This is a genomic window from Mesorhizobium sp. Cs1299R1N1 (assembly GCF_037179655.1).
In the GTDB taxonomy this organism is placed as follows: domain Bacteria; phylum Pseudomonadota; class Alphaproteobacteria; order Rhizobiales; family Rhizobiaceae; genus Mesorhizobium; species Mesorhizobium salmacidum.
Window position 1 is genome coordinate 55,278 of sequence record NZ_JAPYKR010000008.1, and the last position, 112,673, is coordinate 167,950.

107 protein-coding genes, 1 tRNA gene, 1 pseudogene and 2 riboswitches (2 of these 111 cut by a window edge) are annotated in these 112,673 nt (G+C 62.8%); of the genes and pseudogenes, 65 read left to right on the top strand and 44 right to left on the bottom strand.

Annotated features, from left to right (window positions below; translation table 11 throughout):
• The 4 genes from cobN to O7A70_RS18535 all read right to left on the bottom strand — a co-directional run.
• A protein-coding gene (cobN, locus tag O7A70_RS18520) for a cobaltochelatase subunit CobN (protein ID WP_337141680.1) crosses the window boundary here: on the bottom strand, positions 1-1,435 show its beginning. 1,976 nt of this gene lie to the left of the window's left edge; only the first 1,435 of its 3,411 coding nucleotides appear in the window; its start codon is at positions 1,433-1,435; the stop codon falls past the left edge of the window.
• An 18-nt stretch (positions 1,436-1,453) separates the two neighbouring features.
• On the bottom strand, positions 1,454-2,491 hold the full coding sequence (cobW, locus tag O7A70_RS18525; protein ID WP_337141681.1) for a cobalamin biosynthesis protein CobW: 1,038 nt from the start codon (positions 2,489-2,491) through the stop codon (positions 1,454-1,456).
• A complete protein-coding gene (locus O7A70_RS18530; RefSeq protein WP_337141682.1) occupies positions 2,488-2,922 on the bottom strand; it encodes a DUF1636 family protein in 435 nt (144 codons plus the stop codon). The genes cobW and O7A70_RS18530 overlap by 4 nt, the downstream gene beginning before the upstream one ends.
• 38 nt (positions 2,923-2,960) lie before the next feature.
• A riboswitch (cobalamin riboswitch) is annotated at positions 2,961-3,168 on the bottom strand.
• Positions 3,169-3,197: 29 nt separating this feature from the next.
• Positions 3,198-4,397: a winged helix-turn-helix domain-containing protein gene (locus O7A70_RS18535; RefSeq protein ID WP_337141683.1), complete on the bottom strand. Its 1,200-nt coding sequence runs from the start codon at positions 4,395-4,397 to the stop codon at positions 3,198-3,200.
• Between the two features lie 335 nt (positions 4,398-4,732).
• Between O7A70_RS18535 and O7A70_RS18540 the strand changes: the two genes are divergently transcribed.
• From O7A70_RS18540 to O7A70_RS18620, 17 genes are all read left to right on the top strand, one after another.
• Positions 4,733-5,098 (top strand): NADH-quinone oxidoreductase subunit A, encoded by a 366-nt coding sequence (locus tag O7A70_RS18540; RefSeq protein ID WP_010910112.1) that lies wholly within the window; start codon positions 4,733-4,735, stop codon positions 5,096-5,098.
• Entirely contained in the window at positions 5,089-5,670 is a 582-nt protein-coding gene (locus O7A70_RS18545) for a NuoB/complex I 20 kDa subunit family protein (protein ID WP_027145296.1), read from the top strand. Before O7A70_RS18540 ends, O7A70_RS18545 begins: the two co-directional genes overlap by 10 nt.
• Positions 5,671-5,674: 4 nt before the next feature.
• Complete coding sequence (locus tag O7A70_RS18550; RefSeq protein ID WP_027145295.1) at positions 5,675-6,277, top strand: NADH-quinone oxidoreductase subunit C; 603 nt, start codon at positions 5,675-5,677, stop codon at positions 6,275-6,277.
• Positions 6,278-7,468, top strand: a complete 1,191-nt coding sequence (locus tag O7A70_RS18555; RefSeq protein WP_027145294.1) for an NADH-quinone oxidoreductase subunit D — start codon at positions 6,278-6,280, stop codon at positions 7,466-7,468.
• A complete protein-coding gene (locus tag O7A70_RS18560; protein WP_337141684.1) occupies positions 7,469-8,761 on the top strand; it encodes an NADH-quinone oxidoreductase subunit E in 1,293 nt (430 codons plus the stop codon).
• Between the two features lie 10 nt (positions 8,762-8,771).
• Positions 8,772-10,076, top strand: coding sequence for an NADH-quinone oxidoreductase subunit NuoF (gene nuoF / locus O7A70_RS18565; RefSeq protein ID WP_015317342.1), 1,305 nt, complete (start codon positions 8,772-8,774; stop codon positions 10,074-10,076).
• A 66-nt stretch (positions 10,077-10,142) separates the two neighbouring features.
• Positions 10,143-10,841, top strand: a complete 699-nt coding sequence (locus O7A70_RS18570) for an NADH-ubiquinone dehydrogenase (RefSeq protein WP_337141685.1) — start codon at positions 10,143-10,145, stop codon at positions 10,839-10,841.
• Positions 10,842-10,914: 73 nt separating this feature from the next.
• Positions 10,915-12,996 carry an NADH-quinone oxidoreductase subunit NuoG gene (nuoG, locus tag O7A70_RS18575; RefSeq protein ID WP_337141686.1) on the top strand — a complete coding sequence of 694 codons (2,082 nt, stop codon included), beginning with the start codon at positions 10,915-10,917 and terminating at the stop codon, positions 12,994-12,996.
• A 2-nt stretch (positions 12,997-12,998) separates the two neighbouring features.
• Complete coding sequence (gene nuoH / locus O7A70_RS18580; RefSeq protein WP_023763315.1) at positions 12,999-14,042, top strand: NADH-quinone oxidoreductase subunit NuoH; 1,044 nt, start codon at positions 12,999-13,001, stop codon at positions 14,040-14,042.
• Positions 14,042-14,533, top strand: a complete 492-nt coding sequence (nuoI, locus tag O7A70_RS18585; protein WP_027025978.1) for an NADH-quinone oxidoreductase subunit NuoI — start codon at positions 14,042-14,044, stop codon at positions 14,531-14,533. Before nuoH ends, nuoI begins: the two co-directional genes overlap by 1 nt.
• 245 nt (positions 14,534-14,778) lie before the next feature.
• A complete protein-coding gene (locus O7A70_RS18590; RefSeq protein WP_027145289.1) occupies positions 14,779-15,399 on the top strand; it encodes an NADH-quinone oxidoreductase subunit J in 621 nt (206 codons plus the stop codon).
• 1 nt (position 15,400) lies between these two features.
• Positions 15,401-15,709 (top strand): NADH-quinone oxidoreductase subunit NuoK, encoded by a 309-nt coding sequence (gene nuoK / locus O7A70_RS18595; protein WP_027145288.1) that lies wholly within the window; start codon positions 15,401-15,403, stop codon positions 15,707-15,709.
• A 10-nt stretch (positions 15,710-15,719) separates the two neighbouring features.
• Positions 15,720-17,693, top strand: a complete 1,974-nt coding sequence (gene nuoL, locus O7A70_RS18600) for an NADH-quinone oxidoreductase subunit L (protein ID WP_140502567.1) — start codon at positions 15,720-15,722, stop codon at positions 17,691-17,693.
• Positions 17,693-19,198, top strand: a complete 1,506-nt coding sequence (locus tag O7A70_RS18605; protein WP_337141687.1) for an NADH-quinone oxidoreductase subunit M — start codon at positions 17,693-17,695, stop codon at positions 19,196-19,198. The genes nuoL and O7A70_RS18605 overlap by 1 nt, the downstream gene beginning before the upstream one ends.
• A 19-nt stretch (positions 19,199-19,217) precedes the next feature.
• Positions 19,218-20,654 carry an NADH-quinone oxidoreductase subunit NuoN gene (nuoN, locus tag O7A70_RS18610; RefSeq protein WP_337141688.1) on the top strand — a complete coding sequence of 479 codons (1,437 nt, stop codon included), beginning with the start codon at positions 19,218-19,220 and terminating at the stop codon, positions 20,652-20,654.
• A 4-nt stretch (positions 20,655-20,658) separates the two neighbouring features.
• On the top strand, positions 20,659-21,480 hold the full coding sequence (locus O7A70_RS18615; protein ID WP_337141689.1) for a biotin--[acetyl-CoA-carboxylase] ligase: 822 nt from the start codon (positions 20,659-20,661) through the stop codon (positions 21,478-21,480).
• 94 nt (positions 21,481-21,574) lie between these two features.
• Positions 21,575-23,245, top strand: a complete 1,671-nt coding sequence (locus O7A70_RS18620; RefSeq protein WP_027145283.1) for a ribonuclease J — start codon at positions 21,575-21,577, stop codon at positions 23,243-23,245.
• A gap of 16 nt (positions 23,246-23,261) precedes the next feature.
• Here O7A70_RS18620 and O7A70_RS18625 read toward each other — a convergent pair whose 3' ends face one another.
• Positions 23,262-24,125: an MBL fold metallo-hydrolase gene (locus O7A70_RS18625; protein WP_337141690.1), complete on the bottom strand. Its 864-nt coding sequence runs from the start codon at positions 24,123-24,125 to the stop codon at positions 23,262-23,264.
• Between the two features lie 125 nt (positions 24,126-24,250).
• Between O7A70_RS18625 and mce the strand changes: the two genes are divergently transcribed.
• The 6 genes from mce to O7A70_RS18655 all read left to right on the top strand — a co-directional run bounded on the left by mce (position 24,251) and on the right by O7A70_RS18655 (position 30,800).
• Entirely contained in the window at positions 24,251-24,655 is a 405-nt protein-coding gene (gene mce / locus O7A70_RS18630; protein ID WP_337141691.1) for a methylmalonyl-CoA epimerase, read from the top strand.
• Entirely contained in the window at positions 24,652-24,936 is a 285-nt protein-coding gene (locus tag O7A70_RS18635; protein ID WP_337141692.1) for a DUF1467 family protein, read from the top strand. Before mce ends, O7A70_RS18635 begins: the two co-directional genes overlap by 4 nt.
• Before the next feature lie 677 nt (positions 24,937-25,613).
• The gene (gene proS, locus O7A70_RS18640; RefSeq protein WP_337141693.1) at positions 25,614-26,942 is read left to right on the top strand and encodes a proline--tRNA ligase; all 1,329 of its coding nucleotides are present in this window, start codon (positions 25,614-25,616) and stop codon (positions 26,940-26,942) included.
• Positions 26,939-28,225, top strand: coding sequence for a lipoprotein-releasing ABC transporter permease subunit (locus tag O7A70_RS18645; RefSeq protein WP_337141694.1), 1,287 nt, complete (start codon positions 26,939-26,941; stop codon positions 28,223-28,225). The genes proS and O7A70_RS18645 overlap by 4 nt, the downstream gene beginning before the upstream one ends.
• Positions 28,177-28,905 carry an ABC transporter ATP-binding protein gene (locus tag O7A70_RS18650; protein WP_337106480.1) on the top strand — a complete coding sequence of 243 codons (729 nt, stop codon included), beginning with the start codon at positions 28,177-28,179 and terminating at the stop codon, positions 28,903-28,905. The genes O7A70_RS18645 and O7A70_RS18650 overlap by 49 nt, the downstream gene beginning before the upstream one ends.
• A 644-nt stretch (positions 28,906-29,549) precedes the next feature.
• Positions 29,550-30,800 (top strand): site-2 protease family protein, encoded by a 1,251-nt coding sequence (locus O7A70_RS18655; protein WP_337141695.1) that lies wholly within the window; start codon positions 29,550-29,552, stop codon positions 30,798-30,800.
• Between the two features lie 768 nt (positions 30,801-31,568).
• Here O7A70_RS18655 and lipB read toward each other — a convergent pair.
• On the bottom strand, positions 31,569-32,312 hold the full coding sequence (gene lipB, locus O7A70_RS18660; protein ID WP_337141696.1) for a lipoyl(octanoyl) transferase LipB: 744 nt from the start codon (positions 32,310-32,312) through the stop codon (positions 31,569-31,571).
• A 234-nt stretch (positions 32,313-32,546) separates the two neighbouring features.
• Here lipB and O7A70_RS18665 point away from each other — a divergent pair.
• Positions 32,547-32,631, top strand: a tRNA-Leu gene (locus O7A70_RS18665).
• Positions 32,632-32,965: 334 nt separating this feature from the next.
• On the opposite strand, the gene O7A70_RS18670 is transcribed toward O7A70_RS18665, so the two are convergent.
• Complete coding sequence (locus tag O7A70_RS18670) at positions 32,966-33,847, bottom strand: AraC family transcriptional regulator (protein ID WP_337141697.1); 882 nt, start codon at positions 33,845-33,847, stop codon at positions 32,966-32,968.
• A 132-nt stretch (positions 33,848-33,979) separates the two neighbouring features.
• Here O7A70_RS18670 and O7A70_RS18675 point away from each other — a divergent pair, with 132 nt between their 5' ends.
• Both O7A70_RS18675 and O7A70_RS18680 read left to right on the top strand, forming a co-directional pair.
• Positions 33,980-34,942 carry an aldo/keto reductase gene (locus O7A70_RS18675; protein WP_337141698.1) on the top strand — a complete coding sequence of 321 codons (963 nt, stop codon included), beginning with the start codon at positions 33,980-33,982 and terminating at the stop codon, positions 34,940-34,942.
• 61 nt (positions 34,943-35,003) lie between these two features.
• The gene (locus tag O7A70_RS18680; RefSeq protein WP_337141699.1) at positions 35,004-35,390 is read left to right on the top strand and encodes a limonene-1,2-epoxide hydrolase family protein; all 387 of its coding nucleotides are present in this window, start codon (positions 35,004-35,006) and stop codon (positions 35,388-35,390) included.
• A gap of 238 nt (positions 35,391-35,628) precedes the next feature.
• On the opposite strand, the gene O7A70_RS18685 is transcribed toward O7A70_RS18680, so the two are convergent.
• Positions 35,629-36,381, bottom strand: coding sequence for an SDR family oxidoreductase (locus O7A70_RS18685; protein ID WP_337141700.1), 753 nt, complete (start codon positions 36,379-36,381; stop codon positions 35,629-35,631).
• A 224-nt stretch (positions 36,382-36,605) separates the two neighbouring features.
• On the opposite strand from O7A70_RS18685, the gene O7A70_RS18690 reads away from it, so the two are divergent.
• Together O7A70_RS18690 and O7A70_RS18695 are read left to right on the top strand one after the other, a co-directional pair.
• On the top strand, positions 36,606-37,229 hold the full coding sequence (locus tag O7A70_RS18690) for a TetR/AcrR family transcriptional regulator (RefSeq protein WP_337141701.1): 624 nt from the start codon (positions 36,606-36,608) through the stop codon (positions 37,227-37,229).
• Positions 37,230-37,469, top strand: a pseudogene (locus O7A70_RS18695) (glutathione S-transferase N-terminal domain-containing protein); the annotation flags it as partial. It abuts the gene before it with no gap.
• Positions 37,470-37,519: 50 nt separating this feature from the next.
• Here the strand turns inward: O7A70_RS18695 and sucD are convergent.
• The 5 genes from sucD to O7A70_RS18720 all read right to left on the bottom strand — a co-directional run bounded on the left by sucD (position 37,520) and on the right by O7A70_RS18720 (position 42,614).
• Positions 37,520-38,419: a succinate--CoA ligase subunit alpha gene (gene sucD / locus O7A70_RS18700; RefSeq protein ID WP_140502582.1), complete on the bottom strand. Its 900-nt coding sequence runs from the start codon at positions 38,417-38,419 to the stop codon at positions 37,520-37,522.
• A 13-nt stretch (positions 38,420-38,432) separates the two neighbouring features.
• Positions 38,433-39,617: a malate--CoA ligase subunit beta gene (locus O7A70_RS18705; RefSeq protein ID WP_027146513.1), complete on the bottom strand. Its 1,185-nt coding sequence runs from the start codon at positions 39,615-39,617 to the stop codon at positions 38,433-38,435.
• A gap of 51 nt (positions 39,618-39,668) precedes the next feature.
• Positions 39,669-40,619, bottom strand: coding sequence for an HpcH/HpaI aldolase/citrate lyase family protein (locus O7A70_RS18710; protein ID WP_337141702.1), 951 nt, complete (start codon positions 40,617-40,619; stop codon positions 39,669-39,671).
• Positions 40,620-40,630: 11 nt separating this feature from the next.
• Complete coding sequence (locus O7A70_RS18715) at positions 40,631-41,821, bottom strand: aminotransferase class V-fold PLP-dependent enzyme (RefSeq protein WP_337141703.1); 1,191 nt, start codon at positions 41,819-41,821, stop codon at positions 40,631-40,633.
• 124 nt (positions 41,822-41,945) lie between these two features.
• Positions 41,946-42,614, bottom strand: coding sequence for a response regulator transcription factor (locus tag O7A70_RS18720; protein WP_337141704.1), 669 nt, complete (start codon positions 42,612-42,614; stop codon positions 41,946-41,948).
• Between the two features lie 57 nt (positions 42,615-42,671).
• On the opposite strand from O7A70_RS18720, the gene O7A70_RS18725 reads away from it, so the two are divergent.
• The 3 genes from O7A70_RS18725 to O7A70_RS18735 all read left to right on the top strand — a co-directional run bounded on the left by O7A70_RS18725 (position 42,672) and on the right by O7A70_RS18735 (position 44,912).
• Positions 42,672-42,953 carry a hypothetical protein gene (locus O7A70_RS18725; RefSeq protein ID WP_337141705.1) on the top strand — a complete coding sequence of 94 codons (282 nt, stop codon included), beginning with the start codon at positions 42,672-42,674 and terminating at the stop codon, positions 42,951-42,953.
• Between the two features lie 15 nt (positions 42,954-42,968).
• Positions 42,969-44,387: a magnesium transporter gene (gene mgtE / locus O7A70_RS18730; RefSeq protein WP_337141706.1), complete on the top strand. Its 1,419-nt coding sequence runs from the start codon at positions 42,969-42,971 to the stop codon at positions 44,385-44,387.
• Positions 44,388-44,525: 138 nt separating this feature from the next.
• Positions 44,526-44,912 carry a MerR family transcriptional regulator gene (locus O7A70_RS18735; RefSeq protein WP_006203215.1) on the top strand — a complete coding sequence of 129 codons (387 nt, stop codon included), beginning with the start codon at positions 44,526-44,528 and terminating at the stop codon, positions 44,910-44,912.
• Positions 44,913-45,006: 94 nt separating this feature from the next.
• Here the strand turns inward: O7A70_RS18735 and O7A70_RS18740 are convergent, their stop codons facing one another.
• Entirely contained in the window at positions 45,007-45,477 is a 471-nt protein-coding gene (locus O7A70_RS18740; protein WP_337141707.1) for a methyltransferase family protein, read from the bottom strand.
• Positions 45,474-46,472: a heparan-alpha-glucosaminide N-acetyltransferase gene (locus tag O7A70_RS18745; protein WP_337141708.1), complete on the bottom strand. Its 999-nt coding sequence runs from the start codon at positions 46,470-46,472 to the stop codon at positions 45,474-45,476. Before O7A70_RS18745 ends, O7A70_RS18740 begins: the two co-directional genes overlap by 4 nt.
• Positions 46,473-46,707: 235 nt before the next feature.
• On the opposite strand from O7A70_RS18745, the gene O7A70_RS18750 reads away from it, so the two are divergent.
• Positions 46,708-47,907: an MFS transporter gene (locus O7A70_RS18750; protein ID WP_337141709.1), complete on the top strand. Its 1,200-nt coding sequence runs from the start codon at positions 46,708-46,710 to the stop codon at positions 47,905-47,907.
• 4 nt (positions 47,908-47,911) lie between these two features.
• On the opposite strand, the gene O7A70_RS18755 is transcribed toward O7A70_RS18750, so the two are convergent.
• Complete coding sequence (locus tag O7A70_RS18755; RefSeq protein ID WP_337141710.1) at positions 47,912-49,081, bottom strand: aromatic ring-hydroxylating oxygenase subunit alpha; 1,170 nt, start codon at positions 49,079-49,081, stop codon at positions 47,912-47,914.
• Between the two features lie 137 nt (positions 49,082-49,218).
• Positions 49,219-49,417: riboswitch (cobalamin riboswitch) on the top strand.
• Between the two features lie 36 nt (positions 49,418-49,453).
• Here O7A70_RS18755 and O7A70_RS18760 point away from each other — a divergent pair.
• Genes O7A70_RS18760 through cobO form a run of 4 tightly spaced genes read left to right on the top strand, consistent with a single transcriptional unit; the run spans position 49,454 to position 51,576 of the window.
• Positions 49,454-49,633 (top strand): CbtB domain-containing protein, encoded by a 180-nt coding sequence (locus O7A70_RS18760; RefSeq protein ID WP_140502595.1) that lies wholly within the window; start codon positions 49,454-49,456, stop codon positions 49,631-49,633.
• A 15-nt stretch (positions 49,634-49,648) separates the two neighbouring features.
• Positions 49,649-50,452, top strand: a complete 804-nt coding sequence (locus O7A70_RS18765) for a CbtA family protein (RefSeq protein ID WP_337141711.1) — start codon at positions 49,649-49,651, stop codon at positions 50,450-50,452.
• Positions 50,445-50,960 (top strand): bifunctional adenosylcobinamide kinase/adenosylcobinamide-phosphate guanylyltransferase, encoded by a 516-nt coding sequence (gene cobU, locus O7A70_RS18770; protein WP_337141712.1) that lies wholly within the window; start codon positions 50,445-50,447, stop codon positions 50,958-50,960. Before O7A70_RS18765 ends, cobU begins: the two co-directional genes overlap by 8 nt.
• 1 nt (position 50,961) lies before the next feature.
• Entirely contained in the window at positions 50,962-51,576 is a 615-nt protein-coding gene (gene cobO, locus O7A70_RS18775) for a cob(I)yrinic acid a,c-diamide adenosyltransferase (RefSeq protein WP_337141713.1), read from the top strand.
• On the opposite strand, the gene cbiB is transcribed toward cobO, so the two are convergent.
• Positions 51,573-52,547, bottom strand: coding sequence for an adenosylcobinamide-phosphate synthase CbiB (gene cbiB / locus O7A70_RS18780; protein WP_337141714.1), 975 nt, complete (start codon positions 52,545-52,547; stop codon positions 51,573-51,575). The two genes, cobO and cbiB, sit on opposite strands and share 4 nt — an antisense overlap.
• On the opposite strand from cbiB, the gene cobD reads away from it, so the two are divergent.
• Together cobD and O7A70_RS18790 are read left to right on the top strand one after the other, a co-directional pair.
• The gene (gene cobD / locus O7A70_RS18785) at positions 52,546-53,592 is read left to right on the top strand and encodes a threonine-phosphate decarboxylase CobD (RefSeq protein ID WP_337141715.1); all 1,047 of its coding nucleotides are present in this window, start codon (positions 52,546-52,548) and stop codon (positions 53,590-53,592) included. The genes cbiB and cobD overlap by 2 nt on opposite strands.
• The gene (locus O7A70_RS18790) at positions 53,589-54,098 is read left to right on the top strand and encodes a tyrosine phosphatase family protein (protein WP_337141717.1); all 510 of its coding nucleotides are present in this window, start codon (positions 53,589-53,591) and stop codon (positions 54,096-54,098) included. The genes cobD and O7A70_RS18790 overlap by 4 nt, the downstream gene beginning before the upstream one ends.
• A 4-nt stretch (positions 54,099-54,102) precedes the next feature.
• Here O7A70_RS18790 and O7A70_RS18795 read toward each other — a convergent pair whose 3' ends face one another.
• Positions 54,103-54,906: a creatininase family protein gene (locus O7A70_RS18795; protein ID WP_337141718.1), complete on the bottom strand. Its 804-nt coding sequence runs from the start codon at positions 54,904-54,906 to the stop codon at positions 54,103-54,105.
• 56 nt (positions 54,907-54,962) lie between these two features.
• A complete protein-coding gene (locus O7A70_RS18800; protein ID WP_337141719.1) occupies positions 54,963-55,346 on the bottom strand; it encodes a RidA family protein in 384 nt (127 codons plus the stop codon).
• A 268-nt stretch (positions 55,347-55,614) separates the two neighbouring features.
• Here O7A70_RS18800 and O7A70_RS18805 point away from each other — a divergent pair, with 268 nt between their 5' ends.
• From O7A70_RS18805 to O7A70_RS18835, 7 genes are read left to right on the top strand one after another with little or no spacing between them, the layout of a single operon-like run.
• Positions 55,615-56,619: an ABC transporter substrate-binding protein gene (locus O7A70_RS18805; protein WP_027146496.1), complete on the top strand. Its 1,005-nt coding sequence runs from the start codon at positions 55,615-55,617 to the stop codon at positions 56,617-56,619.
• An 11-nt stretch (positions 56,620-56,630) separates the two neighbouring features.
• Positions 56,631-57,455, top strand: a complete 825-nt coding sequence (locus O7A70_RS18810; RefSeq protein ID WP_337141720.1) for an ABC transporter ATP-binding protein — start codon at positions 56,631-56,633, stop codon at positions 57,453-57,455.
• On the top strand, positions 57,442-58,290 hold the full coding sequence (locus O7A70_RS18815; RefSeq protein WP_027146494.1) for an ABC transporter permease: 849 nt from the start codon (positions 57,442-57,444) through the stop codon (positions 58,288-58,290). The genes O7A70_RS18810 and O7A70_RS18815 overlap by 14 nt, the downstream gene beginning before the upstream one ends.
• A gap of 4 nt (positions 58,291-58,294) precedes the next feature.
• Complete coding sequence (locus O7A70_RS18820; RefSeq protein WP_337141721.1) at positions 58,295-59,596, top strand: cytosine deaminase; 1,302 nt, start codon at positions 58,295-58,297, stop codon at positions 59,594-59,596.
• The gene (locus O7A70_RS18825) at positions 59,596-60,999 is read left to right on the top strand and encodes an FAD-binding oxidoreductase (protein WP_337141910.1); all 1,404 of its coding nucleotides are present in this window, start codon (positions 59,596-59,598) and stop codon (positions 60,997-60,999) included. Before O7A70_RS18820 ends, O7A70_RS18825 begins: the two co-directional genes overlap by 1 nt.
• Before the next feature lie 43 nt (positions 61,000-61,042).
• The gene (locus O7A70_RS18830) at positions 61,043-61,624 is read left to right on the top strand and encodes an NAD(P)H-dependent oxidoreductase (RefSeq protein WP_337141722.1); all 582 of its coding nucleotides are present in this window, start codon (positions 61,043-61,045) and stop codon (positions 61,622-61,624) included.
• A complete protein-coding gene (locus O7A70_RS18835; RefSeq protein WP_337141723.1) occupies positions 61,624-62,211 on the top strand; it encodes an NAD(P)H-dependent oxidoreductase in 588 nt (195 codons plus the stop codon). Before O7A70_RS18830 ends, O7A70_RS18835 begins: the two co-directional genes overlap by 1 nt.
• A gap of 174 nt (positions 62,212-62,385) precedes the next feature.
• Here O7A70_RS18835 and O7A70_RS18840 read toward each other — a convergent pair whose 3' ends face one another.
• The 5 genes from O7A70_RS18840 to O7A70_RS18860 all read right to left on the bottom strand — a co-directional run bounded on the left by O7A70_RS18840 (position 62,386) and on the right by O7A70_RS18860 (position 70,052).
• Entirely contained in the window at positions 62,386-64,836 is a 2,451-nt protein-coding gene (locus tag O7A70_RS18840; protein WP_337141724.1) for a GcvT family protein, read from the bottom strand.
• The gene (locus tag O7A70_RS18845) at positions 64,833-66,014 is read right to left on the bottom strand and encodes a pyridoxal phosphate-dependent aminotransferase (RefSeq protein ID WP_337141725.1); all 1,182 of its coding nucleotides are present in this window, start codon (positions 66,012-66,014) and stop codon (positions 64,833-64,835) included. The genes O7A70_RS18840 and O7A70_RS18845 overlap by 4 nt, the downstream gene beginning before the upstream one ends.
• On the bottom strand, positions 66,007-66,912 hold the full coding sequence (locus O7A70_RS18850) for a homocysteine S-methyltransferase family protein (protein ID WP_337141726.1): 906 nt from the start codon (positions 66,910-66,912) through the stop codon (positions 66,007-66,009). The genes O7A70_RS18845 and O7A70_RS18850 overlap by 8 nt, the downstream gene beginning before the upstream one ends.
• Entirely contained in the window at positions 66,909-69,362 is a 2,454-nt protein-coding gene (locus O7A70_RS18855; protein ID WP_337141911.1) for a GcvT family protein, read from the bottom strand. Before O7A70_RS18855 ends, O7A70_RS18850 begins: the two co-directional genes overlap by 4 nt.
• 93 nt (positions 69,363-69,455) lie before the next feature.
• The gene (locus O7A70_RS18860; RefSeq protein WP_027145869.1) at positions 69,456-70,052 is read right to left on the bottom strand and encodes a helix-turn-helix domain-containing protein; all 597 of its coding nucleotides are present in this window, start codon (positions 70,050-70,052) and stop codon (positions 69,456-69,458) included.
• Positions 70,053-70,223: 171 nt separating this feature from the next.
• Here O7A70_RS18860 and O7A70_RS18865 point away from each other — a divergent pair, with 171 nt between their 5' ends.
• Positions 70,224-70,928: a nitroreductase gene (locus O7A70_RS18865; protein ID WP_027145870.1), complete on the top strand. Its 705-nt coding sequence runs from the start codon at positions 70,224-70,226 to the stop codon at positions 70,926-70,928.
• A gap of 21 nt (positions 70,929-70,949) precedes the next feature.
• Here O7A70_RS18865 and O7A70_RS18870 read toward each other — a convergent pair whose 3' ends face one another.
• The 5 genes from O7A70_RS18870 to O7A70_RS18890 all read right to left on the bottom strand — a co-directional run bounded on the left by O7A70_RS18870 (position 70,950) and on the right by O7A70_RS18890 (position 77,691).
• Positions 70,950-72,392 (bottom strand): MFS transporter, encoded by a 1,443-nt coding sequence (locus O7A70_RS18870; protein WP_337141727.1) that lies wholly within the window; start codon positions 72,390-72,392, stop codon positions 70,950-70,952.
• A gap of 163 nt (positions 72,393-72,555) precedes the next feature.
• A complete protein-coding gene (locus tag O7A70_RS18875; protein WP_337141729.1) occupies positions 72,556-73,143 on the bottom strand; it encodes a sarcosine oxidase subunit gamma in 588 nt (195 codons plus the stop codon).
• Complete coding sequence (locus tag O7A70_RS18880; RefSeq protein WP_337141730.1) at positions 73,136-76,129, bottom strand: sarcosine oxidase subunit alpha; 2,994 nt, start codon at positions 76,127-76,129, stop codon at positions 73,136-73,138. The genes O7A70_RS18875 and O7A70_RS18880 overlap by 8 nt, the downstream gene beginning before the upstream one ends.
• Positions 76,126-76,422, bottom strand: coding sequence for a sarcosine oxidase subunit delta (locus tag O7A70_RS18885; RefSeq protein ID WP_027145874.1), 297 nt, complete (start codon positions 76,420-76,422; stop codon positions 76,126-76,128). The genes O7A70_RS18880 and O7A70_RS18885 overlap by 4 nt, the downstream gene beginning before the upstream one ends.
• A gap of 9 nt (positions 76,423-76,431) precedes the next feature.
• On the bottom strand, positions 76,432-77,691 hold the full coding sequence (locus O7A70_RS18890; RefSeq protein WP_337141731.1) for a sarcosine oxidase subunit beta: 1,260 nt from the start codon (positions 77,689-77,691) through the stop codon (positions 76,432-76,434).
• A gap of 199 nt (positions 77,692-77,890) precedes the next feature.
• On the opposite strand from O7A70_RS18890, the gene O7A70_RS18895 reads away from it, so the two are divergent.
• The 7 genes from O7A70_RS18895 (at position 77,891) to O7A70_RS18925 (ending at position 87,279) form a co-directional block, all read left to right on the top strand.
• Positions 77,891-80,380: a mechanosensitive ion channel family protein gene (locus O7A70_RS18895; protein ID WP_337141732.1), complete on the top strand. Its 2,490-nt coding sequence runs from the start codon at positions 77,891-77,893 to the stop codon at positions 80,378-80,380.
• A gap of 153 nt (positions 80,381-80,533) precedes the next feature.
• Positions 80,534-80,797 (top strand): hypothetical protein, encoded by a 264-nt coding sequence (locus O7A70_RS18900; protein ID WP_337141733.1) that lies wholly within the window; start codon positions 80,534-80,536, stop codon positions 80,795-80,797.
• 291 nt (positions 80,798-81,088) lie between these two features.
• Positions 81,089-83,650 (top strand): GcvT family protein, encoded by a 2,562-nt coding sequence (locus O7A70_RS18905; RefSeq protein ID WP_337141734.1) that lies wholly within the window; start codon positions 81,089-81,091, stop codon positions 83,648-83,650.
• 91 nt (positions 83,651-83,741) lie between these two features.
• Positions 83,742-84,590: a DUF1194 domain-containing protein gene (locus tag O7A70_RS18910; protein ID WP_337141735.1), complete on the top strand. Its 849-nt coding sequence runs from the start codon at positions 83,742-83,744 to the stop codon at positions 84,588-84,590.
• Between the two features lie 114 nt (positions 84,591-84,704).
• Positions 84,705-85,655: an ABC transporter substrate-binding protein gene (locus O7A70_RS18915; protein WP_140718098.1), complete on the top strand. Its 951-nt coding sequence runs from the start codon at positions 84,705-84,707 to the stop codon at positions 85,653-85,655.
• 68 nt (positions 85,656-85,723) lie between these two features.
• Positions 85,724-86,497 (top strand): ABC transporter permease, encoded by a 774-nt coding sequence (locus O7A70_RS18920; RefSeq protein ID WP_140502780.1) that lies wholly within the window; start codon positions 85,724-85,726, stop codon positions 86,495-86,497.
• The gene (locus O7A70_RS18925; protein WP_140502631.1) at positions 86,494-87,279 is read left to right on the top strand and encodes an ABC transporter ATP-binding protein; all 786 of its coding nucleotides are present in this window, start codon (positions 86,494-86,496) and stop codon (positions 87,277-87,279) included. Before O7A70_RS18920 ends, O7A70_RS18925 begins: the two co-directional genes overlap by 4 nt.
• Positions 87,280-87,316: 37 nt before the next feature.
• On the opposite strand, the gene O7A70_RS18930 is transcribed toward O7A70_RS18925, so the two are convergent.
• The 3 genes from O7A70_RS18930 to O7A70_RS18940 form a co-directional block, all read right to left on the bottom strand.
• Entirely contained in the window at positions 87,317-88,255 is a 939-nt protein-coding gene (locus O7A70_RS18930) for a GlxA family transcriptional regulator (protein WP_263485819.1), read from the bottom strand.
• A gap of 339 nt (positions 88,256-88,594) precedes the next feature.
• Entirely contained in the window at positions 88,595-88,729 is a 135-nt protein-coding gene (locus tag O7A70_RS18935; RefSeq protein WP_013894968.1) for a hypothetical protein, read from the bottom strand.
• A 350-nt stretch (positions 88,730-89,079) separates the two neighbouring features.
• Positions 89,080-89,265: a hypothetical protein gene (locus O7A70_RS18940; RefSeq protein WP_027145885.1), complete on the bottom strand. Its 186-nt coding sequence runs from the start codon at positions 89,263-89,265 to the stop codon at positions 89,080-89,082.
• Between the two features lie 219 nt (positions 89,266-89,484).
• On the opposite strand from O7A70_RS18940, the gene O7A70_RS18945 reads away from it, so the two are divergent.
• Entirely contained in the window at positions 89,485-90,384 is a 900-nt protein-coding gene (locus tag O7A70_RS18945; protein ID WP_015317416.1) for a LysR substrate-binding domain-containing protein, read from the top strand.
• Here O7A70_RS18945 and O7A70_RS18950 read toward each other — a convergent pair whose 3' ends face one another.
• Both O7A70_RS18950 and O7A70_RS18955 read right to left on the bottom strand, forming a co-directional pair.
• The gene (locus tag O7A70_RS18950; protein ID WP_337141736.1) at positions 90,385-91,338 is read right to left on the bottom strand and encodes an alpha/beta hydrolase; all 954 of its coding nucleotides are present in this window, start codon (positions 91,336-91,338) and stop codon (positions 90,385-90,387) included.
• Positions 91,339-91,554: 216 nt separating this feature from the next.
• Complete coding sequence (locus tag O7A70_RS18955; protein WP_337141737.1) at positions 91,555-91,740, bottom strand: hypothetical protein; 186 nt, start codon at positions 91,738-91,740, stop codon at positions 91,555-91,557.
• A 315-nt stretch (positions 91,741-92,055) separates the two neighbouring features.
• On the opposite strand from O7A70_RS18955, the gene O7A70_RS18960 reads away from it, so the two are divergent.
• A complete protein-coding gene (locus tag O7A70_RS18960) occupies positions 92,056-93,096 on the top strand; it encodes an acyltransferase family protein (RefSeq protein ID WP_337141738.1) in 1,041 nt (346 codons plus the stop codon).
• Between the two features lie 29 nt (positions 93,097-93,125).
• Here the strand turns inward: O7A70_RS18960 and O7A70_RS18965 are convergent, their stop codons facing one another.
• From O7A70_RS18965 to O7A70_RS18990, 6 genes are all read right to left on the bottom strand, one after another.
• Positions 93,126-95,255, bottom strand: a complete 2,130-nt coding sequence (locus O7A70_RS18965) for an ASKHA domain-containing protein (protein WP_337141739.1) — start codon at positions 95,253-95,255, stop codon at positions 93,126-93,128.
• Positions 95,206-96,177: a methyltetrahydrofolate cobalamin methyltransferase gene (locus O7A70_RS18970; RefSeq protein WP_337141740.1), complete on the bottom strand. Its 972-nt coding sequence runs from the start codon at positions 96,175-96,177 to the stop codon at positions 95,206-95,208. The genes O7A70_RS18965 and O7A70_RS18970 overlap by 50 nt, the downstream gene beginning before the upstream one ends.
• Positions 96,178-96,259: 82 nt before the next feature.
• Entirely contained in the window at positions 96,260-97,351 is a 1,092-nt protein-coding gene (locus tag O7A70_RS18975; RefSeq protein WP_027145889.1) for a methylenetetrahydrofolate reductase, read from the bottom strand.
• Positions 97,348-97,944, bottom strand: coding sequence for a methylenetetrahydrofolate reductase C-terminal domain-containing protein (locus O7A70_RS18980; RefSeq protein WP_027145890.1), 597 nt, complete (start codon positions 97,942-97,944; stop codon positions 97,348-97,350). The genes O7A70_RS18975 and O7A70_RS18980 overlap by 4 nt, the downstream gene beginning before the upstream one ends.
• On the bottom strand, positions 97,937-98,239 hold the full coding sequence (locus O7A70_RS18985) for a virulence factor (protein ID WP_027145891.1): 303 nt from the start codon (positions 98,237-98,239) through the stop codon (positions 97,937-97,939). The genes O7A70_RS18980 and O7A70_RS18985 overlap by 8 nt, the downstream gene beginning before the upstream one ends.
• Before the next feature lie 409 nt (positions 98,240-98,648).
• A complete protein-coding gene (locus O7A70_RS18990; protein WP_337141741.1) occupies positions 98,649-99,224 on the bottom strand; it encodes a DUF4893 domain-containing protein in 576 nt (191 codons plus the stop codon).
• A 99-nt stretch (positions 99,225-99,323) separates the two neighbouring features.
• Between O7A70_RS18990 and O7A70_RS18995 the strand changes: the two genes are divergently transcribed.
• Positions 99,324-100,244: an NAD-dependent epimerase/dehydratase family protein gene (locus O7A70_RS18995; protein WP_337141742.1), complete on the top strand. Its 921-nt coding sequence runs from the start codon at positions 99,324-99,326 to the stop codon at positions 100,242-100,244.
• 4 nt (positions 100,245-100,248) lie between these two features.
• Here the strand turns inward: O7A70_RS18995 and O7A70_RS19000 are convergent, their stop codons facing one another.
• Positions 100,249-100,878 (bottom strand): DUF1638 domain-containing protein, encoded by a 630-nt coding sequence (locus O7A70_RS19000; protein WP_337141744.1) that lies wholly within the window; start codon positions 100,876-100,878, stop codon positions 100,249-100,251.
• Positions 100,879-100,933: 55 nt separating this feature from the next.
• On the opposite strand from O7A70_RS19000, the gene O7A70_RS19005 reads away from it, so the two are divergent.
• A complete protein-coding gene (locus O7A70_RS19005; RefSeq protein WP_140758252.1) occupies positions 100,934-101,071 on the top strand; it encodes an entericidin A/B family lipoprotein in 138 nt (45 codons plus the stop codon).
• 82 nt (positions 101,072-101,153) lie between these two features.
• Here the strand turns inward: O7A70_RS19005 and O7A70_RS19010 are convergent, their stop codons facing one another.
• On the bottom strand, positions 101,154-101,852 hold the full coding sequence (locus tag O7A70_RS19010) for a corrinoid protein (RefSeq protein WP_140502640.1): 699 nt from the start codon (positions 101,850-101,852) through the stop codon (positions 101,154-101,156).
• Positions 101,853-102,140: 288 nt separating this feature from the next.
• Here O7A70_RS19010 and O7A70_RS19015 point away from each other — a divergent pair, with 288 nt between their 5' ends.
• The 7 genes from O7A70_RS19015 to O7A70_RS19045 all read left to right on the top strand — a co-directional run bounded on the left by O7A70_RS19015 (position 102,141) and on the right by O7A70_RS19045 (position 110,124).
• Positions 102,141-103,715 carry a trimethylamine methyltransferase family protein gene (locus O7A70_RS19015; RefSeq protein WP_337141745.1) on the top strand — a complete coding sequence of 525 codons (1,575 nt, stop codon included), beginning with the start codon at positions 102,141-102,143 and terminating at the stop codon, positions 103,713-103,715.
• A gap of 97 nt (positions 103,716-103,812) precedes the next feature.
• The gene (locus O7A70_RS19020; RefSeq protein WP_337141746.1) at positions 103,813-104,493 is read left to right on the top strand and encodes a 4Fe-4S dicluster domain-containing protein; all 681 of its coding nucleotides are present in this window, start codon (positions 103,813-103,815) and stop codon (positions 104,491-104,493) included.
• 105 nt (positions 104,494-104,598) lie between these two features.
• On the top strand, positions 104,599-105,336 hold the full coding sequence (locus O7A70_RS19025) for a dienelactone hydrolase family protein (protein WP_337141747.1): 738 nt from the start codon (positions 104,599-104,601) through the stop codon (positions 105,334-105,336).
• A 105-nt stretch (positions 105,337-105,441) separates the two neighbouring features.
• Positions 105,442-106,620 carry an NAD(P)/FAD-dependent oxidoreductase gene (locus O7A70_RS19030; RefSeq protein ID WP_337141748.1) on the top strand — a complete coding sequence of 393 codons (1,179 nt, stop codon included), beginning with the start codon at positions 105,442-105,444 and terminating at the stop codon, positions 106,618-106,620.
• Between the two features lie 122 nt (positions 106,621-106,742).
• Positions 106,743-107,303: an RNA polymerase sigma factor gene (locus tag O7A70_RS19035; RefSeq protein ID WP_337141749.1), complete on the top strand. Its 561-nt coding sequence runs from the start codon at positions 106,743-106,745 to the stop codon at positions 107,301-107,303.
• A 2-nt stretch (positions 107,304-107,305) separates the two neighbouring features.
• Complete coding sequence (locus tag O7A70_RS19040; protein ID WP_337141750.1) at positions 107,306-109,504, top strand: YfbK domain-containing protein; 2,199 nt, start codon at positions 107,306-107,308, stop codon at positions 109,502-109,504.
• 350 nt (positions 109,505-109,854) lie between these two features.
• Positions 109,855-110,124, top strand: a complete 270-nt coding sequence (locus tag O7A70_RS19045; RefSeq protein ID WP_337141751.1) for a hypothetical protein — start codon at positions 109,855-109,857, stop codon at positions 110,122-110,124.
• A 17-nt stretch (positions 110,125-110,141) separates the two neighbouring features.
• Here the strand turns inward: O7A70_RS19045 and bmt are convergent, their stop codons facing one another.
• Both bmt and O7A70_RS19055 read right to left on the bottom strand, forming a co-directional pair.
• A complete protein-coding gene (gene bmt / locus O7A70_RS19050; protein WP_337141912.1) occupies positions 110,142-111,164 on the bottom strand; it encodes a betaine--homocysteine S-methyltransferase in 1,023 nt (340 codons plus the stop codon).
• Positions 111,165-111,293: 129 nt separating this feature from the next.
• Complete coding sequence (locus O7A70_RS19055; protein WP_337141752.1) at positions 111,294-112,151, bottom strand: helix-turn-helix domain-containing protein; 858 nt, start codon at positions 112,149-112,151, stop codon at positions 111,294-111,296.
• Positions 112,152-112,381: 230 nt separating this feature from the next.
• Here O7A70_RS19055 and O7A70_RS19060 point away from each other — a divergent pair, with 230 nt between their 5' ends.
• A protein-coding gene (locus O7A70_RS19060) for a fatty acid desaturase (protein WP_337141753.1) crosses the window boundary here: on the top strand, positions 112,382-112,673 show its start. The gene runs 719 nt beyond the window's last position; only the first 292 of its 1,011 coding nucleotides appear in the window; the start codon lies at positions 112,382-112,384; the stop codon falls past the right edge of the window.

A 112,673-nucleotide genomic window follows, 5' to 3' on the forward strand; every position in this document is an offset into this window, starting at 1 on the left:
TGCCGGAGGGGGGCGCCTCGCGAAGACCTGTCTCATCTTCCGCTCTGCCCCAAGCAGCCTCTACCGCAGCAATTGCCGCTGCCGGCAACTCTGTCGAAAAGGAGTGATAGTCGTCCAGCCTCAGCCCATCGTCGCCGCGCGCCAACAAATCCAGCAATTCACGCGGCGTTTGTGGAATCCCTTCAACGGCATATCCTTGTTGCTTAAGGTCCCGCAGTATGGCCAGCACGCTGGACGGCACATCCAGCCCGATCGCATAGCCGGTGCGGCCGGGAGCACTGGGATAATCGGGAATGAGGATCGCCAGCTTGCGTTCGGCGCGCGGGGTCTGCTGCAAACGGATGAAGGCCGCTACGCGCCTAGCCACTTGCTCAACACGATCCAGTTCCGGCTGGTTGGCCAACGCACGATGGCCCAGCGCCGGGTCGACATCGCTCTCGCCCTTGAAAGAGATGGCGCCGGCAAGGATGCGGCCATCGAGTTCGGGCAGCACGACATGCATGGCAAGGTCGGCGGGCGCCAGCCCGCGCTGGTTGTTTTCCCACACGTCGCGGCGCGTGGTGGCGACGATGACCTGGAAGACAGGCACGCAGGCTCGGTCGAACAGCGTTTCCACGCCGGGCTCGGCGCCAGAAGCGAAAGCGGTCGCGGTGATGATGGCGGCGGGTTTCAGAGATGCGATGGCATTTTCGACGAACGCCAGGGACACCGGATCCTTGAGACTGGAAACGAAGATCGGGACCGGTGCCAGTCCCTGGGAGTGCAAAGCCTCGGCCAGCACATCGATCGGGGCGACATCGGCTGCAAGCAGCATCGATCGGTAGAAGAGAATCGGGATGATGGGAGCGCTGGCATTTGAAAGGTGCGGCTGTTCTGCGACCCCCAATCCAGATTGATAGTAACCAGCCTTAGGCACGCTGACCGGACTGGCGACGGGCGTATCCTGTCCAGCCAGGCCTGCCAGCCTGTGCACCAGCGCGCTCATATTGGCCGGGCCGCCCTCGCGGAAATAGCCGAGCAGGCCGTCCAGTTCGGCGCGCGGCAGAGTCGAGGCTTCGATCAGCCTGAGATCCTCGTCATGGCTTTCACCCGGAAGCAAAGCCAGTCTTATGCCGCGCTCGCGGGCGATTGCCGCGAGCTGGTCGCAGCCATAGCGCCACCAGTCGTAGCCGCCGAGGATGCGCACCATGATGACCTTGGCATGGCGGGCGACGCTGTCGATCCAGAGATCGACGGACATGGGATGGCGCAGGTCGCGCAGTGCGGCGAGCCGCATCGACGGCGGGCGATCGGCGTCGGCCTTCCATGCAGCCGCCAGTCCGGCGAGATCGCTGTCGGTGAAGGACAAGGCCACGATATCCGCCGGCGTCTGCCGGAGATCGACAGGCTCGGCGAGATCGTCGAGCGAGGCGGAGGTCGTGGTGAGGATGTGCATCGCGGCCCGTGCCTGAAATCAGCCGGCGAGGATACGTTCGATCGCCGGACGGTTCAGCCCCTTGAGGCCGATGACTACGAGGCGCGAGCGGCGGTCGTCCCCGGCGGTCCAGGCGCGGTCGTAGTAATGATTGACGCGCGGGCCGACGGCCTGCAGCAGGAGCCGCATCGGCTTGCCACCGACCTCGACGAAGCCTTTCACCCGCAGCACGTTTTCCTGTTCGGCGGCGGCGGCGACGCGTTTTGCCAGTTCGTCCGGATTGGCGATCGAGGGGATGTCGACGATGAACGTGTCGAAGTCGTCATGTTCGTGGTCGAATGCGCCGTCATGATGGGATTTGCGATTCTCGATGTCGTCCTCGACGGCGAGACCAAGCCCGAGCAGCACCGAGGGATCGACCTTGCCGTGAGACGTCGGCACGATCTTCACGGCGCGTGCGGAGTGTTCGTTGACGATGGCGTTGGCGCGGGCCGAACCGGCGGCGTCCATCAGGTCGCTCTTCGACAGGATGATCAGATCGGCGCAGGCGATCTGGTCCTCGAACACCTCCTCGACCGGATCATCATGGTCGAGGCTTTCATCCCCGGCGCGCTGCGCCTGCAGGGCGTCCATGTCGTTGGCGACGCGACCTTCGGCAAGTGCGGGACCATCGACCACGGCGATGACGCCATCGACGGTCACCCGGCTCTTCACTGTCGGCCACTGAAAAGCCTGGACCAGCGGTTTGGGCAAAGCGAGGCCCGAGGTTTCGATCAGGATATGGTCGACCTTCGGCGTCAGCGACAGGATCTGGTCGAGCGCCGGCACGAAATCGTCGGCGACGGTGCAGCAGATGCAGCCATTGGCCAGCTCGACGATGTTTTCCTCAGGGCAGGTGTCGATGCCGCAGCCCTTGAGGATTTCGCCGTCGATGCCGATGTCACCGAACTCGTTGACAATGATCGCGATACGCTTGCCGCCGGCGTTTTCCAGGAGATGGCGGACAAGAGTCGTCTTGCCGGCGCCGAGGAAGCCGGTGACGACGGTGCAGGGAACGCGGGAAACGGATGCGGTCATATCAAGTCTTTCAGCATGTCGAGGGGAGGGATGCGGGCAACGAGGCCGCGCTTGAGGCTGTCGGGCCGGCCCCGCCAGGGAATGAGGCCGTCGCTGGAGGTGGCGAAGAGTTTCGCGCCGGTGACGAGATCGGCGCCGCTGGTCGTGGTCAGATCGCCGAAGACATAGCTCCAGCAGCCGTCACGCAGGATCGCGGCGCTCAGTCGGCGTTTGCAATTGCCGAGGCATTCGACGGTGCGGATGCGGATGGTGTCGCCCGAGGCGGCTTGGCGCGTATCTTCGGCCAAAAGTTCGCCGGCCCGGGGATGGGCGTCGGAGCCGGTCTCGTCGCGACAGGAGGCGCAGACGATGACAGTGATGCCGGCCAGGGAATCATCCTCGCCGGACGAAATGTCCGTTGTTTCAGCCGAAAAACTGCTGTCGCGATCCAAATCAGGCTCCTTGCCCGGAAAACCCGCCGGGCGATCGGATACTTGCATTCCAGACGGCAGGTCTCCTGGCTCGCGGGTCATCGCCTTGGGTAGCCGCCTTCCCGGGACAATCCCAGTGGCTTTCGGCCTTGGCTCTTCGCTCACAGTTGCGGGGACAGCCGCGGATTTGGGATTTTTCAATCCCGCACCGCATTCCCTCTTGGCTCCTCCCTTTGCCGAGAGGAGACCGTCTGGATCCGATTTAGGCTCTTGCGGGCAGCGGTGTCAACGCGAGCTTACGACACCGCGGTGTCGGACAGCGCCGGGCCCAGATCGCCGGCAGGCGTCACTTCGATGCGTTCGAGGCCAAGCCAGCCCTGCATCTGCTTCAATTCCTCGAAGAGCTGAGCGGCGGTTCCGGGCGATGCGCCGGGCTCGGCGTAAGCAGCATGGACACGCAGTACACTTGCCGGTCGGTCTGCCTTGAGGTCGACGCGCGCCACGATCCTGTCGCCGAGCAGGAAGGGCAGGACGTAATAGCCGTATTGGCGCTTGTCGGCCGGGGTGTAGATCTCGATCCGGTAGTGAAAATTGAACAGCCGCTCTGAGCGCGAGCGCTCGAAGACAACGGGGTCGAACGGCGCCAGCAGGGCGCGGGCCTCGATCTTGCGTGGCAAACGCGCGTCCCTATAGAGGTAAGCCGGCTTGTCCCAGCCCTCGACGCGGACCGGCAGCAACTCGCCGAGTTCGACCAGTTCCTCCAGCCGGCCTTTCATGTCGGCGGGGGAGAGTCGAAAATAGTCGCGCAGGTCGCCCGATGTCGCGATGCCGTGGGCGCGGGCGGAGATGCGCAGCAATTCACGATGCGCGTCTTCAGTTGCGGGCACCGGCGTATCGAGGATCGCCTGCGGCAGCACCCGCTCTGGCAGGTCGTAGAAGCGCTCGAAGCCGCGCCGGTGCGCCGTGGTGATGCGCCCGGCCCAGAACAGCCACTCGAAGGCGTGCTTGGCGTGGCTCCAGCCCCACCAGCCGCCGGAGCCTTTCTGGCCCTCCAGCGCGGAAGCGGCGACCGGGCCGCGTGCGACGACCTCGCGGTAGATCTCTTCTATGTAGGCGGCGTGCTCGCGGCCCCATTTGGCCAGCCCCAGATACATTTCATCGCCTTGCTCGGCGCGCCGCATGCGCCAGCGCATCAGCGGGTAGGTCTCGACCGGCAGGAACGAGGCCTCATGTGCCCAGTATTCGAAGACCGAGCGCTTGCGGGTCACGGCGGCGTTGTCGAGCAAAGCGAGGGGATAGGGACCAAGACGCGAATAGAGCGGCATGTAATGGGCGCGAACCACCGCACTGACGGAATCGATCTGCAGCAGGCCGGTGCGGGACAGAACGCGGGCGAAGTGGCGGCGGTCGGGCGTACCGGCGGGGCGGGGATCGAGAAACCCCTGAGCGGCGAGCGCGATACGCCGGGCGGCGGCAAGCGAGATCTTTTCCTTCATGCGGATGCGTCCCTGATGGACCTGTCTGGCGTCGTTGCGAGGCGTGATTCCAGCCCATGCTAGCAGGGTTTTGGCGGCAACCCTGTCAGGAGAGAAAAGTGGAGTAAATGGCGAAGGAAATCAAACAGGAGCGTATGGGACCAGTTTCTCCCGGATTGCCGTCCAGCTCGGTGTTTTGAACAAGGTTTGACTTGCTTCGCTGGAAGTGCTGCGCTAACCCTCGCCGCGTTGCAGCATAGGCTCCTTAAAACGGTTCAGCGGTTAAACTGTCACGCTTCCGCATTAAGGTCCGGTGCTGTAATCAACGTGGATTGGCGCCAACGGAAAGCCGCTGCATGAACGCACTCCTCAGTTCGTACCTGCCCATCGTCCTGTTTATCGGCGTGGCGCTGGTGGTCGGTCTGGCGCTGCTGGCCGCGCCCTTCCTGGTAGCCTACCGCAACCCGGATCCCGAGAAGCTGTCCGCCTATGAATGCGGATTCAACTCGTTCGACGATGCCCGCATGAAATTCGACATCCGCTTCTACCTGGTGTCGATCCTGTTCATCATCTTCGACCTGGAAGTAGCCTTCCTCTTCCCCTGGGCGGTGTCCTTCTCGAAGATTGGCATGCTCGGTTTCTGGTCAATGATGGTGTTTTTGGCAGTGCTGACCATCGGCTTTGCCTATGAATGGAAAAAAGGAGCGCTGGAATGGGATTGAACGACAGTTCAGGCACCCTCGTCGCGCCGAAGCCCAAGGGTATCATCGATCCCAACACCGGCAAGCCGGTGGGGGAGGACGATCCCTTCTTCCTCGAAATCAACAACGAGCTTGCCGACAAGGGTTTTCTGGTCACCTCGACCGAGGCGCTGATCACCTGGGCGCGCAGCGGTTCGCTGATGTTCATGACCTTCGGTCTGGCGTGCTGCGCGGTCGAGATGATCCACACCTCGATGCCGCGCTACGATTCGGAGCGCTTCGGTGTCGCGCCGCGCGCGTCTCCGCGCCAGTCAGACATCATGATCGTGGCCGGCACGTTGACCAACAAGATGGCGCCGGCGTTGCGCAAGGTCTACGACCAGATGCCGGAGCCGCGCTACGTCATCTCGATGGGCTCCTGCGCCAATGGCGGCGGCTACTACCACTATTCCTATTCGGTGGTGCGCGGCTGCGACCGGGTCGTGCCGGTCGACATCTATGTGCCCGGCTGCCCGCCGAGCGCCGAAGCCCTGCTCTACGGCATTCTTCTGCTGCAGAAGAAGATCCGCCGCACCGGCACGATCGAACGGTAAATCCATGGCCGCATCCCTTAGCGAACTGTCGACCTATCTCGGCGAGAAGCTGATCGGCCGCGTCAATGACGCGGTGCTCGCCTATGGCGAGCTCTCCATCAATGTCGAGCCGCGCGACCTGGTCGAAGTGATGACCTTCCTGCGCGACGATGCGCGCTGCCAGTTCATCTCGATCATCGATGTCTGCGGTGCCGACTATCCGTCGCGAGCCAAGCGCTTCGACGTCGTCTACCATCTGCTGTCGCCGAAACAGAATGTCCGCATCCGGGTCAAGGTGCAGGCCGACGAAGAGACGATGGTGCCGTCGATCACCGGCGTTTATCCCGGCGCCGACTGGTTCGAGCGCGAGACCTACGATCTCTATGGCGTGCTGTTTTCGGGCCACCCGGACCTGCGCCGCCTGCTGACCGATTACGGGTTCGAAGGCCATCCGCTGCGCAAGGATTTCCCGCTGACCGGTTTCGTCGAAGTGCGCTACGACGACGAAGCCAAGCGCGTCATCTACGAGCCTGTGGAATTGAAGCAGGAATTCCGCAATTTCGATTTTCTTTCCCCTTGGGAAGGCACGGATTACGTGCTGCCCGGGGATGAGAAGGCAAAGCAGTAAATGGCTGAAACCTCCGTCCGCAACTTCAATATCAATTTCGGTCCGCAGCATCCTGCCGCGCATGGCGTTTTGCGCCTCGTGTTGGAGCTTGACGGCGAAGTCGTCGATCGCGTCGATCCGCATATCGGCCTGCTGCATCGTGGTACGGAAAAGCTGATCGAGGCCAAGACCTATCTGCAGGCGGTGCCTTATCTCGACCGGCTCGACTATTGCGCCCCGATGAACCAGGAGCATGCCTTCGCGCTCGCCGCCGAGCGCCTGCTCGGCATCGAGGTGCCGAGGCGCGGCCAACTGATCCGCGTGCTCTATTGCGAAATCGGCCGCATCATGTCGCACATCCTCAATGTGACGACGCAGGCGATGGACGTCGGTGCGCTGACGCCGCCGCTGTGGGGTTTCGTCGAGCGCGAAAAGCTGATGGTGTTTTATGAGCGGGCCTCCGGCTCGCGCATGCATGCGGCCTATTTCCGTCCCGGCGGCGTCCACCAGGACCTGCCGCGCCAACTGGTCGAGGACATCGGCAAGTGGATCGACCCGTTCCTGAAATCGCTCGACGATCTCGACAAGCTGCTCACCGGCAACCGCATCTTCAAGCAGCGCAATGTCGATATCGGCATCGTTTCGCTGGCCGACGCCTGGGCCTGGGGCTTTTCGGGCGTCATGGTGCGCGGCTCGGGTTCGCCTTGGGACCTGCGCAAGTCGCAGCCCTATGAATGCTATTCGGAAATGGATTTCGACATCCCGATCGGCAAGAACGGCGACTGCTTCGACCGTTATCTCCTGCGCATGGAAGAAATGCGCCAGTCGGCGCGGATCATGCGCCAATGCGTCGACCTGCTGCTCGGCAAGGAGAGCACCGGTCCGGTGTCGAACCTCGACGGCAAGGTGGTGCCGCCCAAGCGCGCGGCGATGAAGCGCTCGATGGAAGCGCTGATCCATCACTTCAAGCTCTACACCGAAGGCTATCGCGTGCCGGCCGGCGAGGTCTATGCGGCGGTCGAGGCGCCGAAGGGCGAGTTCGGCGTCTATCTGGTCTCCGACGGTACCAACAAGCCCTACCGCTGCAAGCTGCGCGCACCTGGTTTCGCGCATCTGCAAGCCATGGATTTCCTCTGCCGCGGCCACCTGCTGGCCGACGTCACCGCCGTTCTTGGCTCCCTCGACATCGTGTTTGGTGAGGTCGATCGCTAAATGTCAGTCCGCCGTCTCGCAGAAGCCAGCGTCCAGCCAGCCTCCTTCGCCTTCAACCGGGCGAACGCGGCGGCTGCCAAGCAATGGATCAAGAAGTATCCCAAGGGCCGCGAGCAGTCGGCGATCATTCCGCTTTTGATGCTGGCGCAGGAGCAGGAAGGCTGGGTCACCAAGGCGGCGATCGAGACCATCTCCGACATGCTCGACATGCCCCGTATTCGCGGGCTCGAGGTCGCGACCTTCTACACGCAGTATCAGTTGAATCCCGTTGGTACCCGCGCGCACATCCAGGTTTGCGGCACCACGCCGTGCATGCTGCGCGGCTCGGAAGCGCTGATGGATGTGTGCCGCTCGAAAATCCACCACGACCAGTTCCACACCAATGACAAGGGCACCTTGTCGTGGGAGGAGGTGGAGTGCCTCGGCGCCTGCGTCAACGCGCCGATGGTCATGGTGTTCAAGGACACGTTCGAGGATCTGACACCCGAGCGCCTGGCCGAAATCATCGATCTCTATGATGCCGGCAAGGGGGCCTCGGTGGCGCCCGGGCCGCAGAATGGCCGTACAGGCTCGGAGCCGGCCTCCGGTTTGACGACGCTGAAGAGCGAAAAGGCGATCCTCAAGTCGACCCGTGACCGGGAGGCCCGGGAAGCAGCCAAGGCCGCCAAGGCAGCACCCGGCGCGATCATCGCGGCGCCGGTGCCGCCACCGGCGGCTGGTGCTCCTGCCGCCCCTGTCGCGCCGTCCAATGCCAGCAAGCCGAAGACCGACGCGCCTGAGACCAGCCCGGCGTTGAAGACGCCTTCAAAGGCCAAGGTGGCGCCGGCGACGGAGAAGGCGGCGAGCGTTTCTGCGCCGCTGCATTCGGCCGCCAATGCCAACAAAGCGGCGCCGGAAGTGGAGAAGGTCTCCAAGCAGCGCAGTGGACCGACGGTCAGGGCCGAACCGGCATCGGCCTTCAAGGCGCCGGAAGCCAAGGTGCCAGCCGCAAAGCCGGCAAAACCATCTCTGGAGGACAAGAACCGTCCGGCCGGTATCGACAGGCCGGCCGCGGTCGACGATCTCAAGCTGATCTCCGGCGTCGGCCCGAAGATCGAGGGTATCCTGCATTCGCTTGGCATCTTCACCTTCGCGCAGGTCGCGTCGTGGAAAAAGGCCGAACGAGAGTGGGTCGACGGCTACCTCTCCTTCCAGGGCCGCATCGACCGCGACGACTGGGTCCGCCAAGCCAAGGCGCTCGCCAAGGGCGGCGTCGCCGAATACATCCGCGTCTTCGGCAAGAAGCCGGTCTGAGGGACGAAAAATGCTTCAGGACAAAGACCGCATCTTCACCAATATCTACGGCCTCTTCGACAAGTCGCTGGCCGGTGCCATGGCGCGCGGCGCCTGGGACAACACGCCCGGCATCGTCGCCAAGGGGCGTGAGTGGATCGTCAACGAGATGAAGGCGTCGGGCCTGCGCGGACGCGGCGGGGCCGGCTTTCCGACCGGGCTGAAATGGTCGTTCATGCCCAAGCAGAGCGACGGCCGGCCGAGCTATCTCGTCATCAACGCCGACGAATCCGAGCCCGGCACCTGCAAGGACCGCGATATCCTGCGCAACGACCCGCACACGCTGGTCGAAGGCGCGTTCCTGGCCGGCTTCGCCATGGGCGCGATTGCCGCCTACATCTATGTACGCGGCGAATTCATCCGCGAGCGCGAGGCGCTCCAGCGGGCGATCGAGGAGGCCTACGAGGCCAAGCTGATCGGCAAGAACAATACCTCGGGCTACGATTTCGAAATCTATATGCATCACGGCGCCGGCGCCTATATCTGCGGCGAGGAAACGGCGCTGCTGGAAAGCCTCGAAGGCAAGAAGGGCCAGCCCCGGCTGAAGCCGCCATTCCCGGCCAATGTCGGCCTTTATGGTTGCCCCACGACGGTCAACAATGTGGAATCGATCGCGGTGGCGCCGACCATCCTGCGCCGCGGGGCTGCGTGGTTCTCGTCCTTCGGCCGGCCCAACAATGTCGGTACCAAGCTGTTCTGCGTCTCCGGCCACGTCAACAATCCGTGCACCGTCGAAGAAGCGATGTCGATCCCGTTCCGCGAACTGATCGAGACGCATTGCGGCGGCATCCGCGGCGGCTGGGACAATCTGCTCGCGGTCATTCCGGGCGGCGCCTCGGTGCCGCTGGTGCCGGCGGAGCAGATCATCGACACGCCGATGGATTTCGACGCGTTGCGCGATCTCAAATCCGGCCTCGGCACGGCGGCCGTCATCGTCATGGACAAGTCGACCGATGTCGTGAAGGCGATCGCGCGGCTTTCCTACTTCTACAAGCATGAAAGCTGCGGCCAGTGTACGCCGTGCCGCGAAGGCACCGGCTGGATGTGGCGGGTGATGGAGCGGCTGGTGCGCGGCGAGGCGCAGAAGCGCGAGATCGACATGCTGCTCGACGTCACCAAGCAGGTCGAGGGCCACACGATCTGCGCGCTGGGCGATGCCGCGGCATGGCCGATCCAGGGTCTGATGCGGCATTTCCGCGGCGAGGTGGAGCGGCGCATCGACGAATTTTCGCGCAACGCGCACCGGGCCGAACCGGTGATGGTGGCGGCGGAATAAAAAGAAACTTTTGAACTCGGGAAGAAAACGGGGCGGGACGAACGAAGAATCGACCAGGAGAACTCTATGGCGCCGTATTCGACACCCTACCCATTGATGCCCAATTTGGACCAGATCGAGAAGATGAACCAAGACCTGACCAGGATGCTGCCGAAGGAGATGGCCAACGCCGTCAACCTTTTCGCGCACCCTGTCGCGGGTGCGGTGGCGATGTCGGCGCTTGGCATGGGGCTCGCCAATCATGCGTTCGGCGTCTGGATGGGCGCGCTTTCGGGAGCCGCCGAGGCGTCACAGCGCCTCATGCAACCGCTGATCGAGGATTTCGAGGCACGCGTCGAGCAATTCGAGGACGCGAACTCGTCGTCCACCAGGGCGCGGGCGACGGCGAAGACCATGATTGCCGAGGCGCAGTCCTTCGCCCAGGAAGTCACCGATATCGCAGCCAGGGAGGACGCCATCATCGCGCCGACCGCAAGTGCCGCTCCGGCAACAAGCGAGGCCGCGGATGATGTGCTGCTGCCCGAGGATTTCCGCCAGCCCAAGGCCATGGCGAAGCCGGCGAAACCATCGGACCTCAAGGCGATATCGGGCATCGGTCCGAAGCTGGAAAAAGTGCTGAACGGTCTCGGTATCTGGACGTTCGCCCAGATCGCCGCATGGTCGCCGCAAGAGATCGCCTGGGTCGACGATTATCTGTCGTTCAACGGCCGTATCGGCCGCGACGGCTGGACTGCCCAGGCCGCGGCGCTGGCCGCCAAGAAGTAAACGGAATGTCGGGCGCTGCTTCTGTCGCGCCCGGGAAATGAGATTGCGGGAAATCCGCAGGGGTTTGAGACGAATGGCAAAGCTCAAGGTCGACGGGAAAGAAATCACTGTACCCGACCATTACACGCTGCTGCAGGCGGCCGAGGACGCGGGCGCGGAAGTGCCGCGCTTCTGCTTCCACGAGCGGCTGTCGATCGCCGGCAATTGCCGCATGTGCCTGATCGAGGTGAAGGGCGGGCCGCCCAAGCCGCAGGCCTCCTGCGCCATGGGCGTGCGCGACCTGCGCCCCGGTCCGAACGGCGAGCCGCCGGAAATCTTCACCAACACGCCCATGGTCAAGAAGGCCCGGGAAGGCGTGATGGAATTCCTGCTGATCAACCACCCGCTGGATTGCCCGATCTGCGACCAGGGCGGCGAGTGCGACCTGCAGGACCAGGCGATGGCCTTCGGCGTCGATTCCTCGCGCTACCACGAGAACAAGCGCGCGGTGGAAGACAAGTATATCGGCCCGCTGGTCAAGACGGTGATGAACCGCTGCATCCACTGCACGCGTTGCGTCCGCTTCACCACCGAGGTAGCCGGCATTTCCGAACTTGGCCTGATCGGCCGCGGCGAGGATGCCGAGATCACTACCTATCTCGAGCAGGCAATGACCTCGGAACTGCAGGGCAATGTCATCGATCTCTGCCCGGTCGGCGCGCTGACCTCGAAGCCTTTCGCCTTCCAGGCGCGGCCGTGGGAGCTGACCAAGACCGAATCCATCGACGTCATGGATGCCGTCGGCTCGGCGATCCGCGTCGATAGCCGTGGGCGCGAAGTGATGCGCATCCTGCCGCGCGTCAACGAGGCCGTGAACGAGGAATGGATTTCCGACAAGACCCGCTTCATTTGGGACGGCCTGCGCACGCAGCGCCTCGACCGCCCCTATGTGCGCAAGGACGGCAAGCTGGTTCCGGCGAGCTGGGCCGAAGCGTTCGCATCGATCAAGGACGTGGTGTCAAAGACGACGCCTGAGAAGATCGGCGCGATCGCGGGCGATCTAGCCGCGGTCGAGGAAATCTTTGCGCTGAAGCTTTTGATGGCTTCGCTCGGTTCGAAGAACATCGATTGCCGCCAGGATGGCGCCGCGCTCGATCCGGCGCTCGGACGCGCCAGCTATATCTTCAACCCGACCATCGAAGGCATTGAGCAGGCCGATGCGGTGCTGATCGTCGGCGCCAATCCGCGCTTCGAGGCTTCGGTGCTCAATGCCCGCATCCGCAAGCGCTGGCGTCTCGGCAATCTGCCGGTCGGCGTCATCGGCGATGTCGGCGATACGCGCTATGACTACGAACAGCTGGGTGCCGGGCCGGACTCGCTGAAGGATCTGGCGGATGGCAACGGCAAGTTCTTCCAGACGCTGAAGAAGGCGACGCACCCCCTGATCATCGTCGGCCAGGGCGCCCTGGCGCGCGCCGATGGCGCGGCCGTGCTCGGCCAGGCGGCCAGGCTCGCCGCTGCCGTCAATGCTGCCCGCGCCGACTGGAACGGCTTTGCCGTGCTGCACACTGCAGCGGCGCGCGTCGGAGGCCTCGACCTCGGCTTCGTACCCGGCGAGGGCGGCAAGAACGTTGCCGGCATGCTGGGCGAGACGGATGTGCTGTTCCTGCTCGGTGCCGACGAGATCGACATGAGCAAGACCGGCGGCGCCTTCGTCGTCTATGTCGGCACGCATGGCGACGCCGGCGCGCACCGCGCCAATGTCATCCTGCCGGCGGCGGCCTATACCGAAAAGTCCGGCACCTATGTCAACACGGAAGGGCGCGTGCAGCAGACCAACCGCGCCGGCTTCGCGCCGGGCGATGCGCGCGAGGATTGGGCGATATTGCGGGCGCTGTCCGACGTGCTGGGCAAGAAACTGCCGTTCGATTCGCTGCCGCAGCTGCGTGCCAAGCTTTATGGCGAATACCCACATCTCGCCCGCATCGACCAGGTCGCGGCTGGTAATGCCGAAGACATCGCCAGGGTCGCGAAGCTTGGCGGACGGCTGAACAAGGGCACCTTCACCTCGCCGGTCAAGGATTTCTATCTGACCAACCCGATCGCGCGGGCATCGGCCGTGATGGCGGAATGCTCGGCACTGGCCAAGAGCGGCTTCAAGCAGGCGGCGGAATAAGCATGGACACCTTCTTCTCCTTCTACGTGCTGCCGGCGCTGCTGATCCTTCTGAAGTCAGTCGTGCTGATCGTCGTGCTGCTGATCTTCGTCGCCTACATCCTCTACGCCGACCGCAAGATCTGGGCGGCCGTGCAGTTGCGCCGTGGCCCGAACGTCGTCGGCCCCTGGGGCACGCTGCAGGCCTTCGCCGATCTGTTGAAGTTCGTCTTCAAGGAACCGGTCATTCCGTCCGGCGCCAATAAGGGCGTCTTCCTGCTGGCGCCGCTGGTCTCCGCCGTGCTGGCGATCTCGGCCTGGGCGGTCATTCCGGTCAGCCAGGGTTGGGCGATCGCCAACGTCAATGTCGGCATCCTTTATGTCTTCGCCATCTCCTCGCTGGAGGTCTATGGCGTGATCATGGGCGGCTGGGCGTCCAACTCGAAATATCCGTTCCTCGGCGCGCTGCGCTCGGCCGCGCAGATGGTGTCCTATGAAGTCTCGATCGGCTTCGTCATCGTCACCGTGCTGCTCACCGCCGGCTCGCTCAACCTCAGCGATATCGTGCTGTCGCAGCAGGGTGGGCTCGGTACGCGGCTTGGCCTGCCCAACACGTTCCTCGACTGGAACTGGCTGGCGCTGTTCCCGATGTTCATCATCTTCTTCATCTCGGCGCTGGCCGAGACGAACCGTCCGCCCTTCGATCTGGTCGAAGCCGAATCGGAGCTGGTCGCCGGCCACATGGTCGAATATTCGTCGACGCCGTTCCTGCTGTTCTTCCTCGGTGAATATGTCGCCATCGTGCTGATGTGCGCGCTGGCCACCATCCTGTTCCTCGGCGGCTGGCTGCCGCCCTTCGACTTCGCGCCTTTCACCTGGGTGCCCGGCGTGATCTGGTTCGTGCTGAAGGTTTGCTTCGTGTTCTTCGGCATCTCGATGGTGAAGGCCTTCGTGCCGCGCTACCGCTACGACCAGCTGATGCGGCTGGGCTGGAAAGTGTTCCTGCCGATCTCGCTGTTCATGGTCGTCGCCACGGCGGCCTTCCTCAAGATCACGGGGTTTGCGTGATGTCCGCTTTGTCTCAAGCCGCAAAATCGCTGCTGCTGCAGGATTTCGTCAGCGCCTTCTTCCTGTCGATGCGCCAGTTCTTCGCGCCGAAGGAGACGATCAACTATCCGCACGAGAAGGGGCCGATCAGCCCGCGCTTCCGGGGCGAGCATGCGCTGCGCCGCTATCCTAACGGCGAGGAACGCTGCATCGCCTGCAAGCTGTGCGAGGCGATCTGCCCGGCGCAGGCGATCACCATCGAGGCCGGCCCGCGCCGCAATGACGGCACGCGCCGCACGGTGCGTTACGACATCGACATGGTGAAGTGCATCTATTGCGGCTTCTGCCAGGAAGCCTGCCCGGTCGACGCCATCGTCGAGGGGCCGAATTTCGAATTCGCGACGGAGACGCGCGAAGAACTCTACTATGACAAGGACAGGCTGCTGGCGAATGGCGACCGGTGGGAGCGCGAACTGGCGCGCAACATCTCGCTGGATGCGCCCTATCGCTGACATTTGACGCATGGACGGGGCGAGGGGCCTCGTCTAGAGGATGATCTTGTCCGAAAAGTTGCGGACTTTTCGGACAAGATCATCCTCCGGAAGACAAAAGTGTCGCATGTTTCTTTCGATCGGGTATTTCAACCCGATCGGAACATGCGATAGGACAACGCGGCTTCGGTGCCGGAAGCGGTGCGAAGCCAGAGATAGCGAACAGGACGATTGTCCTGTTTCGACAGGAACCCGGGGGATCCCCAATGCTGAGTGGACTAGAGGCGGCCTTTTTCTACCTCTTCGCCTTTGTCGCGGTGGCATCGGCGTTCATGGTCATTTCGTCGCGCAACCCCGTGCATTCGGTGCTGTTCCTGATCCTGACCTTCTTCAACGCGGCCGGTCTGTTCATGCTGACCGGCGCCGAGTTCCTGGCGATGATCCTGCTCGTCGTCTATGTCGGCGCCGTCATGGTGCTGTTCCTGTTCGTCGTCATGATGCTCGACGTCGACTTCGCCGAGATGAAGGAAGGAGCCCTGCAATACGCGCCGATCGGTGCGATGGTCGGGCTGATCCTGGCGGCGGAGCTGATCGTCGTGCTGGGCGGCTACACCTTCGCGCCGAAGCTCGCCTCGACGGTCGCAAAGCCCATTCCGGATCTCGCCGCGCGCTCGAACACGGCAGCGCTCGGCGACATCCTCTATACCGACTACCTCTACTACTTCCAGATTTCGGGCCTCATCCTGCTGGTTGCCATGATCGGTGCCATCGTCCTGACGCTACGCCACAAGGAAGGGGTCAAGCGGCAGTCGATCGCAGCCCAGGTCGGCCGCACGCCGGCGACCGGCATGGAAATCCGCAAGGTCAAGTCGGGCGAAGGAGTCTGAGATGGTCGTCGGCATTGCACACTATCTGGCCGTATCGGCGATCCTGTTCACGCTCGGCGTGTTCGGCATCTTCCTCAACCGCCGCAACATCATCGTCATCCTGATGTCGATCGAATTGATCCTGCTCGCCGTCAATATCAACTTCGTCGCCTTTTCAGCGGCGCTCGGCGATCTGGTCGGCCAGGTGTTCGCGCTGTTCGTGCTGACGGTCGCGGCGGCTGAAGCCGCCATCGGACTTGCCATTCTCGTCGTCTTCTTCCGCAACCGCGGCTCGATCGCGGTCGAAGACGTGAACGCCATGAAGGGTTGACGGAACCACCATGTATCAGGCCATCGTCTTCCTTCCACTGCTCGGCTTCCTGATCGTCGGCCTGTTCGGCACGTCGCTCGGTGCCAAGGCATCCGAATACATCACCTCCGGCTTCCTGGTGATCGCGGCCGTGCTGTCATGGGTCGCCTTCTTCAGCGTCGGTTTCGGCCATGGCGAAGTGTTCACCGTGCCGGTGCTGCACTGGATCCAGTCCGGCGGCCTGGACGTCTCCTGGGCGCTGCGGATCGACACGCTGACAGTGGTGATGCTGGTGGTGGTCAACACCGTGTCGGCGCTGGTTCACATCTATTCGATCGGCTACATGCACCACGATCCGAACCGGCCGCGCTTCTTCGCCTATCTGTCGCTGTTCACCTTCGCCATGCTGATGCTGGTGACGGCCGACAACCTCGTGCAGATGTTCTTCGGTTGGGAAGGGGTGGGCCTGGCGTCCTACCTGCTGATCGGCTTCTGGTACAAGAAGCCGTCGGCCAATGCCGCCGCCATCAAGGCTTTCGTCGTCAACCGCGTCGGCGATTTCGGCTTCGCGCTCGGCATTTTCGGCCTGTTCGTGCTGTTCGGCTCGGTCAACCTCGGCACGATCTTCGCCAATGCGGCGACGTTCATTCCTGCTGAAGGCGCGCCGCAGGGTGCCGCCGTGCTCACCTTCCTCGGCCATGCGCTCGACAAGCAGGCGGCGATGACCGTCGTCTGCCTGCTGCTGTTCATGGGTGCCATGGGCAAGTCGGCGCAGGTGCCGCTGCACACCTGGCTGCCGGACGCCATGGAAGGCCCGACCCCGGTGTCGGCGCTCATCCATGCCGCCACCATGGTGACCGCCGGCGTGTTCATGCTGGCGCGGCTTTCGCCGCTGTTCGAATTGTCGCATTCGGCGCTGACGGTGGTGACCTTCATCGGTGCCTTCACCGCCTTCTTCGCGGCGACCGTCGGCCTGGTCCAGAACGACATCAAGCGCGTCATCGCCTATTCGACCTGCTCGCAGCTCGGCTACATGTTCGTGGCGCTCGGCGTCGGCGCCTATGGCGCGGCGATCTTCCACCTGTTCACGCACGCCTTCTTCAAGGCGCTGCTGTTCCTCGGCTCGGGCTCGGTCATCCATGCCGTCTCCGACGAACAGGACATGCGCAAGATGGGCGGCTTGAGGAAGCTGATCCCGACCACCTACTGGATGATGGTGATCGGCACGCTGGCGCTGACCGGCGTCGGCATTCCTGTGACCGTCATCGGCACCGCCGGCTTCTTCTCCAAGGACGCCATCATCGAGACGGCCTTTGCCGGGCACAATTCGGTCGCGGGGCTGGCCTTCGTGGCCCTGGTCATCGCCGCCGGCTTCACCTCCTTCTACTCCTGGCGGCTGATCTTCATGACCTTCCATGGCGAGCCACGGGCGAGCCACGAGGTGATGCATCACGTCCATGAATCACCGCCGGTGATGCTGGTGCCGCTGTTCATCCTGGCGGCCGGCGCTTTGTTTGCCGGCATCATCTTCCACGGTGCCTTCATCGGCGAGGGCTATGCCGAATTCTGGAAGGCGTCACTGTTCACGCTGGCGGACAACCACATCCTGCACGAGATTCACGAACTGCCACTGTGGGTCGAGCTCTCGCCCTTCATCGCCATGCTGATCGGGCTCGCGGTGGCCTGGCAGTTCTACATTCGGTCGCCGGAAATGCCGAGGAATCTCGCTGCCCAGCATCGCGGGCTCTACGCCTTCCTGCTCAACAAGTGGTATTTCGACGAGCTTTACGACTTCCTGTTCGTGCGGCCGGCCAAGCGTCTCGGTTCTTTCCTGTGGAAGACCGGTGACGGAACCATCATCGATGGGCTCGGGCCGGACGGCATTTCGGCGCGCGTCGTCGATGTCACCAACCGCGTCGTCAAGCTGCAGACCGGCTATCTCTACCACTATGCCTTCGCCATGCTGATCGGCGTTGCCGCACTCGTCACCTGGATGATGCTCTGATGACCGCCTGGCCAATCCTCTCGCTGGTCACCTTCCTGCCGCTGGTTGGTGTGCTGCTGATCCTGTTCATCAACGATGACACCGAAAACGCGCGCCGCAACATCCGCGCCATTGCGTTGATAACCACGGCATTCACCTTCCTGGTGTCGCTGTTGATCTGGACCGGCTTCGACAATTCGCAGGCCGGCTTCCAGTTCGTCGAAAAGGTCGCCTGGCTCGACTCCGGCATTTCCTATCATTTGGGCGTCGACGGCATTTCCATGCTGTTCGTCATCCTGACGACCTTCCTGATGCCGCTTTGCATCCTGGCGTCGTGGGAAGCGATCGAGAAGCGCGTCAAGGCCTACATGATCGCCTTCCTGCTTCTGGAAACGCTGATGATCGGCGTGTTCTGTGCGTTGGACATCGTGCTGTTCTACGTCTTCTTCGAAGCAGGCCTGATCCCGATGTTCATCATCATCGGCGTGTGGGGCGGCAAGCGGCGCGTCTACGCCTCGTTCAAATTCTTCCTCTATACGCTGGCCGGCTCGGTGCTGATGCTGCTCGCCATCATGGCGATGTTCTTCCAGTCCGGCACCACCGACATCCCGACGCTTTTGACGCACAACTTCCCGGCCAACATGCAGACCTGGTTGTGGCTCGCCTTCTTCGCCTCCTTCGCGGTGAAGATGCCGATGTGGCCGGTACATACCTGGCTGCCCGACGCGCATGTCGAGGCGCCAACGGCAGGCTCGGTCATCCTGGCCGCCATCCTGCTGAAAATGGGCGGGTACGGCTTCCTGCGCTTCTCCCTGCCGATGTTCCCGCTGGCGTCCGAGATGTTCGCGCCGCTGGTGTTCACGCTGTCGGTCGTCGCCATCATCTACACCTCGCTGGTGGCGCTGATGCAGGAGGACATGAAAAAGCTGATCGCCTATTCCTCGGTCGCCCATATGGGCTTCGTCACCATGGGCATCTTCGCCATGAACCAGGAAGGCGTGCAGGGCGCGATCTTCCAGATGCTCAGCCACGGCCTGGTCTCGGGCGCGCTGTTCCTGTGCGTCGGCGTCATCTATGACCGCATGCATACCCGCGAGATCGCCGCCTATGGCGGCCTCGTCAACAACATGCCGAAATACGCCACCGTGTTCATGATCTTCACCATGGCCAATGTCGGCCTGCCTGGCACCTCAGGCTTTGTCGGCGAGTTCCTGACCATGCTCGGCGTGTTCCGCGTCAACACCTGGGTGGCGTTCTTCGCCGCCACCGGCGTTGTCCTGTCGGCCGCCTACGCGCTTTGGCTCTATCGCCGGGTGATCTTCGGCGCACTGACCAAGGACAGCCTGAAGGGACTGCTCGATCTGTCGACCCGCGAGAAGGCGATCATCTATCCGCTGGTCGTGCTGGTCATCTTCTTCGGCGTCTATCCCGCACCCGTCTTCGACGCGACGGCCCAATCGGTCAAGTCGCTCGTCACCAATGTCACCGCATCCATCGGCGCCGCGCAGACCGCGGCGGCGAACTGACCCAGGGGTTTTGCGAACCATGACGCCGGACCTTCTCTCCAGCCTGTCGCTCTCGACGCCCGAGCTGATCCTTGCCATCGGCGCGCTCGCGCTGCTGATGGTCGGGGCCTATTCGCGTTCCAACACCGCCAATACGGTGACCGGCCTTGCCGTCGCCGTACTGGTGATCGCAGGCGCTTGGCTGATCTTCCACGCCGGGCAGGGCACCGCCTATGGCAATGCCTTCATCCAGGATTCCTTCTCCCGCTTCATGAAGGTGCTGGCGCTGGTCGGTTCGGCGGTGACGCTCATCATGTCGATGCGCTTTGCCAAGGCGGAGCGTTTCGACAAGTTCGAATATCCGGTGCTGATCCTGCTTTGCACGCTCGGCATGATGCTGATGATCTCGGCCAACGGCATGATCGGGCTTTATCTCGGCCTCGAACTGCAGTCGCTGGCGATCTATGTGCTGGCTGCGATCAACCGCGACAATCTGCGTTCGACCGAGGCCGGCCTGAAATATTTCGTCCTCGGCGCGCTGTCCTCGGGCATGCTGCTCTACGGTATCAGCCTGGTCTATGGTTACACCGGCAACACCGGTTTCCAGGAGATCGCCACCGCGCTTGGCGGCGGCGAGCGCCAGCTTGGCCTCGTTGTCGGCCTCGTCTTCGTGCTGGCCGGGCTTGCCTTCAAGATCTCGGCGGTGCCGTTCCACATGTGGACGCCAGACGTGTATGAGGGTGCGCCGACGCCGGTGACGGCCTTCCTGGCGGCAGCGCCGAAAATGGCGGCGATGGCGCTGATCGTGCGCGTCACCATGGGCGCGTTCAAGCCGATCGCTTCCGACTGGCAGCAGATCATCGTCTTCATCTCGATCGCCTCGATGGCGCTTGGCGCTTTCGCCGCCATCGGCCAGACCAACATCAAGCGGCTGATGGCCTATTCCTCGATCGGCCATATGGGCTACGCACTGGTCGGCCTCGCCGCCAACAGCCAGGCCGGCGTGCGCGGCGTCGCCATCTATATGCTGATCTACCTGGTGATGACGTTGGGCACCTTCGCCTTCATCCTCGCGATGCGGCGCAAGGAAGGCAATGTCGAGCAGATCAGCGATCTCGCCGGCCTGTCGTCGACCAACCCGGTGATGGCAACGATCCTGACCATCCTGATGTTCTCGCTGGCCGGCATTCCGCCGCTCGCCGGCTTCTGGGGAAAATGGTACGTCTTCCTCGCCGCCATCAATGCCAATCTCTATGCGCTGGCGATTATCGGCGTGCTGGCCTCGGTGGTGGGCGCCTACTATTATCTGCGCATCATCAAGATCATGTGGTTCGATGAGCCGGTCGGCGGCTTCGTGCCGATGGCCAGCGAATTGCGTGTCGTGCTCGGCGTCAGTGGCGCGTTCGTGCTGTTCTATGTGCTGATCGGCGGGCCGATCGGCACCTATGCCGAAGCCGCCGCCAAGACATTTTTCTGACGGGATGGCATTTCGGCTGGCTCCAACCTCGGCGTCGGAAGGGTTCCGGCTCGAAGCGCATGACAGTGTCGGCTCCACCAACGCGCTGGCGCTGGACCATGCCCGGGCGGGCGACTCGGGTAAGCTCTGGGTCGTTTCCAAGAAGCAGGAAAGCGGGCGCGGCCGGCGTGGCCGTGCCTGGGCAACGCCGGAGGGCAATCTGGCGGCGACGCTGCTTGTCATCACCGCCGGCGAGCTTCGCCTTGCCGCGACGCTCGGCTTTGTCGCCGGGCTGGCGCTGGCCGACGCGCTCGACGCGGTGGTGCCGAAGAGCCGCATCGCGATAGGCATCGACGGCGCGAGCCAGGGACAGAACCGCTTCGAGCTGAAATGGCCGAACGACGTGCTCGCCTCCGGGGCCAAGCTCGCCGGCATCCTCTTGGAGTCGGCGATGCTTGATGGTGGCCGTTTCGCGGTGGCGGTGGGCATCGGCGTCAACGTGGTGGCGCACCCGCGGGATTTGCCGTATCCCGCGACATCGCTTCATGCGTTGGGCTCGGCTTGCGATGCCGAAACGCTGTTTCTGGCGCTGTCGGATGCCTGGAGCGAGAATGCCCGCCTTTGGGACGAAGGGCGTGGCCTTGCCGCCATCAGGAAGCGTTGGCTGGCCCGCGCCGCGGGCCTTGGCGGCGAGGTTGCTGTCAGAATTGACGGCAATGTGGTGCGTGGCGTGTTCGAGACCATTGACGAGGACTGCCGTTTCGTGATCCGCGACGATGAGGGAGCCGTTTTGACGGTCGCCGCCGGAGATGTGCATTTCGGCGCGGTCGCGTCCGCGCGGGTATAGTTTTGTTTTTGAGCAATTCCGGGCTGAAAACGGTTAGACACTTTTGCTGGAATTGCTTTAACGGCTTGGCCTGAGGGCCAGGAAGGGAAAAATCATGGCGAAAGCGGACAACGCCGAACTCGTCTTCGTGCCGCTTGGCGGCGTCGGCGAGATCGGCATGAACTTCGCCCTCTACGGCTACGGCCCGCCGAGCGCGCGCGAGTGGATCGTCATCGATGTCGGCGTCACCTTTCCCGACGCGGCGCATCCGGGCGTCGACCTGATCCTGCCCGACACGCGCTTTATCGAGGAGAACCTCGCCAATTTGCGCGGCATCATCATCACCCACGCGCATGAGGACCATTACGGTGCGCTGCTCGACACCTGGCCGAAGCTGAAGGCGCCGGTCTGGATGACGCCATTCAGCGCCGGGCTGCTGGAAGCCAAGCGGCAGGGCGAGCAGGGCGCGCCGAAGATCCCGCTGTCGATCTACCGGGCCGGCGAAAAGTTCACCGTCGGTCCCTTCGAGATCGAAGCCATTCCGGTGGCGCATTCCATTCCCGAGCCGATGTCGCTGGCGATCACCTCGCCGGCCGGCACCGTCATCCATACCGGCGACTGGAAGATCGATCCGGAACCGACGATCGGACCCAAGACCGATGAGGCGCGTTTCCGCGCCTATGGCGACAAGGGCGTGCTGGCGCTGATCTGCGATTCGACCAACGCGCTGCGCGAAGGCGATTCACCCTCGGAAGTGGCCGTGGGCGAGGGCCTGAAAGGTGTCATCCAGGCCGCCAAGGGCCGCGTCGCCGTCACCACTTTTTCCTCCAATGTCGGACGTATCGTCTCGATCGCCAGGGCAGCGCGCGATGCCGGCCGCCAGTGCCTGGTGCTCGGCCGCTCGCTGAAGCGCGTCATCGATGTCGCTGACGAGCTTGGCTACATGGACGGTCTGCCGGAGTTCATCGCCGAGGAGGATTTTGGTTTCATCCCGCGCGAGAACCTTGTCATCATCTGCACCGGCAGCCAGGGCGAGCCGCTGGCGGCGCTGGCGAAACTGTCGCGCGATGAGATGAAATCGGTGTCGCTGACGGCGGGCGACACGGTGGTGTTTTCTTCGCGCACCATTCCCGGCAACGAGAAGGCGATCCTCGAAATCAAGAACCGCCTGATCGATCTCGGCATCAAGATCATCGAGGACGGCGATGCGCTGGTGCATGTCTCCGGCCATCCCCGGCGCAGCGAACTGCGCAAGATGTATGAATGGGTGCGTCCGCAGATCGGCGTTCCCGTGCATGGCGAGGCCGCGCATCTGGTGGCGCAGGGTTCGCTGATGTCGATGTCGGGCATCGGCCAGGTGGCGCAGGTGCGCGATGGCGACATGCTGCGGCTCGCGCCAGGTCCCGCCACCATCATCGACCAGGTGCCGTTCGGCCGCGTCTACAAGGACGGCAATCTGATCGGCACCGACCAGGCGATGGGTATTCGCGACCGGCGCAAATTGTCCTTTGCCGGTCATGTCGCGGTCAATGTCGTTCTCGACGATAAGTATGAACTGGCCGGCGATCCCGATCTGGTCGCAATCGGCGTCGCCGAGGCCGATGCCCGTGGCGAGACGCTCGAGGACCTGATGATCGATGCGGCCGTCGGGGCGGTCGATTCGATCCCCCGTCAGCGCCGCAAGGACCTCGACCTGGTGCAGGAGGCGGTGCGGCGCGCGGTGCGCGGCGCGGCCAACGAAGCCTGGGGCAAGAAACCGCTGGTGACTGTTTTCGTAACCCGTTGAGAGGGGCAGGGGCTGGTCAGACGTTCAACTGATAGCTGACCGGAATCCAGCGAAAGGACCCGCCTGTCTGCCCGACATAGCCCAGGCCCGGAAACGGCATGTGATGACCTGCGACGAGCAGGCGTCGTTCCGAAGCCATCCTGAGCAGCCGCTTGCGGGTCTCGATTGCCCTTTTCTTGTCGTCGTCGAAATCGGCATGCCACTCCGGACGCTGGATGGATACGACATAGTGCAGGAAAGCGTCCGACCAGATCAGCAATTGCTGCCCGCCGCTTTCGACAAGGAAGGCCAAAAGCCCGGGTGAGTGACCGGCTGCATCGATGGCAGCGATGCCCGGCACCACTTCGTCTCCAGGCGCTATGAATGTCGCGCGATCGGCCAGTCCGGTGCAAATCCGCCTGAAGAGATCACGGTTGGCCAACCTGGCCGCGCGCACCGCATTTCCTTCGGTCCAGAAGGCGAATTCCGCCGCGCCGAATACATAGCGCGCCCGGCTGAAAACCGGTTCGCCGTTCCGGACAAGCCCGCCAATGTGGTCCGGATGCCCGTGCGTGATGACCACCACATCGATGTCATCGGGGCCGAGCCCAAGGGCTTGCAGACAGTCCAGGAGTGAACTGTCTTCATCTCCGCAGCCAGTGTCGAACAGGATCTTTTCGGAACCGGTGTCGACCAGCGTCGGGATGAAGCAATGCTCGTAGCGATCCTGGTCGATGAAGTTCGAGACCGCGAGTTCGCGCACGGCCGCCGGCGGCTGTCCGGCCGCGAAAGCCGATGCAAGCTTGTCTCTGATATCGATGGCGTCGAGCAAAGCGGCAATTTTGAACGAGCCGAGATCGAAGGTGAACACGCGGGCGCGGGCAGGGCTGATTCCGGACATTGCCGTTTGTACTTCGCTGATGTCGTTTGCAACAGGTGCGACAGTGCGCGCTTCCTGAAAGGCTGTCGGTCTCGGTTGATTTGACGTATGACGCCAACCTTGGACCTGGGAGAAAAAAGCTCGCCATGCTCGGACGGCTGAACCATGTCGCGCTTGCGGTGCCGGATTTGACGGCCGCCATTGCCGCTTACCGCAACACACTCGGCGCCGAAGTGACCGAGCCGCAGGCTTTGCCGGAGCATGGCGTCACCGTGGTGTTCGTCAATGTCGACAACACCAAGATCGAATTGCTGGAGCCGCTCGGCGAGAACTCGCCGATCACGGCATTCCTGGAAAAGAACCCATCGGGCGGCATGCATCATCTCTGCTACGAGGTCGACGACATCCTGGCCGCGCGCGACCAGCTCAAGGCCGCCGGCGCCCGCGTGCTTGGCGACGGCAATCCCAAGTCAGGTGCGCATGGCAAGCCGGTGTTGTTCCTGCATCCGAAGGATTTCTTCGGTACGCTGATCGAATTGGAGCAATCATGAGCTGGGTCTCGTTCACCGCCCTGTTTTTCGCGACCTGGTGGGTGGTGCTGTTTGCCGTTCTGCCGTTCAGCGTCAAGACGCAGGATGACGATCACGACGTGACGCTGGGCACGGTTGCGAGCGCGCCGCGTGGGCCGCATATGTTGCGTGCCGTGATCCGGACCACCGTCGCGACGGCGATCCTGATGGGCATTTTCTACGGTTTGACGCACGGGCTGGGATATAGCCTCAACGACATTCCGCACATCGTGCCCGATTTCGGCCAGACCCCAGCGAAATAGAGAGCCCGGCAAGGCTGCTCGCGGAGGGTGCTCCCCGAGGGGTACTCCAACAAGATCGGAGCGCTGCGGATGATATTGAGATGCCGCCCCGCCTGCCGGCCATAGGCTGCTGACGCAAGGTCATGTAGCCTGGCAATTCGCGGCGCTAACCAGATGATTGCACAAAAAAAATGCAAGGCACAAGGCCTTGCAATTAAACGCGTCCGATCTGTTTCCGGTGTCCGGCGGCAGCGAATAACCGCGCCTAGATCGCATCCTCCCAAGACTTTGACCGCGTAGGAAGGCAGATTTGTTTCTGCCCTCTCGGTTATCGGGGCACATTAGCCTAACGGAAATGAAAATGTCACGAAGAATTTTGCCTTGAAACGGGCATTCTCGTGCTGCACTGCACAATAGTGCGGCAGGCTTTGCTTTTGAAACGGACAGCCAAGGTCGATAGAGCCTTTGCGGCATGTTCGCGATTGACGCGCGCAAAGAATTGGGGGCAAATCCGAAGAGGTTCGGTGCGTTTCATTGTCGGCGCGGACTGATCCGAAGCGCGGGATTCCGGGACGGAAGGGGCTGATGTGGTGGGATGGCCGGGTTTCCATTCGGTCATGAAATCGCTATGAAGCCGGAGCAAGCAAGCCTGCGCCCCGCCGATTCTGGCGTGGCCATTCTCATTCACGGACCAGTCCATGCGTTTGTCGCGCTATTTCCTGCCTATCCTTAAAGAAAATCCGCGCGAGGCCGAAATCGTCTCGCATCGGCTGATGCTGCGCGCCGGCATGATCCGCCAGCAGGGGCAGGGCAGTTTTTCCTGGCTGCCGCTGGGCAAGCGGGTGCTGGACAAGGTCTGCAAGATCATCCGCGAGGAGCAGAACCGCGCCGGTGCGCTGGAGATCCTGATGCCGACCATCCAGTCGGCCGATCTGTGGCGCGAGAGCGGCCGTTACAACGACTACGGCAAGGAGATGCTGCGCATCAAGGACCGCCAGGACCGCGACATGCTCTACGGACCGACCAACGAGGAAATGGTCACCGAGATTTTTCGCGCCTACGTCAAGTCCTACAAGGACCTGCCGCTCAACCTATACCACATCCAGTGGAAGTTCCGTGACGAGGTGCGGCCGCGCTTCGGCGTGATGCGTTCGCGCGAATTCCTGATGAAGGACGCCTACTCCTTCGATCTCGACTTCGAGGGCGCGCGGGCCGCCTATAACAGGATGTTCGTGTCCTATCTCCGGACCTTCACCCGCATGGGCCTGCAGGCAATCCCGATGCGGGCCGACACCGGACCGATCGGCGGCGATCTCAGTCATGAGTTCATCATCCTGGCCGATACAGGCGAGAGCCAGGTTTTCTGCCATCGCGATTATCTGTCGCTTGCCGTGCCCGGCGCGAACACCGACTTCGCCAATGACGGCGAGATATCGGATGTCGTCAAGACGTGGACGACGCCTTACGCCGCCACCGACGAGATGCATGACGAGGCGGCCTGGGAAAAGGTCCCGACAGGTGACCGGGTCTCGGCGCGCGGCATCGAGGTCGGCCATATCTTCCACTTCGGCGAGAAATACTCCAAGCCGATGGGCGCCAAGGTGACCGGCCCCGACGGCAAGGATCATTTCGCCTCCGGCGGCTCCTACGGCATCGGCCCGTCGCGGCTGGTCGCGGCGATCATCGAGGCCAGCCATGACGAGAACGGCATTATCTGGCCAGAAGCGGTGGCGCCGTTTGATATCGGCCTGATCAACATGAAGGCGGGCGACGCCGACTGCGACCGCGTCTGCGACGAACTCAACGCTGCCTTCACGGCCGCCGGCAAGGACGTGCTCTACGACGATACGGACCAGCGGCCGGGCGGCAAATTCGCCACCGCCGACCTGATCGGCCTGCCCTGGCAAGTGATTGTCGGACCGCGCGGCGTGGCTGCCGGCGAGGTCGAGATCAAGAATCGCAAGAGCGGCGAGCGCGTGACGCTGCCGATCGCCGACGCGGCAAAACGCTTCGGTGCCACCGCATGAGCGAGGCGGCGGCAGCGAGATCGGCGGGCGCCGGCCCGTTCTCAATCTTCGAACGCACGGTTGCGTGGCGCTACCTGCGCTCGCGGCGCAAGGAGACGGTGATCTCGGTGATTGCCTCGATCTCCTTTCTCGGCATCATGCTGGGCGTCGCCACGCTGATCGTGGTCATGGCCGTGATGAACGGGTTCCGCGCCGAGCTTTTGACGCGCATACTCGGCGTCAACGGCCATCTGATCGTGCAGCCGCTCGATTCACCACTCGAGGACTATGCCCAGGTCGCCAGCCGCATCAACGGCGTGTCCGGCATCAAATACGCTATTCCGCTGATCGATGGCCAGGTGCTGGCGCAAGGCAATGTCGGCGGCGGCACCGGCGCGCTGGTGCGCGGTATCAGGGGGGAAGACCTCGGCAAGATCGCCATCGTGGCCAGCAACATCAAGCAAGGCACGCTCGCCGATTTCGATACCGGCGAGGGCGTCGCCATCGGCAAGCGCATGGCCGAGAATCTCGGCTTGGCGCTCGGCGATACCATCACCTTGATCTCGCCGGACGGGGATGTGACGCCGCTCGGCACCACGCCGCGCATGAAGGGCTACAAGATCGCCGCGATCTTCGAAGTCGGCATGTCGGAGTATGACAGCTCCATCGTCTACATGCCGTTCTCCGAAGCGCAGCTCTATTTCAACATGGACGGCCGGGCGCAGACGATCGAGATCTACGTCGACAATCCCGATGATGTCGATGCGCTGAAACCGAAGGTGGAAGAGGCGGCGCAACGCCCCATCGACCTTGTCGACTGGCGCCAGCGCAACGAGACCTTCTTTTCCGCCCTTCAGGTCGAGCGTAACGTGATGTTCATGATCCTGACGCTGATCGTGCTGGTGGCGGCGCTCAACATCATTTCCGGACTGATCATGCTGGTGAAGGACAAGGGGCATGACATCGCCATCCTGCGCACCATGGGCGCCTCGCGTAATGCCATTCTGCGGATCTTCCTGATGACCGGAGCGGCGATCGGCGTGACGGGCACGCTCGCCGGCGTGCTGCTCGGCGTCCTGATCTGCACCAACATCGAATCGATCCGCCAGTTCTTCTCCTGGATGACCGGCAAGGTGCTGTTCAATCCGGAGCTCTATTTCCTCAGCCAGCTGCCGGCCAAGATGGATCCGCGCGAGACGACCTATGTCATCATCATGGCGCTGGCACTGTCCTTCCTGGCAACGCTGTTTCCAGCATGGCGAGCGGCCCGCCTCGATCCGGTCGAAGCCTTGAGGTACGAGTAGTGGCCGAGGTCATTATCGAGCTGAAGAGCGTCGAGCGGCACTATGTCCAGGGGCCGCGCAAGCTCACCATCCTGAACGGCGCCGACTTCTCGCTGCGGCGCGGCGAAATGGTGGCGCTGGTGGCGCCGTCGGGCACCGGCAAGTCGACGCTACTGCATACGGCCGGGCTGCTGGAGCGTCCCGACGCCGGCGACGTGATCTTGTCCGGCCGCGCCTGCGGCCGGTTGTCCGATGATGAGCGCACCTCGATTCGCCGCAACGATGTCGGCTTCGTCTACCAGTTCCATCATTTGCTGCCGGAGTTTTCGGCGCTGGAAAACATCATGATGCCCCAGCTCATCAAGGGGCTGCCGCGCAAGGAAGCGGGCGAGCGCGCGGCGCAACTGCTCGACTACATGCAGATCGGCAAGCGGGCGTCGCACCGGCCATCCGAGCTGTCCGGCGGCGAGCAGCAGCGTGTCGCCATTGCCCGTGCTGTCGCCAATGCACCGCTGGTGCTGCTCGCCGACGAGCCGACGGGCAACCTCGACCCGGTCACCGCCTCCTACGTCTTCGAGGCCCTGGAGGCGCTGGTGCGGCAATCGGGTCTCGCCGCGCTGATCGCCACCCACAATCACGAACTGGCATCGCGCATGGACCGGCGCGTCACGCTCTCCGACGGCAAGGTGGTGCCGCTTTAACGAATGGTTTCGCCCGGCGTGTACCGCGCTGGATGTCTTAGAATCGCCAGTGAGCGTTCATTGCGATCATCGTGGACGATATCGCGCTCGTCGCCAGAATGAACAACCAAATTGCAAGATTGCGAGAGAGGCGCCGCCGGCGGCCTTGTCGCATCCGCTTTCGCCAGCGTTCACCTTGATTTGCGCCCCCGTACTTCCCCATATCCTTCGCTCAGCTGTGCCTCAGCCCAAGAATTGTCGCCTCGGCCAAACCTTAACACAAGCGCCTCTAATCCTGATCCTCCAGGACTGGAAGCCTACGCCGCCGTGCTTTGAGCTGCGCCTCAGGCGAGTGATTAACCTTTCGCTAACCGTGCAAAATTCCCGCCTATCGCCATATCTCCTAGCGATTGACAATGGAACAAAATTAGAACAAATTAGAAACATATCCACAACAGGAGAGAGTTATGACCGATCTGGTTCAGGATGTCATCTCGCTGGTTTGCATGAGTGCGTTTCTTGTTTCCATGGCGATCTGGATCGGAGCCATGTGAGTTGGCGGTGTCCGCCATCGCTGTTTCCCGATGGCCGTAAGCCGCTCCGCCGTTAAGCTTTTCTTGCCGCCGCGACGTTAGGGTGCGCCTCCAGGCAGGAGCAACGTCCAGGTGTCGCCCATCGTCACGGCCATTCTCGTGGCCAGCAATCTCGGGCTGATCTTTCTCTTGATGACCGTGCCGCTCGGTTTGCGCACGGTCCGGTCGAGCCGCGTCGTGGCAATGGACCGGCAGCGCCTGTGGCAGGCGCTGTGGCCGCTTGGCAGCGACGCCGGCTGGTCCGGCGAGATCCTGTCGGCGCAGCCACTGGACGAAGAGGGCGTGGCACGCATCATGCTGTCGTGGGAAGGCCGCGACGGCAAGCCGATCGAGCGCAGGGCGCGGTTTGAAGACGTCGTCGAGGGCAGCCGCTTCTCGATGCGGGTGATCGAGGACACCGCGCTCGATGGCTCGTTCTGGAAGGATTATGGCGAGACCGCCGAACTGGTTTCGGAGGGCAGCGGCACACGCGTGACGCTCAGCCGGACAGACCGGTATCGCGGCGTCGCTTTCCTGGTGTTCCGGTACTTCGCCATGCGCCGCGAGCTGTCCAAGCTGCAGCGTTGGGCAAAGACCGGGCAGTACCGCAAGGGCGGCTGGTTCGAGCATCCGCTGAGCCAGGTCGGCTTTGCCGTGCTGTCGGCGTTGATGCTGTGGCCGTTCTTCGGCCTTCATCTCGGCGGGTTGGCGTTGGCCGCGATCCTGACGTCGGTGGTGGCACTGCACGAACTGGGCCACATGGCGGCGTTTCGGCTGACGGGCCATCGCAGGGCGCGGATGATCTTCATCCCGCTGCTTGGCGGCATCGCCATTGGAGGCCGACCCTACAACAGCCGTTTCGAAGTGGCCTTCGTGGCGTTGATGGGGGCGGGGTTCTCCGCCTTCCTGGTGCCGATCGTCATTGCCGCCAGCGTGCTTGCCGGCGGCGAGGGCCACAAGGCCGCGGCCGCACTGCTGGCCGCGCTTGCGGGCTGCGTGGCCCTGTTCAACATCGCCAATCTGGTGCCGGTGTGGAAATTCGACGGCGGCCAGGTGCTGCGCCAGATCTGCCCGGGGCCAGTCGTCCTGGCGCTGGCGTCCTTCTCGCTGCTTTCGGCCTTTCTGGCGCTCGGCTGGCGGGCTGGTTTTTCGTCGGGCTTCCTGCTGGCGGCCGGTGCGGTGTTTTCGATCCTCAGCCTGCTCACCGTCGGCAGCGGCGTGAAGCCACGTCGCGAACTGGAGCCGATCGGCACCGTCGACCGTCTCGTCATCGCAGGGGCCTTGCTGGCGGTGTTCGCCATCCATGGCTGCGGCGTTCTATGGGCGTCGGCGCAACTGATCTGATGCGTAACTGGCTACTTTGTGCCGCAGCGCTTCGTTTTGACCGAGAAATGCCGTAGGCTAGGTCCTACCCGCCAGGTGAATGCGGAGGCCGTCAGTCCATTATGTTGACATTGAAAGAGATTTTAAAATCGGATCCTAACTCCATTCCAATCGAGGAGTATGATAGAATATTTAAATTTATGACTATGAGTAACGTGCCGGAAGAAGAAATCGAAAGGAAGCAAGCATATCTTCAATCCTACAGATGCAGGAAATTTTTGCTTTATTCTGGAAACCCGCTAGTTGGTTCTGTTGCCATATATTTGTTTGCATTGCTTATTGGGAAATACCCGTACGTCTCATTATATACGGATAGAATTTTTTATTTTTTTTGGCATTGGGGGCCTCCAGCGGAAGGTCGTTTGTTTTATTTCCGAGTGTGCGGTTCAGTAAGTTTGTCATGGATGGCTTGGCTGTTTTGGAGAATTTATGCGGACATAAACGATAAGGGAGTTTTTATTCGAGAGGACGTCGATGGTGCGTTCGCAAATATCTCTAATCTAGGCTTGATTATTTTAATTGCGCCGGTATTTCTGTTTCTGTTCGCGACTATAGGTCCGGTCAGCTTTAATTCGCTTACCATTCCATCCATTCATGACGGTATTCATATTTATACGTTCAAGAAGGTCGCAATGATATCATGCGCCTATTGGACCGTCGGATTTTCGTTTCTGCTGATTTCGACATGTATTCGGTGGGTGTATCGACGAAAATAGTCTTGGCTGGAGTTCAACCCGCCTTGCGGGCGATTTCTGGTGCCGGCGCCGCGGCTGCGCCGAACACATCCTCGAACGCGGATTTCAGCGCCAGGTCGAGATCGGCCATCGTCAGGGGAAGGCCAAGGTCGACGAGGCTGGTGACGCCATGGTCCTGCACGCCGCAGGGTACGATGCCGCCGAAATGGGAAAGGTCCGGCTCGACATTGATGGCTATGCCGTGAAAACTGACCCAGCGCCGAAGCCTGATGCCGATTGCCGCGATCTTGTCCTCGCCCAGTGAGCCGTCCGGCAAGGCAGGGCGATCGGGCCGCACCACCCAGACACCGACCCGGTCCTCGCGGCGCTCGCCGCGCACGTTGAAGGCGGCGAGCGTACCGATGATCCACTGTTCGAGTGCGGCGACGAAGGCGCGCACGTCCTCGCGCCGGCGCTTCAGGTCGAGCATGACATAGGCAACCCGCTGGCCGGGCCCGTGATAGGTGTATTCGCCGCCGCGACCGGCCGCGAAGACCGGAAAGCGGTCAGGCTCGATCAGGTCCTCGATGCGGGCGCTGGTGCCGGCGGTGTAGAGCGACGGATGTTCGACCAGCCAGACCATCTCGCCGGCGGCTCCGCTGCGGATCGCCTCGGCGCGCGCCTCCATGAAGGCCAGCGCATCGGGATAGGCGGTAAGGCCAGGTTCGACCAGCCATTCTACCGGCGCCGAACCGGGCAAGGGGAGGAACGACGTGGCGATCTGGCTGCGTTCTGTCATGGTGTGTCGCTTTTACTTATACATGTCGTGGCCCAAAACCGCCTTGCACTTTTGGGCGACATGCCTTTGGCCTCCATATGGCGACATCAGGCGCAAACGTCCAGTTCCGGATGCTCATTGCAATCCTGTGGAACGTTATGCCAATTGCCGGACATTATTGCTCATCGCGCACTTGTTTCGCCGGAAACGATTTGCTACACGCCGCGAGCCGGTCGGTTCCGGCTCCTACCACGTGCGGTCGTGGCGGAATTGGTAGACGCGCAGCGTTGAGGTCGCTGTGGGGCAACCCGTGGAAGTTCGAGTCTTCTCGACCGCACCATTGCCGGATTTGTCGAGCCGAAAGGCTGCTGGCAACTGGCGGCAAGGCTGAACCTCTCCTGCCGGAGCAGTGCGGGGTGGGGTGACTACCTGTCGCTGTCCGAGTTCGATTTCTCCTGTGGTTACTTATGAGCGACACATAGCGACGCTGCGTTCGAAAGACCTCTCAGCCGTGCGTGCGGCGATCGGCGGCAAAGGTGTACAAATAGGATTGTTTGCAGGTGTGCCAGCCCGAACAACGAAGATTGAAAACCGCGTCAGCCTTTGACACGCCGCGTCAGGTCGCCACGGCGTAGTGCACGTCGCTTTGCCCCTACGCACTTGCCCTTCACCTTTCAGACGGCAGTTTCGACGATCGTTTGCACCATATCAGCATCCCGTCGCGGCGGCTCGCCAAAAAGACGTCTGTACTCCCGGCTGAACTGAGAGGTACTCTTGTAGCCCACCGCAAAACCAGCAGAGGCAGCATCACCCTGCCTGGCAACCAGGCGGCGACGGGCTTCTTGCAGTCGGATATGCTTTTGATACTGCAGTGGGCTTAGAGCTGTCACGGCCTTGAAGCGGCGGTGAAATACGGACTCACTCATGCCGGCAACCGCAGCCATGTCCTCAACGCTGAGGTGCTCCGTGTAGTGCTCGCGAATCCAGGCCATAGCCTGTCGGATGTGGGACAGCCGGGAGTCGACTCCGGCAATCTGGCGCAGCATCTCGGCGTGCGGACCCAGCATCAGCCGAAACATCAATTCATGCTCCAAATGGAGCCCCATCACGGGGATCTCCTTCGGGCGCTCATACATCTCCAGCAACCTTTGCCAGGCGCCTATCAACTCAGAATTGGCCATGCTGAAACCGAATCCGGGCTGCATCCGCAGCTCCGGTGTCTGGGACAGATAGAGCACCACGTTCATTATTACAGCAGGATCGAGATTGAGGTTTATCGCTAGGAACGGGCTTTCCGCTGATGCCTCGAGGATCTGGCCCATGGCCGTGATTTCGGCGGCAACGACCATGGTCTGACCCGGTCCGTATTCGAACACCTGATCCCCGATGATCGTGCGTTTGGTTCCCTGAAGTACGATGAAGGCCATCGGATCATAAACCAGAGCAGTCATTTCGGTCGGTTCAGCAATGCTGTGGACACTCAGCCGCGGCAAGTCGGGTTTTTGGACTCCGGCATGACGGATCGCCAAGGATCGGATTTCATCGAGTTTTTCCATAGTCTCATCAGGTGCCAGTTATCTGAAAAAATCAACCTGTCGGCAGGATCAGGCAATTAATCAGGACCATCAGGCATCGCAAAAGTCTGACGACTGACCACATTCCTCCCGTACCACGGAAGGATACAAAACATGCAAAAACGCAAATTGGGCACTAACGGCCCGGAAGTCTCCGCCATCGGCTACGGCGCCATGGGTTTTCACCTGGCCTATGGTGCCGCCGACGAGCAGGCCGGGCTCAAAACGATCCGACGCGCCTATGACCTAGGAGTGACCTTTTTCGACACTGCCGAGGTTTATGGCTGGGGAGAAAACGAGAAGTTCATCGGCCGCGCCGTCAAGGGCTTCCGTGATAAGGTCGTCTTGGCGACCAAATTTGGGTTCACCCGCTCTTGGGGATCCGACAGCCGTCCAGAGCACATTCGCGAGGTCACCGAGAACAGCCTGCGCTATCTCGGCGTCGACCATATCGACGTCCTCTACCAGCACCGCGTCGATCCAAACGTGCCGATTGAGGATGTTGCAGGCACGGTCAAGGATCTGATCGCTGAGGGAAAGGTCAAGTATTTCGGCCTGAGCGAAGCAGGCTCCCAGACGATCCGCAAGGCCCACGTCGTGCAGGAAGTCGCAATGCTGCAGACCGAATATTCGGTGTTCGAGCGCGATGTCGAAGTCCTGTTCCCGACCTTGCGGGAGCTTGGCATCGGCTTGGTCCCGTACTCACCGCTCGGCCGTGGCTTTCTGACTGGAGCGGTCAAGCCCGCCGCTGAGTATGAGGAAAGCGACATGCGTCGAGGCGATCCCCGCTGGCAGCCCGGCAATTTCGAGAAGAACCTCGAAGCGGTTCGCCAGTTGACGGAGCTGGCCAGAACCAGAGGATCCAGCGTGTCACAGCTGGCACTGGCCTGGCTTTTGGCTCAGGGCGACGACATCGTGCCGATCCCGGGCTCGCGTCGACAGGAACGTGTGGCTGAAAACGTCGGCGCGGCCGATCTGGCGCTGTCCGCGGAAGACCTGACCAGGATCAAGGAGATCCTTCCAGGCGGCGGCTTCGGCGAGCGCTATGCCGCTGAATTCACGCCGACCTGGATCTAGTCCATTTCAAGGGTGGACTGGGGGCTGTCACCCCCCACCATATCAACGAAGGAATTCTAACATGGCGACACCTATTGAGGTCGTGACTGATTTCTGCGCCGCCTATTCCGAGGATCGCGGTAGGCCCGCTATACGGCGGTGGTTCACACCTAAGACGCTGTGGGTCAACGTCGGCATTTCCGCCACCACCGGCATTGAAGAAGCGATCGGGATGATCAACGAGCTCGAGAAATCCATGAGGATCGCTACCGTTCACATCGACATGCTCGCCATTGCCGCAGACGGGAAACGCGTGCTGACAGAGCGGTTGGACCGGTTTGAACGCGCTGACGGCAGCGAGATCGGAAGGATGACCCTGATGGGAATTTACGAAATCGAAGGCGATCACATTGTCGCTTGGCGCGACTACTTCGACATCAACGCGGTCTCAAAACTCGCCGCGGGATGACGGGTCGATCATTCCCACCGCATCGCCGGGGCGGACGCCATGGCCGCTTTCATCATCATCGGTGAACGCCCGCCCGACCTCCCGATGTCGAAAGCGGTGCGCAGGACGCCTCCTTAGCTCATACGAAAAAGGATCATGTCGTGACACTTTCCCATGGTATCGCCTCCTTGCGAGCTGAGTGACAGTGCCACTCAGCTCGCAATTGGCAGCTTCGAAGGCGTCGATGCGACGTCTTCGGTCAGCCATTCAGCATCCGACCGCCATCGACAATGACTTCCGAGCCGATGGTCCACGCCGATTCATCGGATGCGAGATAGATGACGGCCTTGGCGACCTCTTGCGGTGTGCCAAAACGGCCAACGGGGATGGACCCAGCGATATCCTTGTTGACCTGTGCGCGATAGGTGTCCGGAATGCCGAGCTTGTCGTAAAGCGGCGTCTCGACCGGGCCGGGGCTTACTGCATTGACGCGAATGCCGCGATGCATGAGTTCGCTGGAGAGCGTCTTGGATAGGTTGAGAAACGCCGCCTTTGTGGCGGCATAGACCGATGACCGGGCGGCGCCAACATGAGCGTTGATCGAGGTGTTGAACACCACCGAGGCCGGATTTGCGAAGACGGGCAGCAGCGCCTGCATCAGGAAATAGGGGCCTTTCACATTAATGGCGAACGACTGATCGAAGGCTTCTTCGGTCCAGTCCTCGACCGGCTGCCAGACCGAAACGCCGGCATTGAGGAACGCCACGTCCAACTGGCCGAAATGCTCCTTGACCGACTTGGCCAGCTTCCTTTGCGCGTTGACATCCGAGCTATCGGCCCGCAGCACTGGAACGGTCGAACCCAGTTCGGCCTTTGCTCTTTCGATAGAGTCAGGATTATTGCCAGTGACCATGACGCGCGCGCCCTCGGTCAAAAATTGTTTGGCTGTCTCCAGGCCAATGCCCGAAGTGCCGCCAGTGATAAGCGTCCGTTTTCCGTCGAGGCGATTCATGTGGGTTCCATTCCTTGCAATTTGGCTCAATGAAGCTGGCAATGACTTTCAACTCGCGACCGATCCAGTGGATCTCCTGGTGGTGAGTTAAGTGACTTAGTTCTATTTATAGACGCACGGATTGTATGTCAAGTTAAGCCACTTACCTTGCTTTCTGGCCAGCTTGTGCCTATCTTATGAGCTTACAACCACAAAGAAGGCGCAAGGGCTTCAGGAAACGGGCGATGACAGGCGAGACATATCAAGATCGGGTCAAGGAGGAGAAGCGCGTCGCTTCTGTCGCGGCGGCCACCAAGCTCTTCTTCGAACAAGGCTACGGAGCAACATCACTTCAGCAGATTGCAAAACTTGCTGACGTGTCGACCGCCACATTGTTCAAGCGCTATCCAACCAAGGCTTCGCTTTTTGAAGCGATCGTTGAGGAATTCTGGACATTGGAAAGCGGTTGCCACGCGGACGTTCTCGTCGGCGATCCGAACGCGAGCCTGCGCAAGATCGGTCGTGACTATGCCGACCGGATGCGCCAGCCCAGAATGGTTGCCATTTTCAGGCTTATCATCGCTGAAGCCCTGCGCTTTCCCGATCTGGGGCAGATGCTGTTCGACCGCGGATTTGAGCCCTATCTCGATCGGCTGAGCGCCTATGTGATTGAAGAGACGCAGGCCGGAAACCTCGTCGTACCCGACGCCAAGCTCGCTGCTCAGGCTTTCCTGGCCACGATCGCCGGGCAGGCGTTCTGGCCTGAACTGATGGCGCCGGGCTGTGGCGGCACCGACGAAGACTTGTCAGTCATCATTGACGAAGCTGTCGCCACCTTCCTGGCGCGCTACGGCGCCAAGCTCGCTTGAATGCCTGCGAACGCAGCCGTCAAACCCACCAAAGTACCTTCGTCTGGAGCAAACCCCGGGACTGAATTCTCCCTCACCCTCGTCAGCAATCCATCATGTCCGTTTGTGCAACGAGCCGCGATCGCTCTTAATGAAAAGGGCGTGCCGATTAAGCGGATTGACGTCGACCTCGCCAATAAGCCGGATTGGTTTTTGGCCATGTCGCCGACCGGCGAGGTGCCCGTGCTCCACGCATTCCAGTCGCGCCGCCTCGTGCTCGGCAACGGCCCGCGGCCGCTTGTTGGTGAAGGTTATGCAGCCTTCTTCGTCCGCTCCAGCGTATCGGCCACCACATCGCCGAAGGACGAGGGCGTCGGCACGATGATGACGCCGGCCTCTTTCAGGATCTCGACCTTCTCCTGCGCGGACTCGCCGAAGGCCGAGATGATGGCGCCGGCATGGCCCATGCGGCGGCCTTTTGGCGCGGAAAGCCCTGCAATGTAGGCGATCAGCGGCTTTCTCATATTGTCGCGCGCCCAGATCGCGGCTTCGGCTTCCTGCGGTCCGCCGATCTCGCCAATCATCACCACGGCGTCGGTTTCGTCATCCTGCTCGAACAGCTTCAGAACGTCCTTGAAGGAAGAGCCGTTGATCGGATCGCCGCCGATGCCGACGCTGGTCGAGACGCCGATGCCGAGCGCCTTCATCTGCGAGGCGGCCTCGTAGCCCAGCGTGCCCGAGCGGCCGACGATGCCGACGCGGCCAGGAAGGTAGATCGAGCCGGGCATGATGCCCATCAGCGCCTGTCCCGGCGTGATGATGCCGGCGCAGTTCGGACCGACCAGCCGCATGCGGTCCTCGAAGCGGTAGCGGCGCATGTAGCGCTTGACCTGCATCATGTCCTGCGAGGGGATGCCGTCGGTGATGCAGACGCAGAGCTTTATCCCCGCATCCGCCGCTTCCATGATCGAATCGGCGGCAAAGGGCGGCGGCACGAAGACGATGCTCGCCTCGGCACGGGTTTCGCGCACCGCGCCCTTGACGGTGTTGAAGATCGGCAGGCCAAGATGCGTCTGGCCGCCCTTGCCGGGGGTGACGCCGCCGACCAGCTTGGTGCCGTAGCGTTTCATGTCCTCGGCATGAAAGCTGCCGATCTTGCCGGTGAAACCTTGCACGATGACGCGCGTGCTGCGGTTGAGCAGGATTGCCATTTTCCGTCCTCCCTCAGGCTGCTTTTTTCTTGGTGGCCGCGCGCCATGCGGCGACGGCTTTTTCGGCGGCTTCGGCGAGCGTGTCGGCGACGATCACCGCCTCGCCGGAATCGGCCAGGATCTTGCGCCCTTCCTCGGCCCTGGTGCCGGACAGCCGCACCACCAGCGGCACGTTGACGCCGACCTCGCGGATCGCCTTGATGACGCCTTCGGCAACCCAGTCGCAACGGTTGATGCCGGCAAAGATGTTGACCAGGATGGTCTCGACATTCTTGTCGCCGAGCACCGCGCGAAAGGATTTCGCCACCCGCTCGGGCGAAGCGCCGCCGCCTATGTCGAGGAAATTGGCCGGCTCGCCGCCGGCGATCTTGATCATGTCCATGGTCGCCATGGCGAGCCCGGCGCCATTGATGATGCAGCCGATATTGCCGTCGAGGCCGACATAGGAGAGGCCGCGGTCGCTGGCGAAGGTTTCGCGCGGGTCTTCCTGGCTCTTGTCGCGCAATTCGGAGATTTCGGGCCGCCGGAACAGCGCGTTCTCGTCGAACGACATCTTGGCATCGAGGGCGACCAGGCTGCCGTCGCGGGTCACCACCAGCGGATTGATCTCCAGCATCGAGGCGTCGTAGTCGCGGAACACCTGGTAGCAGCTGAAGATGGTCTCGGTCGCCTTGCCGATCAGGCTGTCCTCCAGCCCGAGCCCGAAGGCGATCTCGCGCGCCTGGAAGCGTTGCATTCCGACGCCCGGATCGACGGTGGCGCGGATGATGGAATCCGGCGCTCTTTCGGCGATCTCCTCGATCTCCATGCCGCCGGCGGCCGAGGCCACGATCATGACGCGCTCTTCCTTGCGGTCGAGCACGAAGCCGAGATAGAGCTCCTGCGCGATGTCGACGGCTTCCTCCAGATAGAGGCGCGAGATCAGCTTGCCTCGCGGGCCGGTCTGGTGGGTCACCAGCTTGCGCCCGAGCATGGCTTCGGCGGCGCTCGAAATCTCCTCGTCATTGGCACAGAGCTTGATGCCACCGGCCTTGCCGCGCGCGCCGGAATGGACCTGCGCCTTCAGCACCCATTTGCCCCCGCCGATCTCACGCGCCCGGTAGGTCGCCTGTTCGGGGCTGTAAGCCAGGCCGCCGCGCGGTACATGCACTCCATGCCGGGCGAGCAGTTCCTTGGCCTGATATTCGTGGATGTCCATTTTTTCTTCTCCCCAAATCGTCGAAGTGCCGCGACGCGCGGCTCTCATTGGCTAGTTAAGCTGGCCGGCGCGCTCGATGGCGTCGTTGACCACCAGCACGTTGCGCGCCATGCGTTCCGATGCGGCGTCGATCATCTTGCCGTCGAGCGCGGCAGCACCCTTGCCCTGCGCCTCGGCCTCTTTCAGCACTTCGAGGATGCGGCGCGCGCGCGTGACTTCCTTCTCCGGCGGCGAGAACACCTCGTTGGCCAAGGCAATCTGCGAGGGATGGATCGCCCATTTGCCTTCGATACCGAGTGCCGCGGCGCGCCTGGCGGCCGCCTTGTAGCCTTCCGGATCGGAGAAATCGCCGAACGGCCCGTCGATGGCGCGCAACCCATAGGCGCGGCAGGCGACGGTCATCCGCGACAGGGCGAAATGCCACTGGTCGCCGGGATAGTCGGGGTTGAGGCCGCCGATGTTGACGGTCCGCGCCTTGTTGCTGGCGGCATAATCGGCGACGCCGAAATGCATCGCCTCCAGACGCCCCGGCGTGGCGGCGATCGCCTCGACATTGGCCATGCCGAGCGCGGTCTCGATCAGCGCTTCCAGGCCGACACGGGTCTTGAATCCCCTGGCCATCTCGATCTGGTTGACCATGGCCTCGACCATGTAGAGGTCGGCCGGCACGCCGACCTTCGGCACCAGGATGGTGTCCAGCCGGTCGCCGGCCTGTTCCATCACGTCGACGACGTCGCGATACATGTAATGGGTGTCGAGGCCGTTGATACGCACCGATACGGTCTTGCCCTTGGCGCGCCAGTCGATGTCGTTGAGGGCCTGGATGATGTTCTTGCGGGCGCGTTCCTTGTCGGGCGGGGCGACAGCGTCCTCGATGTCGAGGAAGACGAAGTCGGCGGCGCTGTTGGCCGCCTTGTCGATCATCTCCGGGCTGGAGCCGGGAACCGCCAACTCGCTGCGCTGGAGCCTGAGTTTCTTGAGGTGGTTGATGGTGTGGCTCATCTTCTGTCCCCTCAGGCGGCTTCGGCGACAGGCATTGCCGCCGAGGAGCGGAAATGCTGGATGGCGGCGCCGACGCCGGAGCCCGGCGCCAGCCGGACGCCGCAATCGAGCAGCGCCATTTCAGCTGATGACAGCGAGGCCAGCACCATCACCTCGTTCAGCCAGCCGAGATGGCCAATGCGGAAAACCTTGCCGAACACCTTGTTGAGGCCGCCGCCGAGCGAAGTCTGATAGGCCTGATAGGCGCGCTTGACGACGTCGCCGCTGTCGATGCCATCCGGCACGAGGATGGCGCTGACCGTGTCTGAATGCCATTTCGGCGCTTTGGCGCAGAGCTTCAGGCCCCAGGCGTCGACCGCCTTGCGCACGCCTTCGGCGAGGCGATGGTGACGAGCAAAGATGGCGTCGAGCCCTTCGTCCTCGATCAGGTCGAGCGAGGCGCGCAGGCCGCGCAGCAGCTGTGTTGCCGGCGTGTAGGGAAAATAGCCGGCATCGTTGGCGCGGATCATGTCCTCGAAGGAGAAGAAGCAGCGCTGGTGGGTGGCGGTTCTGGAAGCCACGAGCGCCTTCTTGCTGACCGACAGGAAGCCGAGGCCGGCCGGCAGCATGAAGCCTTTCTGCGAGCCGCTGACGGCGCAGTCGACACCCCATTCTTCCTGGCGAAAGTCGATCGAGCCGATCGACGAGACGCCGTCGACGAAGAGCAGGGCAGGGTGGTTCGCATCGTCGAGCGCTGCGCGGCAGCCGGCGACGTCGCTGGTGACGCCGGTCGCAGTCTCGTTCTGGGTGCAGAAGATCGCCTTGATGCGGTGCGTCTTGTCCGCCTTCAGCCGCTCGGCATAGAGGTCCAGCGGAACGCCGGTTCCCCATTCGCAGTCGATCACGTCGACCTCGAAGCCGAGCCGCTCGGCCATGTCGAACCACAGATGGGAGAACTGGCCGAAGCGAGACATCAAAACGCGGTCGCCGGGGCTGAGCACATTGGTCATCGCCGCTTCCCAGGCGCCGGTGCCCGAAGACGGATAGATGAAGACGCGGCCAGTCTCGTTCTTGAAAACGCGTTTGATGTCCTCGAACAGTGGCAGGGTGAGGTCGGGGAAGGTGGCCGCGCGCATGTCCTCCATCGGCAGGTTCATCGCCTGCCGCACCTGTTCGGGGATATTGGTCGGCCCGGGAATGAAAAGATGGGTGAAACCGGCCATGGTGCGAACTCCTCCTGATCCAGCAAAGCGGTGGTGGGGAGTTTCGTTTCGACGGCTGATGTCAACAACACCTTGGCGGGTAAGAACTTGCCGCGTGCGGGTGGGTATGGCCTACCCGGTCGCCCTACCCGAAAGGCTGCTTCTGGCTGCGCCTCTCTCGTGAATAGAGTGCGACCGCCATGGCGCGGTTGCGGACGTCCAGCTTGTCGTAGAGATTCTTGAGATGGTACTTCACCGTATTCTCGGAGATCCCGGTCCGGGTCGCGATCTGCAGATTGGTCCAGCCATCTGATAGTACCGCCAGCAGTTCACGCTCGCGCACGGTAAGCCGGGACAGAGGCGTGTCGTTGACCTTGTTGATGTCGATATAGGGGATGCAGATGCGGCCGTGCGCGACAGCCAGGATCGTGTCGAAAATGATGGCGGGATCGTCGAACTGGAAGCAGTAGCCTTGCGCGCCGAGGCGCACACACTGTTTCAGGATGCCGATGTCATGGTCATTTGAAAAGACCGCGATGCGGATGTTGAGCTTGCGGCCCTGGACCTCTGCCAGGACGTCCGCGCCGTCCATGTCGGAGAGCTTCCAGCCGATCACGGCGACATCGAACTCCTGTACCGCCGCAAGCTCCAGGAAATGCCTGCCGCTTTGTACCGAGGCCAAAAGTTCGAAGCGCCCGTCGCAGTCCAGCATTTCACGCAGAGCCGATATGACGAGCGGATTGCGTTCGGCCACGACCACGCGAACGCGCCGCTCTTCGATTGCCTTGCTCTCTGTCCGTGACTTGATCTTCAAGGGCTTCCGCTTTTTTGTTGCGGTCTGGCGGGTCCAGCCGATGCCTGGACCTGCATCATGACAATTCTGCTCCAATGGCGCGGGGGTGCTCTTTCCCCAGCGACATCGGCTGTCGCGCCACAGGAAGCCGAAGCGTGGCCTGCTTTTGGTGAAATCGACAGTTCGCGCGGGGTGGGCAAGCATGTGTTTGGCCTGAAATTCCCGCGCGTTGGAAGAACATGTTGCGAAGTTGAAGCGTTCCGGATCGCCGTCACTTTTGTATGGGCACCGGACCGAAAACCGGTTTCCACTTTGCGGACTCATGGTCTAGACCTGATTTGCACCTTTTCCGGATTCTGATGGCGGGAGGCGCTGGTGGAAGGCCAGGACGAACGGACGACCGGCGCCAGGGCCGCCGACGAGCACCACGCTGATATCTATGGCGAGGACGGTGCCGTCCTATCGTCCTTCCTTGCCCAGATTGGTGCGGCCATCGCCGATCGCGATACGCTGAACCTCAAGCGCCAAGTCGACGACCTGCATCAGTCGGAACTTGGCGACCTCATCGAGGCGCTGCACCCCGAACAGCGGCGCGCGCTGGTCGAGCTGCTGGGCGCCGACTTCGATTTTTCCGCGCTGACCGAAGTCGACGAGGCGATCCGCATGGATATCGTCGATAACCTGCCCAATGCGCAGATCGCGCAAGCCGTGCAGGCACTCGATTCCGACGATGCGGTCTACATCCTCGAAGACCTGGAGCCGGAAGACCAGGACGAGATCCTGTCACAACTGCCGTTCACCGAGCGGATCAGGCTGCGCCGTTCGCTCGACTATCCGGAAGAGACCGCCGGGCGGCGCATGCAGACCGAGTTCGTCGCTGTGCCGCCTTTCTGGACCATCGGCCAGACCATCGACTACATGCGCGAGGACAAGAACCTTCCCGACCGCTTCAGCCAGATCTTCGTCATCGACCCGACCTTCAAGCTGCTGGGGGCCATCGATCTCGACCAGATCCTGCGCACGAAGCGCGCGGTCAAGGTCGAGGAAGTCATGCATGAGACGCGGCACGCCATCCCGGCCACCATGGACCAGGAAGAGGCGGCGCGGGAATTCGAACAATACGACCTTTTGTCGGCCGCCGTCGTCGACGAGAACGAGCGGCTGGTCGGCGTGCTGACCATCGACGACGTCGTCGACGTCATCCAGCAGGAAGCGGAGGAGGACCTGCTGCGCATGGGCGGCGTCGGCGACGAGGAGCTCTCCGACAGCATTCTGGCGACCTCGCGCTCGCGCGTTCCCTGGCTGCTCGTCAATCTGCTGACGGCTTTTTTGGCGGCCTCGGTGATCGGCCTGTTCGATCGCACTATCGAGCATATCGTCGCCCTCGCCGTGCTGATGCCGATCGTGGCCGGCATGGGCGGCAATGCCGGTTCGCAGACCATGACCGTCACCGTGCGGGCGCTGGCGACCAGGGATCTCGACATCTACAATGCCGGCCGCATCATCCGCCGCGAAATGGGTGTCGGCTTCATCAACGGCATCGTCTTCGCCATCCTGATCGGCATCGTCGCGGCTGTCTGGTTCCACGACCCCAATCTGGGCGGCATCATCGCGGCGGCGATGATCATCAACATGTTCGTGGCGGCCCTTGCCGGCATCCTGATCCCGTTGCTGCTCGACCGGTTCAAGGTCGATCCCGCGGTCGCTTCGGCGGTTTTCGTCACCACCGTTACCGATGTGGTTGGATTCTTTGCCTTCCTCGGCCTCGCGACCTGGTGGTTCGGCGTCCGGTAAGTGTCTTAATTGACTTTTACGTAAATGCCGTGCGAGGCTCGTGCGGGGTGCCGCTTCGATTCCAGCGGCAAGGGTTTGGTTCGGGACAGATGGGCGACGCCGCATGGCGATCACCCGGAATTCCGGCATGGAGTGACAATGCGGGAATATTATTCGATCACCGAACTGACCCGCGAATTCGACGTGTCGACGCGGACGCTGCGTTTTTACGAAGACGAGGGACTGGTGCAGCCTGTGCGGCGCGGCCGTACGCGGCTGTTTCGCCCTTCCGATCGTCACCTCATCCGGCAGATCATGCGCGGAAAACGGCTCGGCTTCTCGATCAACGAGATCCGCGAGATCATCCAGATGTACAAGGAGCCGCCGGGCGAGGTCGGGCAGCTCAAGCTGATGATCAAGCGCATCGAGGAAAAGCGCGAGGACCTCAGGCAAAAGCGCCGGGACCTCGAGGAGACGCTGGCCGAACTCGATCAGGCCGAGGAGTCTTGCGTCGAGCGGCTGGTCGAGCTCGGGGTCAACACCTAGCCGAAATTTCGAGATGTTGGCGGGACGGCGCCCCCCTCTGTCCTGCCGGACATCTCCCCATAAGAAGGGGGAGATTGACAACTTTAACGCTGGCTCAGATCCAGCGCCGCACCCGCTTGGCATAGTCGCGGTATTTCTTGCCGAACTTCGCCGCCAATATCTTTTCCTCGCCCTCGATCGCGACCTTCTGGGTGACGAAGGCGGCGACGAAGGCAAGCAGGAAAAACCAGGCGATGCCCGAGACGAAGGCAATGCCGATCAACAGCAGCGTGTTGGCCAGGTACATCGGGTTGCGGGTGACGCCGAAGGGGCCGGTCGTAACGAGATGATCGGGCACGGCGTTGGGATTGAGCGTTGTCCTGGCCCGCATCATGGTGCGGATCGCGGTGAACCAGAGTACGGCGACCGCGAACAACGCCACCCAACCAGCGGCGAACAGGATATCGCCCAGGAGGTCTCCGATCCAGGGCAAGGGATAGAGCATGCCGAGGATGATGCTGATGGCGATCGCGGCAGCGTAGATCACCGGCGGCCACGGGATCACTCCAGGCTTCGGCTCGGTCATTGTGTCCCTCCCTCCGTCATCTTGTCCTCGGTCTTGGCGGTGCACGTTGCGGCAAGATCGGACAGATGCGCCCTGAAGTCCGCAGTCTGGTCGTTGTTGAAGAGCCGATCAAGTGATCCTTCGCCTTGCAGCGTATCAAGCATGCAGCCGCAATAGCTCGAACAGAAGGTTGCGTTGCGCATCTGCTCGCACGAGCGCTGGCAGGTTTTCAGGAAATTGACCTGCGGGGTTTCGACCTGCGCCGGCATCACTTGCGAGAACAGCCAGACGCTACCGATCAGCAGCGGCTGGTGGATCAGGTAAAAGGCCAGGCTGTGGCGGCCGATGAAGACCAGTGGATTGGCCCAGCGGCCGGGCACGAGGCTCGCCAGGCGTGCCCGCATGCCGGAAGCGGAAGCGAGTTTCGCCGCTCCGAGGCCGAGAAGCACCGCGCCGAACCAGGGGAACAGCGGCACGTAGTCGTTGGAGCGCGGATTGACGGCGGAAAGGCCAATCCACCACAGCCAGGGGTGATCGAGTGCCTCGAAGCGCAGGTAGACTGGCGCCGCGATGACCAGTGCGGCGACGACAAGCGTCAGCAGCGCCGGCAGGCGCAGGAAGGCGAGGCCAAGCAGGCTGGCGAGGGCGATCTCATGCAGGATGCCGAAGAAGATGAATCCATCCGGCGTTGCGATGCGGGTGACGACCGAGATGGCGACCGCCGCACCGGCGACCATGGCGAACCGTTTCCAGAAGGAGTTCCAGCGGATCTGCTGGCCATGGGCGAGATAGAGGCTGACGCCGACAAGGAACAGGAAGGTCGAGGCGATGCAGCGGGCGTAGATCTTCCACCAGCCGAAGGCGGTGAGACCGGGGTCGGTGTAACCGAAGAATTCCAGGTCCCAGGTGAAATGGTAGCTTGCCATCGCGATCAGCGCGATGCCGCGCAAAATATCGATGGCAACGATGCGCTTCGATGGCTCCGGAACGGGTGCGGTCGGCGTGTGGATGCTCATGGTCTCGCGATCTGATTCAGCCCCTCCAAGACGACTATCACGGTTGCACCGGATAGAAGAAGACCGGTCGCCTTGGCCTGACCGCGCGGCGGAGCCCGCGCCAGCCGCTGAATTGGGCCAGCGCGGGAAAGCCGTTGGCCGGCTTCGCTTTTTGCCGGGTGTGCGTCGGTTTCCTCTTAATGGGCCTGAAATGTCCACGGCAGATTTGACGCCGCGATTCTGCTTTGGGTAAGCAATGTCCACGCATGTGCGCCATCCGATCTGGCTTCCGGCCCTCAAGGCCGCGGATGCGCGCACCTTCGCCTCGCTCTACGCGGTCGAGTCCTTCGCCCGCGCCATGGTGTCGAGCGTCATCCCGATTCAGGCCTACGAGATCCTCCACAACGAGCAGGTCGTCTCGATCCTCTACACCGTCGTATCCATGCTCGGCCTGTCGGTGACCTTGTTCATGCCGATGCTGATCCGCCGCTTCGCGCGGCGCTGGGTCTACACGGCAGGCGCCTGCCTGCTCGCCATCGGCTCGCTGTTCTTCGTCACCCATACGCTCGCCGGACAATTGGCCGGGATGCTGTGCCGGGTGATGGGTGCCAGTGCGCTGTCGATCACGCTCAACCTCTACATCATGGACCACATCCGCAAGACCGACTTCATGCAGGCCGAATCGCTGCGCATGGCGTGGTCGATGGTTGCCTGGACGGGCGGGCCGACGCTTGGCATTTTCCTTTATGCGCATTTCGGCATCTATGCCGCGCATGGCGCGGTGGCGGTTTTCGCCATGGCTTTGCTGGCGCTGTTCTGGACCTACCGGCTGGGCGACAACCCGTCGATCCGCCCGGGCAAGACGCGGCCGGCAAATCCGCTCGCCAACATCGGCCGCTTCGTGGCGCAGCCAAGGCTCAGGCTCGCCTGGCTGATCGCCTTCGGCCGGTCCTGCTTCTGGACGACGTTCTTCGTCTATGGACCGCTGTTCATGGTAATCACGGGCGAGGGTGAACTGGCGGGCGGCCTGCTGGTCTCGGCCGGCAATGCGCTGCTGTTCATGGCGATCTTCTGGGGCAAGGCGGGAAAACGCTTTGGCGGCCGACGCACCATGACGTTTGCCTACTTCGCCATGTCGGCGTCGCTGCTGGCGGCGGGCACGGTCGGAGCGGCAGAGCCGTTGCTGACCGGAGCCTTCCTGTTGTGCGGCGCCTTCTTCACCATCGCGCTCGACGCGCTGGGCTCGACCGCCTTCATGCGCTCGGTGCGCTCCTATGAGCGCGCGCAGATGGCGGCGGTCTACCGCACCTATCTCGACTTTTCCGAACTGACGCCGCCGCTGGTCTATTCGGTGGTGCTGGCCTTCTTCGGATTGGGATCGGTGTTCGTCACGCTCGGCCTGCTGGCGGCGTTTTGCGGCTTCATGACCTGGCGCTACCTGCCTAAATCTCTCTAAAAAATCAGAGCGAAAGCTCAGTATGGCGCTCGCGCACCCAATTGTGGAAGCGGTGCAAATCGTACTCCTCCGGCATCAGCACGCCGGCTGTATGACGCATCGAGCGCAGGCCCTTCTGGTTGACCTCGCAGATCGCGGCATCCTCCTCCAGCACCTGTGTGCCGAAGGCGACGATGTTGTCGAGATCGGTGGCGGCGAGCGCCTCGGGCGCGAACAGCCATTCGGCGGTCAATTCGGTCTGTTCGGGACCGAGCGGCACCAGCCGCACGGTCCTGACATAGTCGACATGGCCGACGATGAACATCGAGGGCAGGCTGGTGGCATAGGTCTGGCCGGCGGTGCGTTGCGCCTGCGTCAAGCCGGGGAAAACCGGCCCATGCGTCTGCCCATCACGCGACCATGTTTCAGCCCCGGCGCGCAGGCCGCCGGAGAATTCCGGCGCATCATTGTCTGCATGGCGCGTCCATTCGGGATCGTCATGCCGGCTCATCAGGCCGCGGCCATAGATCGGCACCAGCCGCGACAGGTCCTTGTGGACGCCCGGGCAGTGCAGGCACTCGTTGAAGTTTTCCCAGAAAATCTTCCAGTTGCAGTTCATCACCTTGCGCAGCACATGGCCTGACACCAGCGTGTCCAGCGGCCAGTTGCCGAGGTCGCCGGAGGCCGGGTCGAAGGATGACTGCGCTGAGCCGGCGGCATCTTCAGCAAGATTGACGAAGACGAAGCCCCGCCACACCGAGAGTGCAACGCGATAAAGCGGGTGGTCGGCCTTGTCGAAGCCGTCGGGCAGCGATTTCGACGGTACACGCACCAGATCGCCACGCAGCGAATAGGACCAGGCATGGTACGGGCAGGTGATCAGCCGCGCCTTCAGGCGTCCTTCGCTTTCCTGGCAAAGCTGCGAACCGCGATGCCGGCACGTGTTGTGGAAGGCACGCAACTCGCCGGCGTCGTCGCGCAGCACAAGGATTTCCTGCGTACCGACGCGGAAGGTGCGGAATGCCAAAGGCTGGGCAAGGTCGGCCTCGCGGCAGACGAGCAGCCAATTTCTGTACCAGATGGCGTCGAGATCACGCTGATAGTTCTCCTGGTCCCAATAGGCCGATGAGGGCAGCGTCGGCTCGGTTCGGGTCAGGCCGCTATAGGGCTCGCGCCCGCTGGCATCAGGCTGCATGGCTGGCTTCCTGTCAGGTTGGCAGCCGACACCCGGCCATGAAGTTTGTCAATCAGGAGGGGAGCGGCCTTGCCGATACGACGCTCCTGCGCTGGCGACTGTCGGAATTTGGTTTGCCGCGCGCGGCGAATTTCCCTATAGTCACCAACGTCGTCGGTTCCTTTTTGGAGCCAAGAGGGAATGCGGTGCGGACAGGAATTCCTGTCCAATGCCGTGGCTGCCCCCGCAACTGTGTGCGGTAGTCCTCTCCATATGCCACTGAAGGTTTTCCTTCGGGAAGGTGGGGAAGGGCGCTTATCCGCGAGCCAGGAGACCTGCCGGCGACAGGAAACTGACTTCGATGCCCTCGGGTGGAGGGCGAAAGGACAAGACATGACTACCGCTTCCGTCTCCCTCGGCGCCTCCGTCTCCTCGCAGTCGCGCTTCATGCAGCTCGCGCTCGCGGCGCTGCTCGGCATGTTCGTCGTCGGCTTTGTCGGTTTCTCGCATATTGATGCGGTCCACAATGCCGCCCACGACTATCGCCACTCGATGGCATTTCCCTGCCACTAACGAGGATCTGACATCATGAATCTGTTTCGCAACGTCGTGTTCGTCGCGGCGGTCGCGGGGCTTGTGGCCGGTATCGTTCTCGCCTGCCTGCAGGCCTATGCGACGGTGCCGCTGATCCTCAAGGCGGAAGTCTACGAACAGGCCGGCGGCGGCCATCACCATGACCACGCGGCCGGACCGGCGGCGAGCAACGACGCAATGAGCAAGGTGGTGCCCGCTGGGAATGCGATGAGCTCTGCCGCGCCGGCACCCGCCGAAGTCACGGCACCGGCGGAGGAAGACGAGGGTTGGGCGCCGGCCGACGGTGTCGAGCGTTTTGCCTTCAGCGTGGTTGCCAATATCGTCACCGGCATCGGCTTCGCACTGGTCCTGGTCGCGGTTTCCGAGTTTGCCGGCGGCGTCGGCAATTGGCGCCAGGGCGTGTTCTGGGGGCTGGCCGGCTCTGCCGTGTTCACGCTGGCACCAGGCCTCGGCCTGCAGCCGGAACTGCCGGCGATGCCGGCGGCCGATCTGCTTGCGCGCCAGATCTGGTGGACGGCAACGGCCGCGGCGACCGCCATCGGCCTTGGCCTGATCGTGTTTCGCAGATCGCTGCCGTTGACCATCCTCGCCGTCTTGCTGATCGTCGCCCCGCACGTCGTCGGCGCGCCGCAGCCCGACAGTTTCGAAACGCCTATCCCGGAAGGCCTGCACCATCAGTTCGTGGTGGCGGTGACGGTGACCAATCTGGTGTTCTGGCTGGTGCTCGGCGCGGTCGTGGGCGTGGTGCGCAGGCGCTTCACCGGCACGGCGACCAGCTTGCGCGACAGCTTTGCCTGATCGCGGCAAGCTGACTTTCATCATCGGTGGCGCGCGCTCCGGCAAGAGCGCGCACGCCGAAACCCTGGTGACGGCATTCCCCCCGCCATGGGCGTATGTAGCCACGGCGCAAACCTATGACGATGAGATGCGCGAGCGCATCGCGTTGCACCGCTCGCGGCGCGGCGAGGGCTGGTCGACCATCGACGCGCCGCTCGACCTTGCCGAAGCGCTGGAGGCCTTGCCGGATGATCAGCCGGTGCTTGTCGACTGCCTGACGCTATGGTTGACCAATCATATGCTGGCCGATCACGACGTCGAGGCTGAGTGCCGACGGCTAGCCGACGTGCTGTCGCGGCCGCGCGGACCGTGGTTCGTGGTGTCGAACGAGGTCGGGCAAGGCATCGTGCCCGACAATGCGCTGGCGCGGCGTTTTCGCGACGACGCCGGCCGGCTCAACCAGCGGGTCGCCGCGGTTGCCGACACGGTGCTGCTGATGGTGGCGGGGCTACCGCTCAAGGTGAAGTGAAATGACCGACATCGACGACAAGGATGAAGAGCGCCATCGCGCCAAGATGGCCAAGCGCAAGGCGGTGCAGGACGCCGAGGTTGCGAGCAAGACGGTCGAGAAGGGGTTACTGATCGTCAACACCGGTCCCGGCAAGGGTAAAACCACCGCCGCCTTCGGGCTGGCGCTGCGGATGCTCGGCTACGGCAAGCGCGTCGGCGTCGTCCAGTTCATCAAGGGCAAATGGCACACCGGCGAGAAGGATGCGTTTGCCGCCTTCGGCGACCGCGTCGTCTGGCATGCGATGGGTGAGGGTTTCACCTGGGAGACGCAGGACCTGAAGCGCGATATCGCCGCTGCCGAGGCCGCCTGGGCCAAAGCACTGGAATTGATCGACGATCCCTCGATCAGCCTTGTCGTGCTCGACGAGCTCAACATTGCGTTGCGCTACGACTACCTCGATCTCGACAAGGTGGTTGCGGCGCTGAAGGGCCGGCGCGAGGGCCTGCATGTCGTCGTCACCGGCCGCAACGCCAAGCCAGCGCTGGTCGAGGCTGCCGATCTGGTCACCGAGATGGGTTTGACCAAGCATCATTTCTCGGCGGGCGTGAAAGCCCAGCAGGGCATCGAGTTTTAGAAAACCAGAACAACGATCACCGCGACCAGGCCGAACAAGCCAATCAGCAGGAAATCAGCGATACGGTAGAGTTGCAGCGCCCGCCTGATGTCGCCGCTGTCGACATCGCTGCGGCCGCCTTCGCCCATGAAGATGTCGTCGACCATGACACCGCCATAGCTGCGTGGTCCGGCAAGCGCGAGCCCAAGCGCGCCGGCCATCGCCGCTTCGGGCCAGCCGGCATTGGGCGAGCGGTGTTTTTTCGCGTCGCGCCGTACCGCTTGCCAGGCGCCGTGGGGGTCGGCGCCCTCGACCAAGAAGGAAGCGAGCACGATCAGCAGCGCTGTCAGCCGCGATGCCGGCAGGTTGATCCAATCGTCGAAGCGCGCCGCCGCCCAGCCGAACGCCTCATGGCGCGGGGTGTGGTGGCCGATCATCGAATCGGCGGTGTTGGCCGCCTTGTAGGCGGCGCCGCCGGCCAGCCCGCCAACGCCGGTCCAGAAGGCGGGGGCGACGATGCCATCGGAAAAATTCTCCGCCAGGCTTTCGATCGCCGCACGGCAGACGCCTGCCCGGTCCAGCGTTTCGGGATCGCGGCCGACGATCCGCGAGACGGCGGCGCGGCCCATGTCGAGGCCTCCACTGTCGAGCGCGTCGGCGACGGCTTCGACATGTTCATGCAGGCTCTTCTGCGACAGAAGCGATGTTGCCAGAAGGACGGCAATGATCCATCCCAAGGGGACGAACCAGAGCAGAACGAGCTGCACGCAAAGACCTGTCAGCGCCGGCACCAGCACGATGACCAAAAGCGCCTGGACACCACGTTGGCGACGCAGCGCGTCGGGATCAGTGGCGCGGTTGAGCCTCAAGTCGAGAAAGGATATCAGCCTGCCGAACCACGTCACCGGATGGCCGATGGCGCGAAACAGCCAGTCGGGATAACCAAGGACGAATTCGACAACCAATGACAGGAAAGCGATCAGGACTGACATGAAGCTTCTTGAAGGAGCGGTGGACCATGGTGGAAGTCTTGGCCGGGCAAGGGCGCTTTTCCCCAATGCCGTGCTGCCTTTCGTCGACCTCTCGACCGGTATCAATCCGCACTCCTACCCGCTTTTCCACCTGCCCGCCACCTCCCTGTGGCGGTTGCCGGAGGCCGCGTGTGGGCGCGAACTGATAGAGATCGCGGCCAACACCTATGGCGCGCCTTCCGCGGGAAACGTGGTGGCGGCGCCCGGGACCCAAATCCTGCTGCCGCGCGTAGCCTCGCTGGTGAGGCCCGGCAAGGCGATGGTGCTGGGGCCGACCTATGCCGAACATGCCCGGGCGGCGGCGATTGCCGGGCACGAGGTGGTCGAGGTCGCCGATTTCGCGGCGCTGGCGGACGCTGACCTCGCCATCATCGTCAATCCGAACAATCCGGATGGGCGCATCATCGAGCGCGACCGGCTGCTGATGCTGGCTGACGGACTTCGCGCCAAGGGCGGGCTGCTGGTCGTCGACGAGGCGTTCATGGATGTTGGTCCACGCGAACACAGCCTCGCCGCCGACGTCGGCCAGGCCGGCATTGTCGTGCTGCGTTCCTTCGGCAAGTTCTTTGGTCTGGCCGGCCTGCGGCTTGGGTTCGCACTTGCCGACGCGCCGACGGCTGAACGGTTGGAGATGCAGTTCGGGCCGTGGGCCGTCGCCGGACCGGCGCTGGAATACGGCATCCGCGCGCTCGCCGATCTCGACTGGCAAGATGCGATGCGGGCGTCGCTGGCGGATGATGTGGTGCGGGTTGATGCGCTGTTTGGCCGGTTCGGCGTTCGCGTCGCGGGCGGCACCACATTGTTCCGCTATCTCAGCCTGCCCGATGCCGGCGGCCTGTTTTCCGCGCTTGGCGAGAGTGGCATCCTGCTCCGGCATTTCTCCGACCGGCCCCATGCCCTTCGCGCCGGCCTGCCGGCAAACGAGGAGGAATGGCGCAGGCTTGAATCCGCCCTTGCCGAATGGGCGTCGCGGCGCGAGGATCGGTCGAAAGGTTCGAAACAATGATCCATGTCTGCTCGCTGGCGAAGATCGAGGAAACGGTGGCCAGGACCGGCGCCGACCGCATGCTGTCGCTGCTTGCCGCCGGCACCGAGGTGGTGCGTCCGACCTCGATCGCCCGGGAAAACCACCTGCATCTGGTCATGCACGACATCGCGGTGGCGCAGGACGGCATGACCATGCCGGGCGAGGAGCATGTACGCAATCTGCTCGATTTCGCGCGCCGCTGGGATCGGGCAAAGCCGATGGTCGTGCACTGCTATGCCGGCATCAGCCGCTCGACCGCCTCGGCCTATATCATCGCCGCGGCTTTGGCGCCGAAACGCGACGAGGTGGAACTGGCGCAGACGCTGCGCGTGCTGTCGCCTTCGGCGACGCCCAATCCACGGCTGATCGCGGTGGCCGACACGCTGCTCGAGCGCAACGGCCGCATGATCGAGGCGATCGAAGCGATCGGGCGCGGCGCCGACGCCTTCGAAGGCACGCCGTTCGCACTCAAGATCGATATTTAGGCGGCTATTTCAGCCACTCGGCGAGCTTCGCCTTGCGCACATCGCGCACCAGGCTGATGAAGCCATCGGCTTGGTGTTCCGCCGTCAATCGGCCTTTCTCCGCCGTTGCAATGCTGGCGTCGCCGACCACGCCGTTCGGGTTGAGATCGCTGGCGATCCAGGCGAAGGCATGCGTGCCGGTCTGGCGCAGAAGCGCGAATTCCTTCTCCGCGTCGGCGACGTTGGAAACGAAATTGTCGGCCTTGCCCATGTCGACGAGATCCGGCCGGAAATGCAGCATCAGCGAAGTCTCGACATCGCCGCCATGGATGCCGTGGCGGTCCTCGAGTTCGGTGTACATGCCGGCCGGACGGCCAAAGCGCTGCCAACTGGTCTTCACCGCCAGCATCTTTTCGCGCACGCGCAGTTCGCGCGTGACGATACCCATGATCTCTTCATTGCCGCCATGGGAATTGACGACGATGAGCTTGCGTACGCCGGCGCGCGCTATCGACAGGCCAAGCTCGGTCCACGCCTCGATCAGCGTCGTTGCCGGCAGGGTCAATGTGCCCGGCGCGTGCAGATGCTCGTTCGACTTGCCCACCGCCTGGACCGGCAGGATGCGGATATCGAGGTCCTCGGGCAGGCGTGCGATCACCGTGTCGAGCATGCCGTTCATGATCGACGTGTCGGTCGAGACGGGCAGATGCGGCCCATGCTGCTCGATCGCCGCGACCGGCAGCACCGCGATCGTCGTCTCGGGATCGATCGAGGCATACTCGGTTGTCCGGTAATCGCCCCACCAGACGCGTCTTTTTGCTACGGTCATGTCACGCCTCTTCAAATGATCAGGGCAGACCTAGCGCGGTGTGCCCGGCCTGTCGATCACCCGGCCGCGATCGCCTCGACCTCGACCTTGAATTCGGGCCGGGCAAAGCCGGAAACGATCATCAGCGTCGAGGCCGGCGCCGGGCTTGAAAACAGCCGGTCGCGGACCTCCATATAGGGCCGCAGATGCGCGCGGTCGGTGACATAGGCATTGATGCGCACGATGTCCGGCAATCCCAGCCCGGCTTCGCCCAGGATCGCTGCGATGTTCCTGAAGCAAAGTTCGGCCTGCGCGCCGGCGTCGTCCGGTATCTGGTCGTCCGCCGTGATGGCGACCTGCCCCGAGCACAGCACCAGCCGCTTGCCGGCCGGCACCTCGACGCCGTGGCTGTAACGGGCAAAGGGCGGCTTGATCGACTTCGGGGTGAGGAACTTGAACATGGCAATCTCCTGGATATCGCCAGCCTAAGGCCGGATGCATTGCACCATCAAGATGGCGGTGCATGTCGCCGGTGCGATTGTGGACAGGCGTTCAAAAAATAGGCACGATGCCCTTCGGTGCAGCACGACCTTTCCGGCTTTCGCAGATGGCTGTGGTGCAGGCGGGCGGGTCCCGGCGCGCGACGCCGGTGGCATGTGTCTTGCTTCTTGAATCTTTGGTGTCAAGCACGGCGCGCAGCGCGCCGGTGCAAATAAAGGGTGGTGGTCAATGTACGTGAAACAGAAGATTTCGGTCGCGGTGGTGGCTCTCCTTGCGGCCAGCACATTGGGCGCGGCGGCGAATGAAAAAGTCACTTTCGGCACCAACTGGCTCGCCGAGCCGGAACATGGCGGCTATTACCAGGCCGTGGCGGATGGCACCTATGCCGCCTGCGGCCTCGATGTCACCATCATGCAGGGCGGCCCGCAGGTCAGCGGCCGGCCGATGCTCCTTGCCGGCAAGATCGATTTCTACATGGGCGGCAATTTGCTGTCGGCCTTCGATGCCGTCCAGCAGGGCATTCCGATGCGTGTCGTGGCCGCCGATTTCCAGAAGGATCCGCAGGTCATCATGTCCCACCCCGGTGAGGGGCTCGACAAATGGGAAGACCTGAAGAACGCCGAGCAGTACATTCTGGGCGATGAAGGTGCGCAGACCTTCTTCCAGTGGATGGTCATCGAACTCGGTTTCGACGCTTCAAAGCGCGCGCCCTACACCTACAACACCGCTCCTTTCCTTGCCAACAAGAAGTCGATCCAGCAGGGCTACGTCACTTCGGAGCCGTTCGCGGTCAAGAAGGAAGGCGGCTTCGTGCCGAACCAGTTCCTGCTCGCCGACTATGGTTGGGATACCTATTCGACCACGATCGAGGTGATGCAGGACACGATCGACAAGAAGCCCGAGGTGGTCCAGTGCTTCGTCGATGGCTCGGCCAAGGGCTGGTACAAGTACCTCTACGGCGACAACAAGGCCGCCAACGACATGATCAAGAAAGACAATCCTGACATGAGCGACGAGCAGATCGCTTTCTCGATCGACCAGATGAAGAAGTTCGGCCTTGCCGATTCCGGTGACACCGAGAAGCTCGGCATCGGCGCCATGACCGATGCGCGGATCAAGAGCTTCTACGACAAGATGGTCAAGGCCAAGGTCACGCCTGCAGGCATCGACATCACGAAGGCCTACACGCTGGCCTTCGTCAACAAGGGCGTCGGGCTCGAGCTGAAGAAATAGGCCGGCCCGGCATGATGCGGGAAAAGGTAGCGCAAACGCCCGCCTCGGACATGGCTCCGACCTTGCTGGCGCTGCGTGGCGTCGGCAAGGTCTTTTCCAATGGCGTGACGGCGCTCAGCGATGTCGACCTGACGATCCGGGAAGGCGATTTCCTGAGCCTGCTCGGACCGTCGGGCTGCGGCAAGTCGACGGCGCTGCGGCTGATTGCCGGCCTGTCGACGCCGACATCAGGTGTGCTCGACTGGCGTGGCGGCGGTTCGCTCGACCGCGCGAATATCGGCTTCGTCTTTCAGGAGCCGACGCTGCTGCCCTGGGCCAGCGTCTTCGATAATGTCTGGCTGCCGCTCAGGCTGAAAGGCATTTCCCGCGCCAAGGCAGCACCGGCGATAACGGAGATGCTGGCACGGGTGCACCTGACCGGTTTCGAAGACGCCGTGCCGCGCGAACTGTCGGGCGGCATGAAGATGCGCGTCTCGATCGCGCGCGCCATGGTGACCAAGCCGCGCGTGCTGTTGATGGACGAGCCGTTCGCCGCGCTCGACGAGATCACCCGCTTCAAGCTCAACAACGACCTGCTGGAACTGTGGCAGGACGAACGCTTCACCGTCGTCTTCGTCACCCACAGTGTGTTCGAAAGCGTGTTTCTGTCCAACCGCGTCGTCGTCATGGCGGCGCGGCCGGGCAGGGTGTTCGACGAACTCGCCATCGAGGCATCCTATCCGCGCGACGAGGCGTTTCGCACCTCGCCGGATTATGCGGCCCTTTGCCGGCAGGCCTCGGATGTGCTGGTCAATGCCATCAATTCAACTGCGGGCTCGCATCATGACGGTCATTGACGGCACGTTGAAACTCGACCCCGAGGAAGCGCGGCGCGTGCGCCAGGAGCGGCTCGAGCGGATCGGCCGCTGGGTGCTGCCGCTGGCAATCATGGTCCTGGCGATCTGGCTGTGGGACCGTATCTGCGTGTGGAACGAGATTCCGCAATACATCCTGCCGCGCCCCGGCGTGGTGCTGACAACGCTCTACAACGATGCCGGCCTGCTGTTTTCCGCACTGCTGGTCACCTTGCGCATCACCTTCCTCAGCCTGCTCCTCGCGGTTGTCGGCGGCGTCGGCCTGGCGGTCTTGTTCGCGCAGTCGAAGTGGGTGGAGATGTCGTTCTTCCCGTTCGCCATCGTGCTGCAGGTGACGCCGATCGTGGCGATCTTTCCGCTGATCAACATCTATGTCGACAATCAGACGACCAAGCTTCTGCTGTGCGCCTGGATCGTTGCCTTCTTCCCGATCCTGTCCAACACCACGCTTGGCCTGAACTCGGTCGACCGCAATCTGCGCGACCTGTTCAAGCTCAACGGCGCGACGCGTTGGCAGCAGCTGCGCTATCTCAGACTGCCGGCGGCGATGCCGTATTTCCTCGGCGGGCTGAAGATCGCCGGCGGCCTGTCGCTGATCGGCGCCGTGGTGGCCGAGTTCGTCGCCGGCGCCACCGGCCAGTCGTCGGGGCTCGCCTCGCGCATTATCGAGGCCGGCTACCGGCTGAATGCTCCCAGGCTTTTCGCGGCGCTGTTTTTGATTTCACTTACCGGCATCCTGATCTTCCTCGTGCTGTCGCTGATTTCGCATCTCATTCTGAGGCGCTGGCACGAGAGCGCACTGAAGCAGGAGCGTTAGTGCCTTGATACCAACCTCCGGTCCTTACCACCTAACCAACGTCCGGCTTCATGCGTCGCTGACGCCGGGTCTTGCCGCGGCTTTCGACAGAGATGGTTTTGCGCTGACCGACATCACCGTCGCGGGCGGCAAGATTTCCAGCATCGCTGCGCACGCCGCATCCAAAGTACCGGCCGGCGCCATCGACCTTGGCGGCCGTATCGTGCTGCCGTGTTTCGTCGACTGCCACACGCATATCGACAAGGGCCATATCTGGCCGCGAAAGCCCAATCCCGACGGTACGTTCATGGGCGCGCTGAATGCAACCGGCGCCGACCGCGTGGCGCGCTGGAGTGCCGAGGATGTGGCGCGCCGCATGGATTTCTCGCTGCGCTCGGCCTACGCGCATGGCACCCGGGCGCTCAGAACTCATATCGACAGCGTCGCGCCGCAGGAGGAAATCTCCTGGCCGGTGTTCGAGACGATGCGCGAGGCATGGTGTGGTCGCATCGAATTGCAGGGTGCCTGCCTGCTCGGCATCGAGGGCGTGCGCGACAAAAAATGGTTCGACAGGCTGGCGAAACGCGTGGCCGCCGCCAAGGGCGTGCTTGGCGTCGTCACCTATATGGTGCCAGACCTGGAAGAGCTGCTCGACCACGTTTTCGCGCAAGCGATCAAGCATGGGCTCGACCTCGATTTCCATGCCGACGAGACCGACGATGTCGTCGCAATCTCGCTGAAGAAGATCGCCGAGGCGGCACTGTGGAACGGCTTCGAGGGAAAAATCCTCGTCGGCCATTGCTGCTCGCTGGCGCGGCAGCCGGATCTCGAGGTGCTGGACACGCTGGACAAGGTGGCGAAGGCCGGGCTCGCAATCGTGTCGCTGCCGATGTGCAATCTCTATTTGCAAGATCGTCGCGCTGATCAAACCACACCGCGCTGGCGTGGCGTGACGCTGCTGCACGAGATGAAGGCGAGGGGCATTCCGGTGGCCGTCGCTTCAGACAACACGCGCGATCCCTTCTATGCCTATGGCGATCTCGACATGCTGGAGGTCTACCGCATGGCGACACGTATCCTGCATTTCGATCATCCGGTCGCCGACTGGCCGCAGGCGGTCACCGCGACGCCGGCCAAGGTGATGCGGCTCGATGGCTTCGGCACGCTTGCCGCCGGAGGCGATGCCGACTTCGTGCTGTTCAAAGGTCGGAGCTGGACGGAATTGCTGTCGCGGCCCGAATCGGATCGCATCGTCGTGCGCGCCGGACGAGCGATCGACCGGCAATTGCCCGACTATGCCGAACTCGACGAGTTGATGGTGGAATGATGGATGTTTCGGCGTTGAAACGCGATCTCGACGGGATAAAGCTCGACGACAATCCGGCCATCGTCCAGCAGAAGAGCCGCGACTTCTACTGGTACAGCCCGGTTCTGAAACAGCAGCTCGACCATGTCACCGGCGACCTGATCGTGACGCCGAAGACCGAAGCCGAGCTGATCCGCGTGCTTGCCGCCTGTCACCGCCATGGCGTGCCGGTGACGCCGCGCGGCAGCGGCACTGGCAATTACGGCCAGGCGATGCCCCTGTCGGGAGGCGTGGTGCTCAATCTTGCGGAGATGAACGAGATCAAGTCGATCGGCCCAGGCCGCGTGGTGACCGGACCCGGCGCGATCCTGGCCGACATCGACAAGGCGACACGGGCGCATTCCGGACAGGAATTGAGGCTGTCGCCCTCCACCTACAACACCGCTTCGATCGGCGGCTTCATCGCCGGCGGTTCTGGCGGCGTCGGCTCGATCAATTTCGGCGGATTGCGCGATTTCGGCAATGTGCTGCGCTTGCGCGTGGTGACGATGGAGGCCGAGCCGAGGGTGCTCGAACTGACAGGCGAAGACCTGCACAAGGTGACCCATGCCTATGGCACCAATGGCATCATATCAGAGGTCGAGATGCCGCTGACGGCAGCCTATGAGTGGATCGACGTCATCGTCGGCTTCGACGCTTTCATGGATGCGGCCCGCTATGGCAATGCGCTGGCCTGCCAGGATGGCATCCTGACCAAGCTGATCACGCCGATCGCAGCACCCGTTCCGCAGCTTTACTTTAAGCGGCACCAGAAATTTTTCAGGGAAGGCCAAAGCATCTGCGTCGTCATGGTGGCGCAGCATGGGCTGGACGCCTTCCTTGCCTTTACGCGCCGCGCTGCGGGCGAAGTGATCTTCAACGCCGCCCTTGCCGCGCCGGAGGAGAAAAAGGGCCTGCCGCCGGCCTATGAACTGGCCTGGAACCACACCACGCTCAGGGCGCTGCGCGTCGACCCCGCGATCACCTATCTGCAGTCGCTCTATCCCTTTCCCAACCAACTGGCGCTGGTCGAGAAAATGGATGCGATGTTTCCCGGCGAGGTGTTCTCGCATCTCGAATTCGTGCGGCTGGACGGCAACATCACCTGCTTTGGCCTGCCACTGGTCAACTTCACCACCGAGGCGCGGCTCAACGAGATCATCCGCCTGCACGAGGACAATGGCTGCCCGATCTTCAACCCTCACCGCTACACGCTGGAAGAGGGCGGCATGAAGCAGACGGACGCGGTGCAACTCGCCTTCAAGCGTGAGACCGACCCGCAAGGCCTGCTCAACCCCGGCAAGATGATCGCCTGGGAAAACCCGGACTATGATTATCGTTCGGGCCGGACTTTTCTGTTCAAGGGGCTGCAAAAGGCAGGCTGATAACGATGAAGCGTTGGCGCCAAGACCTGCGGGATGTCCTCCCATGAACATCCTCGTCCTCTACGCCCATCCGGTCGAGACCAGCTTCAATGCCGGCCTGCACCGGATGATCGTCGAGCGGCTGACGGCGGCGGGACATATGGTCGATGACTGCGACCTCTATACCGAGGACTTCGACCCGCGGCTGACGCGGGCCGAGCGGCTCGGCTATCACGACCAGCGTGGACCAGGCGATGCGGTTACCGGCTACATTCAGAGGCTACAGGCAGCCGAGGCTCTGGTGCTGTCGTTTCCGGTATGGAATTACGGCTATCCGGCGATCCTGAAAGGGTTTTTCGACCGCGTCTTCCTGCCCGGCGTGTCGTTCAAGCTTATCGATGGCAAAGTGCAGCCGACGCTACACAACATCCGCAAGCTGACGGCCGTCACCACCTATGGCGGCAGCCGATTCCGCGCCATGCTGATGGGCGACCCGCCGCGCAAGGTTGTGAAGCGCATGCTGCGCGCCACGATCAAGCCCGGCGCTCCGGTCTCCTATCTCGCCCACTATTCGATGAACCTGTCGACCGACGAGACGCGGAAGTCCTTCATGGCGAAGGTCGCGGCCAGCGTGGATGCGTTCTGATGCGGGTGCTCGTCGTCTACTGCCATCCGGTGCCGGAGAGTTTTTGCGCCGCGGTCCGCGATACCGCCGTGGATGTGCTGACGCGGCGAGGCTGGGACGTGCGGCTGCTCGACCTTTATGCGGAAAAGTTCGATCCGGTGATGAGCTGCGAGGAGCGGCGTTCCTACAACGATCAGGCGCCGCGGGATCCGGCGCTGAAGCCGCATTTCGAACTGCTCAACTGGGCCGAGGCGATCCTGTTCGTCTATCCGACCTGGTGGTACGGGCTGCCGGCGATGTTGAAGGGCTGGCTCGACCGGGTGTGGGCGACCGACATCGCTTTCAAGCTGCCGGCTGGCAAGGGAGGGATCAAGTCGCTGATGACGCATGTGACCAAGGTCGGCGTCATCACCACCTGCGGTGCGCCGACCTGGTGGAGCGTCGTCGTCGGCCAACCCGGACGCAAGACCTTGCTGCGCGGCATGCGGGCGCTATGCGCCAGACGCTGCAAGACGTTCTTCCTGGCGCATTATTTGATGGATGCCTCGACGCCGACGACGAGGGCGGCGTTTCTGGTGAAGGTGAGGGCGAAGCTGGAGCGGTTTTAAGCGCGGGACTTGCCTTCTCCCCTTGTGGGAGAAGGTGGCCTCGCGAAGCGAGGTCGGATGAGGGGTGTTCCAGGGAACACCGACGTCTCACTCCGCTGGAACACCCCTCAACCGTCTCGGCGCTACGCGCCGATCCACCTTCTCCCGCAAGGGGAGAAGGGAAAAAGTGCCGCGCTACATCTTCGTTCGTTCCGCCTTCGGATCATACATCGGCTTCAGCGATGCCTCCGCCGCAAACCGCTCGCCGGCGATTTCGATTTCGTAGGTCGAGGCCAGCACATCTGCCTCGCTCTCGCCCTGGCAAGGCACATAGCCCAGCCCGATCGCCCCGCCGAGATGGTGACCATAGTTGCCCGAGGTGATCGGACCGACGATCTTGCCGTCGCGCAGGATCGCCTCGTTGTGGAAGAGCAGCGGCTGCGTATCCTTCAGCCGGAACTGGACCAGACGGCGGTCCAGTCCGGCTTCCTTCTTCTTCAACACGGCATCTCGGCCGATGAAATCGCCCTTAGCCGTCTTCACCGCGAAGCCGAGGCCCGCCTCCAGCACGTTGTCTTCATCGGTGATGTCATGGCCGAAATGGCGGAAAGCTTTTTCGATGCGGCAGGAATCCAGCGTGTGCAACCCGCACAGCTTCAGCCCGACATCCGCGCCGGCATCGTCGATCGCCTCGAAGACATGGGCGGCCTGGTCGCTTGAGACATAAAGCTCCCAGCCGAGTTCGCCGACATAGGTGACGCGATGCGCCCGGGCGAGGCCCATGCCGATTTCGATCTCCTGGAAGGTGCCGAACGGGTTGTTCTCGTTGGAGAAGTCGTTGGGGCTGACCTTCTGGATCAGTTTGCGCGCATCCGGGCCCATCACGCAGAGCACGCTCTCGGCCGCGGTGACATCGGTGATGACCACGAACTGCTCGCCGGCATGCCGGCGCAGCCAGGCGAGGTCGCGCTGCAGCGTGGCGCCCGGCACGACGAGGAAATAGGCCGTATCCGAAAGCCGCGACACGGTGAGGTCGCTCTCGATGCCGCCGCGCTGGTTGAGCATCTGGGTATAGACGATCTTGCCCGGCGCCACGTCCATGTCGTTGGCGCAGAGCTTTTGCAGGAAGGCACAGGCATCGCGGCCCTCGACGCGGATCTTGCCGAACGAGGTCATGTCGAACAGGCCGACCTTGTTGCGGACGGCCAGATGTTCCTCGCGCTGGTTGTCGAACCAGTTCTGCCGCTTCCAGGAATAGCGATATTCGCGTTCCTGTCCTTCGCGCGCGAACCAGTTGGCGCGCTCCCAGCCGGCGACTTCGCCGAACACGGCGCCACGCGCCTTCAGATGCTCATGCAGGGGCGAGCGGCGCACACCACGCGATGTCGCCATCTGGCGGTAGGGGAAATGGTCGGCATAGAGCAGGCCGAGCGTTTCGGAAACGCGCTCCTTGAGATAGCGGCGGTTCTTCTGAAACGGCTGGGTGCGGCGGATGTCGACTTCCCAGAGGTCGAACGGCGCTTCGCCATCGTTGATCCACTGCGCCAGCGCCATGCCGGCGCCGCCGGACGAGACGATGCCGATGGAATTGTAGCCGGTTGCCATCCAGTAGCCGCGCAGCTCCGGCGCCTCGCCGAGATAGTAGCGGTCATCGGGAGTGAAGCTTTCAGGGCCGTTGAAGAAAGTGTGGATGCCGGCGGTGGCCAGCATCGGCATGCGGTTGACGCCCATTTCGAGGATCGGCTCGAAATGGTCCATATCCTCGGGCAACTGATCGAAGCAGAAATCCTCGCGAATGCCATCCATGCCCCATGGCTTCGCCACCGGTTCGAAGGCGCCGAGCATCATCTTGCCGGCGTCTTCCTTGTAGTAGGCGCACTCGTCCGGCACGCGCAGCACCGGCAGCCGGCCGAGGCCGGGGATCGGCTCGGTGACGAGATAAAAGTGCTCGCAGGCGTGCAGCGGGATGTTCACGCCGTTCCGGGCGCCGAGGTCGCGTGCCCACATGCCGGCGCAGTTGATGACGATGTCGGTTTCGATCGTGCCTTGGTCTTCGCCTTGCGCCCAGGACACGCCGGAGACGCGGCCATTTTTCGTATGGATCCTTGTGACCTTCACATTCTCGGCGATGGTGGCGCCGCGCTGACGCGCACCCTTGGCCAATGCCATGGCGATGTTGGCGGGGTCGCACTGGCCGTCGAGCGGCAGATGCACGGCGCCGACCACGTCGGAGACGTTGAGATGCGGGTACATCTCCTTGACTTCGTTGGGAGAAATCTCGCGCACGTCGACGTCGAAGGCGCGGGCGAGCGACGCCTGCCGGTAGATCTCGTGCTTGCGCTCCTCGGTCAGCGCCACGGTGATCGAGCCGACCTGGCGCATGCCGGTGCCGACCTCGGTCTCGGCTTCCAGCTTGACGTAGAGATCGGCCGAATATTTCGCCAGCCGGGTCATGTTCTGCGAACCGCGCAACTGGCCGATCAGGCCGGCGGCATGCCATGTCGTGCCCGAGGTCAGCTGCTTGCGCTCCAAAAGCACGATGTCGGTCCAACCGAGCTTGGCCAGATGGTAGGCGACCGAGCAGCCGGAGACGCCGCCGCCGATGATGACGGCCCGCGCTTTGGTGGGAAGGATCCTGGCGGTCATGCGGCCTCGCGGCGGTAGCTGGAAACGAAACGGCGCAGCCGCGTGGCTGCTTCCTGCAATACGGGCTCGGGCTGGCACAGGCTGATTCTGATATGGCCGGCTGCGGCTTCGCCGAAACTCGAGCCCGGCATGACGCCGACCTTCTCCTTGTCGAGGAAGGCGAAGGCGAATTTCTCGTCGTCGGGTTCGACAGCCGAAATGTCGAGCATGACATACATGCCGCCTTCGGAACCGCGCACGGTGACATCGTTCATTCCGTGTACCGCATCGAGCAGGACGGTGCGGCGTGCAGCGTAGCGTTCGGCGATGTCCTTGACGCCATAGTTCTGCTCCAGCGCCTCGGTGCAAGCGATCGAGATGAAGGCGGGCAAGCCGTAGGTCGTCACCAGGTTGAGGTTGATCAGCAATGTGATCATTTTCTCAGGACCGGTCAGCCAGCCCATGCGCCAGCCGGTCATGCCGTGGCTCTTGGACATGGAATTGATGACCAGCGTGCGCTCGGCCATGCCTGGCAGCGAGCGCGGCGAGATGTGCTCGCCGCCGCCCAGCGTCCAGTAGACCTCGTCGGACAGCAGCCACAGGTCGTGCTCGCGGCAAACCTCGGCCAATTGTTCCAGCCGCTCGCGCGAATAGACCGCACCGGTCGGGTTGTTCGGCGTGTTGATCAATATGGCGCGCGTGTTGGGCTTGAGTGCCGCGCGGATCATGTCGGCGCGGGGTTGGAAACCATCCTCGGCCGGTGTCTCGACGACGGTGAAACTCGCACCCGCCGCACTGAAGGTGTTGGGATAGGTGGCATAGTAGGGGGCGACGACGATGGCGTGGTCGCCGGGGTCGAGAACAGCCTGCACGGCCGCGTAAAGTGCGGCCTGGCCGCCTGGCGTGGCGATGACCTCTTCCGGCATCGTCTCGACGCCGGTGCAGGCGCTGGAGGCCGCCGCCATCGCCTTTCGCAGGCGCGGCAGGCCTGGCAGCGGCGTGTAGTGATGGTTGCTGCCACGGACCGCTACCACACAAGCTTCGATCGTTTCCGAAGGCGTGTCGAAATCATGGTCGCCGGCCGACAGCATGATGATGTCCTCGCCGGCTTCCTTGCGGTTCCAGGCGGCGAAATGAACCTCCCAGCCGTCCTTGCCCGATGGCACGATGCCGATAATGCGCGATGATGGTCTAGGCATGTGAGACTCCCGAGATCGCGTAGCCGTTCCGTTGCAGCCGGTCGCGCAAGGCGGCGATATGGGCAGGACCGACCTCGCAGCAACCGCCGACGATGTCCGCACCCGCTTCCACCCAGCCGACAGCCTGTTCGGCATAAGCGTCCGGACCGAGGTCGTGGCGGGCATGCAGTACATCCACCGTGCCGCCATGCTTGAGCGCTTCGGTGGAGGTGAAGCCATTGGCATAGGCGCCGACTGGGCCGCCCAGTTCGATCAGTTCCGGCAAGGCCGCCGCGATCGCTTCCGGGCGGCAGCAGTTGAGCAGCCGCGCCGCCACCGGCAGATCGCCAAGCGCCTCCGCCGCCGACGCAATCGTCTCGCCACTGCGCAAGCGTGGCGTGCCGTGATCGGCCAGCGTCCATGACACCCAGACAGGCTTGCCGCTTTCCGATGCTGCGGTGACCGCCGCCCGCGCTTCCTCTGATGACGCCATGGTCTCGCACAGGAAGAGGTCGATGCCGTCCGCCTGCTCGGCGACGATACGGCGGTAGATGTCGAGCGTGTCCTGGTAGGAGATGGTCAGCGCCGGCGCGTAACTGCCGAAAAGCGGCGACAGGCAGCCGGCGATGGCCGCATCGCCGGCCTCGTCGCGCGCTTGCCTGGCCAGGTCGATGCCACGCTTCTGCAATGGCTCGAACAGGTCTTCCGCACCTTCGCGCGCCAAGCGTTCGGGCGTCGCCGAATAGGTGTTTATGGTGATGACGCGGGCGCCGGCGCGGATGAATTCGGCATGCAGGCCGCGCACGAGGTCCGGTTCGTCTATCAGCACCCTGGCCGACCACAGCGGCGTCGGCTCGGACTTGCTGCGCCGCACCAGCTCCTGACCCATGCCGCCATCGGTGAGGATAACGTTCTTCATGCCCGCAGCCTTTCGTTCCTGGGATCCCACAAGGGCTCGTCCTGCTGCACGACTGCCTTGAAGCGATCGCCGAAGATGTCGACCTCGACGGTGGTGCCGGGTTCGGTCAGGTCGGCGCGCAGCATGCCGAGCGCGATCGACTTGTCGACGCGATGGCCCCAGCCCCCCGATGTCGTCTCGCCGACGATCTGGCCCTCATGCCAGAGCGTCGACATGTAAGGCGCGTCGCAATCGCCGGGATTCTCGACCACCAGCGTGACGAAGCGTTTCTTCACGCCTTGCTGTTTCTCGTTCTGGAGCGCCGACTTGCCACGGAAGTCGGGCTTCTCCCATTTGACGAAACGCTCCAGCCCGCCCTGCAGGATCGAGTAGTCCGTCGACAGGTCGCCCTTCCAGGTGCGGTAGCCCTTTTCCAGACGCAGCGAATCCAGCGCGTACATGCCGAACGGCTTCAACCCATGATTCTGCCCGGCGGCGCAGATCGCATCGAAGATAGCGGCGGTGTCGTCGACCCTGGTGTGGATCTCCCAGCCGAGCTCGCCGGCAAAGGAGACACGGACCAGCTTGGCCCAGCGGCCGGCAATCCTGGTCTCCTGATGGGTCAGCCATGGCAGGGTCAGGTCGGCATCACAGACGTCGGCAAGGATTTTTCGCGAATTGGGGCCCGCCAGGATCTGCGTGGAGAATTCCTCCGTCCGGTCGATCAGCTTGAACGCCGCATCCCCGGGCATGTGCGATTTCAGCCATTCGAAGTCATGCCACTGCGCCACCGCTGCGGTGATCAGCGTCATGGATTCCTCGCTATGGCGTACCACCGACATCTCGGTGACGATGCGGCCCTTGTCGTCGGAGAAATAGACGAGGCCGATACGGCCAGGCTTCGGCACCAGGCCGGTCACTTGCCGGCTCAACCACTCGGCGGCACCTGGGCCCTCGAGGTTGAAGCGCGAAAAGCCGGGCAGGTCGAGGATACCCGCGGCGTCACGCACGGCCAGGCACTCTTCACGGACGCGATGCTGCCAGGGTCCGTCGCGGCGGAAGGTCAACGTGGCTTCCTCGGAGACGTCGTCGCCGTCCTGCGCGTACCAGATAGCGCGCTCCCAGCCATTATAGGCATCGAAGCGGGCGCCGAACGCCTTGATGCGATCGTGGATCGGCGACAGTTTTCTGTCACGTCCTTCCGGCCAGGCGTGACGCGGGAACTGGATGGCGTATTCGTTGCCATAGATTTCCATGCCCTTGGCCACGCAATAGTCCGGCGCGGAAGCAAAGGAGGTGAAGCGGCGCGGATCGCAGGACCACATGTCCCATTCGGTCTGGCCTTGCGTCACCCATTCGGCCAGCACCTTGCCGGCGCCGCCGCCCTGGGCGATGCCAAAGGTGAAGACGCAAGCCTCGAAGGCGTTGGGAACGCCCGGCATCGGACCGATCAGCGGATTGCCGTCCGGCGCATAAGGGATCGGGCCGTTGATGACCTTGGAGAGTCCAGCGGTGCCCAGGATCGGCACGCGGGCGACCGCGTCTGCCAGGTAATGCTCCAGCCGGTCGAGATCGTCGGGGAAGAGCTGGAAGGAAAAGTCCTCCGGCATGGGGTCGTTGTGGGTGGCCCAATGCGCGCGGCAATTGCGCTCATAGGGGCCAAGATTCATGCCCGCCTTTTCCTGGCGCAAATAGTATGAGGTGTCGACGTCGCGCAGCAGCGGCAGCTTCTTGCCCTGTTCCTTCGACCAGGCGGCGAGTTCGGGGATTTCCTCGAACAGTATGTACTGGTGGCTCATCACCATCATCGGCACGTCGCGGCCGAACATCCTGCCGACTTCGGCGGCGCGGTAGCCGGCTGCATTGACGACGATCTCGCAGCGGATCTCGCCTTGCGCTGTTGCGACCACCCATTCGTCCTTCTCGCGTCGCACGCCGGTGACGGGGCAGAAGCGGATGATTTTCGCGCCCATGTCGCGCGCGCCTTTAGCCAGCGCCTGCGTCAACTGTGCCGGGTCGATGTCGCCGTCGCTCGGATCGTAGAGCGCGCCCTTCAACTCGTGCGTTTCGAGGAAGGGGTAGCGGCGCTTGATCTCGTCGAGCCCGACCACGTCTATGTCCATGCCCTGGTGGCGGCCCATGCCCTTGGCGCGCTGGAATTCCTGCATGCGCTCGTTGGAGTGGGCGAGCCTGAGCGAGCCGGTGACATGGTAGTTCATGGGATAGTCGACCGTGTCGGCGAGCCCACGGTAAAGCTCGGTCGAATAGCGCTGCATGTTCATCAGCGACCAGGAGGAGGAGAAGGTCGGCACATTGCCGGCAGCATGCCAGGTCGAGCCCGAGGTCAGCTCGTTCTTTTCCAGGAGCACGCAGTCGGTCCAGCCGGCCTTGGCCAGATGATAGAGCGAGGAGGTTCCGACAACGCCACCTCCGATGATCACCACGCGCGCCATGCTCGGCAAACCCGCCATGTTCTTCTCCCAATCTTCAAGCGCGCCGCGCTCTATTTTTGTTTGATGCATGTCGTTATCCCAAAACCGCTCCACGGTTTGGGCGACATGCACTCAATAGACCGGTGGCGAAACCACCCAGATGACGACCGCCGGCTCGCTACCCGGATTGCGCCAGCGGTAAGGCTTGCCTTCGAAGCGGAAGGAGTCGCCTTCGCCAAGCCGGTGCCAGACCCCGGCTATTTCGATGTCGAACTGCCCGGACGCGATGTATCCGGCCTCCTCGGTCGGCCGGCGGGCCTCGCTCTTCAACTCCGCGCCCGGCGCGAAGACCGACCGCACCATCTCGAAGCTACCACCGAGGTCCGGTGACAGAAGTTCCTCCACCAGGCCGGATTCGCTGGTGCCAAGCGTGCGACGCTTGCCGGCGCGCACCACCACGCCGCGCTCGCTTTCCACGGGCACGTCATGGCTGAAGAACAGGCTGATCGGCACGCCGAACAACTCGGCGAAGGCCCTGAGGTCACTGAGCGACGGCGTCGACAGGCCGCGCTCGACCTGGCTGACCCAGCCGACCGACCGGCCGAGTTTCAGCGCGATCTCGGCCAGCGTCAGCCCACGCACCCGGCGCAAGGCCCTGATATCGCCGGCCAGGACTCGTTCGTCAGCTCCCTGTAATGTTCGTGCGGTAGGGGAGGCCAAATCGCTCACTTCATGAAAAATTGCAGTCGAATTTCATGAGAAATGAAGCTCATGAAAAAATCAAGTAGATTTTCACCAATGCTCAAGATTTGCTTGCAGGATTTTGACGGTTCATGCAAAGGCTCCGCCGCGAGCGGCGAATGGGGACGTCCGATCGACACAATGGCTAAGGGACGGCCCATGCTGGAAAAGAAGGCTCGAATCGCGGTTGATGCCGAGATCGTCGACGATGCGATCATGTCGCGCCGTTCGGTGCGCGCATTTCTGCCCGACATGGTCGACGACGAGACGATCCGGGACATACTGACTGTTGCGGCGCGGGCTCCCTCCGGAACCAACATGCAGCCATGGCGGGTCTACGTCACCAAGGGCGGGACCAAGCAACGGATCACGGACGCAATCATGAATTCCGGCATCCGCGCGGAAAAAGCCGATTGGGACGAATACCGCTATTATCCCACCCAGTTCTTCGAGCCTTATCTCACCCGCCGCCGTGCCAACGGGTTCGGCCTCTACGGCGCGCTCGGCATCGGCCGCCGGGAAGTCGACAAGATGCGCGCCCAGCACGACCGCAACTTCGTCTTCTTCGACGCGCCGGTCGGCATGATCTTCACCATCGACCGCCGGCTCAACCAGGGTTCGTGGATCGACTACGGCATGTTCCTGCAGAACATCATGGTCGCGGCGCGGGGCAGGGGTCTGCATAGCTGTCCGCAAGCGGCCTTCGCGCCCTATCACCGGCAGATCCGGCCGGTGCTCGACATTCCCGACGAGGAGATCGTCGTCTGCGGCATGGCGCTCGGCTATGAAGACACTTCCAAGCCCGAGAACGCCTTCCGCACCGACCGTGAGCCGCTCGAGGAATGGGTGACGTTCAGCGAATAGGTTTCGTCCGCCGCAGGCCCGCTATTCCGTATTCATGTGCGCGCCGTGGCCGCTGACATGGGCGCCGTCCCGCGGCGTCAGCTTGAGATAGGCGAGCAGCGCGCAGAGCGTGATGATGCCCTCGATCACGAACAGGATCCGGAAATCGCTGGCGACGGCCGGCCCGCCGCCGGCGAGAAACGACAGCATCGCGGCCGCCAGGCCGACGCTGATCGCGACCGCCAGCTGCCAGAGGATATAGTAGAGCGCGCTGAAGCGGGCGAGTTGTTCGGGCGCGATATCGGAATAGGCGAGGTTGCCGGTCGAAGCCCATTGCACCGAGCGAAAGACGCCAAAGACGAAGATGTAGGTGAGCGTGATCCAAACCGGAGTCGTTGCCTGCATCAAGGCGAAGCCCGCGACCATGGCGGCAACAACGGGAGTGTTGAAGACCAGCACGCGGCGAAAACCGAAACGGTTGAGGACGCGTGGCATGAAGACACGCATACCCACCGAACCGACCGCCGCCACGAAGGTCAGCGATCCCGCCTGCACCGCGCTCATGCCGAAGCCGAGCTGGAACATCAGCGGCAGCAGGAAGACGACGGAGCTGAGACCGATCGTGTCGAGCCCGCCGCCGGTAAGGAAGGAGATGCGGAAGGTGCGGATGCGCAGGAGCTTGAGATCGAGCAGGGGATTGCGCACACGCAGGCAGTAGAAGGAGGCGGCCGTGAGGATGATGAGCGCCAGCGCAAGCTCGGCGGCGATCATGCTGCCGGCGGCGTCTTTCGCCGCGAGCGAGTCCATGCCGAAGACCAGCAGGACCATGCCGCCGCCGACCAGCACAAAGCCTGGAAAATCGAACCGCGCGCGCACCGGCTTGGTCATTGTCGGAAACAGTGAGGCGGCAAGAATAGCCGCCGCGAGCGCGAACGGCACGTTGATGAAGAAGATCCAGCGCCAGGAGATGTAGGTGGTCAAAGCGCCGCCGACGAGCGGACCGACCAGCGGCCCGGACTGCCCGGCCAGTGAGATATACATGTTGATCTTCAAGGTCCGGCTGCGCGGGAAGGTCGACAGGATCACGACCTGGCCGAGCGTGCCCATCAGAGCGCCACCGAAGCCCTGCAGCGCGCGGGCGCCGACCAGCATCCAGATGTCGTTCGACAGCCCGCACAGGGCCGATGAAGCGGCAAACACCAGCAAGGCAAAGCAATAGACATTGCGCAGGCCGAAACGGTCGGCGGCCCAGCCGCCGAGCGGCATCGAGATGATCAGGCTGGCGACGTAGACGGTGATCAGCAGGCCGAGCTGGCTGGGCGGACGGCCAAGGCTTTCGCTGATGCCCGGCAGCGCCGTCACCACGACATTCTGGTCGAGGCTGGTCATGAACACGCCGCAGGCAACGGTCAGCGGCAGCAGGAGCAAGGCTCTGGCCGACACATCGGCGCGATCGGTAGCGCCGGCGGATAGTTCAGCGGTCATGGGGATGTTCGAACCAAATATGCCGACCCTGAGACGGGATTTTCATCCCCTTGGACCGGTTGAACGGGCCACGTTTTCCATCATGGGCGCCCGCGGCGGAATTCTCTAGCGGCAGAACCAGCCGGCGTTGAGGCCAGAGGCAGCGGCTCTAAGGCCACACCGCCTACTGCACCTCGTAGCCGACTTCCTCGCTGGCGTGGCAGAGCGCCTTCCAGAACGAGCGGGCGAAGGAGCGAAAGACATAGATGTCGAACTGGTCGGTGCCGGTGCGCTGGATCTGGGCGAAGACATCGTGATGCGTTGTCGAGCGGCCGGCGCCGACCGGAAAGGCGGGCAGGGCGAAGTCGATGGCGAAGAATTTCGACAGCACCCATTCGGCTTTCGGCCCGGCGATGCGGATGGCGGTGCGGCCATGCGACAGGTCCGTCACCGTGCCGATGGCAGGCGTCACCGACTTGGCGAAGGCCGCGGCCAGTCCTTCGGCCTCATCGGTCACCGTGAACTTTCCCGGTGCGAAGCCGAACACCGATTTCACGCCGTCGCTCAAGCCGCCGCCAGCGCCGTCGGGCAGCGCAAGCCCGATGACGCCGCGGATGGCCGCGATCAGTTTCTTCTCTTCGCCCGGCCATGCCGCGAGTTGCACGATCGAGCCCGGCCGGGTTTCGGTGAGCAGTATCTCGACGCCATGTTCGAAATTCCCATGCGAACCGACATGGAACTCCGGCTCGAGGGGCGATTGACGCTCAGCCATGCATGCGGGTCCCTTCCGGATCGTAGAAGTGGTTGGAGACGATCTCCACGGGACCGAAGCGGTTGCGCAAGGGATCGGAGACATGGGCGCGCGTGCCGTGCCTGGCCTTGCCGCCCTTGACCAGCGCCAGCGCGATATGCTTGCCGAGCGCCGGCGAATAGCAGCATGCGGTGATGTGCCCGACCGAGCCGTGCGGATTGGCTTCGTCGACCTCCTCGACAATGTGCGCGCCGCCATTGAGCGGCCGGTTGTCGAGCGCGATCAGGCCGACCAGTTCCAGCCGCTCGGACGCAACGAGACCTTCCCGGTCCATCATCGCCGAGCCGATGAAGGGCTTCTTCTTCGACAGCATCCAGTCGAGATGCAGGTCGCGCGCCGTTGTGCGGCCATCGATCTCGGCGCCGGTGACATGGCCCTTCTCGATGCGCATCGTACCCAGCGCCTCGAGCCCGTAGGTGACCAGCCCGAACGGCTTGCCGGCTTCGATCAACGCTTCCCAGACATGGGTGCCGTGGCCGGCGCCGCAATAGACCTCGAAGGCCATTTCACCGGAGAAGGATAGCCGGCAAATCATCACCGGCACAGCTGAAATCTCGCCGTGCACGATGCTCATGAAGGGCAGCGTCGCATTGTCGACATCCGTGCCGGTGACACAGGCGGCCAGGATCTGCCTCGCTTTCGGCCCGCCGATCGCGGCTCCCGCCCATTCGTCGGTCACCGAGGTGACGTGGACCTTGAGTTCCGGCCAGATCACGTCGAGGAAATATTCCAAATGCTGCATCACCTTGCCGGCATTGGCCGTGGTGGTGGTCATCAGGAAGTCCTGTTCGCCGAGCCGCCAGGTGGTGCCGTCGTCGAAGGCAAAGCCGTCCTCGCGCAGCATCAAACCGTAGCGCGCCTTGCCGACGGCGAGGGTCGAGAACATGTTGGTGTAGACACGGTCGAGGAACGTGGCGGCGTCGGGGCCCTGCACGGCGATCTTGCCCAGCGTCGAGACATCGACGATGCCCGCACTTTCGCGGGTCGCCTTGGCTTCGCGCACATAGGCCTGTTCGATGGTTTCGCCTGAAAGCCGGTAGATCATCGGCCGGTACCAGAGGCCGGCCGAATACATGGTCGCGCCATTGGCGACATGCCAGTCATGCATCGGCGTCAGCCGTTCGGGCTTGAGGTCGCCGAAGCGTTCGGCTGCCAGCGAGCCGATCGACACCGGTGCGAAGGGGGGCCTGAAGCGCGTCGTGCCGACTTCCGGGATTGGCTTGCCGAGTGCTTCCGCCATGATGGCAAGGCCGGGGACGTTGGAGCTCTTGCCCTGGTCGGTGGCCATGCCGAGCGTGGTATAGCGCTTCAGGTGCTCGACAGAGACGAAGCCTTCGCGATGCGCCAGGCGGACATCCTCCGCCGTGACGTCGTGCTGGAAGTCGACAAAGCTCTTGCCGCTGCCCTTGATTTCGAACACGGGCGCGGGATCTGGATCTCCAGGGGTTGCCTCGACAGCAGGCAATGCTACCGGCGCGGCGGTTCCGCCAGCCGCGGCAATGCCTGCGGCGCGCCCTTCGGCGATCGCCTCGACCGTCGAAAAGCTGCCGGTGAACGCGCCCGCGCCGATCCAGTTTTGCGTCGGCTTGGGCGGCAGGAAGGCCTGCCGGGCGGCGCTCCATTCCGCCTTGGCGCCGGCCTGGCTGGCCAGATGGATGGTCGGCGACCAGCCGCCCGACATCAGCAGGCAATCGGCATGGACGCTGCGCGCATCGCCGCTCAGTGCACCGGCGACCATGTCGAAACGCTGGACCTTGAGGCCTGACAACGACTTGCCGCCTTCCGTGGCGACCACCGCATGACCGGAAAGCAATTCCGCCTCGGCTTCGCCGGCCAGGGCGCTCATCTCGGCGGAGGGTTGCGGGCGCACGTCGACGATGGCAAGGATCGCCGCACCTGCCTGCTTCAGCGCCAGCGCCGACCGGTAGGCGCTATCATTGTTGGTGAACACCACGACCCGCTGCCCGGGCAGCACGCCGAATTCGTTGGCGTAGCGCTCCGCCGCATGCGCCAGCATTACGCCGGGCCGGTCATTGCCGGGAAACACCAGCGGCCTTTCGAAGGCGCCGGTACCCAGCACGACGGATCCCGCGCGGATCGCCCAGTAGCGATGGCGCGGTTCACCCTTGGCGGGCTGCGCCTTGTGGTCGCTGACCCGCTCGAGCGCGGCAAGCGTGTTGTTGTCGTAATAGCCCCAGACCGTGGTGCGCGGCAGAAGCCGGACATTGTCTCGCCCTTCGAGCTGGGCGACGGTGCGCCGCACCCAATCAGCCGCCGGTGCGCCTTCGATGGTTTCGCCGGACCAGTTGGCCGAACCGCCGAAACGCGGCTCGAGATCGGTCAGCATGACGCGGGCGCCTTGGTCCGCGGCGGCCTTGGCGGCCATCAGGCCGGCCGGGCCGGAGCCGACCACAAGCACGTCGCAAAAGGCGTTCATGCGCTCGTAGCGGGCCGGATCCTTTGCCGATCCGGCGCTGCCGAGGCCGGCAGCGCGGCGGATGAAATGTTCGCAGAACATCCAGAAGCGCGTGCCTTTCAGCGGGCCGATAACCGGCCCCATAAAGGTCTTGTAGTAGAAGCCGGCCGACAGCAGCTTGCCACCGAGCTGGTTGACGGCATGGATATCCCAGGCGAGCGAGGGGAAACGGTTCTGGCTGACGGCGATCAGCCCGTCATGGATTTCGACCATGGTCGCAGGAATGTTGGGTTCCCGCACCTCGCCCTTCAGCACCGTTACCAGCGCGTTGGGCTCCTCGACGCCTGCGCTCAGCAGGCCGCGCGGGCGATGGTATTTGAAAGAACGCCCGAAAAGGGTGACGCCATTGGCCATCAGCGCGGACGCCAGCGTGTCGCCGCCATGCCCGGTATAGGCAACGCCGTCGAACGTGAAGCGGATCGTCTTCAACCGGTCTATGCGGCCGCCGGTGACGGTGCGGCGCGGGCTCATGGCTTGTCCTCCGCCTTGCGGCGCGCAGCCGAGCTGTGATCGCCACGCACGAAGGCGACACTGGAAATCTCATGCGTCAGCGTGTTGCGCACGACCCTCAGGTGAGCCCGGCAGCCGCCGGAATGCTGCCATATCTCGTTGTGGTCGCCGGCCGGGTTCAGCCGGTCGTAGACGTACGCGTTCCAGGCCTCGAAATTCTGCGAGGCAGGGTCGGGGCGTTCGCGGTTGCCGTCACCCTGATAGGTGAACTCGATGACGTCGCGCGGGCCGCAGTAGGGGCAAGTGATCAGCACGGAATGTTCCTAATGAAGCCGCGGGTTCGCGCCCTGGCCCTTGTCGTCGATCACCAGGCCGCGATGAAATCGGTCCAGCGTGAAAGGGGCGTTGAAATCGTGCGGCTGGTCCTTGGCGATGGTCCAGGCAAAGCACCACCCGGAAGCGGGCGTCGCCTTGAAGCCGCCATAGCACCAGCCGCAATTGAGATACATGCCGGGCAGGGGCCCGATGGTGATGATCGGCGAACCGTCCATCGACATGTCGCAGACGCCGCCCCAGGAGCGCAGCATGCGTACACGCGCTAGGCCCGGGAAAAGCGCCAGCATCTCGCTCATCACTTCGTCGACGATGGGCAGGTTGCCGCGCTGGGCGTAGCTGTTGTAGCCGTCGATGTCGCCGCCATAGACAAGGCCGCCCTTGTCGGACTGCGACATGTAGAAGTGGCCCATGCCGAAGGTCACGACGGTGTCGATGAAAGGTTTCAGGGATTCGGTGACGAAGGCCTGCAGCACGTGGCTCTCGATCGGCATCGTCTCGACGCCGGCCAGTTGCATGACGCGGCCGGTGCTGCCGGCCACCGCGACCGCTACCTTCTTGGCCCTGATATCGCCGCGGGAGGTGGTAACGCCAGTGATCCGGTCGCCGTCGCGCAGGAAGCCGGTGACCTCGCAATTCTCGACGATGTCGACGCCGCGCCGGTCGGCGCCGCGCGCATAGCCCCAGGCGACCGCATCGTGCCGGGCGGTGCCGGCGCGCCGCTGCATCAGGCCGCCAACGACGGGAAAGCGTGCATCATTGGAGATATCGAGCGCCGGGATCAGGCGCTTGATCTCGGCTGGCGTCATCAGTTCCGCATCGACGCCGAGATGGCGCATGGCGTTGCCGCGTCTTGCGTAGTCGTCGAACTGAGCCGGCGTGTGCGCCAGGTTCAGGCAGCCGCGCTGCGAGAACATGACGTTGTAATTGAGTTCGTGCGACAGGTTCTCCCACAGCTTCATCGAATGTTCGTAGAAGCGGGTGTTGGCGGGCAGCAGATAGTTCGAGCGAACGGCCGTCGTGTTGCGGCCGACATTGCCGGAGCCCAGCCAGCCTTTCTCCAGCACCGCGACATTGGTGATGCCGTGTTCCTTGGCCAGATAATAGGCGGTCGCCAGGCCATGACCGCCGCCGCCGATGATGATGACGTCGTAGGATGCCTTCGGATCCGGCTTGCGCCAGGCCGGCTTCCAGTCCTTGTTTCCCTTGAACGCGTTCGCGAGCAGCGAAAGGGCCGAGTACTCTGCCATGTGTAAGGTGTCCGATGCGGGCGATGCGGCAGATTATAGAGCAGGGTGCTGATAGAAAGCCAATATTGCGCCATCGCCTTTCGACTGGCCGACGCTTGATGTGTGCGATCGGTCGCGGTGACTTGCCCCATGATATGGCCGCCTTTATCAAGGACAGGCATTTTGAATGCCTTTGCCGCCCGCGAGTCGCCGATCCATCATGTTTTTTCGATTGCTTCGCCTCATATTGGTCCTGGTGCTTGTCGTTGCGGCGCCGCTGTCGTTCGAGGCGGCGGCGCAAGGCGTTGGCCAGGCGCCCGCCGGACTGGTGGCCGACCAGCAAAAGATCATCCAGGGCCTGACGACCAAGGCCGACAATTTCGAGAAGCAGACACAGCAGGATGGCGAGGACGACAGCAACCTCGTCGATATCCGCCTGCAGCTCGAGGAATTGTCGCGGCAATCGCTGACCAGCGCGCTGGCGTTCCGCACGCGCCTGGGCGAAATCAACAGCCGGCTCGAACAGCTCGGGCCGCCGCCTGCCGCGGGCCAACCGGCGGAGCCCGACATCGTCAGCGGCGAGCGCCAGGCGCTGACGTCTGAAAAGGCGGAGATCAACGCGGTCATCGCACAAGCTCAGACCTTGTCGATCCGCATCAGCGGGCTGATCGACAAGATCGGCAACATGCGCAGCGCGCTGTTCCGGAATCTGTTGACCAAGCGCTACGTACTCTCGGACGCCTTGAGCCCGCAGGTGTTTTCCGATGCGCGCGACGAGTTCGGCAATTTTTACAAGGCGGTGTCGTCCTGGCTGAGCTTCGCCATCAAGTTCAAGTTCCAGGCCATCCTGGCGGCAACCTTCGTGGCGCTCGGCCTTGCGCTGGTGCTGCTGGTCGGCGGGCGGCGCCTGTTCGGGCGGGTGTTCGAGGCCGAATCCAGCAATGAGGACCCATCCTATCTCAGCCGTCTTTCGGTGGCGTTCTGGTCGACCTTGCTGCCGACGCTGGCGGTTGCCGCCTTTCTCGGCTCGACGATCTTCTTCTTCAATTATTATAATGTTTTGCGCGGCGATATCGGGCTCTTCCTGAATGCGCTGGCGGCCGTCATCGGCGTGGTGTTTTGCGTCAATCGGCTGACCAATGCTGCGCTCGAACCGCGCCTACCGAACTGGCGGCTCATTCCCGTCGAAACCGGCCCGGCGCGCTGGCTGGTGCGGCTAGCGACAGCCATGGCCGTGGTCATTGGCGCCAACTATTTCCTGTCGATCGTCAACGACAAGATGGGCTCGCCGCTGTCGCTGACCATCGCCCGCAGCTTCGGCGCCGCCATAACCGTCGGCGTCATCCTGATGCTGATGGCGATGCTGAGGCCGTTCAGGGCGCGTGACGGAAGCTGGCGACCATGGCCGGCATGGCTGCGCTATACATCGCTCGCCCTTGGCCTGTTCACCATCGTCGCGGCGCTGCTCGGTTATATCGGCCTTGCGCTGTTCGTCTCGCAACAGGTGGTGGTCACCGGCACGGCGCTGATAACAGCCTATATCGGCTTCCTGTCGGCGCAGGCGATCGGCGAGGAGGACGCTTTCGCCAACACGTCGGTCGGGCGCTGGCTGTCGGCCAATTCCAGCTACGAGGACACCGCGCTTGACCAGCTCGGCCTTGTCGTCAGCATCGCCATCAACGTGATGATCGTGCTGGTGTTCCTGCCGCTGATCCTTTTGATGTGGGGCTTCCAGCCCGGCGATATCGAGGCGTGGGCGTATAAGCTCGCAACCGGGATCAATATCGGTTCGGTGACAATTTCGGTCACCGGTATCCTGTCGGGCATCGTCGTCTTCGTCATCGGCTATTTCCTGACGCGCTGGTTCCAGGGCTGGCTCGACGGCTCTGTCATGGCGCGCGGCAAGGTTGATACCGGGGTGCGCAACTCGATCCGGCTGGCGGTCGGCTATGCCGGTGTTGCTCTTGCGGCGCTGGTCGGTATTTCGGCGGCCGGCATCGACCTCTCCAGCCTGGCGCTGGTCGCCGGCGCTCTCTCCCTCGGTATCGGCTTTGGCCTGCAGAATGTGGTGTCCAATTTCGTCTCCGGCCTGATCCTCTTGGCCGAGCGGCCGTTCAAGGTCGGCGACTGGATCGTGGCCGGCGACGTCAGCGGCACGGTCAAGAAGATCAGCGTGCGCGCCACCGAGATCGAGACTTTCCAGCGGCAGTCGGTGATCCTGCCCAATTCGAACCTGATCAACAATGCCGTCGGCAACTGGACGCACCGCAACAAGCTCGGCCGCATCGACATCAAGGTCGGCGTCGCCTATGGCAGCGACGTCAAGCATGTCCACGCCGTGCTGCTGGATATCGCGCGCAGCCATCCGCTGGTGCTGAAGAACCCCGAGCCGTTCGTGCTGTTTTCCAATTTCGGACCCGCCGCGCTCGAATTCGAGATTCGTCTGTTCCTGGCCGATGTGATGAACGGCAACATCGTGCAGAACGACGTTCGCTTCACCGTGCTGGAGAGATTCGACGACCAGCACATCGAAATCCCTTCAACGCCTCGCGCGGTCGTCGAGGCCAAGAAGCACGTGGCATGGCCGACCGATGACGACAAGATCGAGGCCGATTTCGCCGAACAGCAAGAGGCCAAGGCGCAAGCCGAGGCCGAGGCGAAGCGTCAGGCCAAATCAGGCCGCAAGACACGCAAGCCCGATCCGGATTAGATTTGGAATTTCAAGGTTGCACGTCGCCAAGACCAATTGCGGCATGAATGCGGCATTCAGTTGCGGTTCAGCTTCCATCTCATATAAGCTCCATGCAAAGGCGAAAATGCCTTGTGAAATGCAACAGAGGCGGTGGGAACACCGATATTGCAAATGTGGAAGTCTCTCGTCGCCGTCGTGGCTTTGCTCGCCGTGAGCGGCTCGGCCCATGCCGCAAGCGCGGTCAACAAGGACGCCGAGACGCGCACGCTGGTCGTGACCGAGGGCGGCAGCAAGACCGAGCTTGCGCTGGCTGGCGGCGAAACCGTCGAGTTCTGCCAGAACGGTTGCTTCGTCACCTTGCCCAATGGTGACCTCGAAGCCCTGACCGGTTCGGAAACCGTCGAGATTTCCGGCGGCGTCGCCCGCATCAAGTAATCTCGGTGGCATGATTGGAAAGGCCGGGCGTTTGCTCGGCCTTTTATCGTTTCCGGTAGCTGTCTAACAATGACGCTGAAAATCCCGCACGCCGTTTTCAGCTTGGCTTCCAGGCCGAGGACGTGTGGGCGTTTGCCTGATGGGTAGCTGTTTTCCCTGATTTGGGAAGGGTCGCGCCGCATCTTTGGCGTGTCGCAAACAGGCGGTAGCGTCGTGCCCGTCGCCTGCATATTGTGCGCCGATCAAGCGGGCGCCGACGCCGCCCGCAACAGCATTCTGGAGTCGCGGGCAATGGCAGAGTTTCCGAAAAAGGCGAAGGTCGTCATCATTGGCCTCGGCGGCATTGTCGGCGCATCGATCGCCCATCATCTGATCGAACGCGGCTGGGACGACATTGTCGGCATCGACAAGTCGGGCATCCCGACCGACATCGGCTCGACCGCGCATGCGTCGGACTTCTGCTACACCACGAGCCATGATTTCCTGTCGTGCTGGACGACGCTCTACTCCATCGATTTCTACGAGAAGATGGGCCATTACGCCCGCGTCGGCGGCCTTGAGGTCGCCCGTGTCGGCGACGACGGCCGCATGGACGAGATCAAGCGCAAGATCGCTTCGGCCAAGGCTTTCGGCACGCGCGCGCGCCTGATCGAGCCCGCCGAGATCAAGGAAAAATTCCCGCTGATCGAACAGGATCTGGTGCAGGGCGGCCTGTGGGATCCGGACGCTGGTCTCGTCATTCCGCGCTCGCAGACCGTTGCCGGCAAGCTGGTCGACCAGGCCGAAGCGTCCGGCAAGCTCAAATCTTTCGCCAACACGCCGGCGAAGTCGCTTGTCGTCAAGGATGGCCGCATCAGCGCCGTGGTGACGGACCGCGGCACGATCGAGGCCGACTACGTCATCGTCTGCGCCGGCATCTGGGGCCGGCTGATCGCCGAGATGGTGGGCGAAGACCTGCCGGTCATGCCGATCGACCATCCGCTGACCTTCTTTGGCCCGTACACCGAGTTCGCCGGCACCGGCAAGGAGATCGGCTGGCCGCTGCTGCGCGACCAGGGCAACTCGGCCTATATGCGTGACACTGGCGATCCCAAGACCGCCGAGGGCGGCCAGATCGAATGGGGCTATTACGAAGAGACCAATCCGCGCCTCTGCCACCCGCGCGACCTGCTGGAGAAGGACCAGGCGCGGCTGTCGCCGTCGCAGCGCGATCTCGACATGGAGCAGATCCTGGCGCCGCTCGAACGCGCCATGGAACTGACGCCGATCCTGGGTGAACTCGGCTATAACGAAAGCCATTCGTTCAATGGCCTGCTGCAGGTGACGGCCGATGGCGGCCCGTCGATGGGCGAAAGCCAGAAGGTGAGGGGGCTTTGGTATGCCGTCGCCATCTGGGTCAAGGACGGCCCGGGCATGGGCAAGCTGATCGCCGACTGGATGACCGACGGCCGCACCGAAATCGACCACCACGCGATCGACTATGCGCGCTTCTATCCGCACCAGACCAAGGAACAGTTCATCTGGGACCGCTGCACCGAGACGGCGATGAAGGTCTACAATCCGGCGGTGCATCCGCGCGAACCCTTCTCCAAGGCCCGCAACATCAGGCGTTCGCCGTTCTGGGAACGCGAGAAGGAACTCGGCGGCTATTTCATGGAACTCGGCGGTTGGGAGCGCGCCCACGGCTACGCCGCCAACGAGCATCTGCTTGAAAAGTATGGAAACCGTGTGCCGGTGCGCGAGAACGAATGGGACAACCGCCACTTCTGGCGCGTCTCCAACGCCGAGCATCTGGCGATGAGCGAGGATTGCGGCATCGTCAACCTCTCGCATTTCTCCATGTATGATATCGAAGGACCCGACCATGTCGCGCTGCTGGAATGGCTGTGCGCGGCCAAGATCGGCGGCGACAACAACGTCGGCAAGGGCATCTACACCCACTTCCTCGACGAGGAAGGCATGGTGCGCGCCGACTTCACCGTGATCCGCATGGCCGACCGCTGCCGGCTGATCGACGGCGCCGACGCGGGGCCGCGCGACTTCCAGTACATGCGCCGCACGGCGCAGGACAAAGGGTTCGACGTCACCATCACCGATGTGACCGAGAAGTACGTCACCATCGGCATCTGGGGGCCGAACGCGCGGGCGACGTTGCAAAAGGTGGTCGAGAAGCCGGATGGGCTTTCGCCGGAGAATTTTCCCTTCGCGGCGATCAAGCCGGTCAGGATCGGCGGCAAGGATGTCACCGCGTTCCGCATCTCCTATGTCGGCGAGCAGGGCTGGGAGTTGCATATGCGCTACGAGGACGGTCTGGCCGTCTGGGACGCGCTGCGCTCGACAGGCGTCATGCCGTTCGGCGTCGAGACCTACGCCAATACGCGCCGCATGGAGAAGAGCCTGCGGCTGCAGAACGCCGACCTCTTGACCGAGTATAATCTGCTCGAGGCCGATCTTGCCCGACCGAAGGTCAAGGAGAACGATTTCTGCGGCAAGGCCAAGCATGTGGAGTATCGCGAACGCGCGCACCAGCCCGCCATGCTGTGCACGCTGGTGATGACCGAGAATACGGACTCCAAGGGTGTTGCCCGTTATCCCGTCGGCATCATGCCGGTGATGGACCCCGAGAGCGGGGATACACTGGTCGACGAACTCGGCCGCCGCTCCTTCACAACATCGGTCGCCTATGGCCCGACCATCGGCAAGAACATCGCGCTCGCCTATCTGCCCTGGGCCTATGCCCAGGAGGGCCGCAAGCTCAAGGTCGAGTATTTCGGCGAGACTTATCCGGTTGAAGTCGCCAGCGTTGGCTACAGGCCGCTTTACGACCCGGAGAATCTCAAGCCGCGGAGCTGATCGCCCGCGGCCGGGCTCGGCTATTGGATCAGCGCGGCCACGGCCGGGCTTTTCTCTTTTTCGGTGGGCGATTCTGGCTTAACCTTGCGCAATGTCTGGTTTGCCCTGCGCGAGACATCTGCTTTCCGCCACTGCCGCACTGGCGCTGACGCTCTGGCTGGCGCCGGGATCCCACGCCGACGAGCCGGTCGATGTCGAGCTGGTGCTGGCGGTGGACGTTTCGCTGTCGATGTCGGCGGAGGAGCTGGAGATCCAGCGCCATGGCTACGCGGCGGCGCTGACGCATGACAATGTGCTGCAGGCGATCGCCGATGGCGCCTATGGCAAGATCGCCGTCACCTATGTCGAATGGGCTGGCACCGGCTGGCAACACGTCATCGTACCGTGGACGGTGATCGCAAGCCGCGCCGACGCCGAGCGGGTGGTGGCGCAATTGTCGGCCCAGCCGCCCAACAGCGCACGGCGCACCTCGATCTCCGGTGCATTGGAGTTCGGCAGCGACCTTTTCGCCGAAAGCGGCTACCAGGGAACCAAGCGCGTCATCGACATTTCGGGCGACGGGCCAAACAACCAGGGCGCGCCGGTCAATCTCGTCCGCGACGGGGTGGTCAGCCAAGGCATCGTCATCAACGGCCTGCCGCTGATGACCCGGGGCGGCTTTTCCGGCGTCTATGACGTGAACGATCTCGACCGCTACTACAGCGACTGCGTCATCGGCGGCGCCGGTGCCTTCATGATCCCGGTCAATGACTGGACACAATTTCCCGAAGCCATCCGCCGCAAGCTTGTGCTTGAGCTTGCCGGTCCGGCGTCACCCTATTGGGTGGCGGAGGAGGCGGACCATCCGCCAGTGGAGCTGGCGCAGGACAAGCCCGCCGCCGACTGCCAGGTCGGCGAGAAAATGTGGCGCAACCGCAACTGGATGCCCGACAGCAGGTAGAGCAATTCCAAACCGGGTTGCCGGCTGCTTTGTGCGCAAACACGTTCCTGTTGATTGACAAGCCCATCGGCCTCTGTGAACAATTTCCCCCAGAAAAACAAAAGGGGAACCGACATGAACAGGATAACCGTCTTTGCCGCGACATTGACGCTTGCCGCGGGGTTGACCGCGCCGGCGATGGCCGCCACGTCACTCACCATCGGCATCAGCGGCTGGACCGGATTCGCGCCGCTGACACTCGCCAAGCAGGCAGGGCTGTTCGAGAAGCATGGCCTCGACGTGACCTTGAAGAAGGTGCCGCAGGCCAGCCGACCGCTCGCCATCGCCAGCGGCGACCTGCAATGCGCCGCCACCACGGTCGAGACCTGGCTGGTCTGGAACGCCAGCGGGGTGACCACCAAGCAAATCTTCCAGCTCGACAAATCCTATGGCGCCGACGGCATCGTCGTGCGCAACGACATCAAGACCGTCGCCGACCTCAAGGGCAAGAATGTAGCATCCTCCGCGCCGGGAACGTCGCCCTATTTCATGCTCGCCTGGGTGCTGAACAAGAACGGCATGTCGACCAAGGACGTGACGGTCGTCAATCTCGAGCCTGACGCGGCGGCGCAAGCTTTCCTCGCCGGCCAGAATGACGCGGCCGTCACCTATGAGCCCTTCATCTCGGCCGTGCGCGACAAGGCCGACCAGGGTCATATCCTGGCGACCACGCTCGACTATCCGATGGTTCTCGACACGGTCGGCTGCACGCCCGAATTCCTCAAGGCTAATCCCGACGCCGCCAAGGCGCTTGCCGACAGCTATTTCGACGCTCTCGACATGATCAAGAAGGATCCGCAGAAATCCTACGAGATCATGGGCGCCGACGTGAAACAGTCTGCCAAGGAATTCGAGGATTCGGCGAAGTACCTGAAATGGGCCGACAAGGCCGCGAACAAGCAGTTCTTCACCAAGGAATTCCAGGACTTTTCCAAGACCGCCGGCGACCTGCTGCTGCAGATGGGGCTGATCAAGGAGGCGCCCGACGTCGCCACGCTGGCCGACACCAGCGCCGTGGCGAATTGACGGTTCAACCCTTGGATACCGTGTGGCGGCGCAGTGCGCCGCCACTTTCCCGCTGACAAAGGATGAAGATGCGCCCCTTGCATCCTGTCTCACCGAGCCTGCGAACAGTGCTCGGTATTTCCTTCTTCGTGCTGTTCGTGGCCTTCTGGGCCTGGATCACACTTGGCGGCCACGTCAACCGCATCTTCCTCGCCGACCCGCTGTCGATGCTGCGGGACGGCTGGCGGCTGCTGGTCGAGGACCGTTTCTGGCTCGACATACTGATCACCATCTGGCGGGTCTTCGGCGGCTTTGTGCTGGCCTCGGTCGTCGCCGTGCCGCTCGGCATCGCCATGGGCGCCTGGAAGCCGGTGGAAGCGTTTCTGGAACCCTTCGTCTCCTTCGCCCGCTACCTGCCGGCCTCGGCTTTCATTCCGCTGCTCATCCTGTGGGCCGGCATTGGCGAGCTGGAGAAGCTTCTCGTCATCTTCGTCGGATCGGTGTTCCAAGTCATCCTGATCATTGCGGTCAAGGTCGGTTCCACACGGCGCGACCTGGTCGAGGCCGCCTATACGCTGGGGTCGACCAACAATGGCATCGTCAGGCGGGTCATCATGCCGGCCAATGCGCCCGAGATCGCCGAGACGCTGCGGCTGGTGCTCGGCTGGGCCTGGACCTATGTCATCGTTGCCGAACTGATCGGCTCATCGTCGGGCATCGGCTATATGATCATCAACAGCCAGTCGCGGCTGGCGACCGGGCAGATCATCTTCGGCATCATCGTCATCGGCCTGATCGGGCTGTTGTCCGATTTCGCTTTCAAGGCGTTCAACCGCTGGCTCTTTCCATGGAGCCTGGCGTGAGCAAGCTTCTCATCGAGGGCGTTGCGCGCACCTTTGCCGGCGTGCGCGGCGGAGAGCCGGTCAGGGCGCTGATGCCGGTCGACCTGGCGGTCGCGGCAAATGATTTCATCACCATCCTGGGGCCGTCCGGTTGCGGAAAGTCGACGCTGTTGAGGATCGTCGCCGGCCTGGAAGCGCCAAGCGAAGGTCGCGTTCTGCTCGACGGCAAGGCGGTGACGAGACCCGGGCCGGACCGCGGCATGGTCTTCCAATCCTACACGCTTTTCCCCTGGCTGACGGTCGCCGAAAACATCGCTTTCGGCCTGCGCGAACGCGGCATGGCCGAAGAGGAGAGGGACGGAATCGTTGCCTCCTATGTCGATCTCGTCGGGCTGAAGGGGTTCGAGAACCATTGGCCGAAGCAGCTTTCCGGCGGCATGCAGCAGCGCACGGCGATAGCGCGGGCACTGGCCAACGATCCGGAAATCCTGCTGCTGGACGAGCCGTTCGGGGCCCTCGACAACCAGACGCGCGGGCTGATGCAGGAATTGCTGCTCGGCATATGGGAACGGCGCAAGAAAACGGTGCTGTTCGTCACCCACGACATCGAGGAGGCGATCTTCATGGCCTCGCGGGTCATCGTGATGACGGCGCGGCCCGGCCGCATCAAGTCGGATGTCGCCATCGACCTGCCGCATCCGCGGCACTACACGCTGAAGACCAGTCCGGAATTCTCGGCGTTGAAGGCACGGCTGACCGAGGACATCCGCGTCGAGGCGATGCGGACCGCAGAGGTGCACTAACCGCTCACGGCTCGGTCGTCTGCGCGTATGGTTGGGCTCAAGCCGCCAGCAACTGCTTGCGGTCTACGCGCTCCTGCTGCGGCGAGCGGGCGTAGAGCTCGCGGTAACATTTTGAGAAATGCGAGGCCGAGACGAAGCCGCAGGCGACCGCCACCTCGACCACCGGGAGCGACGACTGGATCAAGAGATGCCGGGCGCGGTCGAGGCGGATTTCGAGATAGTAGCGGGCTGGGGAGCGGCCCATCTCGGTGCGGAACAGGCGCTCGATCTGGCGGCGCGACAGGTCGACATGGTCGGCGATCTCGATCAGCGAAAGCGGCTCGGACAGATTGGCCTCCATCAGTTCGATGATGGTCAACACTTTCGAGTTCTGTACGCCAAGGCGGGCGCGCAGCGGCAGGCGCTGGCGGTCGGTGGGGCTGCGCACACGGTCGGTCAGCACCTGCTCGCACACGCGGTTGACGAGGTTCTCGTCGAAATCGTCGCCGATCAGCTTCAGCATCATGTCGAGCGCGGCGGTGCCGCCGGCGCAGGTGTAGATGTTCTGGTCGATCTCGAACAGATCGGCAAAGACATTGGCCTTCGGGAAGGCCTCGGAAAAGCCCGGCAGGTTTTCCCAATGGATGGCGCAGCGCTTGTTCGACAACAGCCCGGCGGCGGCCAGGATATGCGCACCGGTGCACAGACCGCCGACGGCGACGCCGCGGTTATATTCCTCGCGCAGCCAGGCAAAAGCCGACTTGTTCTGATAGCGCTCGACATTGGTGCCGCTGCAGACGATGGCCATGTTCGGGCGGTCCGGCCCGGCCATCTTCTTGCGTTCCTCCTCCAGCGAGGTGTTGACCGCACACTCCACGCCGTTGGAGGCGCGCACCGGCTTGCCGTCGATGCTGGCAAGGCGCCAGCGATAGGCCTCGTAGCCGAGCATCCGATTGGCGGAGCGCAACGGGTCCAGCGCGGTCGCAAAAGCGATCATGGTGAAATCGGGAACAAGGAAGAACACAAACGACCGCTTGATCGGATGCTTGACGGCGTTCACGGGGAACCTCATCTGGCCATGACGCGAACAGGATGTCGCGAATAGCATAGCGTCATCAGGAAAAACCATTCCTGTCAATCGGCTAGGTGGCTTTGGCAAGATTAAATTTGCGACATGGGTCGCAAATGGGCAATCGCCGCGCGGTGCTGCTCAAACCAGGTCACCGTCAGGTTGTGAAAAGGCGATGGAAGCGCAACAGATAAACGCCGCCTCGGCGGAACCGAAGCGGCGGCAGTCAACTCTGAAGCCGTGGCAGGGAGCGCGGCTGTGGAGGTATCAGGCGACGAAGCCGAGACGCGCCGCAGCCATCGCCCCGGTCTGGCCAGGCATGGTGTTGGCGAGGCGCTGACGCTCGAGAGCGGTGGTCAGGTTCATTTCGCGGCGGGCGAAGAGGCGGGCAAAAAGCTTCATGATCATCTCCAATCGGTTGCTCAGACGGGTCGCCTTCGCTTGATGGAGTGGGGCAGCTCGTTTGCTGACGGGGATATAGGCTTGTAGAAGCAGAAACTAAATCGCAAAAGCGAAGCGCTTGATATGAAAAGCGACACCGATTGCGATAGATTTGGGCAGGTTGCCGGTGTTGTGCCCAATATTTACGAATATTTACAGCTGGCTAGCTTCAAAAACGAGCTGCCATGCGGCTTGCTCATATGCGCCATGCAGCGGCAGCATGGATGCTGAATTCGTTTGAATACAAATAAAATAGAGAAGGCCTGCCGGGAGGGTTGCGCGGCAGGCCTTCAGCACGGGGTACACACGATCTACTTTGCTCCAGCCCAGGATCCGACGCCATTGCGAATGCCGGTCTTGGTGTCGGAAGCTTCCGGCCAGCCGATATCCTTCTGCAACTCGATCGGCAGGGAACGGATGGCGCGTTCGGTCTGGTAGCGGGCGCGGGCGGCGTTGAATTCGGTCGCGATGCGGCCGAGGGACGACAGGATAGACATTTCGATCTCCTTTGCTGCGGCGCGGGAGGCGCCGGCAATGCATTACGTCAGGTCTGTTTCAGCTTCATTACATGTCGAATGCAGGTCTGCGTCGTGGTCGTTTCGTGGCCGCTTTTGGCGGCATGCTGCTTCGATGGAGTTGACTATGCTCCTGATCTGATGTTCAATCAAACGAAATGGAATGATGCTTTGTATCAGAAAAATTGAAGGCCGATCGTCATGAACGCCCCACTCAATCACCCGCTGCCGCTGCTCGACCTCGACGTTTTGCGCACTTTCGTGGCGATTGCCGAGACAGGCAGCTTCACCACCGCGGCCAATGCCGTTTTCCGCACGCCGTCGGCGGTCTCCATGCAGATCAAGAAGCTGGAGGACATTCTAGGCCGCTCGGTGTTCGCGCGCGATGCGCGTTCGGTGACGCTGACCACGGACGGCGAAATGCTGCTCGGCTATGCCCGGCGGCTGTTGTCGATCAACCGCGAGGTGGTGTCGAAGTTCATTATCCCCGACATTGTCGGCGTGGTGCGGCTCGGCTCACCGGATGATTATGGCGAGCGCGTGCTGCCGCATGTGCTGAAGCGTTTCGCGCAGTCGCATCCCTCGATCGCCGTCGACGTCACCATCGACCAGAGCAGCAATCTGCGCCGGCGCATGGACGACCGCGCGCTCGACATCACGCTGTTGACGAACTCCTATAAGACCAGCGCGCTTGGCGCCGAGGTGCTTTTGACCGAGCCCATCGTGTGGGCCGGCGCCAAGGGCGGCTGCGCGCATCTGCGCGAACCGCTGCCGGTCTCATTGTGGGAAGAAGGCTGTGCCTGGCGGGCCGGTGCGCTCGAGGCATTGGGCCGCGAGGGCCGCAACTATCGCGTCGCTTACATGAGCGCCCATACCGCAGGCCAGCGAGCCGCGATCATGGCAGACCTTGCGGTCGCGCCGCTCCCGCGATCGTTCCTCGGCAACGACATGGTCGAACTCTGCCCGAAGGACGGCATGCCCGATATCGGCACTTACAATCTTGCCATGGTGGTGGCGCCGGACGCCAGCGCACCGGTCAAGGCCGTCGCCGACCACATCCGCGCGACTTTCGAAGTGTTTAGGGAAACCGGCAAGTTCTGATCATCCGGGATACTCGGACCGAAGGCGCTGCTCCGCCGCCTCTGCGGAGGCGGCGATCGGCGAAGGGCTCTGGCTCAGGAAAGCAACGATGTGTTGGCGCGCGCGCCGCGCTTCCGGCATGTCAATCAGCGGCCAGACGTGGAACATGCCTTCCTCGTAAACCAACTCCACCTCGACACCGGCGGTGCGGGCTTTTTGTGCAAAGATCAGATTGTCGGGCGTGAGAAGATCGCGGGAGCCCGTCAGGAGCAATGTCTTCGGCAATACCGACAGATCGCCATAGACCGGGCTGATGCGCCAGTCGGTCGGATCCATACCGGCACTATACAGCCGGATTGCCTCCCGCCCACCGGCAATGCCCAACCATGGATCGTTCCGCTCCGCCTCGAATACTTCGGGGTTTGCGAGCGAGACGTCGAGCCCGGGTGAAATCAGCACATGACGCGAGGGTACGGACAAGCCCTCTTCCGCCGCCATCATGGTCAGCACCACGGCCATGTTGCCGCCGGCGGAATCGCCCATGAAGATGATGTCTTCCGCTTCTGTCTCCTCGAGCATCCCGCGATAGACAGCGCCGACCATGCCGAACATGGCGTGGAAGTTGTGCTCGGGGGCGATGGGATAGATCGGCACGGTGATGCCGTAGCCCAGCCGGTCGGCCATGTCGGCGATCAGATACCAGTGATAAGGCGTGATCTCAAAGACATAGGCGCCGCCATGCAGGTAGAGTATCTGCTTGTGCTCTCCGGCCCTGGGCGCGATTTCGTAGACCGGAAACCCGTCCACGCTGCGCGTCTGGATATCGTAACGCTGCTGCAGCAAGGCCGGCGGACGGTGATCCTCGGTCTTGCGGGCGGCCGCTATCCAACGCTGCAGGTTTTCCGGGCTGGAAAAGGCCTGCTTGCGGCTGTGCCTGAGCACGAAGGACACGACGTGGCTTTTCAAACTTGGCATGCGGATACACGAATTTCGGCGGCAGCCGACTAAGAGAATTCCCCTTCATTCTTGAAGATCGTGCCCTGGCCAAAGATGTCAAGATCAGCGCCGTGTCCACACGCTGGTGTGATCAGTGGCGCGGCAGAAGTGCCGCGCGCAACCGGTTGTTGGCTGTCGGGGACGTACGAGGTCCCCGGCGGAGGCCGAGCAATTTGCATTTGTCGGTGAAGGTCATCAGCGCGTCGTACCCAGAAGCAGCGAGGCGAGCGTGGCCTGCGGATCGTTCGGCGGCGATGCCGGCCACCCGATGTCCTTCCGGACATGCGCCGGCAAGCTGTTCAGCGCGCGGATCGCCTTATTCCTGGCATGAGCTTGCCTGATGGTCACACCGAAGCGGCCGAGATTTTCGAGCATCGACATTTTCATCTCCCTTGAAGAACGGCGGTGGCCAAGGACTTCTTGGCCGCCGTTCGATGCGGGGTAAATGCGCCTGCCATGTATCGGATGGATATCGCGAAAATAGCGCGTTCGTTTCCAGATCGGCCTAATCTGGAAACATTGCATACAAATGAGTTTTCGAGGCGTCGAAGTCGTTTTCAGATCCCGATAAATTGGACGTCCTCGGGCGGTGGTGCGCTGCGACTCGAATAGAAAATAGTTGACAAGTCGCCCGCAACTGCCTGTAATTGTGCAGCGCAGCAGCAGAAGTGTGCGTTGCAGCACAGCGCGGAAACCATGACCGGGGTCATCGTGCCGAGTATCCACAGCATTCAGTATCTGCGGGCGCTAGCTGCGAGTGCTGTGGTCTGCTTCCACGTCAGCGAGCAGTTCGACGGCCCGTTCGCTGTCGGTGCCGCCGGGGTCGACGTCTTCTTTGTGATCAGCGGTTTCATCATGTGGGTGACGACGGCGAGCCGCCCGGCGGATCCAGTGGGCTTCATCGGCCGCCGGATCACCCGCATCGTGCCGCTCTACTGGATCGTCACCTTCATGACTGCCGCAGCCATGCTGATCAAGCCACAGTTTTTTTACGATCAGTTGCTCAGCCCGCTGAGCCTCGGCCGCTCGCTGTTCTTCTTGCCGCTTCTGCAAGACGGCGCATTGCATCCCGTCGTCCTCCAGGGTTGGACGCTGAGCTACGAGATGATGTTCTATCTCGTTTTCGCCTTGACTCTTTTCCTGGGCGAACGACGGCGTCTGGGCGTGCTCGTCGGCATTCTCACCATCATCGTCGCGCTGCATTTTGTCTTGCCCGACGGATATGCGCGTTCCTTCACCAGCCCAATCGTGCTCGAATTCGCTGCCGGCGTCATTCTCGGACGCCTGTGGCTCCAGGACGTTCGGCTCTCGTTTGTGCTGGCCCTGACGCTGCTTGGTAGTGGGTTTCTTCTGCTCGCCGTCATCCCGTTGGTCGACGCCGACATGCCGCGCGTATTGCGCTGGGGCATCCCGGCCATGCTGATCGTGGCGGGCGCGGTCTTTGCCGAACGCGCTCGGCCGTTCAGGCCCGTGGCCTTGTTCAGCTTCCTCGGCGAAGCCTCCTATTCGATCTATCTTTGGCACGCCCTGGTGGCCGTCGCGGTGACGGGTATCACCTTGCGGCTCGGCGTGCTGCCGGCATTGCAGCCGGCGCTGATCGTCGTTCTCAGCCTGGTGTTCTCGGCGATGCTTTATCTGGTCGTTGAAAAGCCGCTCATCCGGGCGCTGCACCCCTCACGCCCCAAAGGCGTCAAGCGCGGAAAAGAGACCCCGCTTACCCAGGCTGCAGACACATGAATCCGATCGCAACGGCCTGAAGCGGTTTGTCAGTCGCGGCTGCGCCGTGCGGCGTGGCCTTCGCGCGAGCGCCTGCGCGGTGCTGCATCTCCGGCGATGCCATCCTCGCTGACCGTCTTGCGTGGCGGCAGTTTCACCGCCGCCGACAGTTTCGGGAACGGATCGACCTTGTTGGGCAGCGCCATGGCATAGACGAAATGCTCCTGGAATTTCGGCTCCAGCGCGGTCTCGATCTTCTCGATCTGGCTCACCGTCTCCTCGATCTCGCGACGATAGCCACGATTGAGCAGCGCCATGCGGGCACCGGCGCCTGCGGCGTTGCCGACGGCCGAGACCTTGTCGAGATCGCAATCGGGAATAAGGCCGAGCACCATAGCGTATTTCGGATCGATGAAGGAGCCGAAGGCACCGGCGAAATGGATGCGGTCGACATGCTCGGTGTTCTGCTTTTCCATCAACAGCTTGGTGCCGGCATAGAGCGCCGCCTTGGCAAGCTGGATGGCGCGCACGTCGGTCTGGGTGATGGTGATCTTGGGTTCGCCTTCCTTCAGCACGTAGGAGAAGGTGCGGCCGTTGGCGACGACGCGCGGCGAGCGCGCGGCCAGCGAACCGTCGACGACACCATCCTCCGAGATGATGCCGGACAGATACATTTCGGCGACGATCTCGATGATGCCGGAGCCGCAGATGCCGGTGACGCCGGTCGCCTGCACGCTATCGAGGAAGCCCGGTTCGTCGGACCACAATTCCGAGCCGATGACGCGGTATTTCGGCTCCAGTGTGTCGGGATGGATGCGCACGCGCTCGATCGCGCCGGGCGCGGCCCGCTGGCCACCGGAGATTTCGGCACCTTCGAAAGCCGGACCGGTGGGCGAGGAGGCAGCAACGACACGCGCGCGATTGCCGAGTACGATCTCGGCATTGGTGCCGACATCGACGATCAACATCATCTCGTCCTGGCGATGCGGACCTTCCGACAGCGTCACCGCCGCCGCATCGGCGCCGACATGGCCGGCAATGCAAGGCAGCATATAGAGGCGCGCGCCCTGGTTGAGCTTCAGCCCGATATCGGATGCCTTGATGCGCACGGCGCCCGAGACGGCAAGCGCGAAGGGGGCTCCGCCGAGTTCGGTGGGATCGATGCCGAGGAACAGGTGATGCATGATCGGATTGCCGACGAAGACGGAATCCAGGATGTCGTTGCGCTGGACATTGCCTTCCGCGCAGACCTTGTCGACGAGGCCGGAGATCGCCTCGCGCACGGCCACCGTCATGCCTTCGCGGCCATCCGGGTTCATCATCACATAGGAGACGCGGCTCATCAGATCCTCGCCAAAGCGGATCTGCGGGTTCGACGTTCCGGACGAGGCGGCGACGCGGCCCGACAGCAGCGATACCAGATGCATGGCGATGGTGGTCGAGCCGATGTCGCAGGCCAGCCCATAAGCCTCGTTCTTGAGGCCCGGCCACAGCGCGATGACGCGCGCGATGTCGCTGTCGGCATCCTTGTGGATGGCAGCGGTGGCGGTCCAGTTGCCCTTGCGCAATATGCCTTGCACCTGCGGCAGCAGATAAAAGTCGAATTCGAGGTTCTTAAAACCCCAGTCCTTCATCAGCGCGATCTTGAGCCGGTCGAGGTCGCCTGATGGGTTGTGCATGTCGGGTTCTTCGATCTCGACATAGCACATGCGGATCGCCGTATCGCGGGCGATCACCCTGGTGTCGGCATCCTTGCGGATGGTCTGCGCGTTGATGACGGTGTCCTGCGGCACGTCGATGACGAGATCGCCGAGGATCTGCGCCGAGCAGGAGAGGCGGCGCCTTTCGGGCAGGCCGCGCACGCGCTCGTAGCGCTCTTCCTTGGGACCTTTGGGCGAGATGTGGTCGTTTGAGGAGGTGATCTTGTGCTTGGCGAAATTGCCTTCCTGCACCTCGATCTGGCAGCGCCCGCAAGTGGCGCGTCCGCCGCACACGCTCTCGACATATACGCCGAGCTGGCGCGCGGCGTCGAGCACCGGCGTGCCGACAGGGAACCGCCCGCGCTTGCCTGACGGCATGAACAGCACGAGCGGATCGGTAATGTTTGCAGGTGAATTCACGATTGCGCGCTTATCCCCGGCCCATCCGGGCTTCACGACCGCCGCGCCGGCGGCTGCCATTGCCGCCTTCGCCCGGTGCATTGACCGCTGTCGGCGCCGCCACCGCGTGGCCGCCTTCGGCCGGCTTGTAATCCTTGTAGGTCTTGATCCATTTGGTGCAGTTCTCGTCGGTGCCGTTCAGCACGTTGGCGCCGCGCACGGCTTCCATTTCCTGCGGCCGCACCGGGTTCATGATCGCCGAAGTCATGCCGGCGCCGATCACCATCGGGATGAAAGCGGCGTTGATGCCGTGGCGGTGCGGCAGGCCGAACGAGATATTCGACAGGCCGCACGTGGTGTTGACCTTGAGCTCTTCGCGCAGGCGGCGCAACAGCGCGAACACCTGGCGGCCGGCATCGCCAAGCGCCCCGATCGGCATGACCAGCGGGTCGACGACGACGTCGTGCGCAGGAATGCCGAAATCGGCGCAGCGCTGCACGATCTTCTTGGCGACGGCGAAGCGCACGTCCGGGTCCATCGAAATGCCGGTTTCGTCGTTGGAGATGGCGACGACGGGCACGTTGTATTTTTTGACCAGCGGCAGGATGGCTTCGAGTTTTTCCTCCTCGCCGGTGACGGAGTTGACCAGCGGCCGGCCCTTGGCGACCTTCAGCGCGGCCTCGATCGCGGCGCTGACGGAACTATCGATCGACAGCGGCAGGTCGACCAGGCCCTGGACGATTTCCAGCGTCTGCACCAAAAGACCAGGTTCGGTTTCGTTCGGGTTGACCGAAGTGACGCCGGCATTGACGTCGAGCATGGTGGCGCCGCAGGCGGCCTGCTCCAGCGCGTCCTTGATGACGGTCTCGAAATTGCCAACCACCATTTCGGCGGCGAGCTTCTTGCGGCCGGTCGGGTTGATGCGTTCGCCGATCACGCAGAAGGGCTGGTCGAAGCCGATGATGATTTCTCGTGTCGCCGAGGCAACGATGGTCCGGGTCATGAAATCTCTCCGTCGTGATATAAAGAGTTCTTTATATCGTTATCTCTTGTCGATCAAGCGAATGGTGGTCGTTCCGCGCGGGTCAATGCGCGGTCTTCACCATATCCACCTGGGTTTCGGTAATCTCGTCGTGCAGGATGTGGTCCAGCCGGTCGGCGACCATCTGGTCGTCGCGGCGGATCTCACGCTTCCATGGCTGGCGGCCCTTCAGCACACCCGATTCATCGACGATCTCGGCGACATATTCCTCCTGGCGATAGGCCATCACGTGGATGCCAGAGACGCCGGGAATTTCCTTCACCTCGTTGATGATGTCGGTGCAGAGCTGCTTGCCTTCCTTCTTCTGGTCCTGGGCGCCTTCCAGCCGCTTGATGATGGCGTCAGGGATATGGATGCCGGGCACGTTGGAGCGGATCCATTTTGCCGTCTTGGCCGAGGCCAAGGGGCCGACCCCGCACAGGATGAACACCTTTTCGGTATGGCCGAGATCGCGGGCCTTCTGCATGAAGGTCTTGAACATCGGCACGTCGAAGCAGTACTGCGTCTGCACGAACTGCGCGCCGGCGGCGATCTTCTTGCCGAGATGGATCGGGCGAAAGTCGAAGGGCGGCGCGAACGGATTGACGGCAGCGCCCAGGAACAACTGCGGAGGCGTCGTCAGCTTGCGGCCGGACAGAAACTTGCCGTTGTCACGCATGATGCGGCAGGTCTCCAGCAGCGACATGGAATCGAGATCGAACACCGGCTTGGCGCCCGGCTGGTCGCCGGCCTGCACGCCGTCGCCGGTCAGGCACAGCATGTTGGCGACGCCCATCGCAGCACCGCCCAGCACATCGCCCTGGATGGCGATACGGTTCTTGTCGCGGCAGGCGATCTGCATGATCGGGGCGTAGCCCATGCGGGTCAGCAGCGCGCAGATTCCGACCGACGACATATGGCAATTGGCGCCGGACGCATCGACCGCGTTGATGGCATCGACCCATCCGTCGAATATCTTCGCCCTGTTATAGACATCCTCGGGGTCGGCGCTGTCGGGTGGGTTGAGCTCGGTGGTCACCGCGAATTCGCCGCGCCTGAGCACACGCTCCAGCCGGCCGCGCGAGGTGTGGCCGGGCAGGGGATCGAGCGGCAAATGGATGCCGGCCGGATTTTCATCGAGCTGGCGGCCGATCATGCGGACGCTCCGGTCTTCGCGGCAGCGGCGGCTTCACGGGCTGCCGCGGCCTGCGCGGTCACCCGCAGCCAGGCCGAGGTTTCGCGCAACGACTGGTCGACCGGCTTCTGCACGGTGAGGATCCTGTCGGAGTTGACCATGTTCTGCGAGCCTTCCCAGGCCTTGACCCAGACGCAGGGCATATCGGGCTCGACCTCGCAATTGCCGTTGGCGCGCACGCCGCCGCAGGGGCCGTTGCGCAATTGCTTGGGGCAATTCATCGGGCACGACATGCCGGTCGAGGACAGGATGCACTGGCCGCACATGCGGCAGTCGAACATGAAGCCCTTGACGCGCTTTTCAACGAATTTGATTGGAGCCTCGACACGGCCGTAGCCGATGCCCTTCCACAAGGGATGGAGCAGCAGGAACGTGTCGGCAAAACGGGCATAAAACCATTCAAGCAATCGCGAGTGCCGAATGGACCATAGTCTCACCGCGAACGAGCGCTGCACGCGGCGCTGCGGCGACACGTCGGCCGGCTTGTAGTCGGATTTCGGCGCGGCCTTCTTGACCAGCGTGGCCTGGGTAACCGCCGGGTTCTCGTCAGACATTTTCTTTTCCGCCCGCCTTGACCAGAGCGACCAGCCGCTCGCGGTCGTATTTCGTGTCGAGCTCGTGGAATGCCTTTTCGACCTCGGCTTCGAGATCGTCACCGACCGGAACCGGTTCGGCCTTGCGCCATTCGGCGAGATAGTCGTCAGTACCACCGGCGCCGGTGCGCATGGCGCACATGTCGATCGCCTCGGTGAAGCGCAACGGCAATTCGCGCTTGGCGTTCTGCCGGCCTTTCCTAACGATGACCTGGGCAGGGATGTCGCGCCAGTAGACGACGATAAGATCGGCCATGAATTCTCGCTCCTCGATATTCCGAGCATTGCCGCAAGCGTCGTAAGGCTGCTTGTTATGGGACGACGCGCGCGCATTCAAAAGCGACGCATTTGGATGTCGTAAAATGAAAGGCGGGTTTATTCGTTTGCGACCCATGTCGCGACGGGTCAATGCAGCAGGAATGGCGGCGAAGTTTGCGCTGTTCCCGACGCTGGATGCGTTACCAGATGCCGGTTCTCAGCCCTGTCCAGACGTAGAGCCAGATCGTTGGGTGGTACCATTGTTTCGATGGCAGCTCTGGATCGAACGTCGCGACGCTGACATTGATCTTGCCATGCTCCAAGGACCGGCTGATGTGGCCGGACCTTAGGGCAGGCGGGTTAATCCTTGGTATCCCGGAAGCCTTGCCAGGGCATGAAGACGCCGATCAGCGCTTGAACTCCATGATGTCGAGCTTCGATTCGTAGTAGGGGGCGGGGAATTCGATGCGCCATTCCTTGGCGCCGTTGCGGAAGGCGTAACCGACCTGGTCGGTTTGCGGGCCGCTGCCATAGGGCTTTGCCCGGTCGTCGTTGACGGAGCCGGAGCCAAGATAGATCGAGCGCTTGTCGCCGTCGTCGAAGAAGCGGCCCTGGGTGCGCTGCGAACCGCTGATCTTTTCCAGCCGCCAGCCGGAGCCATCATCGGTGACCCTGCATTTGAACCAGCCATAGATCACGAGCGGGCCCGGGCCGCCGACCTTGATGGTGCGGCACCGCCAATTGCCGGTGAGATCCTTGTCGGAGAAGGCGACCAGCGGCTTGGCCAGCAGCGCGTCGAGCTGCTTGACCTCGGCGGGTTTGCCCGCCTTTGCCTCGGCGAGCGCCGCCTTGCGGGTGTCGCCATATTTGTCGAGCCGCGCCTTATCGGCGGCGGTGATCAGTTTCTGCACTTGACCATCGGCAAGGGCGGGCAAAGTGCAGCAGAGCAGGCCGACAACTGCAAGCAAGGGGCGGAGGTTCATCAAAGGATTCCCTGTTTTGTCTGGGGCATAACTTACCGGGTCGCAGGCGCCTGTCATCCGTGCTTAACAGCGTCACGGTCGAAATTCATGGTGTGACGAATGCGAATCTTGCTTACGGGGTCGTCGGGTTGGCTGGGAAGCGCGTTGGCGCCGCTCCTGCGCGGGATTGGACATGAGGTGATCGGGATCGATCCCGTTCCATCGGCCGAAACGCGGATCGTCGGTTCGATTGCCGACCGTGATCTCGTCATGCGTGCCGTCGGGGAAAACCGGATAGACGCCATCATTCACAGCGGTGCGCTGCACAAGCCCAACATAGAAAGCCACGCCAACAGCGATTTCATCGCGGCCAATGTGCAAGGCACGCTAAACCTGCTCGACGCGGCGGTGGCGGCCAATGTGCAACGCTTCGTCTTCACGTCAACGACCTCGCTGATGATCTCGCAGGCGATACGCGACGGCTTCAAGGGTGGTGCGCGCAAGGCGGCATGGCTGACGGAGGCGATGTCGCCCGAGCCGCGCAACATCTATGGGGTGACCAAGCTCTCCGCCGAGCATCTCTGCCGTCTCTACCACCTCCGGCACGGGCTGCCGGTGGTGGTGCTGCGCACGGCACGTTTCTTCCCCGAGGCCGACGACATGGCGCATGCGATCGAGCAGTCGGACGCCAACACCAAGGCGAACGAACTGCTGTTTCGTCGGCTGACGGTGGACGACGCGGCGCAGGCGCATGTCGCGGCATTGGAGAAGGCGCCGGAACTCGGCTTCGACATCTTCATCGTCTGTGCGCAAACGCCGTTCCAGCCCGATGATTGCGCGGACTTGATCGCCGACGCTCCATCGGTGGTGGCGCGTTATTTTCCCGGATTTCCGGCACTTTATGCGCGCAAAGGCTGGACGATGTTTCCCTCGATCGACCGGGTCTATGACGCGTCACGGGCGAGGGACAGGCTGGGCTTTGCCTGCAGGACAAGTTTTGCCGACGTGCTGGCGGCGCTGGCGGCCGAAGACGGGACCTGAGCCGTCAGGCGTTCGCGGCCGCCCGCGCCAGGCCTGGCGTCAGGTCGCCAAAACCGGTGGAGCGGCGCTCATAGGCAAGGCCAAGCAGGGCGGCGGCCTTTTCCGCGACCTTGTCGAGCTCCGGATCATCGGTCTGCGCGAGATAGATCAGCTTCTGGTAGTTGCCGAAATAGTCCTTGATCAGCTCCGGGTGCTTGTCCAGGCCGAGCGGCTTCATGAAGAAGGCATCGAATTGACGGCACAGGAAGTCCGTCATGTAGAACGACATCATGTCGTCGTCGCCGACCTTGTCGTAGGCCTCCATGCCTTGATAGAAGGCGAAGCAATGCGGGCCGGCCATGCGCTCGACGCCATGCTTCTCCAACACGCGGTCAAGCACGCCGCCAGTGCCGCAATCGGCATAGCCGACGAAGATGTGCTCGTAACCCTCCGCCTTGGCCTTTTCGATCGCCTTGTCCATGGCCGGCGCGATGCGGTCGGGATAGAAATGAAATTCCGCCGGCAAACACGTCAATTCGAGGTGATCCAGCCCGAGCCGTTCCTTGACGGCCAACACCTCGCGCGCAATCATCCCGCAGGCGATGACGAGCAGCCTGTCTGTCTGATTCGGTTTCGTTTTTTTTGTCTTGACCAAGTCGAGCCGGCTTTTCGCTGCGGGGTTAATTTATCTGTCGAGGGAGACACCGTCCATGAAACTGCTACGGGTAGCGCCGATGGTTATCCTTGCCTGCGCGCTTGCACTCACGGCCTGCGCCAACACCATTCGGGGTGTCGGCAAGGATGTCAAATCGACGGCGAGGGCGGTCAAAGACACTGTCGCCAATTGATCGGCAGCCACCTCCTTCATCTGGGAACAAAAAAACCGCGCTGCAAGGCGCGGCTTCTTTTTCGTCGTCCTGATGCCTTGGATCAGGCCGAAGCACGCACGTTGTGCTTGCGCTTCATGAAGTCCTTCGCGGTCTCGACCGCCACCGCGGCGTCGCGGCAATAGGCGTCGGCGCCGACGGCCTTGCCGAATTCCTCGTTGAGCGGCGCGCCGCCAACCAGCACGACGTAGTCGTCGCGAATGCCCTTTTCCTTCATCGTGTCGATGACGACCTTCATGTAGGGCATGGTTGTGGTCAGCAGCGCCGACATGCCGATGATGTCGGGCTGGTGCTGCTCGATCGCATCGAGATACTTCTCGACCGCGTTGTTGATGCCGAGGTCGATGACGTCGAAGCCAGCACCCTCCATCATCATGCCGACGAGGTTCTTGCCGATGTCGTGGATGTCGCCCTTGACGGTGCCGATCACCATCTTGCCCTGTTTCGGCGCGCCGGTGGCGGCGAGCAGAGGGCGCAGGATGAACATGCCGGCCTTCATCGCATTGGCCGACAACAGCACCTCGGGAACGAACAGGATGCCGTCGCGAAAATCCTCGCCGACGATACGCATGCCTTCGACCAGCGCCTCGGTCAGCACCTTGTAGGGCACCCAGCCGCGATCGAGCAGGATGCGCGTGCCTTCCTCGATTTCTTCCTTCAGACCGTCATAGAGATCGTCGTGCATCTGCTGCACCAACTCGTCGTCGGAAAGCTCGGAAAGGATGATCTCGTCGTCGGACATTTTAATCCAGCTCCTCACGGCATCGCGACTGTGTCGCAAGGCACAAAATAATGGCGTTCATACCTAACCCGCAACGGGCGGGTATCCATAGCTGATTTGCGACTTCCCGCAAAAGGAAAGCGACTGGAAAATCTATCGGATTTCTTGTCGATTTTGCGACAGGCGTTGGCGCGGACGGGCCGTTTCGAATAGGGTGCTTGGCTACGATCCGGCGAAAGCCGCGCCATGCGGCCGCAACGGTTACGGACCGGCCATAGTCAGGCAGGCCATATTCAGGGAAGAGCGATCATGAGCGAACACGCGGCAGTCGACCAGGAAGCGTCCAACGCGCGGCGTGGGCGCGGCGCCAGCGGTGGAGCGGCGGCAAGGCGCGCGGCGCGTTCCGGCGGCGGCCCGGGCACACAGCTCACTTACATCAAGCGCAAGATCAACGTCTACGAGGTGCTGAACGAGGAAGGCCTGGCGCTGATCGAGAAGAACACCGACACGGTGCTGGAAGAGATCGGCATTATTTTCCGCGATGACGCGGAAGCGTTACAGTTGTGGAAAGAGGCCGGCGCCGACGTCAAGGGCGAGCGCGTGCACTTCCCGAAGGGGCTCTGCCGTTCGCTCTTGAAGACCGCGCCATCCGTCTACACCCAGCATGCCCGCAACTCAGAACGCTCGGTGCAGATCGGCGGCAATGCGACCGTGTTCGCGCCGGTCTATGGTCCGCCCTTCGTGCGCGATCTCGACGGCGTCAGGCGCTATGCGACGATCGAGGATTTCCAGAATTTCGTGAAGCTCGCCTATATGGCGCCGTCGATCCACCATTCGGGCGGCACGGTGTGCGAGCCGGTCGACGTGCCGGTCAACAAGCGCCATCTCGACATGATCTACGCGCACATCAAATATTCCGACAAGCCGTTCATGGGTTCGGTGACCGCTCCGGAGCGCGCCGAGGACACGGTGGCGATGGCCAAGCTCGTCTTCGGCGACGACTTCGTCGAGAACAACACCGTGCTGACCAGCCTGATCAACGCCAACTCGCCGATGGTGTTCGACGAGACCATGCTTGGCGCCCTGAAGGTCTATTCGCGGCATAACCAGGCCTGCATCGTCACGCCGTTCATCCTGGCCGGCGCGATGAGCCCGGTGACGGTCGCCGGCACGCTGACGCAGGTCCTGGCCGAAGTGCTGGCCGGCGCGTCGTTCACGCAGCTGATCCGTCCGGGCGCGCCGGTGCTGTTCGGCACCTTCGCCTCGTCGATCTCCATGCAGTCGGGCGCGCCGACCTTCGGCACTCCGGAGCCGTCGCTGGTCTCCTATGGCGCGGCACAACTCGCACGCCGTCTCGGCTTGCCGTTCCGCACCGGCGGCTCGCTCTGCGCCTCGAAAGTGCCGGATGCGCAGGCAGCCTATGAGAGCGCCAACACGCTGAACTCGACCATTCTCGCCGGCACCAACTTCGTGCTGCATTCGGCCGGCTGGCTCGAAGGCGGCCTGGCGTCCTGCTATGAAAAATTCATGATGGATATCGACCAGCTCGGCATGACCCAAAAATTCTCCGAAGGCGTCGATCTTTCGGAAAACGGCCAGGCGATGGACGCCATCCGCCAGGTCGGCCCGGGCAGCCACTATCTCGGTTGCGACCACACCCAGGCCAATTTCCAGACCGCCTTCTACCGCTCGTCGATCGCCGACAACAACTCCTATGAGCAGTGGCTGGCCGAGGGTCAGAAGACCGCGCCGCAGCGCGCCAACGATCTGGCGCGGCGCTGGCTGGAGACTTACGAGGCGCCGCACCTTGATGAAGGCATCGACGAAGCCCTGAAGGACTTCATCGCCAAGAAGAAGGGGTCGATGCCCGACGCCTTCACCTGAAAGGAGCCCGAGTCAGGCGGGGCTAAAGTCGCCAACATCATCCACAAGGAAGTCTGGCGGAGCGCCTTCTCCGATCCGGACAAGAAGGGATGATTGCGTGCGCGGCATGATCGAGGAGATCACGGCCGCGCTTGGCGCCAACGGCCTCATCCTGCGTGGCGGCTTTCTTTTTCCCCATCACGACGGTGCCCCTCATGGCGTCTCGGGCGCGCCGGCAAAGTCCGTCCTGCTGGTAGGGCAGGCGGGTGCGGCACCCTGGCCGCATTTCCTGCGCTGGCGGCGGCAGCAGCCAAAGGCGATCGCCAATCCGCTCGACACCTGGTCGCGGCAGGTGATTGGCGCTACGGCAGAAAAGTTTGGCGCGCGCGCGGTTTCGCCGTCGGACAAGCCTTACCTGCCGTTCCAGCAATGGGCTGTTCGGGCGGAGGGGCTGAGGCCGTCGCCGCTCGGCATTCTCATGCATCCGCAATACGGACTGTGGCATGCCTACCGCGGCGCATTGCTGTTCGAGGATGAGATAGCGCTTCCGGAGCCTGGCGAAGCGATCCATCTCTGCGACACATGTGTCGAGAAACCGTGCCTGAAATCCTGCCCGGTCGATGCCTATTCCACGGAAGGGTTCGCCTACCAGCCCTGCCTGGCGCATGTGCGCGGGGCGAATGGCGGGTCGTGCCGCACTGGTGGTTGCCTTGACCGCAATGCCTGCCCGTATGGCACAAGCTACCGCTATCCGGCAGAGGTTCAGGCCTTCCATATGGCTGCATTCGCTGGTCTTTAGCGCGTCACGCGATCCCACGAAATGTTGACTGGCGGGTTCAGGCAACCGCCTTGCCGTGGCCGTTTGCGCGGATATGTATCGCGCATCTGATCAACGGAGCAGGCAATGGCGAAGCAGGACCTTCAGATCAAGACCCGTGACGGCATGGCGAAGGCTGGCCTGTTCCGCTCGGCCAAGGTTTCTCCAGCCAAGGCCGGCATCATCCTCTATCAGGACGCTTTCGGTCCACGGCCGGCGCTTGACCAAATGGCCGAGCGGCTGGCGGGCGAGGGCTATGCGGTGCTGCTGCCCGACCTCTTCTATCGCAATGCGCCTTACGGGCCGTTCGACGCCAAGACCGCCTTCACCGTGGAAAAGACCAAGACAGCGCTGATGGCCCTGGTCACCGGCACGACGCAGGAGATGACCATCAGCGACAGCGGCGCGTTTCTCGAGGCAATGTCCGCCGAAGGCGTCACCGGGCCGATCGGCACCGTCGGTTATTGCATGGGTGGCGCGCGGGCGCTCAACGCCGCTGCGACCTATCCAGACGCGATCAAGGCCGCCGCCAGTTTTCATGGCGGCAATCTCGCCAGCGATGCCGCCGACAGCCCGCACCGCAAGGCGGCTTCCATGAAGGCGCGCGTCTATATCGGCATGGCGGGCGTCGACCGGAGCTTTCCGCCGGAGCAGTCGACGCGGCTGGAAGAGGCACTGCGGAATGCCGAAGTCGACCACGCGATCGAGAATTATGTCGGCATGGCACATGGTTGGTGCGTGCCCGACCATGGCGTCTTCAACGCAGCCGGCGCCGAGCGGCATTGGAAGCGATTGGCGGATTTGTTCGCAGAAACGCTGGTCTGAGCCTTCGCCACCCTGTTGGCCGCGCGGCACATTGGAGGTATCAGGGCCGAATGAGCGGCTCGCCCGGCTAGTGCGGCGCGGGGTCATGCGGGAACGATCAGCCTGATGCAATCCTATGATGTCGTGATCATCGGCGCCGGCGCCGCCGGAATGATGTGCGCCGTGGAGGCCGCCAAGCGCGGCCGTTCGGTGCTGATCCTCGATCATGCGGCGGCACCTGGAGAAAAGATCCGTATCTCAGGCGGCGGCCGGTGCAATTTCACCAACATCCATGCGAGCCCGAAGAATTTTATCTCGAGGAATCCGCATTTCTGCATCTCGGCGCTCAGCCGCTATACGCAACGCGACTTCATTGCGCTCGTCGAACGCCACGGCATTGCCTATCATGAGAAGACACTGGGGCAGCTGTTTTGTGACGGCTCCGCGCGCCAGATCATCGACATGCTGGTCTCGGAAATGCGGGGCAGGGGCGCCGAGCTGGTATTGTCGACCCGCGTTGAGACGGTCGGCAAAACCGAGAAAGGGTTTGAACTCGCGCTCGCCACGGGTTCGGTCTCCTGCCAGTCCGTGGTCGTGGCCTGTGGCGGCAAGTCGATTCCCAAGATGGGCGCGACGGGCTTCGGCTACGAGCTTGCCGAACGGTTTGGCCTTGCCATCGTCGAAACACGACCTGCCCTGGTGCCGCTGACCTTCGATGCCAAGACGCTTGAGCGGCTTTCGCCCCTGGCCGGGAACGCCGTCGACGCCGAGATTGCCTGCGGCAAGACGCGGTTTTCCGAAGCGATGCTGTTCACGCATCGCGGCGTCAGCGGGCCATCCATCCTGCAAATCTCCTCCTATTGGCGCGAGGGTGATGAAATCCGCATCGCCATGCTGCCGGGCGTGGATGTGGCTGAGCTCGTCCGCGCCGCCAGGCGTGACAATGGCCGGCAAGCGGTGCAGACCGTGCTGGCAAATCATTTGCCGAAACGGCTGGCCCAGGCGATAGCCGAGCGAACTGGGCTCGACGGCAATCTTGCCGATCTTTCGGAGGCCCAGATCAAAACCGTCGAGGCCGCGGTCAACGACTGGCGCATCAAGCCAGCCGGTTCGGAAGGCTACCGGACGGCCGAAGTGACGCTCGGCGGGGTAGACACCAACGGCCTCGACCAGAAGACGATGCAGGCGAAATCCATACCTGGTCTGTTCTTCATCGGCGAAGTCGTCGACGTCACGGGTTGGCTCGGCGGCTATAATTTCCAGTGGGCATGGTCGTCGGGCTGGGCGGCGGGCCAGGCATGTTGACATTCAGGTGAGGCCGGCCTGACCTGAATCTCGACACGCTCCAGGTGCAGAAGTCCCAATTCGAAAAAAATCTTTCCATCACCCCAAGGATTAGCCATTAGCCTTCGTCCAACAGGCAAATGATGGCGATGATGCTGGATGAGAGCGAAGCCTCCGACGCCGAACTGATCGGGCGGGCGAAGGGCGGAGACAGGGGGGCCTTCGGCAAATTGCTGGAGCGTCACTACGACTTCGTCTATCGCGCCGCCTATCGCTGGTGCGGCAGGAAGGCGGATGCCGAGGACATCGCCCAGGAAGTCTGCGTCCGGCTCGGCAAGGCGATCCGCGATTATCGCGGCGGCGGCGCGTTCACGACATGGCTCTATACCATGACGATGAACGCCGCGCGCGACATGATCCGCAAGACCGCGCGCGAGACCGTCAAGACCGAGGCCTATGGCGTCCATGCGCTGATTTCGGGCGAGGCCCCGGCCGAGAGCGAAGATCCCGCCGAGGCGCTGTGGGCGGCGGTGCGGCAATTGCCCGACAAGCAGCGCGATGCCGTGATGCTTGTCTATGGCGAAGGTTTGAGCCACGCGGCCGCCGCCGAGGCGATGGCGATCTCGGAGACGACGGTTTCCTGGCACATCCATGAAGCGAAGAAACGGCTGAAGACAGTGATGCGTTCAGCCGGGGAAGTGTGACCATGGTCGACGACAACGAACTCAGAAAGCTGCGCGACGCAGCGATACCGGTGCCCGGCGAGAGCGCGAAGGCGCGCGCCTTCGAGGCCGCCCTGCGCGCCTATGACCAGCAGAATATTTCCGCCGTCACCCAAGGATCGGGCGGCGGCCTTCGTCTCACAGAGCGAGCACAAAAGCTCTGGAGCGAGATCATGCAAAAGAAACTCATTGCCACGCCGGCCATCGCTGGGCTCGTCGCCCTGCCGATCGCCGGATACGCCACCTTCCATATGCTGAGGGAACAGCCGTCGCCGTTCGGCGGCGAGGAGAAGATCACCGAGACGCTGGCAGACAAGCCGGCGACGCTGAAGCCATTGACCAAGCAGGCACCGGGAGATCAGGCCGTCAACGAGCCGACCGTGACCACGGCGCCGGCCAAGGACAAGAAGGTCAGCGCGGATGTGGAAGATCGCGATGCCAGCGACGCCCTTGCGTCGGCCGCGCCGCCGAAATCCGAATCGACTGCCGCCGGTGGCGCAGCACAACCGAATGCGCCGGTGAGCCCCACTGTATCGTCGAAGTTTGACCTGAAGACCTACAGCGGCAAGGAGATGGAGCATGGGGCTTTGCCAGCCTCCAGGCCGGCCCCTGCACCCAGCGGTGAGATTGCCGGTCTCATGCCAAGCGCGCCTAATGCCGCGCGGGCCAGTCGCGTCCAGGGAGCTGAGTCCAAGCTTGTGGCCCCGCAGCAGCCGGCGGCCATCCCGGCCGACCAGATCGCGCCGCAGGAGGAAAACCGCGATCGCGTCCAGGATTTCAAGACCAATCCGGTGCACGCCGCATTGGAAGACCCGGTCTCGACCTTCTCGATCGATGTCGACACCGCTTCCTATTCCTTCGTGCGCGGCTCGCTGAAGCAGGGCTACCTGCCGCAGGCCGATACGGTCCGCGTCGAGGAGATGATCAATTACTTCCCCTATGACTGGAAGGGGCCGGACTCGGCATCGACGCCGTTCAACTCGACAGTCAGCGTCATGCCGACGCCGTGGAACACGCACACCAAGCTGATGCATGTCGCCATCAAGGGTTTCGACATCAAGCCGACCGAGCAGCCGAAGGCCAATCTGGTCTTCCTGATCGACGTGTCGGGCTCGATGGACGAACCGGACAAGCTGCCGCTGCTCAAGTCGGCATTCCGGCTGCTGGTCAGCAAGCTGAAGGCCGACGACACCATCTCGATCGTCACCTATGCGGGTGACGCCGGCACCGTGCTGATGCCGACAAAGGTTGCCGAGAAGGACAAGATCCTCAATGCCATCGACAATCTGCAGCCCGGTGGCTCGACGGCAGGCGAAGCCGGCATCAAGGAAGCCTATAAACTTGCCCAGCAGTCCTTCATCAAGGACGGCGTCAACCGGGTGATGCTTGCCACCGACGGCGACTTCAATGTCGGCCAGACCGATGACGACGACTTGAAGCGGCTGATCGAGAGCGAGCGCAAGACCGGCGTGTTCCTGTCGGTGTTCGGCTTCGGCCGCGGCAATCTGAACGATGAGATGATGCAGACCATGGCCCAGAACGGCAACGGCACCGCCGCCTATATCGACACGCTGGCCGAGGCCGAGAAGGTGCTGGTCGAGGATGCTTCCTCGACGTTGTTCACCATCGCCAAGGATGTGAAGATCCAGGTCGAGTTCAACCCGGACAAGGTTTCCGAATACCGACTGATCGGCTACGAGACCCGGGCGCTCAACCGCGAGGATTTCAACAATGACCGCGTCGATGCCGGCGATATCGGCTCGGGGCATTCGGTCACCGCGATCTACGAGATCACGCCCAAGGGCGGTGGTGGCGAGCAGATCGATCCGCTGCGCTATGGCCAGGCCATGGTGAACAATGGCGGCGTTGCCAATGCGGACGAATATGCCTTCGTCAAGATCCGCTACAAGCTGCCGAACGAGGACGTCTCGAAGCTGATCACCACGCCGGTGACCTCCGCCAACGAGGTGGCGTCCTTCGACCAGGCGAGCACCGATCAGCGTTTCTCCGTCGCGGTGGCGGCCTTCGGCCAGAAGCTGCGCGACGAGGATGCGACCGCGAAGTTCGGCTACGACAAGATCATGGAGATTGCCACTGCCGCCCGAGGAGCCGACCCGTTTGGGTACAGGTCCGAGTTCCTTTCGCTTGTGCGCCTTGCCTCGGCGCTGGGCGGCAACCGGTAGTGGCGATGAAGGCCGGTTTCTTTCAGATGATGGGATCGTTCTGATAACCGGCCCACGGGCGGATGAGGCAGGCCGGCGAGGGATACTTTCCCTTGCCGGCCTTTTTTTCGGATCTGTCGATATTCAGGTGATGCCGGCCTGCAAACAGTGTCTTCCTGCGCTTCCGGTGCTCACGTACTTAAGTAGCTCCGCTCCGGTTCTCGAAAGTCACTGTTTCGGCTCGGCCTGACCTGAATCTCAACAGATCCTAGGGCAGCGCGCCGGATCATTAAATTGCGCTGCATTTCCGGTACCGGATCGCAATTTCCTCTCGCTACACCGGTCATGTCCAAGGCTTGAGGGAGCCCGAATTGCAGATCAGAACCATCGCCAACTCTACGCCGCCGGCACGGGATGCTTCGGCGGTTTCATCAGCCCCGTCAGCCGAATCCAGACGCATCAGCGATGATGTCGCGCAGGCCCGTCACACCGCCATGTCGGCACTGACCAACGACCGCTTCCGCGCCATGCTGGAGCACATTTCTGATCCCGGCGCATCGGGTGCGCTTGCAACAATGCGCGGCGACAATGTCGTCGATTTCAGGTCGGCGCAGTCGAGCTACGCCGACAACAGCGATTAATCGCAAAAGAAATCGCGTCAGGCGCGGGTGCGCCGCCGCTCGCGGCGGGCTTCGCTGGTCTCGGCCGTGTTTGCCGTCGCCACCTTGTTGCGCATCGGGCCGATGCGCTCCACGATTTTTTCGACCGTCGGACGAGCCGCTTTGGTGTGGGCGTCGAGTGCCTTGCGCATCGCGGCAAGATGCTGAAACGAGGTGCCGCAGCAGCCGCCGATGATCTTGGCTCCGCCATCCACGGCGAGCCGAACATAGTCAGCCATCAATTCCGGCGTGCCGGAATAGTGGATCTCGGTGCCACGGAATTCAGGGATGCCGCAATTGCCCTTGACGATGACGGTCGCCTCCGGCTTCGCCTCGGTCATGTCGAGCAGCGAGGCCAGGATGTCGGAGGCACCGACACCGCAATTGGCGCCAACGCCGAGCGGGGCTTGCGACAGCCCATCGGTGACGCCGTGGATATCCTTCGGCAGCAGGCCCATCATGGTGCGGCCTGCGGTGTCGAAGGAGCCGGTATAGGTGTAGGGCATGCCGACGCGAATGGCGGCTTCGGCAGCGGCGCGGATCTCGTCGGGCGCCGACATGGTCTCGATCCAGGCGACTTCGGCGCCACCTTCCTTGAGGCCCTCGATCTGCTCGGCGAAGGCGTCGACCGCCTCGTCATAGGTCATGGCGCCAAGCGGCACCAGCAATTCCCCGGTCGGGCCCACCGAACCGGCAACGACCACCTTGCGGCCGGCCTTGTCGGCAACGGCCCGCGCAATCTCGGCCGCGCGCTTGTTCAGCGCATGGACGCGATCCTGCGCATGGTGCAGCTTGAGGCGGTGGCGGGTGCCGCCGAAGGAGTTGGTCAGGATGATGTCGGCGCCGGCGTCGACAAAATTCTGGTGCAGGCGGGTGATGGTGTCGGGCGCGGTTTCGTTCAGCAGTTCCGGCGCCTCGCCGGCTTCCAGACCCATGGCGAATAAATTGGTGCCCGTGGCGCCATCGGCCAGCAGCACACCCTTTTCAGCCAGCAGGGCATCGATCGGATTGGGCGTCGTCATCGGATTGGCTTTCATGTCCTGGAATTCGAATAAGGATATAAAGAAGTCTTTATGTCTAGTCAATCAAATTGCGACGTCGGAATGGCAGGCATGGAGGCGGATCTGACGATCCCGCGGTATCCAGCGCGCTCAGACGGTGCCTGCTGCGAACGACATGCCGGCCAGATTGCGTGCGAAGGCGGCCGCTTCGTGCGGATTGATGTCGGCGGCGCGGATCAGATTGTCGAAATGCTTGGTCAGGGCCTGGACCGGCTGGGTGGCGTTCAGCACCACATACATGTCGCCGACATAGATGGCGGCGCGATAGGGGCCGAAGATGGTGAGCGGGATGGAATAGCGCATGCGGCCGTCGTAGAGGAACAGGCGGAAGGTCGGATAGAGGTCGTCGAGCAGCGTCGCCATATGGGCAAGTTGCTGCTGGCGGTCTGCCGCCGGGAAACGGTCCCACACACCGAGGCCGCGGGCGAAAATCTCCAGCGTGTGGCGCGGCATGCAGACTTCCATGTCGGTTTCCGGACGCCGGTTGTATTCGATGCGGTATTGCGTCTCGCTGGCCTGCGCCAGGCGGCTTCTGTTGGTGATGTTGGCCTCGTAGTCGACGAGCGCGCGAGTGCGCAGGAGATCGGGAATGCCGGCCGGCACATAACGGATCTTGGTGCCGGCCGCTTCAGCGAACCATTTTGCCAGCAGCGTGCGGTCGAAGCCGTCGGGCGCTTCCTCGATCTCGAGGCTTTCGCGGATTTCGCCGGTCACGCCTTCGTCCTGGCTGAGGCCAAGCAGCCAGTCCAGCGATACCTTGAATTCGGCGGCGATGTTGAGCAGCGTTTCAGCGCGCGGCAGGCGCGTCGAGGCGCCCGACATCAGTTGCGACAGCGCCGACCGATCGATGCCGACTGCTGACGCGAAAGCCGACTGATTGAGGTCGGACCTTGTCAGGAGGAGCTTCAGACGCTCCCGGAAGATCGTCGACAGATCGCGCTTGTCCATGCCTTTGCTCCTGTCTTCTGGAGGAAAAATTTGCGCTCGAGCCACGTGAATAGGCGCTCGATGCGTAAACGAATCCCTAAGTCTGTTTACAATGTGCAACATATGCGGTCAAAAATGCGCAATCGCAACATTTTGTGCACTTTGTCGCGTTGAGTGGAATCACTTCTCCTGACACAATACTGTCAGGAACCAGTTGGGGTTCCGGCGACTGAGGGACAGTGGTCGATAGCATGACTGGCAAGAACATTCGGCGAAGCAGCAAACCGGCCATCGAATGGCCCACCGTGGTTCTCGCATTCTTTTGCTACGGTGTCTGGTTCGTTGCCGGTCTCTTCCTCTGGCCATCCTATCCCATCCTGGCCCTTATCGTTATGGCCGTTACGCTGGCTCTGCAGTCCTCGATCATGCATGAAGTGCTGCACGGTCACCCGACCCGCAACGCCCTCGTCAACGAAGCCTTCGTCTTCCTGCCGATCGGCCTTGCCTGGCCGTTCCGCCGCTTCAAGACCATTCACCTGCGCC

Bases quoted from the DNA above. Each gene is read 5' to 3' on its own strand.
- O7A70_RS19040 (WP_337141750.1), top strand. From the start codon at position 107,306: ATGGTCGACGACAACGAACTCAGAAAGCTGCGCGACGCAGCGATACCG.
- nuoK (WP_027145288.1), top strand. From the start codon at position 15,401: ATGGTCGTCGGCATTGCACACTATCTGGCCGTATCGGCGATCCTGTTC.
- O7A70_RS19025 (WP_337141747.1), top strand. From the start codon at position 104,599: ATGGCGAAGCAGGACCTTCAGATCAAGACCCGTGACGGCATGGCGAAG.
- O7A70_RS18940 (WP_027145885.1), bottom strand. From the start codon at position 89,265: ATGTCTATCCTGTCGTCCCTCGGCCGCATCGCGACCGAATTCAACGCC.
- O7A70_RS18545 (WP_027145296.1), top strand. From the start codon at position 5,089: ATGGGATTGAACGACAGTTCAGGCACCCTCGTCGCGCCGAAGCCCAAG.
- O7A70_RS18765 (WP_337141711.1), top strand. From the start codon at position 49,649: ATGAATCTGTTTCGCAACGTCGTGTTCGTCGCGGCGGTCGCGGGGCTT.
- nuoH (WP_023763315.1), top strand. From the start codon at position 12,999: ATGGACACCTTCTTCTCCTTCTACGTGCTGCCGGCGCTGCTGATCCTT.
- O7A70_RS18710 (WP_337141702.1), bottom strand. From the start codon at position 40,619: ATGAGCCACACCATCAACCACCTCAAGAAACTCAGGCTCCAGCGCAGC.
- mce (WP_337141691.1), top strand. From the start codon at position 24,251: ATGCTCGGACGGCTGAACCATGTCGCGCTTGCGGTGCCGGATTTGACG.
- O7A70_RS18790 (WP_337141717.1), top strand. From the start codon at position 53,589: ATGATCCATGTCTGCTCGCTGGCGAAGATCGAGGAAACGGTGGCCAGG.
- O7A70_RS18870 (WP_337141727.1), bottom strand. From the start codon at position 72,392: ATGACCGCTGAACTATCCGCCGGCGCTACCGATCGCGCCGATGTGTCG.
- O7A70_RS18935 (WP_013894968.1), bottom strand. From the start codon at position 88,729: ATGAAGCTTTTTGCCCGCCTCTTCGCCCGCCGCGAAATGAACCTGACC.
- O7A70_RS18605 (WP_337141687.1), top strand. From the start codon at position 17,693: ATGACCGCCTGGCCAATCCTCTCGCTGGTCACCTTCCTGCCGCTGGTT.
- O7A70_RS19010 (WP_140502640.1), bottom strand. From the start codon at position 101,852: ATGTCCGACGACGAGATCATCCTTTCCGAGCTTTCCGACGACGAGTTG.
- O7A70_RS18875 (WP_337141729.1), bottom strand. From the start codon at position 73,143: ATGGCTGAGCGTCAATCGCCCCTCGAGCCGGAGTTCCATGTCGGTTCG.
- O7A70_RS18685 (WP_337141700.1), bottom strand. From the start codon at position 36,381: ATGAATCGCCTCGACGGAAAACGGACGCTTATCACTGGCGGCACTTCG.
- O7A70_RS18995 (WP_337141742.1), top strand. From the start codon at position 99,324: ATGCGAATCTTGCTTACGGGGTCGTCGGGTTGGCTGGGAAGCGCGTTG.
- O7A70_RS19035 (WP_337141749.1), top strand. From the start codon at position 106,743: ATGGCGATGATGCTGGATGAGAGCGAAGCCTCCGACGCCGAACTGATC.
- O7A70_RS19055 (WP_337141752.1), bottom strand. From the start codon at position 112,151: ATGGACAAGCGCGATCTGTCGACGATCTTCCGGGAGCGTCTGAAGCTC.
- O7A70_RS18955 (WP_337141737.1), bottom strand. From the start codon at position 91,740: ATGTCGATGCTCGAAAATCTCGGCCGCTTCGGTGTGACCATCAGGCAA.
- O7A70_RS18980 (WP_027145890.1), bottom strand. From the start codon at position 97,944: ATGTCTGACGAGAACCCGGCGGTTACCCAGGCCACGCTGGTCAAGAAG.
- O7A70_RS19005 (WP_140758252.1), top strand. From the start codon at position 100,934: ATGAAACTGCTACGGGTAGCGCCGATGGTTATCCTTGCCTGCGCGCTT.
- O7A70_RS18895 (WP_337141732.1), top strand. From the start codon at position 77,891: ATGTTTTTTCGATTGCTTCGCCTCATATTGGTCCTGGTGCTTGTCGTT.
- O7A70_RS18645 (WP_337141694.1), top strand. From the start codon at position 26,939: ATGAGCGAGGCGGCGGCAGCGAGATCGGCGGGCGCCGGCCCGTTCTCA.
- O7A70_RS18855 (WP_337141911.1), bottom strand. From the start codon at position 69,362: ATGGCGGGTTTGCCGAGCATGGCGCGCGTGGTGATCATCGGAGGTGGC.
- O7A70_RS18890 (WP_337141731.1), bottom strand. From the start codon at position 77,691: ATGGCAGAGTACTCGGCCCTTTCGCTGCTCGCGAACGCGTTCAAGGGA.
- O7A70_RS18535 (WP_337141683.1), bottom strand. From the start codon at position 4,397: ATGAAGGAAAAGATCTCGCTTGCCGCCGCCCGGCGTATCGCGCTCGCC.
- O7A70_RS18675 (WP_337141698.1), top strand. From the start codon at position 33,980: ATGCAAAAACGCAAATTGGGCACTAACGGCCCGGAAGTCTCCGCCATC.
- nuoF (WP_015317342.1), top strand. From the start codon at position 8,772: ATGCTTCAGGACAAAGACCGCATCTTCACCAATATCTACGGCCTCTTC.
- O7A70_RS18965 (WP_337141739.1), bottom strand. From the start codon at position 95,255: ATGGCAGCCGCCGGCGCGGCGGTCGTGAAGCCCGGATGGGCCGGGGAT.
- O7A70_RS18745 (WP_337141708.1), bottom strand. From the start codon at position 46,472: ATGAGCATCCACACGCCGACCGCACCCGTTCCGGAGCCATCGAAGCGC.
- O7A70_RS18905 (WP_337141734.1), top strand. From the start codon at position 81,089: ATGGCAGAGTTTCCGAAAAAGGCGAAGGTCGTCATCATTGGCCTCGGC.
- O7A70_RS18865 (WP_027145870.1), top strand. From the start codon at position 70,224: ATGCTGGAAAAGAAGGCTCGAATCGCGGTTGATGCCGAGATCGTCGAC.
- O7A70_RS18625 (WP_337141690.1), bottom strand. From the start codon at position 24,125: ATGTCCGGAATCAGCCCTGCCCGCGCCCGCGTGTTCACCTTCGATCTC.
- O7A70_RS18985 (WP_027145891.1), bottom strand. From the start codon at position 98,239: ATGGCCGATCTTATCGTCGTCTACTGGCGCGACATCCCTGCCCAGGTC.
- O7A70_RS18850 (WP_337141726.1), bottom strand. From the start codon at position 66,912: ATGAAGAACGTTATCCTCACCGATGGCGGCATGGGTCAGGAGCTGGTG.
- O7A70_RS18845 (WP_337141725.1), bottom strand. From the start codon at position 66,014: ATGCCTAGACCATCATCGCGCATTATCGGCATCGTGCCATCGGGCAAG.
- O7A70_RS19030 (WP_337141748.1), top strand. From the start codon at position 105,442: ATGCAATCCTATGATGTCGTGATCATCGGCGCCGGCGCCGCCGGAATG.
- O7A70_RS18805 (WP_027146496.1), top strand. From the start codon at position 55,615: ATGTACGTGAAACAGAAGATTTCGGTCGCGGTGGTGGCTCTCCTTGCG.
- O7A70_RS18840 (WP_337141724.1), bottom strand. From the start codon at position 64,836: ATGACCGCCAGGATCCTTCCCACCAAAGCGCGGGCCGTCATCATCGGC.
- O7A70_RS18975 (WP_027145889.1), bottom strand. From the start codon at position 97,351: ATGATCGGCCGCCAGCTCGATGAAAATCCGGCCGGCATCCATTTGCCG.
- sucD (WP_140502582.1), bottom strand. From the start codon at position 38,419: ATGGCAATCCTGCTCAACCGCAGCACGCGCGTCATCGTGCAAGGTTTC.
- nuoG (WP_337141686.1), top strand. From the start codon at position 10,915: ATGGCAAAGCTCAAGGTCGACGGGAAAGAAATCACTGTACCCGACCAT.
- O7A70_RS18725 (WP_337141705.1), top strand. From the start codon at position 42,672: ATGACAATTCTGCTCCAATGGCGCGGGGGTGCTCTTTCCCCAGCGACA.
- proS (WP_337141693.1), top strand. From the start codon at position 25,614: ATGCGTTTGTCGCGCTATTTCCTGCCTATCCTTAAAGAAAATCCGCGC.
- cobO (WP_337141713.1), top strand. From the start codon at position 50,962: ATGACCGACATCGACGACAAGGATGAAGAGCGCCATCGCGCCAAGATG.
- O7A70_RS18635 (WP_337141692.1), top strand. From the start codon at position 24,652: ATGAGCTGGGTCTCGTTCACCGCCCTGTTTTTCGCGACCTGGTGGGTG.
- O7A70_RS18950 (WP_337141736.1), bottom strand. From the start codon at position 91,338: ATGCCAAGTTTGAAAAGCCACGTCGTGTCCTTCGTGCTCAGGCACAGC.
- nuoN (WP_337141688.1), top strand. From the start codon at position 19,218: ATGACGCCGGACCTTCTCTCCAGCCTGTCGCTCTCGACGCCCGAGCTG.
- cobD (WP_337141715.1), top strand. From the start codon at position 52,546: ATGAAGCTTCTTGAAGGAGCGGTGGACCATGGTGGAAGTCTTGGCCGG.
- O7A70_RS18650 (WP_337106480.1), top strand. From the start codon at position 28,177: ATGGCGAGCGGCCCGCCTCGATCCGGTCGAAGCCTTGAGGTACGAGTA.
- O7A70_RS18920 (WP_140502780.1), top strand. From the start codon at position 85,724: ATGCGCCCCTTGCATCCTGTCTCACCGAGCCTGCGAACAGTGCTCGGT.
- O7A70_RS18835 (WP_337141723.1), top strand. From the start codon at position 61,624: ATGCGGGTGCTCGTCGTCTACTGCCATCCGGTGCCGGAGAGTTTTTGC.
- cbiB (WP_337141714.1), bottom strand. From the start codon at position 52,547: ATGTCAGTCCTGATCGCTTTCCTGTCATTGGTTGTCGAATTCGTCCTT.
- O7A70_RS18800 (WP_337141719.1), bottom strand. From the start codon at position 55,346: ATGTTCAAGTTCCTCACCCCGAAGTCGATCAAGCCGCCCTTTGCCCGT.
- bmt (WP_337141912.1), bottom strand. From the start codon at position 111,164: ATGACGACGCCCAATCCGATCGATGCCCTGCTGGCTGAAAAGGGTGTG.
- lipB (WP_337141696.1), bottom strand. From the start codon at position 32,312: ATGACAGAACGCAGCCAGATCGCCACGTCGTTCCTCCCCTTGCCCGGT.
- O7A70_RS18620 (WP_027145283.1), top strand. From the start codon at position 21,575: ATGGCGAAAGCGGACAACGCCGAACTCGTCTTCGTGCCGCTTGGCGGC.
- O7A70_RS18945 (WP_015317416.1), top strand. From the start codon at position 89,485: ATGAACGCCCCACTCAATCACCCGCTGCCGCTGCTCGACCTCGACGTT.
- cobW (WP_337141681.1), bottom strand. From the start codon at position 2,491: ATGACCGCATCCGTTTCCCGCGTTCCCTGCACCGTCGTCACCGGCTTC.
- O7A70_RS18760 (WP_140502595.1), top strand. From the start codon at position 49,454: ATGACTACCGCTTCCGTCTCCCTCGGCGCCTCCGTCTCCTCGCAGTCG.
- O7A70_RS18570 (WP_337141685.1), top strand. From the start codon at position 10,143: ATGGCGCCGTATTCGACACCCTACCCATTGATGCCCAATTTGGACCAG.
- nuoI (WP_027025978.1), top strand. From the start codon at position 14,042: ATGTCCGCTTTGTCTCAAGCCGCAAAATCGCTGCTGCTGCAGGATTTC.
- O7A70_RS18705 (WP_027146513.1), bottom strand. From the start codon at position 39,617: ATGGACATCCACGAATATCAGGCCAAGGAACTGCTCGCCCGGCATGGA.
- O7A70_RS18915 (WP_140718098.1), top strand. From the start codon at position 84,705: ATGAACAGGATAACCGTCTTTGCCGCGACATTGACGCTTGCCGCGGGG.
- O7A70_RS18555 (WP_027145294.1), top strand. From the start codon at position 6,278: ATGGCTGAAACCTCCGTCCGCAACTTCAATATCAATTTCGGTCCGCAG.
- O7A70_RS18930 (WP_263485819.1), bottom strand. From the start codon at position 88,255: ATGATCGCTTTTGCGACCGCGCTGGACCCGTTGCGCTCCGCCAATCGG.
- O7A70_RS18880 (WP_337141730.1), bottom strand. From the start codon at position 76,129: ATGAGCCCGCGCCGCACCGTCACCGGCGGCCGCATAGACCGGTTGAAG.
- O7A70_RS18690 (WP_337141701.1), top strand. From the start codon at position 36,606: ATGACAGGCGAGACATATCAAGATCGGGTCAAGGAGGAGAAGCGCGTC.
- O7A70_RS18750 (WP_337141709.1), top strand. From the start codon at position 46,708: ATGTCCACGCATGTGCGCCATCCGATCTGGCTTCCGGCCCTCAAGGCC.
- O7A70_RS18810 (WP_337141720.1), top strand. From the start codon at position 56,631: ATGATGCGGGAAAAGGTAGCGCAAACGCCCGCCTCGGACATGGCTCCG.
- O7A70_RS19015 (WP_337141745.1), top strand. From the start codon at position 102,141: ATGAGCGAACACGCGGCAGTCGACCAGGAAGCGTCCAACGCGCGGCGT.
- O7A70_RS18680 (WP_337141699.1), top strand. From the start codon at position 35,004: ATGGCGACACCTATTGAGGTCGTGACTGATTTCTGCGCCGCCTATTCC.
- O7A70_RS18560 (WP_337141684.1), top strand. From the start codon at position 7,469: ATGTCAGTCCGCCGTCTCGCAGAAGCCAGCGTCCAGCCAGCCTCCTTC.
- O7A70_RS18960 (WP_337141738.1), top strand. From the start codon at position 92,056: ATGACCGGGGTCATCGTGCCGAGTATCCACAGCATTCAGTATCTGCGG.
- O7A70_RS18715 (WP_337141703.1), bottom strand. From the start codon at position 41,821: ATGGCCGGTTTCACCCATCTTTTCATTCCCGGGCCGACCAATATCCCC.
- O7A70_RS18590 (WP_027145289.1), top strand. From the start codon at position 14,779: ATGCTGAGTGGACTAGAGGCGGCCTTTTTCTACCTCTTCGCCTTTGTC.
- O7A70_RS18550 (WP_027145295.1), top strand. From the start codon at position 5,675: ATGGCCGCATCCCTTAGCGAACTGTCGACCTATCTCGGCGAGAAGCTG.
- nuoL (WP_140502567.1), top strand. From the start codon at position 15,720: ATGTATCAGGCCATCGTCTTCCTTCCACTGCTCGGCTTCCTGATCGTC.
- O7A70_RS18830 (WP_337141722.1), top strand. From the start codon at position 61,043: ATGAACATCCTCGTCCTCTACGCCCATCCGGTCGAGACCAGCTTCAAT.
- O7A70_RS18615 (WP_337141689.1), top strand. From the start codon at position 20,659: ATGGCATTTCGGCTGGCTCCAACCTCGGCGTCGGAAGGGTTCCGGCTC.
- O7A70_RS18900 (WP_337141733.1), top strand. From the start codon at position 80,534: ATGTGGAAGTCTCTCGTCGCCGTCGTGGCTTTGCTCGCCGTGAGCGGC.
- O7A70_RS18735 (WP_006203215.1), top strand. From the start codon at position 44,526: ATGCGGGAATATTATTCGATCACCGAACTGACCCGCGAATTCGACGTG.
- O7A70_RS18910 (WP_337141735.1), top strand. From the start codon at position 83,742: ATGTCTGGTTTGCCCTGCGCGAGACATCTGCTTTCCGCCACTGCCGCA.
- O7A70_RS18795 (WP_337141718.1), bottom strand. From the start codon at position 54,906: ATGACCGTAGCAAAAAGACGCGTCTGGTGGGGCGATTACCGGACAACC.
- O7A70_RS18540 (WP_010910112.1), top strand. From the start codon at position 4,733: ATGAACGCACTCCTCAGTTCGTACCTGCCCATCGTCCTGTTTATCGGC.
- O7A70_RS18755 (WP_337141710.1), bottom strand. From the start codon at position 49,081: ATGCAGCCTGATGCCAGCGGGCGCGAGCCCTATAGCGGCCTGACCCGA.
- O7A70_RS18815 (WP_027146494.1), top strand. From the start codon at position 57,442: ATGACGGTCATTGACGGCACGTTGAAACTCGACCCCGAGGAAGCGCGG.
- O7A70_RS18825 (WP_337141910.1), top strand. From the start codon at position 59,596: ATGGATGTTTCGGCGTTGAAACGCGATCTCGACGGGATAAAGCTCGAC.
- O7A70_RS18970 (WP_337141740.1), bottom strand. From the start codon at position 96,177: ATGACCCGGACCATCGTTGCCTCGGCGACACGAGAAATCATCATCGGC.
- O7A70_RS18670 (WP_337141697.1), bottom strand. From the start codon at position 33,847: ATGGAAAAACTCGATGAAATCCGATCCTTGGCGATCCGTCATGCCGGA.
- O7A70_RS18740 (WP_337141707.1), bottom strand. From the start codon at position 45,477: ATGACCGAGCCGAAGCCTGGAGTGATCCCGTGGCCGCCGGTGATCTAC.
- O7A70_RS18990 (WP_337141741.1), bottom strand. From the start codon at position 99,224: ATGAACCTCCGCCCCTTGCTTGCAGTTGTCGGCCTGCTCTGCTGCACT.